The sequence below is a fragment of the Paenibacillus xinjiangensis genome (genome assembly GCF_059686975.1).
Genome location: NZ_JCAALS010000005.1, coordinates 115,343 through 230,685, shown reverse-complemented (window position 1 = coordinate 230,685; position 115,343 = coordinate 115,343). Strand labels below are relative to the sequence as shown.

General features: G+C 47.9%; 97 protein-coding genes, 1 tRNA gene, 1 pseudogene and 1 riboswitch (1 of these 100 cut by a window edge). Of the genes and pseudogenes, 79 read left to right on the top strand and 20 right to left on the bottom strand.

Annotated elements, in window-relative coordinates; all coding sequences use genetic code 11:
• Positions 1–731, bottom strand: partial view of a phosphotransferase gene (locus AC6ESP_RS07540; RefSeq protein ID WP_497096077.1) — the 5' portion only. The gene continues 184 nt to the left of window position 1, outside the view; 731 of the gene's 915 nt are visible here — the first part of the coding sequence; it begins with the start codon at positions 729–731; its stop codon lies off the left edge, out of view.
• A gap of 77 nt (positions 732–808) precedes the next feature.
• A pseudogene (locus AC6ESP_RS07535) lies at positions 809–1,789 on the bottom strand (IS1595 family transposase); the annotation flags it as partial.
• A 416-nt stretch (positions 1,790–2,205) separates the two neighbouring features.
• On the opposite strand from AC6ESP_RS07535, the gene AC6ESP_RS07530 reads away from it, so the two are divergent.
• From AC6ESP_RS07530 to AC6ESP_RS07480, 11 genes are all read left to right on the top strand, one after another.
• On the top strand, positions 2,206–3,033 hold the full coding sequence (locus AC6ESP_RS07530) for a histidine racemase CntK family protein (protein ID WP_497096076.1): 828 nt from the start codon (positions 2,206–2,208) through the stop codon (positions 3,031–3,033).
• A 33-nt stretch (positions 3,034–3,066) separates the two neighbouring features.
• Entirely contained in the window at positions 3,067–3,861 is a 795-nt protein-coding gene (locus AC6ESP_RS07525) for an SAM-dependent methyltransferase (protein ID WP_497096075.1), read from the top strand.
• 29 nt (positions 3,862–3,890) lie between these two features.
• Positions 3,891–5,192 (top strand): opine metallophore biosynthesis dehydrogenase, encoded by a 1,302-nt coding sequence (locus AC6ESP_RS07520; protein ID WP_497096074.1) that lies wholly within the window; start codon positions 3,891–3,893, stop codon positions 5,190–5,192.
• Between the two features lie 26 nt (positions 5,193–5,218).
• A complete protein-coding gene (gene cntA / locus AC6ESP_RS07515; protein ID WP_497096073.1) occupies positions 5,219–6,826 on the top strand; it encodes a staphylopine-dependent metal ABC transporter substrate-binding lipoprotein in 1,608 nt (535 codons plus the stop codon).
• 21 nt (positions 6,827–6,847) lie between these two features.
• Positions 6,848–7,780, top strand: a complete 933-nt coding sequence (gene opp1B, locus AC6ESP_RS07510; RefSeq protein WP_497096072.1) for a nickel/cobalt ABC transporter permease — start codon at positions 6,848–6,850, stop codon at positions 7,778–7,780.
• On the top strand, positions 7,780–8,667 hold the full coding sequence (gene cntC, locus AC6ESP_RS07505; RefSeq protein WP_497096071.1) for a staphylopine uptake ABC transporter permease subunit CntC: 888 nt from the start codon (positions 7,780–7,782) through the stop codon (positions 8,665–8,667). The genes opp1B and cntC overlap by 1 nt, the downstream gene beginning before the upstream one ends.
• Entirely contained in the window at positions 8,648–9,457 is an 810-nt protein-coding gene (gene cntD, locus AC6ESP_RS07500) for a staphylopine uptake ABC transporter ATP-binding protein CntD (RefSeq protein ID WP_497096070.1), read from the top strand. Before cntC ends, cntD begins: the two co-directional genes overlap by 20 nt.
• Positions 9,457–10,203, top strand: a complete 747-nt coding sequence (locus AC6ESP_RS07495; RefSeq protein ID WP_497096111.1) for an ABC transporter ATP-binding protein — start codon at positions 9,457–9,459, stop codon at positions 10,201–10,203. The genes cntD and AC6ESP_RS07495 overlap by 1 nt, the downstream gene beginning before the upstream one ends.
• A gap of 15 nt (positions 10,204–10,218) precedes the next feature.
• Positions 10,219–11,409, top strand: a complete 1,191-nt coding sequence (cntE, locus tag AC6ESP_RS07490) for a staphylopine family metallophore export MFS transporter CntE (protein WP_497096069.1) — start codon at positions 10,219–10,221, stop codon at positions 11,407–11,409.
• Positions 11,410–11,555: 146 nt separating this feature from the next.
• Positions 11,556–11,903: a c2 calcium-dependent domain-containing protein 4C-like protein gene (locus AC6ESP_RS07485; protein WP_497096068.1), complete on the top strand. Its 348-nt coding sequence runs from the start codon at positions 11,556–11,558 to the stop codon at positions 11,901–11,903.
• A 150-nt stretch (positions 11,904–12,053) separates the two neighbouring features.
• Positions 12,054–12,153: riboswitch (purine riboswitch) on the top strand.
• A 56-nt stretch (positions 12,154–12,209) separates the two neighbouring features.
• Complete coding sequence (locus tag AC6ESP_RS07480) at positions 12,210–13,622, top strand: 8-oxoguanine deaminase (protein WP_497096067.1); 1,413 nt, start codon at positions 12,210–12,212, stop codon at positions 13,620–13,622.
• Positions 13,623–13,634: 12 nt separating this feature from the next.
• Here the strand turns inward: AC6ESP_RS07480 and AC6ESP_RS07475 are convergent, their stop codons facing one another.
• Positions 13,635–14,213: a nucleotidyltransferase family protein gene (locus AC6ESP_RS07475; protein WP_497096110.1), complete on the bottom strand. Its 579-nt coding sequence runs from the start codon at positions 14,211–14,213 to the stop codon at positions 13,635–13,637.
• Between the two features lie 232 nt (positions 14,214–14,445).
• Here AC6ESP_RS07475 and AC6ESP_RS07470 point away from each other — a divergent pair, with 232 nt between their 5' ends.
• Positions 14,446–14,706, top strand: coding sequence for a hypothetical protein (locus AC6ESP_RS07470; protein ID WP_497096066.1), 261 nt, complete (start codon positions 14,446–14,448; stop codon positions 14,704–14,706).
• 898 nt (positions 14,707–15,604) lie between these two features.
• On the opposite strand, the gene AC6ESP_RS07465 is transcribed toward AC6ESP_RS07470, so the two are convergent.
• Positions 15,605–16,408 (bottom strand): hypothetical protein, encoded by an 804-nt coding sequence (locus AC6ESP_RS07465; RefSeq protein ID WP_497096109.1) that lies wholly within the window; start codon positions 16,406–16,408, stop codon positions 15,605–15,607.
• A 196-nt stretch (positions 16,409–16,604) separates the two neighbouring features.
• On the opposite strand from AC6ESP_RS07465, the gene AC6ESP_RS07460 reads away from it, so the two are divergent.
• The 13 genes from AC6ESP_RS07460 to AC6ESP_RS07400 all read left to right on the top strand — a co-directional run bounded on the left by AC6ESP_RS07460 (position 16,605) and on the right by AC6ESP_RS07400 (position 36,023).
• Positions 16,605–16,922 (top strand): ArsR/SmtB family transcription factor, encoded by a 318-nt coding sequence (locus tag AC6ESP_RS07460; RefSeq protein ID WP_497096065.1) that lies wholly within the window; start codon positions 16,605–16,607, stop codon positions 16,920–16,922.
• A 33-nt stretch (positions 16,923–16,955) separates the two neighbouring features.
• Positions 16,956–18,353: an aldehyde dehydrogenase gene (locus tag AC6ESP_RS07455; protein WP_497096064.1), complete on the top strand. Its 1,398-nt coding sequence runs from the start codon at positions 16,956–16,958 to the stop codon at positions 18,351–18,353.
• 174 nt (positions 18,354–18,527) lie between these two features.
• Positions 18,528–21,203, top strand: a complete 2,676-nt coding sequence (locus tag AC6ESP_RS07450) for a hypothetical protein (RefSeq protein WP_497096063.1) — start codon at positions 18,528–18,530, stop codon at positions 21,201–21,203.
• A 26-nt stretch (positions 21,204–21,229) separates the two neighbouring features.
• Positions 21,230–21,847 (top strand): YgaN family protein, encoded by a 618-nt coding sequence (locus AC6ESP_RS07445; RefSeq protein WP_497096062.1) that lies wholly within the window; start codon positions 21,230–21,232, stop codon positions 21,845–21,847.
• A gap of 46 nt (positions 21,848–21,893) precedes the next feature.
• Positions 21,894–22,688, top strand: a complete 795-nt coding sequence (locus tag AC6ESP_RS07440) for a YwqG family protein (protein ID WP_497096061.1) — start codon at positions 21,894–21,896, stop codon at positions 22,686–22,688.
• Positions 22,689–23,101: 413 nt separating this feature from the next.
• Positions 23,102–24,895: a cache domain-containing sensor histidine kinase gene (locus AC6ESP_RS07435; RefSeq protein WP_497096060.1), complete on the top strand. Its 1,794-nt coding sequence runs from the start codon at positions 23,102–23,104 to the stop codon at positions 24,893–24,895.
• Positions 24,896–24,909: 14 nt separating this feature from the next.
• Positions 24,910–26,499 (top strand): response regulator, encoded by a 1,590-nt coding sequence (locus tag AC6ESP_RS07430; RefSeq protein ID WP_497096059.1) that lies wholly within the window; start codon positions 24,910–24,912, stop codon positions 26,497–26,499.
• Positions 26,500–26,700: 201 nt separating this feature from the next.
• Positions 26,701–28,041, top strand: coding sequence for an ABC transporter substrate-binding protein (locus AC6ESP_RS07425; RefSeq protein ID WP_497096058.1), 1,341 nt, complete (start codon positions 26,701–26,703; stop codon positions 28,039–28,041).
• 124 nt (positions 28,042–28,165) lie between these two features.
• Positions 28,166–29,047 carry a carbohydrate ABC transporter permease gene (locus tag AC6ESP_RS07420; RefSeq protein WP_497096057.1) on the top strand — a complete coding sequence of 294 codons (882 nt, stop codon included), beginning with the start codon at positions 28,166–28,168 and terminating at the stop codon, positions 29,045–29,047.
• 54 nt (positions 29,048–29,101) lie between these two features.
• The gene (locus tag AC6ESP_RS07415) at positions 29,102–29,902 is read left to right on the top strand and encodes a carbohydrate ABC transporter permease (protein ID WP_497096056.1); all 801 of its coding nucleotides are present in this window, start codon (positions 29,102–29,104) and stop codon (positions 29,900–29,902) included.
• Positions 29,903–30,219: 317 nt separating this feature from the next.
• The gene (locus AC6ESP_RS07410; RefSeq protein WP_497096055.1) at positions 30,220–34,599 is read left to right on the top strand and encodes an S-layer homology domain-containing protein; all 4,380 of its coding nucleotides are present in this window, start codon (positions 30,220–30,222) and stop codon (positions 34,597–34,599) included.
• Positions 34,600–34,771: 172 nt separating this feature from the next.
• Complete coding sequence (locus tag AC6ESP_RS07405; RefSeq protein WP_497096054.1) at positions 34,772–35,185, top strand: DUF2203 domain-containing protein; 414 nt, start codon at positions 34,772–34,774, stop codon at positions 35,183–35,185.
• A 163-nt stretch (positions 35,186–35,348) separates the two neighbouring features.
• A complete protein-coding gene (locus AC6ESP_RS07400; RefSeq protein ID WP_497096053.1) occupies positions 35,349–36,023 on the top strand; it encodes an HAD family hydrolase in 675 nt (224 codons plus the stop codon).
• A 333-nt stretch (positions 36,024–36,356) separates the two neighbouring features.
• Here the strand turns inward: AC6ESP_RS07400 and AC6ESP_RS07395 are convergent, their stop codons facing one another.
• The 6 genes from AC6ESP_RS07395 to AC6ESP_RS07370 form a co-directional block, all read right to left on the bottom strand.
• Positions 36,357–37,547 carry a YheC/YheD family endospore coat-associated protein gene (locus AC6ESP_RS07395; protein WP_497096052.1) on the bottom strand — a complete coding sequence of 397 codons (1,191 nt, stop codon included), beginning with the start codon at positions 37,545–37,547 and terminating at the stop codon, positions 36,357–36,359.
• Complete coding sequence (locus AC6ESP_RS07390; protein ID WP_497096051.1) at positions 37,504–38,001, bottom strand: GNAT family N-acetyltransferase; 498 nt, start codon at positions 37,999–38,001, stop codon at positions 37,504–37,506. Before AC6ESP_RS07390 ends, AC6ESP_RS07395 begins: the two co-directional genes overlap by 44 nt.
• Positions 38,002–38,004: 3 nt before the next feature.
• The gene (locus AC6ESP_RS07385; RefSeq protein WP_497096050.1) at positions 38,005–39,159 is read right to left on the bottom strand and encodes a YheC/YheD family endospore coat-associated protein; all 1,155 of its coding nucleotides are present in this window, start codon (positions 39,157–39,159) and stop codon (positions 38,005–38,007) included.
• Positions 39,159–40,535 carry a YheC/YheD family endospore coat-associated protein gene (locus AC6ESP_RS07380; protein WP_497096049.1) on the bottom strand — a complete coding sequence of 459 codons (1,377 nt, stop codon included), beginning with the start codon at positions 40,533–40,535 and terminating at the stop codon, positions 39,159–39,161. Before AC6ESP_RS07380 ends, AC6ESP_RS07385 begins: the two co-directional genes overlap by 1 nt.
• A gap of 63 nt (positions 40,536–40,598) precedes the next feature.
• Complete coding sequence (locus AC6ESP_RS07375) at positions 40,599–41,753, bottom strand: YheC/YheD family endospore coat-associated protein (RefSeq protein WP_497096048.1); 1,155 nt, start codon at positions 41,751–41,753, stop codon at positions 40,599–40,601.
• Between the two features lie 12 nt (positions 41,754–41,765).
• Positions 41,766–43,130, bottom strand: coding sequence for a YheC/YheD family endospore coat-associated protein (locus tag AC6ESP_RS07370; protein ID WP_497096047.1), 1,365 nt, complete (start codon positions 43,128–43,130; stop codon positions 41,766–41,768).
• Positions 43,131–43,258: 128 nt separating this feature from the next.
• On the opposite strand from AC6ESP_RS07370, the gene AC6ESP_RS07365 reads away from it, so the two are divergent.
• Both AC6ESP_RS07365 and AC6ESP_RS07360 read left to right on the top strand, forming a co-directional pair.
• On the top strand, positions 43,259–43,597 hold the full coding sequence (locus AC6ESP_RS07365; RefSeq protein ID WP_497096046.1) for a YlbF family regulator: 339 nt from the start codon (positions 43,259–43,261) through the stop codon (positions 43,595–43,597).
• Positions 43,598–43,721: 124 nt separating this feature from the next.
• Complete coding sequence (locus tag AC6ESP_RS07360) at positions 43,722–44,015, top strand: hypothetical protein (RefSeq protein WP_497096045.1); 294 nt, start codon at positions 43,722–43,724, stop codon at positions 44,013–44,015.
• Positions 44,016–44,114: 99 nt separating this feature from the next.
• On the opposite strand, the gene AC6ESP_RS07355 is transcribed toward AC6ESP_RS07360, so the two are convergent.
• Positions 44,115–44,462, bottom strand: a complete 348-nt coding sequence (locus tag AC6ESP_RS07355; protein ID WP_497096044.1) for a helix-turn-helix domain-containing protein — start codon at positions 44,460–44,462, stop codon at positions 44,115–44,117.
• Between the two features lie 183 nt (positions 44,463–44,645).
• On the opposite strand from AC6ESP_RS07355, the gene AC6ESP_RS07350 reads away from it, so the two are divergent.
• Positions 44,646–45,128, top strand: coding sequence for a hypothetical protein (locus AC6ESP_RS07350; RefSeq protein WP_497096043.1), 483 nt, complete (start codon positions 44,646–44,648; stop codon positions 45,126–45,128).
• A gap of 144 nt (positions 45,129–45,272) precedes the next feature.
• Positions 45,273–46,616 carry a DRTGG domain-containing protein gene (locus AC6ESP_RS07345; protein ID WP_497096108.1) on the top strand — a complete coding sequence of 448 codons (1,344 nt, stop codon included), beginning with the start codon at positions 45,273–45,275 and terminating at the stop codon, positions 46,614–46,616.
• A gap of 70 nt (positions 46,617–46,686) precedes the next feature.
• On the opposite strand, the gene AC6ESP_RS07340 is transcribed toward AC6ESP_RS07345, so the two are convergent.
• The 3 genes from AC6ESP_RS07340 to AC6ESP_RS07330 all read right to left on the bottom strand — a co-directional run bounded on the left by AC6ESP_RS07340 (position 46,687) and on the right by AC6ESP_RS07330 (position 47,910).
• Entirely contained in the window at positions 46,687–46,983 is a 297-nt protein-coding gene (locus AC6ESP_RS07340; RefSeq protein ID WP_497096042.1) for a YtpI family protein, read from the bottom strand.
• An 82-nt stretch (positions 46,984–47,065) separates the two neighbouring features.
• On the bottom strand, positions 47,066–47,581 hold the full coding sequence (locus tag AC6ESP_RS07335) for a sporulation membrane protein YtrI (protein WP_497096041.1): 516 nt from the start codon (positions 47,579–47,581) through the stop codon (positions 47,066–47,068).
• Positions 47,582–47,583: 2 nt separating this feature from the next.
• Positions 47,584–47,910 carry a YtrH family sporulation protein gene (locus AC6ESP_RS07330; protein WP_497096040.1) on the bottom strand — a complete coding sequence of 109 codons (327 nt, stop codon included), beginning with the start codon at positions 47,908–47,910 and terminating at the stop codon, positions 47,584–47,586.
• 130 nt (positions 47,911–48,040) lie between these two features.
• Between AC6ESP_RS07330 and AC6ESP_RS07325 the strand changes: the two genes are divergently transcribed.
• From AC6ESP_RS07325 to ppk1, 9 genes are all read left to right on the top strand, one after another.
• The gene (locus AC6ESP_RS07325; protein WP_497096039.1) at positions 48,041–51,727 is read left to right on the top strand and encodes a DNA polymerase III subunit alpha; all 3,687 of its coding nucleotides are present in this window, start codon (positions 48,041–48,043) and stop codon (positions 51,725–51,727) included.
• Positions 51,728–51,994: 267 nt separating this feature from the next.
• Positions 51,995–52,489 (top strand): phosphatidylglycerophosphatase A family protein, encoded by a 495-nt coding sequence (locus AC6ESP_RS07320; protein ID WP_497096038.1) that lies wholly within the window; start codon positions 51,995–51,997, stop codon positions 52,487–52,489.
• 98 nt (positions 52,490–52,587) lie between these two features.
• The gene (locus tag AC6ESP_RS07315) at positions 52,588–52,776 is read left to right on the top strand and encodes a glutamate decarboxylase (protein WP_497096037.1); all 189 of its coding nucleotides are present in this window, start codon (positions 52,588–52,590) and stop codon (positions 52,774–52,776) included.
• A gap of 39 nt (positions 52,777–52,815) precedes the next feature.
• Complete coding sequence (gene accD, locus AC6ESP_RS07310; protein WP_497096036.1) at positions 52,816–53,688, top strand: acetyl-CoA carboxylase, carboxyltransferase subunit beta; 873 nt, start codon at positions 52,816–52,818, stop codon at positions 53,686–53,688.
• Positions 53,678–54,745, top strand: coding sequence for an acetyl-CoA carboxylase carboxyltransferase subunit alpha (locus AC6ESP_RS07305; RefSeq protein WP_497096035.1), 1,068 nt, complete (start codon positions 53,678–53,680; stop codon positions 54,743–54,745). The genes accD and AC6ESP_RS07305 overlap by 11 nt, the downstream gene beginning before the upstream one ends.
• Positions 54,746–54,841: 96 nt before the next feature.
• On the top strand, positions 54,842–56,596 hold the full coding sequence (gene pyk / locus AC6ESP_RS07300) for a pyruvate kinase (RefSeq protein ID WP_497096034.1): 1,755 nt from the start codon (positions 54,842–54,844) through the stop codon (positions 56,594–56,596).
• 85 nt (positions 56,597–56,681) lie between these two features.
• Entirely contained in the window at positions 56,682–57,221 is a 540-nt protein-coding gene (locus AC6ESP_RS07295) for an acyl-CoA thioesterase (RefSeq protein ID WP_497096107.1), read from the top strand.
• Positions 57,214–57,606, top strand: coding sequence for an FxsA family protein (locus AC6ESP_RS07290; RefSeq protein ID WP_497096033.1), 393 nt, complete (start codon positions 57,214–57,216; stop codon positions 57,604–57,606). The genes AC6ESP_RS07295 and AC6ESP_RS07290 overlap by 8 nt, the downstream gene beginning before the upstream one ends.
• 84 nt (positions 57,607–57,690) lie before the next feature.
• A complete protein-coding gene (ppk1, locus tag AC6ESP_RS07285) occupies positions 57,691–59,751 on the top strand; it encodes a polyphosphate kinase 1 (RefSeq protein WP_497096032.1) in 2,061 nt (686 codons plus the stop codon).
• Here the strand turns inward: ppk1 and AC6ESP_RS07280 are convergent.
• Positions 59,748–61,280 (bottom strand): Ppx/GppA phosphatase family protein, encoded by a 1,533-nt coding sequence (locus tag AC6ESP_RS07280; protein ID WP_497096031.1) that lies wholly within the window; start codon positions 61,278–61,280, stop codon positions 59,748–59,750. The two genes, ppk1 and AC6ESP_RS07280, sit on opposite strands and share 4 nt — an antisense overlap.
• A gap of 400 nt (positions 61,281–61,680) precedes the next feature.
• Between AC6ESP_RS07280 and citZ the strand changes: the two genes are divergently transcribed.
• From citZ to AC6ESP_RS07245, 7 genes are all read left to right on the top strand, one after another.
• Positions 61,681–62,793: a citrate synthase gene (gene citZ / locus AC6ESP_RS07275; RefSeq protein WP_497096030.1), complete on the top strand. Its 1,113-nt coding sequence runs from the start codon at positions 61,681–61,683 to the stop codon at positions 62,791–62,793.
• A gap of 165 nt (positions 62,794–62,958) precedes the next feature.
• On the top strand, positions 62,959–64,254 hold the full coding sequence (gene icd / locus AC6ESP_RS07270) for an NADP-dependent isocitrate dehydrogenase (protein ID WP_497096029.1): 1,296 nt from the start codon (positions 62,959–62,961) through the stop codon (positions 64,252–64,254).
• A 93-nt stretch (positions 64,255–64,347) separates the two neighbouring features.
• Entirely contained in the window at positions 64,348–65,289 is a 942-nt protein-coding gene (gene mdh, locus AC6ESP_RS07265) for a malate dehydrogenase (RefSeq protein ID WP_497096028.1), read from the top strand.
• Between the two features lie 128 nt (positions 65,290–65,417).
• Positions 65,418–67,580, top strand: coding sequence for a DNA helicase RecQ (gene recQ / locus AC6ESP_RS07260; RefSeq protein ID WP_497096027.1), 2,163 nt, complete (start codon positions 65,418–65,420; stop codon positions 67,578–67,580).
• Between the two features lie 123 nt (positions 67,581–67,703).
• Complete coding sequence (locus AC6ESP_RS07255) at positions 67,704–68,129, top strand: hypothetical protein (protein WP_497096026.1); 426 nt, start codon at positions 67,704–67,706, stop codon at positions 68,127–68,129.
• 46 nt (positions 68,130–68,175) lie between these two features.
• The gene (locus tag AC6ESP_RS07250; RefSeq protein WP_497096025.1) at positions 68,176–69,132 is read left to right on the top strand and encodes a sugar kinase; all 957 of its coding nucleotides are present in this window, start codon (positions 68,176–68,178) and stop codon (positions 69,130–69,132) included.
• Positions 69,133–69,134: 2 nt separating this feature from the next.
• Positions 69,135–69,932 carry a DeoR/GlpR family DNA-binding transcription regulator gene (locus tag AC6ESP_RS07245; protein WP_497096024.1) on the top strand — a complete coding sequence of 266 codons (798 nt, stop codon included), beginning with the start codon at positions 69,135–69,137 and terminating at the stop codon, positions 69,930–69,932.
• Between the two features lie 115 nt (positions 69,933–70,047).
• Here the strand turns inward: AC6ESP_RS07245 and nagA are convergent, their stop codons facing one another.
• Both nagA and nagB read right to left on the bottom strand, forming a co-directional pair.
• Positions 70,048–71,232: an N-acetylglucosamine-6-phosphate deacetylase gene (gene nagA, locus AC6ESP_RS07240; protein WP_497096023.1), complete on the bottom strand. Its 1,185-nt coding sequence runs from the start codon at positions 71,230–71,232 to the stop codon at positions 70,048–70,050.
• Complete coding sequence (nagB, locus tag AC6ESP_RS07235; protein ID WP_497096022.1) at positions 71,225–71,959, bottom strand: glucosamine-6-phosphate deaminase; 735 nt, start codon at positions 71,957–71,959, stop codon at positions 71,225–71,227. The genes nagA and nagB overlap by 8 nt, the downstream gene beginning before the upstream one ends.
• Before the next feature lie 279 nt (positions 71,960–72,238).
• Between nagB and fni the strand changes: the two genes are divergently transcribed.
• The 4 genes from fni (at position 72,239) to AC6ESP_RS07215 (ending at position 80,208) form a co-directional block, all read left to right on the top strand.
• Positions 72,239–73,324: a type 2 isopentenyl-diphosphate Delta-isomerase gene (gene fni, locus AC6ESP_RS07230; RefSeq protein WP_497096021.1), complete on the top strand. Its 1,086-nt coding sequence runs from the start codon at positions 72,239–72,241 to the stop codon at positions 73,322–73,324.
• Positions 73,325–73,326: 2 nt separating this feature from the next.
• Positions 73,327–74,259 (top strand): ribokinase, encoded by a 933-nt coding sequence (gene rbsK / locus AC6ESP_RS07225; RefSeq protein ID WP_497096106.1) that lies wholly within the window; start codon positions 73,327–73,329, stop codon positions 74,257–74,259.
• A 280-nt stretch (positions 74,260–74,539) separates the two neighbouring features.
• Complete coding sequence (locus AC6ESP_RS07220; protein WP_497096020.1) at positions 74,540–75,610, top strand: MBL fold metallo-hydrolase; 1,071 nt, start codon at positions 74,540–74,542, stop codon at positions 75,608–75,610.
• A 191-nt stretch (positions 75,611–75,801) separates the two neighbouring features.
• Positions 75,802–80,208, top strand: coding sequence for an S-layer homology domain-containing protein (locus tag AC6ESP_RS07215; protein WP_497096019.1), 4,407 nt, complete (start codon positions 75,802–75,804; stop codon positions 80,206–80,208).
• Positions 80,209–80,816: 608 nt separating this feature from the next.
• Here AC6ESP_RS07215 and AC6ESP_RS07210 read toward each other — a convergent pair.
• A complete protein-coding gene (locus AC6ESP_RS07210) occupies positions 80,817–81,350 on the bottom strand; it encodes a phosphatidylglycerophosphatase A family protein (protein WP_497096018.1) in 534 nt (177 codons plus the stop codon).
• A gap of 130 nt (positions 81,351–81,480) precedes the next feature.
• On the opposite strand from AC6ESP_RS07210, the gene AC6ESP_RS07205 reads away from it, so the two are divergent.
• From AC6ESP_RS07205 to rdgB, 3 genes are all read left to right on the top strand, one after another.
• Positions 81,481–82,542: a GerMN domain-containing protein gene (locus AC6ESP_RS07205; protein ID WP_497096017.1), complete on the top strand. Its 1,062-nt coding sequence runs from the start codon at positions 81,481–81,483 to the stop codon at positions 82,540–82,542.
• Positions 82,543–82,744: 202 nt separating this feature from the next.
• Complete coding sequence (gene rph, locus AC6ESP_RS07200; protein WP_497096016.1) at positions 82,745–83,482, top strand: ribonuclease PH; 738 nt, start codon at positions 82,745–82,747, stop codon at positions 83,480–83,482.
• A gap of 5 nt (positions 83,483–83,487) precedes the next feature.
• A complete protein-coding gene (gene rdgB, locus AC6ESP_RS07195; RefSeq protein ID WP_497096015.1) occupies positions 83,488–84,126 on the top strand; it encodes an RdgB/HAM1 family non-canonical purine NTP pyrophosphatase in 639 nt (212 codons plus the stop codon).
• 67 nt (positions 84,127–84,193) lie between these two features.
• On the opposite strand, the gene asnB is transcribed toward rdgB, so the two are convergent.
• Entirely contained in the window at positions 84,194–86,038 is a 1,845-nt protein-coding gene (asnB, locus tag AC6ESP_RS07190) for an asparagine synthase (glutamine-hydrolyzing) (RefSeq protein WP_497096105.1), read from the bottom strand.
• 164 nt (positions 86,039–86,202) lie between these two features.
• Here asnB and AC6ESP_RS07185 point away from each other — a divergent pair, with 164 nt between their 5' ends.
• From AC6ESP_RS07185 to AC6ESP_RS07170, 4 genes are all read left to right on the top strand, one after another.
• Positions 86,203–86,535 carry a hypothetical protein gene (locus AC6ESP_RS07185; protein ID WP_497096014.1) on the top strand — a complete coding sequence of 111 codons (333 nt, stop codon included), beginning with the start codon at positions 86,203–86,205 and terminating at the stop codon, positions 86,533–86,535.
• A 33-nt stretch (positions 86,536–86,568) separates the two neighbouring features.
• Positions 86,569–86,928: a hypothetical protein gene (locus tag AC6ESP_RS07180; RefSeq protein ID WP_497096013.1), complete on the top strand. Its 360-nt coding sequence runs from the start codon at positions 86,569–86,571 to the stop codon at positions 86,926–86,928.
• Between the two features lie 20 nt (positions 86,929–86,948).
• Positions 86,949–87,098 carry a hypothetical protein gene (locus tag AC6ESP_RS07175; protein WP_497096012.1) on the top strand — a complete coding sequence of 50 codons (150 nt, stop codon included), beginning with the start codon at positions 86,949–86,951 and terminating at the stop codon, positions 87,096–87,098.
• Positions 87,099–87,291: 193 nt separating this feature from the next.
• On the top strand, positions 87,292–87,900 hold the full coding sequence (locus AC6ESP_RS07170) for a P-loop nucleotide/nucleoside kinase family protein (protein WP_497096011.1): 609 nt from the start codon (positions 87,292–87,294) through the stop codon (positions 87,898–87,900).
• Positions 87,901–88,128: 228 nt separating this feature from the next.
• Here AC6ESP_RS07170 and AC6ESP_RS07165 read toward each other — a convergent pair.
• Positions 88,129–88,205: transfer RNA gene (locus AC6ESP_RS07165), tRNA-Arg, on the bottom strand.
• 418 nt (positions 88,206–88,623) lie between these two features.
• On the opposite strand from AC6ESP_RS07165, the gene AC6ESP_RS07160 reads away from it, so the two are divergent.
• From AC6ESP_RS07160 to AC6ESP_RS07050, 23 genes are all read left to right on the top strand, one after another.
• Positions 88,624–89,604, top strand: a complete 981-nt coding sequence (locus tag AC6ESP_RS07160; protein WP_497096010.1) for a hypothetical protein — start codon at positions 88,624–88,626, stop codon at positions 89,602–89,604.
• A gap of 88 nt (positions 89,605–89,692) precedes the next feature.
• Positions 89,693–90,985, top strand: a complete 1,293-nt coding sequence (gene tig, locus AC6ESP_RS07155) for a trigger factor (protein ID WP_497096009.1) — start codon at positions 89,693–89,695, stop codon at positions 90,983–90,985.
• Between the two features lie 344 nt (positions 90,986–91,329).
• Positions 91,330–91,917: an ATP-dependent Clp endopeptidase proteolytic subunit ClpP gene (clpP, locus tag AC6ESP_RS07150; protein WP_497096008.1), complete on the top strand. Its 588-nt coding sequence runs from the start codon at positions 91,330–91,332 to the stop codon at positions 91,915–91,917.
• Positions 91,918–91,944: 27 nt separating this feature from the next.
• Complete coding sequence (gene clpX, locus AC6ESP_RS07145) at positions 91,945–93,204, top strand: ATP-dependent protease ATP-binding subunit ClpX (RefSeq protein WP_497096007.1); 1,260 nt, start codon at positions 91,945–91,947, stop codon at positions 93,202–93,204.
• Positions 93,205–93,299: 95 nt separating this feature from the next.
• Positions 93,300–94,409 (top strand): flavodoxin-dependent (E)-4-hydroxy-3-methylbut-2-enyl-diphosphate synthase, encoded by a 1,110-nt coding sequence (gene ispG / locus AC6ESP_RS07140; RefSeq protein WP_497096006.1) that lies wholly within the window; start codon positions 93,300–93,302, stop codon positions 94,407–94,409.
• A gap of 158 nt (positions 94,410–94,567) precedes the next feature.
• Complete coding sequence (locus AC6ESP_RS07135; RefSeq protein ID WP_497096005.1) at positions 94,568–95,674, top strand: GerAB/ArcD/ProY family transporter; 1,107 nt, start codon at positions 94,568–94,570, stop codon at positions 95,672–95,674.
• Positions 95,664–97,187: a spore germination protein gene (locus AC6ESP_RS07130; protein WP_497096004.1), complete on the top strand. Its 1,524-nt coding sequence runs from the start codon at positions 95,664–95,666 to the stop codon at positions 97,185–97,187. Before AC6ESP_RS07135 ends, AC6ESP_RS07130 begins: the two co-directional genes overlap by 11 nt.
• The gene (locus AC6ESP_RS07125; protein ID WP_497096003.1) at positions 97,184–98,287 is read left to right on the top strand and encodes a GerAB/ArcD/ProY family transporter; all 1,104 of its coding nucleotides are present in this window, start codon (positions 97,184–97,186) and stop codon (positions 98,285–98,287) included. The genes AC6ESP_RS07130 and AC6ESP_RS07125 overlap by 4 nt, the downstream gene beginning before the upstream one ends.
• Positions 98,284–99,504 (top strand): Ger(x)C family spore germination protein, encoded by a 1,221-nt coding sequence (locus tag AC6ESP_RS07120; RefSeq protein ID WP_497096002.1) that lies wholly within the window; start codon positions 98,284–98,286, stop codon positions 99,502–99,504. The genes AC6ESP_RS07125 and AC6ESP_RS07120 overlap by 4 nt, the downstream gene beginning before the upstream one ends.
• Positions 99,504–99,731 carry a hypothetical protein gene (locus tag AC6ESP_RS07115; protein WP_497096001.1) on the top strand — a complete coding sequence of 76 codons (228 nt, stop codon included), beginning with the start codon at positions 99,504–99,506 and terminating at the stop codon, positions 99,729–99,731. The genes AC6ESP_RS07120 and AC6ESP_RS07115 overlap by 1 nt, the downstream gene beginning before the upstream one ends.
• Positions 99,732–99,854: 123 nt before the next feature.
• A complete protein-coding gene (gene lonB, locus AC6ESP_RS07110) occupies positions 99,855–101,561 on the top strand; it encodes an ATP-dependent protease LonB (RefSeq protein WP_497096000.1) in 1,707 nt (568 codons plus the stop codon).
• A gap of 36 nt (positions 101,562–101,597) precedes the next feature.
• Positions 101,598–104,060, top strand: coding sequence for an endopeptidase La (lon, locus tag AC6ESP_RS07105; protein ID WP_497095999.1), 2,463 nt, complete (start codon positions 101,598–101,600; stop codon positions 104,058–104,060).
• Positions 104,057–104,644, top strand: a complete 588-nt coding sequence (yihA, locus tag AC6ESP_RS07100; protein ID WP_497095998.1) for a ribosome biogenesis GTP-binding protein YihA/YsxC — start codon at positions 104,057–104,059, stop codon at positions 104,642–104,644. The genes lon and yihA overlap by 4 nt, the downstream gene beginning before the upstream one ends.
• Before the next feature lie 255 nt (positions 104,645–104,899).
• Complete coding sequence (locus tag AC6ESP_RS07095) at positions 104,900–105,490, top strand: non-ribosomal peptide synthetase module (protein WP_497095997.1); 591 nt, start codon at positions 104,900–104,902, stop codon at positions 105,488–105,490.
• 380 nt (positions 105,491–105,870) lie between these two features.
• Entirely contained in the window at positions 105,871–106,269 is a 399-nt protein-coding gene (gene speD, locus AC6ESP_RS07090) for an adenosylmethionine decarboxylase (protein WP_497095996.1), read from the top strand.
• Positions 106,270–106,462: 193 nt separating this feature from the next.
• Complete coding sequence (gene hemA, locus AC6ESP_RS07085; RefSeq protein WP_497095995.1) at positions 106,463–107,836, top strand: glutamyl-tRNA reductase; 1,374 nt, start codon at positions 106,463–106,465, stop codon at positions 107,834–107,836.
• A gap of 48 nt (positions 107,837–107,884) precedes the next feature.
• Positions 107,885–108,697, top strand: coding sequence for a cytochrome c biogenesis protein CcsA (gene ccsA / locus AC6ESP_RS07080; RefSeq protein ID WP_497095994.1), 813 nt, complete (start codon positions 107,885–107,887; stop codon positions 108,695–108,697).
• 15 nt (positions 108,698–108,712) lie between these two features.
• Positions 108,713–109,363 (top strand): precorrin-2 dehydrogenase/sirohydrochlorin ferrochelatase family protein, encoded by a 651-nt coding sequence (locus tag AC6ESP_RS07075; protein WP_497095993.1) that lies wholly within the window; start codon positions 108,713–108,715, stop codon positions 109,361–109,363.
• Positions 109,356–110,327 (top strand): hydroxymethylbilane synthase, encoded by a 972-nt coding sequence (hemC, locus tag AC6ESP_RS07070; RefSeq protein ID WP_497095992.1) that lies wholly within the window; start codon positions 109,356–109,358, stop codon positions 110,325–110,327. Before AC6ESP_RS07075 ends, hemC begins: the two co-directional genes overlap by 8 nt.
• A gap of 3 nt (positions 110,328–110,330) precedes the next feature.
• The gene (gene cobA, locus AC6ESP_RS07065; protein ID WP_497095991.1) at positions 110,331–111,887 is read left to right on the top strand and encodes a uroporphyrinogen-III C-methyltransferase; all 1,557 of its coding nucleotides are present in this window, start codon (positions 110,331–110,333) and stop codon (positions 111,885–111,887) included.
• A gap of 91 nt (positions 111,888–111,978) precedes the next feature.
• Positions 111,979–112,977, top strand: a complete 999-nt coding sequence (gene hemB / locus AC6ESP_RS07060; protein WP_497095990.1) for a porphobilinogen synthase — start codon at positions 111,979–111,981, stop codon at positions 112,975–112,977.
• Positions 112,978–112,981: 4 nt separating this feature from the next.
• The gene (gene hemL / locus AC6ESP_RS07055; RefSeq protein ID WP_497095989.1) at positions 112,982–114,283 is read left to right on the top strand and encodes a glutamate-1-semialdehyde 2,1-aminomutase; all 1,302 of its coding nucleotides are present in this window, start codon (positions 112,982–112,984) and stop codon (positions 114,281–114,283) included.
• Between the two features lie 42 nt (positions 114,284–114,325).
• On the top strand, positions 114,326–115,288 hold the full coding sequence (locus AC6ESP_RS07050) for an RluA family pseudouridine synthase (RefSeq protein ID WP_497095988.1): 963 nt from the start codon (positions 114,326–114,328) through the stop codon (positions 115,286–115,288).
• Positions 115,289–115,343 lie beyond the last annotated feature (55 nt).

Below are 115,343 nucleotides of genomic sequence, written 5' to 3'. Positions count from 1 at the left end.
AAAAAGCTATAAGCAACGCTCAAATCGCAAGCCGGATGGCCTACGCTCAAATCTCCCCAATCAATTATGCCGGAAACGATCCCGTTCTCATTCACAAGCATATTTTTGAAATGAAGATCGCCATGTAGCAGTGCATTCACCGCCTCGACACGGTCCTTTTGCAGCCTGCTAATATACGCTTCGATCACACCGGACTCCTCCGGCGACAAGTATTCAACCACCTTCGATAGAAAGCCCTCCAATTTCACTTTGCGCGATGCTATGTCCGTCAAGTTTCGATGATCTTGCTGAACTCCGCACTTCAGCGCCGCCTGCACCGGAAACTCATGCAATCTCCGCAAAAATTTCGCCAGCGTCTCTGCCGATAGTGCCCGGCGATCTTCCGTCAAACCGATTGGGAAATCTCCTGGCACGTAGGCATAGCCAAGAAATGGTGCCGGGTATTCGTCACTTGCTTCGCCATAAAACAACGGTTTCGGATAGGGGATGGTCATATATGCCTCCAGCTTCGGCAACAGCTTCCCTTCCATACGAATCGAGCCAACTGCAATCGTTCTTCTTGGAAACCGGAACACGTATTCGTCACCGATGAGAAAAACCGTATTGTCCCAGCCCCAGCCCAATCGCTTCACTTGCTTCGATGACAGCTGATGGAATTGTCTGCCGATCAGCGTCCGCGCCTGCTCTTCGTTAACCTCCCACTCCGCATCCCATACATTCGTTCCTCCCATGAATTGTCTGCCTCCTCGTTCCTTACGTTATTTAGATGTTTACATTCCCTGGAAGTTACGCATAACTGCCCGTTAGCTTAACAAGAATAAGCAGAAAGCCGAAGCTTTGTGTTCGTGTCGGTGACAGTAAACAGGCACGATTTGACCAACATATTTTTCTTATTCGATGAGGTATTCTCATATTCCTTGTTGTCTATATAACGGAACCAAGCCAAATAATTTTGCAAATATTTGGTTGCAACACCATTGAAGCGGTCCATCCATTTCTTCAAGCGGCTGTGACAGCTGTTTACGTTTTGGATATGGTACACGCCTTTGACACGTTGTTTTCCGTCGGACTTGAATCGGTAATGAGCCAAGCCCTTTGCATTCGCATAGAAACTGAATGCCCGCCAGGAATCCGTGCAAAGCATATTCGAATCCGATAGATGACTACCAATCGCCTCATCTAATTTCGTTGTCCGAATGCGACCACGTCCAAGAACGCTAGAGTAGGTCATTTTCTGACGGTCACGGGCAACGAGAACACACACTTGGTCCTTGCTTATGCCACGATATTTGGCTTTTCCGCCTCGTTTACGTGGCTTGCGTTCGGTGATGTTCCGCTTGCCCTTTTCCGAGTACAGAAAGTAGGTCTCGTCCATTTCAACGATACCTTGGAATGATTCGGTTGGAATCTGTTTCAGGGCAGCAAGTATCTTATGTCGCCAGTAAAACAAGGTGACATGTGTGACTTCGTCGTTTAATTGCTCGGCACATTTTCTCAGCGAATAGCCCTCAATCATGCATTCAATAAAACGAACCCACACATGAGGTCTTCTCGTTCGTTGAAGAGGTGTGTTTGTAAGGTCATTAAAGGTTTGGCGACAGGATTTACAGCGGTAACGCTGACGTTTAACCTCTCCAGCACGTGTTTTTACGGCGTACTTCCCAAAACGAACGACAGAATGGGTATTGCAATGCGGACAAACAATTGTGCTTCTGCTCTTGGATTTCGTCAATTGCTCGAACGGGAGCCGACACACCCTTGGTTCGGGATTGCAAAAAGAAGATAAGTTCCTGCTTGCCACTATCGTCTAATGTATCAGCAAGCTATTTTAGCTCCTTTAAATCATAGACAAATCATCTCCGAACCGAATTGTTACCTTTACCACAGAACATTCGTTCGTAATTATCAAATATCAACATTAAGGTTTAACAAAGCCTTTTTTATAAAAGACTTATTGACACAATCTAACAGTATGCTATAATTCATTTTGTGCTAGTTAATAGTAATTATTACTATTAAATAAACCACTCTACATAAGCAACAAAACGACATAAATAACAAATCCAATTAAAGGGGAGCTGTAGAGAACCGAGAATTTGGCTTAATCAAGCTTAGGATATAATCGTAATAATTACTATTAAATCGAATACACTCTATACAGAAAGGCCAGCGCAATGACAAATCTATGTGTGAAGGGTAGTTGCGATGAAGCAGGAAATTGAGTTCATTAAATGTAATCCCACACAGAACATGACGATTCTTGTCCGAACGAATCACCCAGCTGATGAGTATAAGCGCATAGCTGCCAGAATGATGTCTTATGACAACGTATATGCAGAGCAAGTTGGTTTTATTGAGCAGCCGATGAATAAGGAAGCTGATGCACATCTCCACATGGCAGGTGGTGAGTTCTGCGGTAATGCGTGTATGGCATTGGCAGCTTATCTAGCATCTGAGCAAGGACTACAGCATGGAGATTCCACGGAAATTCGCTTAGAGGCTTCAGGAATAGAGGATAGCATCCGGTGCCAAGTCACGAGAAATCTGGATGAATATGATTGTCAAGTGAGTATGCCCCTTCCTAAGCAGATCGAGCAGAGAATAATTCAATACGAAGGCAATGACTTGGATATTATCATAGTGAGATATGAAGAGTTTATTCATATTGTCATCGAAGTGGAGCAATTCGATCATACGGTAAGAGATAGAGCGCAGTCCTTAGCCAAGCTGCTTGGTTTAACGGCAGGAGCTAGCATGATCGGCATTTTATTATATCAATCTGGATCGGATGAAATGGCACCGCTCATCTATATACCGCAGCTGGACAGTATGACATGGGAACGGGGATGTGGCTCAGGAACAGCCTCAATGGGGGCATATCTGGCCTGGACGAATAAAGGGAAGATTGCTGCTCCAATCAGGCAGCCTGGCGGTACGATTCATGTCATTGCGGATTGTGATAAGGAGCAAATAACAAGCCTTAGCATTGAAGGCTCTGTAGGAATTGTCGCACAGGGCAAAGCTTATATCTAACAAGCACGATAGCCTACTGTAGGGGTGAAAATAATGATCGAAGTAGAAAGCTTCCAATCCTGTCTAACACAATTTGCGGAGAAGTTCGCTGAGCTGGCAGAACGCTATGATCATACCAGCAGCCATTGCTCGGAGCTAGAACGCGCACTCGATGACTATTCGGCCTTCATAACCAACAAGAGGAATATAGAAGCTTGGAACGAGCTCAAGCAGCAGCAATCCGGTCATGTGGATCAGCTTGTGGTGAACTTGAGAAGACAATCGTCCCTTTGTGTGGCCATTATGGAGAAATATCGTGCCTTTAAGCTGCTGGATGGACAGATAGAGATATCCGATTATTTCACGAACATTGAGGCCTGTATTGAAAAAGAATTTGGCAGCTTTGAAGTGACAGCTGCTTCCAAAGTATTGTTAGTCGGCTCAGGCTCCTTCCCAATGACCCCCTTGTTCATTGCTAAGCGAACAGGTGCAGAGGTTGTCGGCATTGATATTGATGAAGAAGCCATTCGGCTTGGGACGAAGGTTGTAGAGCTATTAGGGAAGGGCTTGAACATTCGCTTAGAGCCAGCTTTAGTCGAGAATCTCGATCATACGAGAGACTTCACTCATATTATTTTTAGCTCGACGGTTGAGATGAAGTATGACCTGCTTGATCAGCTGCATGCATTGACGAATGAGCATGTTGTTGTAGCTATGAGATATGGCAATCAATTGAAGTCATTGTTCAATTATCCGATGAGAGAAGTTGACGGGCATAAATGGAAGCTGATTGATCAACTATTGCGTCCAGATGATGTGTTCGATATTGCCTTATATCAAAAAGCATAGTGTGCTGCTGGTCATAAAGGGGGGCTTATATGAGTGATAGGAAGCGAATCTTAGTGCTGGGAACCGGACCAACATCCATTCAGCTTGCAGTAACATTGAAGAATCAATTAGATGGCTATGTCGGAATAGCGGGAAGAGAATCTGTTCGTTCGGAGCATGTATTCACCGCACTTAAGCAGAGCAGTCAGTTCATTCGTGCCACTGTTCAGAATGAGAAGCATCAGAGACTGGCTGGTGAATGCGTCATTGATCAGGTGTTCAGAGGGTATGGAGCCATTACAGGGGCTTGGGACACCCTCATTCTCGCAGTGACAACAGATGCGTATATCGAGGTACTGAAGCAGATTCATACTGACATTGTGAGCCAAGTGAAATGTATCGTATTAATTTCGCCAACCTTCGGCTCCAATAGCTTAATTAAGCAATATATGAACGCTAGCAATCCGAATGTGGAAGTGATCAGCTTCTCTACTTATTACGGGGATACACGCTGGCTGCAGGGCAGACCTTCTAATGAAGTGATAACGACAGCGGTCAAGAAGAAAGTATTCATAGGGTCCACGCATCGCGCTTCCAATAATGTCGACATCCTATGCCGTGTATATGACCAGTTGGGCATTGCTCTGGAGAAGATGGAAGCTCCGATTGAGGCGGAATCGCGCAATATTTCGTTGTATGTGCACCCCCCGTTGTTCATGAATGAGCTCTCATTGAGTGCGATCTTCGACAAGGCAGCCAGTAAAAAATATGTCTATAAAATGTATCCTGAAGGACCGATCACGCAATATTTAATTCGAGATATGCTGGCGCAATGGAAAGAAATTATGGCCATTCTAGAGAAACTGAGCATCGAGCGGTTGAATCTGCTTCAATTCATGACCGATGATAATTACCCGGTCAGATTGGAGAGCTTATCACGCTATGATATCGAACAGTTCGATCAATTAGAGACTATTCATCAGGAGTATTTGTTGTACATACGTTATACGTCTTTATTGATTGATCCTTTTTCAGAACCCGATGAGGAAGGAAAATATTACGATTTCTCAGCTGTTCCATTCCGAACCTTATTCGTTAATAGAGAAGGCTGCTTAGATATTCCTAGAATGCCGAAGGAAGACTATTATCGGATCAAAATCATTCAAGGCATTGCTAGATATTTGGATTCCAGCTGTCCAACGATAGATAAGTTTATTAGCACCTATGAGAGCAAGCTGGAACAGGCCGCGAAGCGGCATCAAGGCGAGCAATTGTCTAATGCCTTCGTCGTTCAATCCTATGAGGAAGAACTCAAGATGATAGGCAGTGAAATTAGAAAAAGCATCGTGTAATTGAATTTAATTAGGGGGCTTTACCTGTGAAGAGAAGAAGTGCTTTTGTATATATCGTCGTGCTTACGTTACTATTGGCTGGCTGCAGTGGTGGGAATTCTGCAAAATCAGAATCAAGCACAAGTGAGGCAACGTCAGAATTAGTGTATGCTTCAGCGAAAGATATCAATGATATGAATCCCCATCTCTATACCGGATCCATGCCGGCACAAGGAATGATATACGAATCCTTAGTTGAGAATACCGTAGATGGCATCAAGCCTTTGCTTGCCGAATCCTGGGAGGTTTCTGAGGATGGAACCGAATATACCTTTCATCTCAGACAGGACGTTAAGTTCCATGATGGGGAACCCTTCAATGCGGAAGCAGTGAAGCAGAATATAGAGGCTGTGCAAAATAATGCAGAGAAGCACTCCTGGATTAAGCTCTCGACCAAAATTGTAAGTGTCAATGTGGTAGATGAGTATACGGTCCAGCTCGTGCTGTCCGGAGCCTATTATCCGACTCTAGTAGAATTGTCGATGACTAGACCCTATGTATTCCTATCACCGAAGGATTTCGTGAATGGCGGAACCAAGGATGGCGTGAATGGCTATAACGGGACGGGGCCATATAAGCTCACCAATCATGTAATCGATGAGAATGCTACATTTGAAGCCAATGACAGCTATTGGGGCGGCGCTCCTGCCATTAAGACAATTGTAGCGAAGGTTCTTCCAGCAGGGGAGACTACTTACTTGGCGCTGCAAAAGGGAGAGATTGACTTCGTATTCACAGATGATCGAGGCGCAGACAGTATTGATATTGAAGCGATGAATCAACTCGTTGACTCCGGCCAATATCAGCTAGTGAGAAGTGAAGCGATGAATACGAAGATGATCGTAGCCAATAGCAGTCATACGGATACTCCTGTCAGTGAAACAGCTGTTCGTGAAGCGATCTGGCACGCTATCGATCGAGAAACAATTAGTAGTGATATTGTTAACGGAACGGAAACTGCTGCGAATTCCTTGTTCTCTTCCAACGTCAATTATGCAGATGTTGACTTGAAGCAGCGGGACTATGATCTAGACAAAGCGACAGAGCTATTGGCAGCAGCAGGCTGGATATTGGAAGACGGAGCCGATGTTCGTACGAAGGACGGCAAGAAGCTAGCTATGAAGCTGTATTACGACAGCAATTCCTCCTCCCAGAAGACACAGGCTGAGTTTATTCAAGCCTCAGTGAAGTCCGTCCATATAGAGCTGGAGATTATCGGTGAGGAATCGACCTCAATTGCGAATCGAAGAGCAACAGGGGATTATGATTTATTGTTCAATCAGACATGGGGACTAGCCTATGATCCACAAAGCACAATCTCTGCATTTACTTCAGAAACCTCTTATTTGCATACAACGAGCGGAATTGCGAAGGCAGATGAGCTCTATAGCAAGATTGAAGAGGTAATGGTGTCAACGGATGAGGAGGCTCGCCAAGCTTTGTATGCCGATATTATGCGAATCGTGCATGATGAAGCTGTCTTTATTCCTCTTACCAATGGCAGTGTGACGGTTGTGGCACCGAGCAATTTAGAAGGCATTTCATTCAAGCAAACCCAATTTGAGCTGCCATTCGAGCAGATGAGCTTGAAATAGATAGAACATAGGGAGGTTCATATGGGGAGCTATATGGTACGTCGGCTATTAATAACCATCCCGCTGCTTGTCATTATTTCATTTATTACTTTTGTTCTCATTAATCTGTCTCCCTTAGATCCTGCAATAGTGGTCTTACAGGCGCAGGACATTCCGAATATAACCGATGAATTGCTTGCTCAGACGCAAGAGGAGCTAGGGCTGAATAAGCCTTTTCTCCTCCAATATTTCGATTGGGCTTTGGCAAGCCTACAGCTGGACTTTGGGAATTCATACGTCACAGGAGAGCCTGTGTGGACATCGATAGCTCCAGCATTCCTGAACACCTTGAAGCTGACTTTGGTGTCGTCGGTGTGTATTATTGCGGTGTCCATTCTATTAGGTGTTGCGTGTGCGATGAGAGAAGGGACTCTGATGGATAAGTCAGTGCGGGGCATAGCATTTTTCCTAACAGCCATACCGTCCTATTTGCTTGCGTCTATCATGATCTGGTATTTCTCAGTGAAGCTGGATCTATTGCCGACAAGCGGCATGGATTCTTATAAAAGCTATATTCTACCGGTTATTGTGATCACGATCAGCTATGCAGGCATTTATTTTAGAACCGTTAGAAGCTCGATGCTGCGTAATATGAATGAGGATTATGTGCTCTATGGAAGAGCAAGCGGCTTATCCGAGAACAAGGTGACTTGGCACATTGTACGGAATTCCTTGCAGGTTGCCATTTCGATATTTTGTATGGCGATACCTATCATCCTAGGGAGCACAGTCGTGATTGAGAATGTGTTCGCATGGCCAGGACTAGGGAGACTAAGTGTGAAATCCATCCTTAGCAGAGATTTTCCCATTATTCAAGCTTATGTTCTTATACTGGCAGTGGCCTTCGTATGGTTCAACACGCTCTCTGACATTATTAATGCTGCTATGAATCCTAAGCTAAGAAAGGGTATCTAATGAGACTGTTGCGAAATTTGAGCAAAGATAAGCTAGCGGCAACCTCTGTCATCATTATTGCTATAACGATAGTTGCCGGCCTATTTGCCCCTGTATTCGCTCCACATGATCCGCATGAAGTGAATATGAAGCTTCGATATGCATCCTCATCATTGGAGTATTTATTAGGTAACGATCATTTGGGGAGATGTATACTGTCCCGATTAATTTATGGCATTCGCCCTAGCGTATTGTGGGTGCTTGTAGCATTAATTGTATCTGTCCTAATCGGTGCAATCGTCGGATTTATAGCTGGCTATTTCAGAGGCAGAGCGGATGCCTTCATTATGAGAATATGTGATATTATGCTGTCTTTCCCCGGTTATGTGATGACACTCGCGGTTGTAGGCATTCTTGGTGCTGGCCTTGAAAATATATTGATTGCGTTCGTCGTGATGAAATGGGCATGGTTCGCCCGAGTCATCCGTACGTCAGTTATGCAGTATGGTGAAATGGACTATGTGAAATTCGCCAAAGCGTCAGGCAGCAGTCATCTGACCATTATATTGAAGCACATTGTTCCTGTTACTGCCTCGGACATTGCTGTTATTGCGAGTGGATCTATTTGTTCAATGATCTTGCAAATATCGGGCTTCTCCTTCTTGGGGCTTGGCATCCAAGCACCGTATGCGGAATGGGGAATGATGCTGAATGAGGCGAGGGAAGTGATGTTCTCCAGACCAGAGCTTATGTTGGCTCCTGGTATAGCTATTATTGTGGTTGTGTCGGCATTTAATTTCTTATCGGATGCCCTCCAAGTTGCTCTTGATCCTCAATTAATGACCTCTGCTGATACACTCCCAGATAAAGAGAGGAGGCAGTCAGCTTATGAATATATTAGAAGTTAAGAATTTGAAGGTATGGGATGCGAAGACGAATAAAGCCATTATCCATAATAGCTCCTTTCACTTACAGCAAGGAAGCTGTCTGGCGATTGTAGGGGAAAGCGGAAGCGGCAAATCAGTGAGCTGCAAATCCATTATGAGGCTGAATAAAGCATGGATTCGCCAATCAGGCCATATTTTGTTCAAAGGAGAGGACCTGAACAGTCTGCCCGAACGAGCAATGAGACAGAAAAGAGGAAGAGAGCTGTGCCTGATTGTTCAGAATGGCATGCGTGCATTTGATCCTTCCTGTATGATTGGCGTTCATCTTAAGGAGACACTCAGGGGGCACTACGGCTGGAGCAATAGTGAAATAGAAGAGCGAATGAAACAAGCGATGCTTAGTGTCATGCTGAACAATCCGATAGATATTATGAATAAGTATCCTCACCAGCTATCCGGTGGAATGCTGCAGCGGGTTATGATTGCCTTGACATTAGTGTTAGAGCCCGATGTCATTATCGCGGATGAACCGACAACGGCGCTCGATACCCTTTCACAATATGAGGTGGTAGAGCAGTTGATTCAATTGCGAGAGAGAATGAACTGCTCGATGATCTTCATTTCACACGACCTGGGTATTGTCCGCAAAATAGCTGATGATGTGTTGGTTATGAAGGATGGAGAGATCATCGAACGGGGCATTACCCGCACGATCTTCACCGAAGCGAAGCATGAATACACGAACTACTTAGTTTCTACTAGACAAGCGCTGAGCAACAACTTCAAGGCCATAATGGGGGAGAAGCTATGATGCTGCAAGTTAATGAGGTCGAGAAATCCTATATAAGCGGTGGATGGTTCGCCAGAGAGAAGCAGCAGGTTCTGAGCCCTATTAGCTTCGAGGTTAGGGAAGGCGAATGTCTAGGCATTATCGGAGAAAGCGGCAGCGGCAAGTCTACATTGGGGCGTTTACTTATAGGCATTGAGAAGCCTGATCGTGGAACCGTATTATTCGAAGGGAAGAATATAACGAATAGATTAGCTAGAGTAGGTCATATTAGCGCGGTATTTCAAGATTATATGTCCTCGATTAATCCTTTCTTTACCGTTGAAGATGCCATAATGGAGCCATTGAACAATTACAATAAGGACCGGCAGAAGAATGATGACAAGATCAATCAGCTCTTGCATCAGGTTGGCTTACATCCATCCTATCGGACAAAGTATGCGCATGAGTTATCAGGTGGAGAGGCTCAGCGGGTATGTATTGCAAGAGCAATCTCAACCGAGCCGAAATGTATTCTATTAGATGAAGCGATCAGCTCGTTAGATGTATCCGTTCAGATGCAGATCCTTGAGTTATTAAGAAGTCTAAAGGAAAAGTACAAGATGAGCTATATCTTTATTACTCATGATATTCAAGCTGCTGCCTATATTTGTGATAGAGTCATTGTCGTTAGGAATGGCCGAATAGAAGAAACGGTTGATATAGACAAGCTGAAGGACGTTCAATCCGAATATGTTCAGAAGCTGTTAGGTCACATCATCACGTTGTAGGAGGAGAACAAAGTTGTGAGTGGTGCTATGTCGTGGCCTTTTCTGCGCTTGTACTTGCTGGCTCTTCTGTATTTCAGCGCGAATGCAATCCTGAATGTCATTATCCCTCTGAAAGGGGAATCATTAGGGGCGAGCAGTACGACGATTGGTTTAATCATGGGTGCTTATATGTTCACTACCATGCTCTTCCGGCCCTGGGCAGGCCGTGTTATCCAGAAGCATGGGCCGATTAAAGTACTGCGTTATATCCTAATTATTAATGGGTTTGCTTTATTGTTATATACGTTTACGGGATTAGGCGGCTATGTTATTGCTCGTACGCTGCAAGGGGTGTCTACTGCTTTTTTTTCAATGGCTTTGCAGATCGGTATCATTGATGCACTGCCAGAGAAGGATCGCTCACAAGGTATTTCCTATTATTCCTTGTTTTCACATATACCCGGTGTTATCGGTCCGATATTGGCATTAGGCATCTGGCAAAGCGGAGGGGTAGATACCTTTACGATAGTGATGATTGCATTAGCTATCTGTACAGGGGTATTCGGCTACACGATACAAATAGACAAGGGACAGAAGCCTGATACTAATCCTAATGCGCCCGAAGTAAGCATGCTTCAATCCTTCAGTCAGCTAGTAAGTAATCCCTTTCTGTTCAAATGCAGCCTGCTCATGCTGGTCTCTTCCATTATATATGGAGCGATTACGACCTTTATCCCGTTATACGCCAAGCAATTAGAGAGCGGTAATGCTGGTATCTTTCTTATGCTGCAGGCTTCTGCGGTTGTCGTTGCCCGGTTCGTTTTAAGAAAAAAAATCCCTTCTGACGGTAAATGGCATTCAGCCTTTATGATGGGGAACATGATCCTATTAGCAGCCGCGGCGGGGTGTGTAAGCATGTCTCTAACGGGCGGAGCCGTCTTGTTCTATGCGGGTGCTGTTTTGATGGGAATTGCTCAGGCTATTATCTATCCAACGTTAACCACGTATTTGTCCTTTGTACTGCCACAGGTGAACCGTAATGTGCTCATAGGTTTATTTATCGCGATGGCTGATCTGGGGATTTCCTTAGGAGGAATGATTATGGGGCCGATTGCTGATTTGTCCTCCTACTCATTCATGTATATGATCTGTGCGATCATAGGTGCTGCAATGATCTTTGTAGCTTATGAACGGAGAGAAGCAGCAGTGGGAACGAAGGCTAGTTAAACATGTTGTGCAATGGTAATCATTATTATAAGTATCAACCTCATTCTACTAATCTATATTCTATCAAAAATAAGCATGAATCTATCACCACGAATAGATGGAATGCATACTTTATATAGATTCAACAAGAAGGAGGAGATTTTTGCATGCCAGGACGAAAATCAGGAGGTAACCGAGGCCAAGACTCGCAAGGGAACCGCAGCCAAGGTGGCTCACAAGGGAACCGCAGCCAAGGCGGCTCGCCGGGCAACCGCAGTCAGGGCGGCTCGCAAGGGAACCGTAGTCAAGGTGGCTCGCCGGGCAACCGCAGTCAAGGCGGTTCGCAAGGGAACCGTAGTCAAGGCGGCTCGCCGGGTAACCGTAGTCAGGGCGGCTCGCAAGGTAACCGTAGTCAAGGCGGCCCGCAAGGGAACCGTAGTCAAGGCGGCTCGCCGGGTAACCGTAGTCAGGGCGGCTCACCGGGCAACCGTAGTCAGGGCGCAGGCCAACCTTAACCGTTAATGTAGATAGCTCCACTCTATATACGACAATCAAGCTGCTCGAGAGCTTCTCGGGCAGCTTGATTGTCGTTGTATTCATTTCGAACCCGTCAATGAATATGTGATATTAGTTGACATAATCCAGTGAACACTATTATACTGAATTCAGAAAATTCAATATTTACTCGTATAACCCTGATAATCGGTTCGGGGGCTCTACTAGGAATCCGTAAAAATCCTAACTACGAGTGCAATAGATCTTCTATTGCGCTCGTAGTTAGGATTTTTTGTTGTATTCAAACCTGGATAGGAGAGATGGATATGGCCACTCTACTCATTAAGAATGCAAGGAATATAATAACGATGGATGCTGCTCGAAGCTGTTATCCCGGTGGAAGCCTTTATGCGGATGGTCAGGAAATAATAGCAATTGGCCATGATATTCCCTATGAAACGGCAGATACGGTCATTAATGCCACTGGTAAAGTGGTATACCCTGGTCTCATTAATACCCATCATCATTTGTACCAGACCTTCACCCGCAACATTCCCTGGGCGCAGGACTGCGAGTTGTTTGATTGGCTGATTACCCTGTACGATATATGGCGCCACATGCGTCCTGAAGATGTGTATTTAAGCGCAATGGTAGGGCTTGGCGAGCTGTTGAAGACAGGCTGCACGACAGCTTCTGACCATTTCTACTGCTTCCCGAATGGAATTAGCGGGGAGCTTATCGATGAAGAGATCCGCGCTGCTGGAGAGCTGGGAATCCGGTTTTTTCCGACAAGAGGCTCGATGAATCTTGGACGTTCTAGCGGAGGACTGCCACCTGATGAAGTGACACAGACGATGGATGTCATCTTGAGGGATACTCGTAGGGTGATCGAGACTTATCATGATTCTTCTAAATTCGCTATGGTAAGAGTTGGTGTAGCACCATGCTCACCATTCTCTGTATCCGAAGATTTGCTTAGGGAGTCAGCTAATCTAGCAAGAAGCTATGGCGTTCGAATGCATACGCATTTGGCAGAGACGAAGGATGAAGAAAGTTTCTGCCTGGAGAAGCTAGGACTCAGACCGCTTGACTATATGGAGAAAACTGGATGGATCGGCAACGATGTATGGTATGCGCACGGCATTCATTTCAACGATACAGAAATTACTCGTATGAGTCATTGCAATTGTGGTGTAGCGCATTGTCCGAGCAGTAATATGAAGCTGTCCTCGGGTGTTTTTCCAATCCGAAGGATGCTTGAAGCGGGCGTCAATGTCGGTCTCGGCGTAGATGGCTCCGCTTCGAATGATGCTTCTAATCTGCTTGGTGAAGCACGGCAGGCGTACCTGCTGCATAAACTCACCTCTGGAAGTGCTGGCCCAAGCGCTCAAGAGAGCTTATGGCTCGGAACAGTGGGCTCATCGAGAGTGCTGGGCTGGCAGGATGCGATTGGAACACTTGAAGTAGGCAAAGCCGCAGATTTGTTCATGATTGATACTCGCAAGCTGGAATATGCAGGGGCATTGTTCGACGATACGTCACTGCCGGTCGTGACGGGAATTAGTCAGAATGTAGACATTACTGTGGTTGGAGGGCGTATTGTCGTTCAGGATGGAAGGCTTGCTCATATTAATGAAGAGCAGGTAGCGATTGCTGCTCAGGCTGCGGCAGGCCGAATGCTGGAGGTTGCAGCCAAGCACTCGGGTGTCGCATATAGGAAATATCGGAGCCGCAGCTAATCATTGCAGTTACTAGGTTCGTTGAATAGAGCTGATCTGAAGCTTATTCCAAGTCCTCTTCCAGTTCTTACTGATTATTCGCTGCTCATAGATTTGTACTCGCTCAATCGTTTTTTCGAAGTATGGTGTAGGTCTGAGCACTAGATTCACAACATCTTCAATTCCGCAAGGGGCTGTCAAGACAACATTGTTCTGTTCATCTAACGCAAGTCCTAGCGCAGTGGCGGTCTCTGGAAATTTGGAGATCGCGTCAACGGATGATGTATAAGGAGATATACCGTTCACGGTATGCATTCGAGCTTCATTCTTAACAGACCAGGGAATAGCAGGATTCAACAGTCTAAGCCGCTGCTCCCATTGTTTTTCTACCGCTTCCTTGAGATTGCTGTTATCGAAGTAGATGACATCAACATCGGGAAGAGGCGTTCTCTCCGTGAATCCGTGAAGATTATCCCATATTTTGGAGCGGACAAAGCCCGCGCATATCCACCAGTCAGGCAATTGTAGGGATTTGGCTTGCTGTAAGATGTCCATCATCCATTCGTCAGCTTGTACCAGTTGAATAATGTCTTGCTCACTGTTCATATTCATTGTCATCACCACCACCTCCGAACGTATATTCCCATTATAGCTAATTATTCAATAATAGGAAGCTTCATGGAAATAAGATTGCGTGAGGTGAGGCGGCGACCGGTACTATACAAATATGGTACTAGGGGGATACGCGATTCTGCGGTATAGTTGAATCAAATATACATAACAGTGAGTTGCTTGTTTCCATTAGTCGGAGCATCGTTCAATACGTATACGATATGAGAAGGTGATGGAGCTGGAGACGCTGCTCGAACAGCAGATTCGTGGCAAGAAAGCGATATTGCAGCAATACGAGACTTACGCCTACCAAATGGCGTTCTATATTCTTGAGGATGAGCCGCTAGCCGCTGAAGCGGCCACTCAAGCGCTGCTGGAGGTCATCTTGGATGAAGCGTTCTGTGAACAGACCGACCAGTTGCAAAGGCAGACGATGAAAAAAACTACGATGAAAAAATGCCTGTTAGTCAAGGCAGCCGCGTTGAGCAAATAAAGCAATATCGAAGAGGAGTATGCACCGTGCATACTCCTCAGACTGTAGAGAAACCCCTGTTTTTTATGTGGGCTTATATTCCCCGAATTTATTTGTTAAAATGTAGCTCTTAGATCGGTTTAGATCGATTTTTCTTCGACGACAGTAGAACCACCAAATAAAAAAAATGCCGAAAAGTCCCTTGGACTTCCTCGACACTCTGAGGTTGCATTACATACAAACAAATCCGTTGTTTCGGTGCATAAAAGTAAATTTCAGGAAACTGAATTGTAGTGAGTACAGTGTATAACAAGCTATTGTTGATATACCGCCATAAGGTTGTATGATATACAGTCTGCACCACGCGAGATCGACTATTAATTGTGCGCGCTGTAGCTACATTGTATTTAGTGCAATCAAATCAGTAAGGGGGCACTAGAAGTCCACTAAGGTTGCATTACATACAACCAAAACCGTTGTTTTGGCGCATAAAAGTAAATTTCAGGAAACTGAATTGTAGTGAGTACAGTGTATAGCAAGCTATTGTTTGATATACCGCCATAAGGTTGTATGAAATACAGTCTGCATCACGCGAGATCGACTATTAATTGTGCGCGCTGTAGCTACATTGTATTTCGTGCAATCCAATCAGTGGGGATGGCACTGAAATTCCGCTTAGGTTGTATTACATAAACCATAGACTGTAGAGAAACCCCCTGTTTTTTATGAGGACTTAAATTCCCCGCATTTATTCGTTAAAATGTAGCTCTCAGATTGTTTTAGATTGATTTTTCTTCGATGACACAAGAACCACCAAATAAAAAAGTGCCGAAAAGTCCCTTGGACTTTCTCGACACTCGGAGGAGTATGTACCGTGCATACCCCTCTTCCTTTTCTTATACTGCTTAGGCTCCGGCCGTTAAGCTTGCTGTTTTTGAATTTTTGCAGGGTTGTTGATTTTGTAAGGGACCGGATGCTTGGAGAGCTTCTTCGTTACGACTTTGGCATCGAACGTGATGATATCCCCGATCTCCAGCTCCAGCTTCTTAATTGTGGCGCTATGGCTTGACCAGGCTGTGCCGATCACAAGCTCAGGCTCCAGAATGGATACAGCCTCATAGATGATGACCTCGTCATCATTATCGGAGAAGTTGTTCGGCACGGTGGTGAATTCAGCTACAGTGGCTGTCATTTTCACTTTTTCCTCAGGGAGCTCCAGCTTCTGCTTCTTCTCCTTCGCAGCTTTGGCCTTGGCAGGCTTGTCCTTCGCTGCGGGAGCTTCCGCAGATTCCGTTGGAGCCTCAGGCTCAGAAGCAACAGCAGCCTTATCGAGCTCACTGGCTCCAGAATCGTTAGCAGCTGCTTCAACGGGGGCTTGAGCTTCCTGTGTTGGAGAGGCTGGAGCCTCTTCAATGACTGGGTCTGCCGTTTCCTCAGATACAGTCGTTGCTCTTGCCGCATAGTTGGCAGCTTGCATTTCCTTCAGATAAGAAGGGTGGATGCAATGCTTCTGGTCGTCGTCGAATGTGATGACGGCTGTTATTTTATCGACAAAGCCGACAATACGGCAGGGTAGATTCATGCCGTTTCCTTTATAGTAGAACGTTTTGGTGCGGGTAGCTTTATCGGATAATAAGCCCCATTCCTTGCATTGCTCGATTTGCTGGTCCTCATTGTCGAAGGCGCTATACGTGCCTGGCTCGATAATGAACGCATGTACCATATTTTCTCCGCCTTTCTGTATATACACAAGTATTTTATCATTTTTTCGCAGGTTTCGTATGCGGTTATGAATTTCTTTCTGTGCAGCAACGGTTTGACAATAATAAAATAAACATGTAAGGTAGCTGTAGACTTAATGTTTAAGTCTTTAAACATTTAAACTTATATAAATAATGCTTGGCATATGGAGGTCCCTAATGAGTGAAAAAGCGATACAAATACTTCAGCAATCCATTCCGGTATTCGATGTATTGCGTGATGAGCATAGACAGAATATTATCGTGAATCTGTGTGAGCAAGGACGACTGACCGTTAATGAAATTGCCGAGCGATCCAAGCTGTCCAGACCAGCGATTTCGCATCATCTCAAGCTGCTGCTGCAGATAGGGCTTATTACAGTCGAGCAGCAGGGAACGCAGCGCTTCTATTCGGCTTCACTGAAGCCTTCGATCGATATTCTGAAGGAATTAATCGTTGAGCTCGAGCAGCAGGAGCAAAAAAGATTAGATAAATAGCGTCTACCCAAAAGCAGAGGAGAGTGTTCCAGCATGTCAACTGAATTGCAGCCTACACATGTAGCAGCGTTATTGAGTGAACATAAGCAGTATTTTGAATCGCATCAAACCCGCAGTATCGCCTTTCGCATCACGCAGCTCAAGAAGCTTAAGGCAGCAATCCTTGCCTACGAATCCAAGCTTATGGAAGCACTCTATATTGACCTTGGGAAAAGTAAGATGGAAGCCTACTCTACTGAAATAGGCTTTGTGCAGGGCAGCTTGAATCATACGATCAAGCATCTGAACAAGTGGTCGAAGCCGAAGAGCGTAAGAACACCGCTGTCGCTCTTCCCAGCCAAGAGCCAAGTTATTACAGAGCCCTACGGTACGGTTCTCATTATCGGGCCATACAATTATCCGTTCCAGCTGCTAATCGAGCCGCTTATAGGAGCTATTGCAGCGGGAAACTGTGCTGTTCTTAAGCCCTCCGAGCTTGTGCCTCACGTCTCCACAGTAATTGTAGATATGATCGCAGAGACGTTCGACCCAGCCTATATCCGGACGGTTGAAGGTGGCGTGGAGACTAATCAATCGCTCACACATGCGCCGTTTGATTATATTTTCTTCACAGGCAGCGTCCCCGTTGGCAAAATAATCATGGAGGCCGCAGCCAAAAACCTGGTGCCCGTCACACTCGAATTAGGAGGCAAGAGCCCGGTCATCGTCGATGAAAGCGCAGATATTGAAGTAGCAGCCACGCGCATTATTTGGGGCAAAATGCTTAATGCAGGCCAGACCTGCATAGCACCTGATTACATGCTCGTTCACGAAACCGTGAAGGATCGTCTCCTTGCTGCTATGAAGAGGACGATTCAGAGCTTCTATGGCTTAGATGCCCGCAGCAGCAAGGATCTGGGCCGTATCGTCAACGATCGGCATTTTACAAGACTGCAAGCTATTCTGGAGAAGGACAAGCAGAGCATTGTATATGGGGGCTCGACAGATCCGCAGACCCGCTATATCGAGCCGACTCTTATTGAAGTGAACTCCTGGGAAGCAGCTTCGATGTCGGAAGAGATTTTCGGCCCAATCCTCCCTATTATGAGCTATACGAATCTGGATCAAGCGATAGCAGGCATTAAATCCATGTCGAAGCCCTTGGCATTGTATTTGTTCACGACGAATAAACAGGTGAAAGAGAAGGTGCTGCTGGAGGTGTCTTCAGGCGGTGTGGCTATTAACGATACGATTATGCACTTGGTGAATCCAGAGCTGCCTTTCGGCGGAGTTGGGAGCTCTGGAATTGGAGCCTATCACGGCAGCTACAGCTACCTCACCTTCTCCCATCAGAGGAGCATTCTTACCAAAGGGACTAAAGTGAAATTAACCGCTCTATTCCCTCCCTATAATGATAAGAAGCTTGCTTTTATTCGGAAAATAATGCGTTAAGCTTGTCTATTATTGAAACAGCAAAGTTAGATATGAAGTGGATGCTCTTGTGCAGCATCTGCTTTTTTGTTATAGGAATTAAGCACTAAATTTCCAACATAAGTAACTTATTGCTAATTTTAACGTCTAGATACTTGCAGCTATTCATTCATATTAAGAAGCAGGGGGAAGGACATGTCCAACAAGCGGGCCATCATAACCTCGATCATACTAACATGCCTTATACTCGTACTGCTCATCTGGCCCATGAACGCACAGACCAGATGGATATCAGGGGAGAAGGCAGTACAGCTGAGAAAGACTGTTGTTCAAGAGTCAACTGCACAGCCTGAGGGGCTTAGCGAGTCAACGGTTGGTTATCAAGAGGCTAAATATTACATGCCGGAGCTTATTGTCCAGGTGCGTACGACGGAGAAGGGGTTCCAGCTTCTATTTGATGAGGAGCAATACCCATCACAATCTGGGTTTGTAAGCATAGGGGACTATGTTGTTCATGCAATTGCCAGAGTGGATTCTCAATTAGAGGTCACACGTTATGATGCGGTCGTTGTGAATCCAGAGACATTAGAGGTCAGCATATATCCGATGTATGAGCTGAATAGGCTTCATCATAGTGGCAGCAAGCTATTCTCATTAGTTGATGATAGTCATGTCAAATTCATTAGACCAGCTGTTGTGGGACAAGAGTTGATCTATGATGTAGCTAAGCTGAACATTCACACAGGAGAGATTCAGATTGTAAATCCTAGGTTGTGGGTGATGGATAAGGATGACAAATCGCAAGTTGAAGATTTCTTCGTAAGTTCTTATGTGTCGGAAGAATCTGATGCTTCATATAGCACGCTAATGCTGTCCTCCTTCCGAGGCCGATTATGGCAGATAGAAGGAACGGAAGCTCGTATATATCCTAATCTGTATCCGGCTTATGGTGATCTGGGAAGCAAGCCGCCTCGTGAGCTTGTGTTTCCTTCACCCGATCTTAGCCGATTCGTGTATCAATCTAATGGAACTAGTATGTTCCAGCTTGTAGATACTGAACTTGGCGGACCGATCGAGAAGTTCAGCTTCGATAGTGAGCTGACGCTTATGGAGCCTGGGATCGTATGGAGCTCGGACAGCCAGATGTTTTTCATGGAATTTAGCCGAAGCAATGAAGCATTGCTAAGCTATACAGACAATCAAACACATGTATTCGCACAGGGTATCCAGTTCTACAATCGGGATGGTGAGATGATTCGAACGCTTGAGCTGCCTTCAGGCGACAATCACCGAATGAATGTATATGGCTGGGCAGAGGATGCGAAGGTATGGCTGGAGGATTTTCAGGGTCAGAGCATGAAGGAAGGGCAGCCATTGAAGACTGACATATCGTATAAGCTATATGATATTCAATTAAACAAGCACGTTGATTATGAACCAACAGAAGAGCTCAGTAAGCTGATGCAGCCGGAAGTTGTTACGAAGCATGAGGGGCTTGCCTTCCGATCGCTTCCCTTTCTTATAGTGGATAGGAAGCAGCGGCTTATTTGGCAGCCTCCGACCACCGCCCATGCGATTATAGGGGATTCGGGGCTGTATATGCAGCTAGTCTCGGACTACAGCAGTCAGCTATTCGGATGGAATCAGCGGAAGATGGCGTGGGATTGGAAGGATACGGATATGGATGACGGTAATCATGTACTTCCTACTGCCATCCTAGGCAATGAGTGGATCATCTACAATCGTGATTCATTGATGAAGATTGACTATGTTCATCTCATACCGCTAGCCGAAGAGACTAAAGCTGAAGAGCCCTTGATAATAAGCGGGAAGCTCGTGGAAGAACAGCCAGGAAGCGAGTGGTGGAAGGATGACAGACAAGCCATAGAGACGGAAGGCGGCGTGATTCGTGCAATCGGTCAGTCTCGATACGGCACTCTTCAGATTCAGTCCGAGGCTGGAGAACTTGAGCTGAGATCAGGCGGGAAGCTAGCTTACCATGGAGCTTACCAAGTGATGTTCACAGATGCAAGCGGTGACCAGCAGCAATTGCCTCCTTTAACGGAGCTATCGTTATATCAGGAAGATGCAGCTTCTATTATACGGATATTTGAATTTGAGGGTTATGACGTAATATGGTTTCAGCCGGATAGCTTCCGCTTCAGCAGAGGGTATGATGATCCTGTGAAGCACGTGATTGCTTATGCTGTAACGGAGCAGGGGGAAGCTTTTCCACTTACGTATCAATATGCTGTGCCGGATGGAATAGTTCAGGAGCCATTTATTACAATAGACGATCGTTCACAGGCAGAGCAGCGGGAAGAGCATATCGTTATTCATTCCTTGCTGGAAGATGGCCTATATGAATGGACGCTTCAGCCGAGTATGGCAAGTCGTACACTTACGGTAGCTGAGTCTGTGAATCGGACTGTAGAGAACAAGAAGCTGATGGAGATTGTAGATCGTTATTCGAACAGAATTGAGCAGGCGCTGGGACTGGAGGAAATTAATTACCCTGAAGGAAGATGGAGTGAAGAGGAGCTTCGCGATCTGTTCACCGAGAAAGCTTGGTCGAATCCGGGCTTCCAACGGCTTAAGAAGGATTTTGCAGTAAGCAAGCAGGAGGGTAATCCTTCAAGGGCTTTCGCATGGAATCCGATTGATGCAAGGTATACAGATATGGATACGATTAGCTTCACTTTTACGCTTAATTTGTGGTACGCAATCGGACTTGCAGCTCATCTGGAGGTGGAGCTTAAGCTGGTGGACAGTGATTGGCAGATTTATGATCTGGGGACGCTCGAGACGGAGAAAATGGAGGATTATCCTGAATATAATGGGCTGCTGATAGCAGATCCGATAAACAATTAGATAATAGAAGAGGATGAGAGTAATCGATGAGTAAGCCCATTTCATTAATCTTCACCATTATGATTGCTGCTCTATTAGCAGCAGGCTGCAGCAGTGCATCTGTGAAATATAGCGAGGACACGTTAGCTGTCATTCACCAAAAGGTCAATTCAGCAGAGGATGAAACATTCAAACGGTTGAATCTAGGTATGTTATTCGATTTCCAGCTGGAGCTCCTTCATGCGGATGAGAGCTGGGTTTACATTTGGGTAGAGAAATACAACAGAGGTGTGAAGGAGGACTCACCGATTATTAGCCTTTCCTACGGGATGGCTCCCTACGAGAAAAGCAAGGGTGCTATGGGATTCGGCATTATCGAAGGGAATAATGGAACCGATCAGCTGCTGCTATATTCACCTGATACAAGCTCAGGGCTTATGCAAGTAGAGGATGTAACGATCGACACTGGTGCGAATATGTGGGGTTATACGAGTGACAAGGAGATCGTGCTGCATTCCGGGGAGGAGAGGACGCTCGCCTTTTACAGGCAGGTAGAGTCATCTTCGATAGAGACTCTTGATCCGACCGATGAGAAGCAGCTGGAGCAAATGATTGAACAGGATAACATCGTGCTGTTGTTGAAAATTAAGGTGGAGAAGAAGTAGAAGTCTTGAGCAAGCAGCAATAGGGAAGGTGATGGGGAACTAAATGATGACCGAGAAAAATCAAATTCTAGCTGCACTTGATCAGGCGGGACTCAGTAAGTATAGAACGGTATTTGACCCAATGATAAAACGTTCGATACGATTGATTTCAAGCCTAGCAGAGGATGCTGACATTCCTGTTGGGAGCACGAAGCTAGCGGGCTGTCCGGATGTACCACAGCAATTTGTATGGCCTATTGGGGGAGACACCTATTTGTCATTTCTAGGGCAAGTGAATTTAAGCGAGCTGGATCAATCGGTTCTAGCTGATCATGGTTGTCCTTCTGAAGGGATGCTGTCTTTCTTCTATGATCCGGATGCGATGTTCGACATTTATGATGATGGCTCCTCGGTTCAAGTGTATTATTTTGACGCAATCGACTTTAATAGAATACCAATTCCTGAAGAGGTGCCTGAACAGTGGCGTTTCTCAGCCTGTTCACTGAATGAAAAGATAGAATGGACCGTTCCAGATTCTGAAACCTATGAGATTCAGGGGGTCTTAGGGATGGGGTGGAATGCCAATAGAGAGGACTTCTATTTGTATTGGCAGAAATTTCTGGATCAAGTACGTAAGGAATTTAAACAAGAAGTGAATCCCAAGCATAGATTGCTAGGCAATCATAACGCTATACAAAGCGGCTATGTTGCTGGAGGCTACTGCTTGCTGCTGCAGATTGATTCGGATGCTGCTGCTCATATGATGTGGGGGGATGCAGGAATGTTATATTTCTGGATAAAGCCCGAGCAATTACGCAATAAGCAATTCTCTCAGGTATTCGTTACGATGGAGTGCACATAATGACTGCTCTGCTGGTGGAATAAGCCGAAAAACAACCTAAAGACGGCTTGGACTCGTGTGAAACTGATCCATAAGCCGGAAAACAGCGTTAATCGCACTCAAACTATATATGGAACCCGAGAGTGTCTACGGGTACGAAGCCAACACGCGCTGAAGCGCATGTTGGCTTTTTTATTTAGACGGCAACGGAGCGGACGAATGATTCTGAAGAAGCGATAGCGTTCGCCTTTGTTTCCGGATGACAACTTTGGCTTATTGTTCAAGTCATCCGGAAACAACAGCGATCGTAAGAACATTCGTCTGCGCAGTGGTCTGTTTTACACTCGGCAAATTGTAATTGCCATTCCTCTTCCTTACCCCTTATATTATGTATGGTACAAAAGTAGGAACAAGCAGCCCTAGGGGGACTAAGGATGAGTCAGAATAAGCGGCCGAGGCCGTTCGATTGGTTCCGTAACCGGTTAATTCGCAATAAGATTACACTTGTCTATGTGCCTCTTATTATTATTCCGTTATTTATTCTGGGCTTTGCGCCCAACCATATTTACACGAACGCAATCGTCGAGAAGACGGTGAATAATGTGTCCGATAATTCTTCTCTGATTATTACGCAGATGAACGGCATGCTGACTAATGCAGTTAGCTCGGCGAATATGCTCACACTTAATCTGAACAAGGTGATGGTCGAGGATCAAGCGGATTCTGCAAGGCAGGTGTCGGATCTCCAGCTGTACACGAGAATTACGAATCAGCTTAGCTTTGCTCTGATTGTCTTCCCCGATGTGGAATCAATCGCATTCATCGATCAGCAGAACCAGATTTTTGGTTCTAACGTGAATATAGAGAATAATGCCGAGCTTGCGGTATCAAGCGGAATCGTGCAGCGATTGCAGCAATCTAATGGCGCTAACATATGGTTCCCTATGCAGACTAGAGATTATCTGGTTACGGATTCATCCGAGCCGGTCCTAACGCTGGGCAAGCGCATCGTGAATATTAATACAGGCGTGCCGCTTGGTTATCTCATTCTCAACATTCGTGAGAGCGCATTTTCTTCCATTTATGAGAATATCGGATCGATTGCTGAGGGCTCTTATTTCATAGCGGATCAGCAGGGAATAGTCGTATCATCCAAGCAATCCGCGGAAGTGCTGCAGCCAATTGCGGAGCCTTCTTTGCGAGGTTGGGTATTGGACGGGCAGTCCAAGACGGATATACAAGCTTCGGACGCTGGACGAATGCTGCTCGTCAGGACGGGAATTCCGAATTTCGAGTGGAAGCTCATTTCTATGGTCCGCTACGATCAGTTAACAGAGGACACGAGGAAAATTACGCTGCTGATCGTCCTAATTGGATTTGTCTGCTTCGTCAGTTCATTGTTGGCAGCAAGGCTGCTCTCTAATGTCATCGCCCGGCCGATTATCCATTTATCCCGTCATATGAAGCGGGTGAAGGAAGGCAATCTCGATCAGCAGATCGAGGTGAGCTCCGGCGACGAGATCGGATTGCTGGCCTCAGGCTTCAATACGATGATGGGCAGAGTGAAGGAGCTGCTCGTTAATATTAGCGCAGAGCAGAGGAAGAAGCGGGAATATGAGCTGGCGCTCATGCAGGAGCAGATCAAGCCGCATTTTTTATACAATACACTTGATGTCATCTATACCTTGTCAGAGATGGGACGTACCCGAGATGTCCAGCGGACGACCAAGGCATTAGCCGACTTCTACCGAGTGACGCTTAGTCAAGGGAAGGATCAGATCAGGCTTGAAGAGGAGCTGCGAAGCGTTAAGGATTATTTATCCATTCAGCGTATCCGTTATTCGGATGTATTCGATTTCAGTATGGACATTGATTCTGATATTCTAGGCAGCATCATTCCGAAGCTGACCATTCAGCCATTAGTGGAGAATGCAATCTATCACGGGCTTAAGAACAAAGGCAGCTTCGGTCATCTCACCATTACAGGCAGGCTGGAAGAGAATAAGGTTATTCTGGTTGTGAGAGATGATGGAGCGGGCATATCTGCTGAGAGGTTGCGGGCGATCTTAGTAAGCATGAAAGATCCGCAGCAGCAGGTCGGTTATGGCCTTCGTAGTGTGAATGAGAGAATTAAGCTGTATTTCGGGGAGCCATTCGGCGTTCACATTCAGAGTGAGAGTGGTACTAGCACGATCGTTACCGTAGAGCTTCCTTATCAAACCTATTAGGAGAGACTATACCTATGCAGAGAGTAATGATCGTGGACGATGAGGTCATATTTCGTGATTATTTGAAAGCCGTATTGGATTGGGAGACGCTTGGCTTCACCATTAGCCAGGAAGCAAAGAATGGGCTTGAAGCTCTCGAATTAGTCAGTCAACAGCAGCCTGATATTGCACTTGTCGATATTACGATGCCCTTCATGGATGGCTTGCAGCTGGCAGACAAGCTGAAGGAGGAGTATCCCGCTATTAGCGTAGTGCTGATTACTGGTCACAATGAGTTCGAATATGCGCGTAAGGCAGTGAAAATCGGTGTTGAGGATTATATTCTGAAGCCCTTCTCCAAGGATGAGCTGCTGCTCACACTCTTGAAGCTGCGGCAGCAGCATCAGAAAGCGCAGGAAGAGAAGCTGACGCTGCGGGAGAACACGGAGCTGATGAAGGAAAGCCTGCTCGGTCAGCTCATTAGCCGAGAGTATGCCTTGTCCGACGATGAGATGAGCAAGCGACTGCAGCAGTTCGGTATTCACACAGACGCAAGCTGCTATGTCGTTGCCTGTATAGAGATCGATCACATGGATCGCAAATGGGCGAAGGTGAGCGACAGGCTGCTCATGAAATATGCGGTGACCAATGTGCTCAATGAAGCGATGGAGGAGAGCGGGAATCATCTGATTTTCAACGGTCCAGAGGGTCGTATTATAGGTCTGATCCAGCATACAAGCGGGAATGTGGACGAGATACCGAGCCTGGAAGCCTACAAAAAGCTCATCTCGCTCATCAAAAAATATTTGAAATTCACGATTACGGTCGGAGTTGGCCGCAGTAAGCTGGGGTTCAAAGGGGTGGCAGTCTCTTATAGCGAGGCGCTCGAAGCGCTGCAAAACAAATTTGTTATCGGAAGCGATCGTGTCATTGCTTATGGGGAGCAGTTGCCGAGCAGCGGCAATCAGCCATTTTACCCAACGGAGGTGAATGAGGAGCTGCTTATTCTGCTTCGGCTGAACAATTGGGAGGAAATTGAGCACAAGCTGGACGAGGTATTCCAAATGATACATGAGCGTCGTCTCTCGATGGATTATATCTATGTTATTTGCATGGGACTCGTCTCGGTTAATCTATCCTACTTCGAGGAATCAGGGCATCCGATTGAGGATTGCTTCGGTGATGATTTCTTCCCTTATAACGAAATCCGCAAGCTCGAGACGGCAGAGCTCACCTTCAGCTGGATTAAGGAGCTGTTCCGCACGGCAGTTACGTATAACAGCAAGCATCGCAATACCCGATCATCCCAAATCGCTAAGGCAGCGAAGGCCTATATGGAGCTCAATTATGCTGATCCGAGCCTGCAGCTGGAGCGGATTGCCCAGCATGTGTACATTAACGCAAGCTACTTGCGTGCGGTGTTCAAGAAGGAGGTTGGCATTACGGTCAGCGATTATCTCACCCAATATCGGATGCAGCAGGCGAAGGAGCTCCTGAGCCGCAACACAATCCGATTGGCCGATATTGCTGAGAAGGTTGGGTATAATGATTCAGGCTATTTCAGCAAAAGCTTCAAAAAGTTCTACGGATACTCTCCAAGTGAATACGAGAAGAGTCGCGGATAGCGGCTCTTTCGTTGTATATAACGGAGTTCGACAATAGGTAGATGGAAAAACTGCGGATTTTACCAAAAGCACGCAGTTTTTTCATTATCAAACGCCAAGTAGTTCTTTATACTCGGTATTGTACAGAGAAAGCACACAGGAGTCAGACTTAAGGGCTAACAAAGAGATTGCTGCTTCACAAAAATTGTAGGGGGTCATTCCATGAAAAAGCTTGCTATCGCACTAATGGGCCTATGTTTATTATTCGTAGCTGCCTGCGGTTCCAATGGCAATAACACGAGCAACACAGCTAATGAAGGCAATACAGCAACGACAGAAGCTGCGCCAGATGCAACGAAGACAGAGGAAGCGAAGCCAGTCAAGCTGCGTATTTATGCGCAATATGCGGATGATGATACGAAGCTTCCGTATGATTACGCGGTTGCAGAATTGAAGAAGGAAATGCCAAATGTGGAGCTGGAGCTTGAGGTTCAGGCTCAAGATGATGGTCAGAAGCTGAAGACTTATGCGGCAACAGGCAATCTTCCGGATATTTTCCAAGCGGGACTTGATATTATTACAACATTCAAGAAATCCGGCAACATTCTGGAGCTGGATAAATATGTAGATGACTTAGGCTTCCGGGATAAAATGTACCCAAGCACAATGAACACGCTCGTAACAGATGATGGACATACTTACGCTTTCCCATATGCTGGGAATGAATTCATGCTTCTCTACTATAACAAAGAGCTGTTCGAGAGCAATGGCGTGAAGGTTCCAACGACTTATGATGAGCTGATGACAGCTGTCACTACCTTCAATGCAGCAGGCATTACACCGTTGTCCATCTTCGCCAAAGAGAAATGGCCGACAGTTGCACTATTCGATATGTTCGTTACTCGTCAAGAGCCGCAAGGCATCTTGAAGCTGGATAAAGGTCTAGCGAGCGCAAGTGATCCTGCTTACAAGGATGCAGCGACGAAAATTATTGAGCTAGTGAAAGCTGGCATGCTTCCTAAAGGCGCAACGAACCTGAACTATGATCAAGCAGCAGCACTGTTCCACCAAGGTAAAGCAGCTATGTTCTTGAACGGTCAATGGGAAATTGCAGAATCCACGAAGCAGCTGGGCGATAAAGTAGGCTGGATGTACATCCCAGGCATCGATGCAGCTAATTATGAGGCTAGCAAATATGCATTCAGCGGCGGCGGCGGCCCTGGCGGCTATGCGGTTAACCCGGATACGAAGGATAAAGATATAGCAGCGAAGGTCGCGGCATTCATCTCCTTGAAATATGCAGAATACAAGTATACGGAGCGCGGCAACCCGCTCGTATCGACTAAGGTTGATAAAGCAATCGTAACGGAATATCCTCCGATGATGCAGCAGCTGTCTGATGATATTGCTAAAATCACGAGCACAACTTCATTCGCTTGGGGCTTGTCTGACGCGAAGTTCAAAGCTGCTATTGAAGATGCATCACAAAGCTTACTGACAGGTGCTTACAGCGTAGAGCAATTCATTGAAGATGTGAACAAAGCGATTCCAGCAGCACAATAATCAGAACAGCACAATAGTTGTGATAAGAGGCAGAACTCACTTACGGATCACGGGGTGAGTTCTCGCTCTCTCTAGCCGCCATATGAGAATCGCGTCAAGCCAGATCAGCAGAGGAAGTGATGAAATGAACAAATATTTGGGGAATAAGACAGCTATTCTTTTGTTTATACTGCCTGCCCTTCTCTTATATTCCGTAATGGTGTTTTATCCGATTGTACAGACGTTCATTCGCAGTATGTATGAGTGGGACGGCTTGTCAGAGGGGACCTTCATCTGGTTCGACAATTATACGAGATTGTTTCAAGACAGCTTATTCTTTACCTCGCTATACAATGGACTGATTTTTGCAGCTATCATTACCATTACTCAAATCGGTATAGGCACGATTCTGGCATTCGCGGTCGCGGATGCGAAGTTCAAAGGACGCAAAATATTGCGGATCAGCTTTTTTATACCTGTCGTACTATCGATCACGGTTGTCTGTCAGCTATGGCTGTCCATCTACAACGGTGAGTATGGACTAATGAATAAGCTATTCGAATTATTAGGGATGGAATATAAGCAGGACTGGCTATCTAGCAGCAAGTCAGCTATTGTCGCGATTGCATTCGTGAATGCTTGGCAGTATATGGGCTATCATTTTGCTCTGCTGCTCGCTGGTGTGAAGTCTGTTCCTGAACAATATATGGAGGCCGCTCGGATCGATGGAGCTACGAAGCTGCAGGCCATTATGAAGATCAACATTCCGATGATGGCGGAAACCTACAAGTTCTGTCTCGTGTTCGCCATTACAGGAGGACTGAACGCTTTTGCCAACATGTACATTATGACGAGCGGAGGTCCGGGCACCTCGACATATACGCTCACTTATCTCATGTATCGTTCTGCATTCCGTGTTGGAGAGTTCGGTTATGGCAGCGCCGCAGCAGCGATTCTTGTTATTGAATGCTTGATTGCGACATTAATTATTAACCGACTGATCGCTAGAGAACGGATTTCTTACTAGAGGGAGTGAACGGTCTTGACCTGGATGATGAAGCTTAGAAAAAATAACCCAGGCATGCAGATATTTTTGTGGCTGTATGCGGTTCTGTCGGTATATCCGCTTGTATGGATGATATTCTATTCCTTGAAGAACAACGATGAAATATTCGTCACGAATCCCTTCGGGCCTCCGACGAAGCTGCGATTCGAGAATTACGTAGAAGCATGGTCCAAATATGATGTGCCCGTCTACTTCATGAACAGCCTTCTTGTAGCTGTTGTAACTGTCGGGGGCTCCATTCTGCTGGCCGTCCTATTCTCTTATGCGGCTGCCCGGATGCGCTGGCGTCTGAGCAAGATCGCACATACCTACATTCTTGTAGGAATGTTCATCCCGATACAAGTCATCATGATACCGCTTGCGATTCTTGTGCGGGACTTGAATCTGGCGAACACCTATGGTGCGCTGATGGTGCCGTATATCGCATTTAACATTTCATTCGCTTCGATGGTATTCTACGGCTTCTTCCGCAGCATTCCAGTTGAGCTGGAGGAATCGGCATGTATTGATGGGGCGAGCATTTATCGGACCTTCTTCAGCATTATGCTGCCGATCATTAAGCCTGCGCTGGCAACGATGGTCATCTTTATTTTCCTCAACTCGTGGAATGAATTTACGATGGCGGTTATTCTCATCACGAAGGAAAGCCTTAAGACGCTGCCGCTTGGCCTATTGTTCTTCCAGGGACAATTCACGACCGACTGGGGAGCGATGGGGGCAGCGATGACGATTGCCAGTCTTCCAACTGTACTCATCTACATGCTGTTCAGTGAACAGGTAGAGAACGCACTTACGGTTGGATCGGCAGTGAAGTAATAGGAGAAGAGCTCTGCAAGTCTATAATAGTGAGGCACTCTGGAAGGTTATCTGAATGGATGACCAGAAGGTGTGCTTTTTTATTTGGCGGAGGGAACGTTCCTTCATTAGAGCAGTGAACTAATCAAACCTTAGTTAACATTTGTGCACATAGAAGGACGCTGAAGCCAGCAGCGGCGCGAGTTCACAACCGTTCCTATTGTTCAGTTGAGAAATCTACCCAGTTTCGTTAATATACGGTTTAACGCTCTAGACGCTAGTTGTTGTAAGCGTATACATAATAGAGTGAATATTAGTATTGGGGAGGAATACGATTGTTGAAAAAGAAGAAATGGTTGTCTCTGGCTCTATGCTTCTCTATGCTAGCTTCCGTACTAGCCTCAGTAGTGCCTGCGTATGCAGAGAGCGATTGGACCGGGGCAGCGGCTGCAGTCAGCGACGAATTCACTGAACAGGAGCTGAAGGATAACGATTATATGGTTTATTTCGTCAATGCGGGAGATACGTCTCCTGGGGCGGTAGAAGGCACTGATAAGCTTGGGCTGTACAGCTCGGTTACGGAGCAGGTATACGGGGTCGACCCGATTACTCAGAAATCATGGGGACTTGTAACGCCAACAAGTGGAACAAGCGTTAGTGATGCATCAACGAAGTCAGGATCCTTACGTTATTATAACGGTGCACAAGTGAGAGACAAGGCGCTTGAGTATAGGTTCGAGCTTCCTGATGGTGAATACGATGTGACCTTCGGCTTCAAGAACCCTTGGAGCGGCAGAAGCGTTAATCTGCTGCTTAACGGTACTAATGTTTCTGGAGGCGATCTCGCTATCGGCGCAGACGGCGCGGAGAAGGAGGTTACTTATCGGAAGCTTAGTGTAACCGGTGGGATGCTCGATGTCCGCATTCAAGGGCCCTCGACTGGAACCTTAACGAACTATAATGATCCGCTGATCAATTATTTGGTCATTAGAGTGAATACGACGATTCCACTCTCAGATCTGGAGGATCGGATCATCGCTGCCCAGGCAGAGGCTGGCAATGCGGCATACACTCCTTACAGCATTGAGCAATTGAACAAGGTTATTGGTGAGAGCGAGGCTCTAGTGCAATCATTAGAAGAGAGCGGCGCAGACATCTCAGAGCTTGCTGTCCAAGAGCAGATTAGAGCTGCGATTGCAGCTTTATCACAAGCGATAGCCGAGCTTGCAGTTAGTGAGCATTACGATTCATTCAAGCCAGGAGCGGTATGGAGAGATACGAACGGAGCTCTTATCCAAGCTCATGGTGCTGGCATTATATATGACGATAATACCGAAACCTATTACTGGTATGGTGAGGACAAAACGAATGGATATTTGCCGGCAAGAGGCGTCAGAGTCTATTCGTCGCAGGATCTCTATAACTGGGAGGATCACGGACTCGCGCTTACAGCCATTGGGTCTATGGATGACTTCACGAATGACCCTCTTATCTCAGAGCTGTATGGAGATAGAGATGATCAAGCCGCTATTCTGAATGATATCGGCATAGACCGGATTATTGAGCGTCCCAAAGTTATCTACAATGATAAGACAGGGAAATATGTGATGTGGATGCACACGGATGGCCCAAGTGAGACGTCCCAGGCTAATTATGCGAAGGCTGAAGCTGGATATGCTCTTAGCGATTCGCCAACTGGACCCTTCGTCTATCAAGAGAGCCACCGCATGGATCGGGCTCCTGAGGGTGCAACGGACGATGGCCAGCCAAGTCAGCCTGGTATGGCACGCGATATGACTCTGTTCAAGGATGATGATGGTACCGCTTATCTGATCTACTCAAGTGAGGAGAACTTAACGATCTATATCTCTAAGCTGAATGATTCCTACACGGACGTTGTAGGCTGGCACCGGGATGGCAACGAAGAGCGCGATACGGAATACAAGGCGGTATATGGAGAGGATTATGTCCGCGTCTTCCCGCTTGCACAGCGTGAAGCGCCTGCGTTATTCAAATACCAAGGCAAATATTACATGATTACTTCAGGTGCAACAGGCTGGGACCCGAATGTCGGCAAATATACCGTTGCGGACGACTTATTCGGAGAATGGAAGCCAATGCGTGATGTAGCACCTGGCAGCTCGACGACATTCGGCTCGCAGAGCACGCATGTCATCCCCATTGATGCAGCTGCCGGCAAATTCCTCTACATGGGAGATCGGTGGAACAAGAATGATCTGACCAATTCCCGCTACATCTGGCTGCCGATTGAATTCGGCCAGGATGATGAGATTGCGCTTCGTTGGTATGATGAATGGTCACTCGAGCTGCTGGATCAGATGGGCAAGGTGACAATGAATACTGTGCTTCCCGGCAGTACAACCATTGGGGTAGACCCTGTGCTGCCTGACACGGTGAATGTAACGCTGCCTGATGGAACGCTCAAGGATACGGCAATGGAATGGACGGTTGCCCCGGATGCCTTCGATAAGCCGGGCACGCTGCGAATAAGCGGGATACTGCCAGAGCTCTCGAATAAAAGGATAGAGCATCAGATGTATGTTATTCCGAAGGGAAGCGCGTATTTCGTTCATGCTGGAGGGGCAGCTACCGGGGACTACAACGATATGATTGCCCTTATGGGCGAGGATAACGTTCTGAACAGCAGTGTCATTGACCAGCAATATGATCTGGATAACAACCAGACATGGGGTTATGTGGGCGACAACACTGCAGCATCTGGTACGAATGGCGACAACATATTCAGTGCACTTAGATATTTGAAGAGCAATTCAGGCGATGATCTGAGCTACCGCTTCGATCTCGACAATGGCAGCTACGATGTATATGTTGGCTTGTATGACCCTTGGCATCAATATTCCAATGGCCGGCGAATCGCTGATATTATGGTGAATGGGGAGACCCGAACGAGCGGATACGTGTTCACATCTGCAAGTGACGTTCTTAGCTACGGAGAGGTAGCTGTGGAGGATGGCAAGCTTGAGCTGACCGTTCATCGCTCAGCCAATGCGGGAGCATCGAGCTCTGATCCTCAGATCAGCTGGATCATTATTACGGACAGCACTGGCGAGGTTATTGAACCTCCAACCTCATCAGGTGCGGAGCTGCTCCTTCATTATGATATGGGTGATATGGACGGTTCTACCGTGAATGATCAGGTAGGAGCGATGGATGGCCACTGGGTTAATCCTGACCAGGCAGAATGGATCAAGACGGCAGCGGCAGCGGCTATCGACTTCGATGGCGGTGAAGCCAGCTCTTATATCGAATTGCCGCAAGGGGTATTGGATGGTTTAACAGATGTAACCGTGTCAGCTCTTGTGAATTGGAGCGGAGCTGACAGAGCGGAATGGTTGTTCGCTCTAGGCAGCAATGACAGCCAATATCTGTATATGACTCCGAGATATAACGGCGACGACAACACAGCTCGTCTAGGCATGGCGACAGATGGCTGGCGCAACGAAGTATCAGCGAAAGGAGCAGAGCTTGCTTCAGCGGATTGGAAGCTGGTAACAGCTGTCATGTCTGGAACAGAGGGCAAGCTGACGCTGTACATTGACGGAGTCATCGTCTCATCGAATACAACAAGCTATACGCTCGAGCAGATTAATCAGACAAGTGGGATCAGCGGCTTTATTGGCAAATCCTTCTATGGATCTGATCCATATTTCGGCGGCATGATTGCAGACTTCCAGATTTATGATGGAGCTCTTCTTGCTTCGGAAGTAAGCGAACTGAAGACAGGCCTCGATGGGAAGCTGGCTAGCCTCGCGTTGCTAGTGCCCCAGCATGCTGCGGATCAGCTAGCTGCTGTTGATTTATTGGGAGACAATACGAATCAGCAGTCTATTGTGACAGACTTGACTCTGCCAACGGCAGGAGCCAATGGAACGACGATCATGTGGCAGTCCTCGAATGAATCGATTGTCAGCAAGAGTGGTGCGGTTACAAGGCCAGCGTACTCATCAGGAGATCAGGCTATTGAGCTGACAGCTACTGTGTCCGATGGCACAGCATCGGTGACGAGAGCCTTTACCTTCACCGTGTTGAGAAAAGCATCCAATGGCAGCACGAACCCAGGCTCCAATAACGGAACAGATCCTGATAATGGAGGAGGAACCGAGCCAGGCAATGGAGGAGTTACAGAGCCCGAGCAGCCGTCGGCATTCAATGATACTATAGGTCATTGGGCGGCTGCTTCCATCGAGCGTCTGGTAACGAAGGGCATATTGGGAGGGTTCCCGGATGGCAGCTTCAAGCCGGATAAGCAGATCAGCAGAGCAGAGTTTATCGCTGTCGTCTATCGAGTTCTGGGAATGAATACAGCCAGTGGCTCATCGGCATTCTCAGATATTTCCTCTGACGCCTGGTACAGCAATTATGTGAAGGGTCTACATGAAGCTGGCATCATAACGGGATTTGCAGATGGCACATTCAAGCCGAATAATGACATGACCCGTGAGGAAGCTTTCGTTATTTTGTACAGAGCAGTTAAAGGACAATTACAGGGCTTGGCTGGTGAAGCTGGCAGCGCAGCCTTTACTGATCAATCGAGCGTATCCAGCTGGGCGCAGGAAGCCGTTGCCGCTCTAACAGCAGCGGGCATTATTACAGGCTATGAGGATGGTACGGTACGGCCGCAGGATCGAATCACACGAGCGGAGATTGCCGCCATCGTAGCAGGGTTCGTCCAATAATAATAGGAGCCGGGCAGAATATGTATTCTGCTCGGCTTTTTTATGCGTGACAGCACGCGCGATCTATTACAGCTCCGTCCCCCTAGCTAACATTCCTTTTCCACGGATTCTGACAACGAATAGCATTCTTGTACATGATTTAGTACACTTTGTAGATGGGAGGTGAATGATGATGCAGTTGAGAACATTTACGATTCAGGAAGCCAACGAGCTGCTGCCAGAGCTGCAAGAGGATTTGCGCAAGCTGCAGCAATTCATACAGGAGATCGAGGATCAGAGTCTGGAGCTGGAGATGAATAAAGTAAAGCATGAGCAGCTGTCTGCCACTCTTCTTGGCACCCAGGATCCATTCTTCGAGGACGAGGGTCGAATTGATTTTTTGCGAATGGAAGCGGAGCTCCTAATTACCAATTTCTCGTTAAAAGGAGTATTCCTCAAGATGATCAACCCTGGTCTGATTGATTTCCCCGCAGAGCTGGATGGGCAGAGCGTGCTGATCTGCTGGAGGCAGGGTGAGGAATCGGCTTCTCATTATCATGGCTGGGAGGAAGGCTTCATCGGGCGCAAGCCGTTCCCTGGGTTTTAGAATGGAATAAGGTCATTGGCAATTATTTGATTAGGATAGGTACATAGGTGGGCATTACGAGCAAACAACACAATAAATTAGCAATATTCACTCCAGTTGTATCTTGCGGCGTGAAATGGATATCCAGTATGATAGTTGCAAAATGGAATAAGGGGATAAGCAAATGACAACAGTTACATTTAGTAAGCCTGAAGCGGTTATTTTTGATATGGATGGTACATTGTTCGAGACAGAAACACTGCTTGTGTCTGTACATAGACGGTTATTCGAGACGCTGAAGGAGGAAGGTCTCTACTTGCATGAGACACCTCCAGTAGAAGGTCTGCTCGCCTGCTTGGGAATGGTGCTGGAGGACATTTGGCGCAAAATCATGCCGGATAGCTCAGAGGAAGCGCGCAAACGGGCTGATGAATTGATGCTGCAGTATGAGATTGAGGACTTGGAGGCAGGCAAGGGCAATCTATACCCACAGACTGCGGAGACACTTAGACGGTTGAAGGAGCAGGGGATTAAGCTATTCGTAGCCAGCAATGGGCTTGAGGATTATGTGAAGGAAGTTGCCCGTCTCAAAGGCATTGCTGAGCTGTTCGATGGTTTATACAGCGCTGGGGAGTTCCAGACGACAAGTAAGGTGGATCTCGTTGCCAAGCTGCTTGCTGATCATGGTATCCAAGATGCTTGGATGGTAGGTGACCGTTCCTCTGATGTTGAAGCTGGCAAAAGCAACGGATTAGTTGTCATTGGCTGCGCATATGCGAACTATGGGCGTGAGTCTGAGCTGGATGGCTCAGATGCGCTCATTGCCAGCATGCCAGAGCTGGTTGAGTTAATGCAATAGTAAGGCTGACTGCACATGAAGCAGCAGAATGAGCCCGGGGAGTGCTACTCCTCGGGCTTATATTTTATTTGTAAGACAGGCCGCGAGAGGGCCTAGGCCAAATGCTGCACAAAAGTCATCATTATTAGCCGGATCAGGCTGCAAGAGGGCGGAATGTTGCATAAAAGTCATCATTACTGGCCGAATCAGGCTACAAGAGGGCGGAATGTTGCACAAAAGTCATCATTATTGGCCGAATCAGGCTGCGAGAGGGCGGAATGCAGCACAAAAGTCAGCATCACACAACAAGAGCAGCTCCCGAGCCATACAGATGTCGGCTGGGGAGCTGCTCTATTAGGTTGTAGGCTTTGCGTTCGACTGCGTGTTTTCAGCAGGCGGCTGGGTTGGAGAGTTGGCGACGGTAGCGGAGGGCTGCTTCGACTTCCGTTTCTTCTTCTGGGCATGCAGCCAGAGCGCATATTCCAGCGGCCGAATGATGGCCTTGCGGTAAGTTTCCTTCTCTCCTGCCTGAGCGAACACCTCTCTAGCAGGCTTCGGATTGACCTCCAGCATCCAGATACGGCCTTTACGGTCAATCGCTAGATCGAGAGCCAGCTCACACAGACGTCCATAGCTGAGCTCCAGATATTCCGCGATGTTGACACTGAATTGTTCGGCCTCCGCTGTAATGGAAGCAACCTTCTCCTCGCTGCCGATCCACTCCTTAAGAAGGCTGCTCATCGCCTTCGCATGACCGCCGCCGTGGAGGTTGGAGGTCACGCTGCCAACAGCACCAACACGGCCAGCACAGCCGGTCACCTTCCATTCGCCGCTGTCATCTTTTTGGACGAGCATGCGATAATCATGAACACGTCCGCTTGGCAGCTTCAGGCGAATACCCTGCTGCACCAGATAACGAATGCCTTTCAGATCCCAGCCGGACAAATAATTGCTTAATGCCGCAGCGGAGATTTTTCGCGGATGAATGATTTTGCGGGATTGATCTCGGCCTTGAATATATAACAAACCGTCTCGTCTGCGCTCGATCTGCAGTATGCCGCGGCCACCAGTACCGTTAATCGGCTTGAGGTAGATGAGCGAATGCTTGCGCAGCATGTCGGTTACATCGGAATGGCTGTCAATCATATGTGTAGCAGGCAGGTAAGTTTTGAAGCGGGTATCCTTGCTCAGAATGCGGTGAATCGTCCATTTGTTGCGAAGCGGGCGGTTCAGAAAGGTAAGATTGCTGTAGCGCTTGCGGAACTGTCTTAGCTGTTCGAATCGATAAGAGTGCTGAATCCGGCAGCGATCGTAGATCATATGGGGGAAAGACGTCCATTTCCTCGACCACTTCTTGGTTTCAGGGTTATACATCATCACATGGATGCGATTCAACTTATAATTAACATCCTGCGGGGTGAAAACAACGATATCGAGTCCAAGCTTTCGACCCTCGAGAGTCATTTTCTGATAAATATCACGTTCTTCAAGCCTGCCATTATCATTGAGATAAAGCGTTAATATTCCTAAGATGGGCTGCGTCATCTTCGGGTCTCCTTTCGAAGCGGAGCGTAGGCTTACCCGTTGGGCCGGTATGCATGGAGACAGCATTCATGCCTAGCCGAAAACATAATGCCATGCTGGGTACATTATCTATAGCGACATGGCAGGACAGCCGTCCTAGACGATTAATCATCGCCTGAACGACTGCTGCGCCAATGCCAATTCCTCGTGTATCGGGATGAGTGACCACGAAGCAGCCTTGCTCGCCGCCATCCGCTGCAAAGCCGAGTCCAACGATCCGATTGCCTAGCTTAGCAACGGCTATTACGGCTCCGTATTGTGCGAGACTATCCGCGGCCAGCAGGGAGGGGTCAAGCAGGCGAAGCGCGTGAATGGCAGCACCCGTTAGCCGCTTTTCCCCGAAGCGGACGGCAAAGCCGAGAAGTCTTTTTCGCTCCGATAGCCATTGCTCGGGGGTAAGCAGCTGAAGCTCCATTTGTTATACGCCTCCGGTTTTCTCTGTCTTCGTTCTGGTCAGATACGAGCCGTATTGAAAAATACGCTCAAGTGATTTCTGTCGAATATGCGGTTCGTCGAATTTCATCGGCTTGGAGTTGGCTTCGAAGAACCAGATGCCTCCCGTACCGTCTATGCCAAGGTCCATTGACATTTCGCCAAGGAGCTGTCCTGAGCCCCGCTCGATTTGCCTTGCGATAATCAGAACGGTTTGCTTTGCTTTTATGAGTATTCTACGCGCTTGATCAGGATTAAATGAACTAATTAACAGCTTCTCCGGATCTTCGATCATTCCCCCGCGCGGAACATGGGTTGTAATGCTGGAGGAACCTGCGACCCGAGCTCCAATGCCAGTTAAATCCCATTTGCCCCGCTCATTCTTCTGAACAAGAGCACGCAGATCGAATCTTCGATCATTATAGGAAGCGAGCTGGATACCCTGCTGTGCGATATAAGGCTCTCCTGCGCTTTGCTTCTGAATACGGGTCCAGAGCTTGGAGATGGTAGCACAATTGTAAGTGGCGCTTTTTTTGTCCTCTTGAATCTTCAGACGGTAGGGAAGCTGCTTCTCGGAATGAACCTTGATTGTCATGATCCCCTTGCCCGCTTTGCCGCTCTCCGGCTTCAAATATAGATACGGATGCTTCTGCATCAACTTGCTGAGGCCGTTCACGCTTATTAGCTTCCGTGTCGTCGGAATATAAGGTTTGGTAGTCTTGGATTGCCGCAGCCATTCGAACAGATACCATTTGTTGAAAAAAGAAGGATTGAACAATTGGACCCGGGAATCCTTGGCACAGGCCGCGATTTTATTTCTAACGGAAGGCTGCATCTCATCCTCGCGCAGCGGGATCCGATTATAGATAATGTCCGGAGCCGGCAGCAGCCGCTGCTGCCAGCTCTCTGTCTGTTCATTAAATACGAAGCCCTTCAGGCTTGAACGGCCTAGAAATAAGTTTTTTACAGTCAGTACATATACGATAAAGCCCTTTTCACGGCCTATTCGGATGAGATCTGCGAAGTTGCTGCGATTGCCCCGGAAAAGCTGTATATCATCTTCAATGGTCAAAATCGCGAGCACCGGTCGCCCAGACCGGGTTTCTGCAAGCTCCTCTTGATCCGGCAGCAAGCTCTCCATCAGCTGTTCCCTCCTTGAAACTTACTCAAGTACAGGCAGTGCTCGATGATGTAATCAATCGAAGCGCGCCCTTCTGATTTAAGCGAGGGGTGTTTGAATATAGAGCGCCCGGGCTTGGCGTTCGCTTCGAACATCCAGACTTCACGGTCTTTATCAATACCGATATCGATGCCAAGCTCACCCAGGCGATGCGGGTAGTTGCGCTCAATCGCCTCAGACAGCTTGATGGCTGCTTTCTTCGCTTTATCAAGCACCTCCTTGGCTTCATCGCCGAAAGTGCTTCGGAGCGCCTGCTCTGGAGTCATCAAGGAGCCGCCGTTCTTGACATGAGTCGTAACGCTGCCGCGTCCAGCTTTTTTGGCACCAATGCCAGCAGGAACCCACTCATTCTTGCCGTTCTTGTGCATATGAAAGCGGAAGTCCAAGGGACACCCATCGATCTCAACGAGGCGAATGCCCTGCTGCACCACGTAGTTGCCAAGGGAGCTGCCATGACGGGCATGGAGCATGCGGATCAGACTTTGGAAATTAGAGAAGCGGAGAAGAACGTTGCGGTCTCCCTTGCGGTAACGGGCAAAATAGCCGCGCTTCGGATGATAGGTTAGTCTGTAGATACCAATCCCTAGACTGCCTGCCGTTGGTTTGAAGTATAGAAAATGATGCTTCTCCAGCATTTCCTTGATTTTCTCGGATGAAGGGCCAGAGACGGATTCCGGCAAATGCTGGAGCGCTTCAGGATCATTGTCGAGCAGCTTATAGACATCGGATTTATTGAAGAAGCTCCAATTGAAGAACGGAATTTTTTTGCGAACGAACCGTTCCCTAAGCGAGCTTATTGATGCGGAGGTATCGGCTTTGCGACTTGACAGTCGATTGTAGATAACGTCTGGCAATGGAACGATTTTACGATACCAGCCGCCTTGGGAATTGAGGAAATACCCATTCACCGTTTCCTGCTGCCAGTTAATATCACTAGGTGTGAAGCCGAACAGATAAGCCGTACGATCTCCTGATTTAATGACCTGCTTAATAAATCCGGTCCTTGCTCCGAATGGCGTACTGTCGGTGGACGGGGAGTTGGAGTCGCTTAATATGCCCACTAGCGGCCCCAATTGCAATTCATTGTCGCCGGAGGCCAGCAGATAAATAGTGCCTGCCTTCGGCACCCGGATAGATTGGCGGATGCTTGCCGACAAATAGATATGATTGCCCTGACGTTTAACTGGTCTGACAGCCGCGGTGATGACCTCTTTGCCCAGCTTCAGCTGAATGGTTTTTTTGCCTGATAGCTTAAGCTCCTTCAGAAGCGTGTTAGACAAGTAGATGACTTTATTGGATTGTTGCGAGAAATGCACGTTACAAGTTGTCAAACTCATGGATGAACCTCCTGAACGTTGTCAGACCGTAACCCTCTGTCTTAGTTAGGTGTGGAAGACGGCCTATTGCAGATTCGTTGGAAATGTAGGGCGGAACAAACGTCGTGACAGCAATCGCGCATAATAGAGAGGCTGTTCAATGGACAGCCTAGCAGCTTCCTTGTTCCCAAGCTGACGGAATGATGATCTTCCTGGCTTGGAATTGACCTCAAGCAGCCATATTCGCCCATCTTGATCGACTCCATAGTCGAAGCCAAATTCAGCGAAGCGGCCGAAGCTGTTCTCCAGCTTGTCGGCGGCATAGAGACTGAGTTCGCTTATTTCCTTAAGCATCTGGCTTGCTCTGCTTAGACCGAACTGGGAAGCAAGCTGTTCTGTCGCGTCTTGGGCAATCCCTCCGCCATGCAGGTTCGACGTAAGGGAACCGCTCTGGCCCGTGCGGACTGCGGTACCTGTAAGAGACCAGCGTCCTCGTTCGTTTTTTTGAATAAGCGCCCTGAGATCGAACGGTCTGTCGTCTCTATCTTTAAGCGCCAAGTAGGGCTGGACGATGTACGCAGCGTTTCCTATGAAACGATTGACCCACTCTTCTAGAGAGGTACTGTTGTCAAAAGAATGCCGGAACATCCGGTTCTGGCGTGTTCTTCCCGAAGCCTGCCATCGCTGCTCAAGGAGGCTGCGTCTCACATGCATGACGCCTTTTCCCTGCATGCCAGATGCCGGCTTCAAGAACAGTCCTCCTGCCGGATAACGCTCCAGCAATCTGCTAAGGCTGATGCTGCCGTTATACCTATTCGTTGGAGGCAAATAAGGGAGCACTACTGGCGAATTGGCTAAGCAGGCGTGGACATCCCATTTGGAAGGAAGATTGCTGCTTATCGTTATACAAGGCTTGCGGGCTGCTATCTCTTCTAGAGCTCTGCGGCAAGCGTCTCTTTGTTCAGCGCTTCTATAATAGCAGCGGTCATAAATGAGGTCTGGAAGGGGACATGGCCCTTGCACCCACCGTTCCTCGCGGTAACGATAGCCTGTTAATCTGTGCTTGCTCAGTTCCCTTGGAGAGAACACGAATAGATCGATGCCTAGCGGCGCGGCAGCCAAGCTTAATTCTTGGTAGAATTGCGGCTCGGGAAGGCCAGTCATGCTGGAAGCCCGATCAGCCGCCGGCATATCAATAGCAGCTACGAGAATACCAAGCGTGATAAGTGCGGGTACCATAGGCACCTCCCATTAGAAGCCCGACAGAAAGCGAGAATACTGAATGACCATTCTGACTGACGGACGAATTTTATTGTCGTTCAGCGGCGTATTATCGTTCTTGGAAGGCTTAGAATTCACTTCGATCAGCCATACTTTACCGCTGGAATCAATGGCTAGATCGATACCAAGCTCGCCGAAATGAGCGGGTATATGGGTATCTATTCCTTTGGCAATAAGAAGGGCAGCTGCTCGCAGCCTGCTGGATGCATCGGCCCTGCCGACGGTCAAGTTGGATTTGGCAACGGCCTCCGAGACGGTGCTGAGCGTCCCGCCGCGAGCGAGATTCGATACAAAATGATGGCTTCCGGCCGTGCGTGCGACGATCGATGTTATCGTCCACTTGCCTGTTGTGTTCTTCTGTACAAGAGCACGGAAATCAACAGGACGCTTCTGGATTTCAATTAGCTGCAGCCCCTGTTGGATTTGGTAGCGGACGGTTTTCATTTTGGCTGAGATGGTGGAGAACAGCTTCAATAGGTTCGGATACTGCTGCTTGCGGGAGCCAGCTGCTGTTGCGAACGAGGCTTGATAGGCTCCGCTCTCGAGCTTGGATACTCGGATGATGCCTTTCCCGAGACTGCCTCTAACCGGCTTCAGAAACACGTTGTTATACTTGGTGCTCATTGACTTCAGTGTCGTGAAGCTGCGGAGTGAATGAGACTCCGGCAAGTAACGTCCTAGTGTTTCATCCTTTTTGAGCGCTTCGAACACTTCGGATTTGTCTAGGAACTTTTCGTTGAAAACGACGGTCTTGTGCTTCAGTTTTACTTCCTTCAGAAAATGTTGTACGCTGGATTTGTTCTCCAGTTTGCGAGAAGTCAGGCGGTTATTAATGACATCCGGTACTGGCATTGACGTCCGTCGCCAGCCATCCGAATAGATCCAGCCTTCTACAGAGTTGAAGTTATTACCGATATGATTCGGTGTGAAGAAATACACGTGAGCTCCTTGTGCGGCACAGCCGTCAACAAGCTCCTTGCAGAACATGGTGATCGATCCGAATGGCTTATCAGGTGTATTCGGATAATCACGGCTGACAAGAACGCCGATCAGTGGACCCAGTACAAGCATGAAGGAGCCAGCCTTATATTGGATTCTAAGCGTGGAGTTACCTAGAATGCCCATCTGTCTAGCAAGAGTCTGGCTGATTCGCATGCCGTCGTATTTGGCTACCGGAAGGACCTTGACGTGTCGCCCGAAGGCTCCGAATTTCAACACGACCGGCTGGCCTTGAGGAATTTTCCACTGCTTCAGGTAGCTTTCGCCTAACATGAGCGTATCTTCCGGAAGCATGCCTGAGCTGATCACCTGAACGGCTACTTTTGATTTGAGCATCGTAGAGCTCCTTCCAAGCAGGAGGATGACGGTATAGGCCTCTAGGTGTTTTGCACGAATTACCTCATCATATGAGGACATCTATCCCTTGGTGATTGGCCAATAAACTGAAATCTGGAGGAAATTGAATGAATGTTTATGACAAAGCGTATGATTTAGCAAAGGCACTGAAAGAAAGCATTGAAGCTAAGCAGCTGAAGGAAGCGAAAGAGGCGGCAGAAGCAGACGCCGATGCCAAAAGAATGCTGGATGATTTCCGTACTCGCCAGAATGAGCTGCAGCAGCAAATGATGTCCGGAGAAGAGCCATCAGCAAGCGATATGGAATCGTTGAACAAGCTATACGAAGTCATTTCACTTAATCCCCTTATTAGCCGTCTGCTGGATGCGGAACGCCGCTTCTCTGTCGTGTATGAAGATGTCAACCGCATCATGTCGGACGTGTTAAGATCCATCGTTGATTACTAGAATGATTTCATAGAGGCATATCTGCATGTATTCACTCATAGAATGGTAGCGTGGACAAGAGGGTGCTGTGTCTTAAGCTTACGTAGTGAGCTTCTGCTGCGATAATTTCTAAGGAGTGAATAACATGCTGAAGGGTAAACGCCGCCATGTATTATATTTGCTAGCTGCTCTGGCGATGCTAGTCTACGGGCTTCCTAGGCTGGAATTAGGCGCACCATGGAACGGGACGAGTATATTTGCAGCCGTATGGATTGGCCTTGCACTGGTCGTTGTAGCCGCACATTTGGGTGTGCTGCTGTTTATCGACGAGGAGAAGAGCAAGGAGCTTGAGCGCATTAAACGAGCGAAGAGAAGAGCGTGGGAGCGCCGCTTGCAGCAGGCCGCGACAGGCCGTTCTAATCGCGGTGAGAGAGGGTAACAGAGGAATGGAAGAAGGCTTGGCGAGTTAATCGCCAAGCCTTCTTTGCTTTGTGTTGCAGACAGATGAAACGTATTGATGGGAATACTTGGCGGAAGCCTAATCCAAATCTCTAAATTGAACGATCTGCTTGACGAATTTGTATACAGCTTCTTGTTCCTTGAGCGACAGGCCATGCAGCTGATTGGCGATTTTGTCCGCATAGCTGTTGTCTGGTTCCTCGTGTGGAGTCGTTGGCTCGATATTCACAATTTGCTCAAGCGGGCTGTTAAGCGCACTGGCAATTTTGGCTAATACGTCGATAGTTGGACTTTTTTCGCCACGCTCTACCTGACCCATATAAGAGGCATTGATTTCGGCTCGAAGCGCGAGTTGCTCCTGACTTAGCCCTTTCGATTTGCGCAATGTACGGATATTTTCTCCTATGTATCGGGCGAATTTATTCACAATCGTCACCTCAGCCTAAAGATAGAGGTTTCACAGTCCTGCAACAACTCTCTATAGTATGGATTAAAAATAGTGACTATAGTCATTGACTATATGTCAGGGTTTTTATTATAATTGTGTAAAAAGGTAGAACCAAATAACATAATTTCCTTAATAGGAACTTTTTGCAAGGAGTAATCCAATATGGTTGATGAGTTTGAGTTTTTCAGAAAAGTACAAACTTATTATCAGCATGTCCAATTTCAAGTTCATTTCACGTTTAAGCTGTTACATAAGAAGGAAAAAGCTGTGCAGGCAATAGGAAACTTCAAGTGTCGGGTAGATCCCCACTCCCAATTCGTAGAATATATTATTGATCTGAAATCGGATGTGATCTCCAGGCCCTTCAGCGAGAAGGTTACCTTTCTCTTCTCCAGCCAGTATGAAGAAATTCCGCCTCAAGAATTGATTATTGAGCAATTATCGATCTATCATCAGAGATATCCTGTGCCTATTCATTATGACTGGAAGTCTTTCGTTGTTAAAGGTGCTTCAGAAGCAATCAACACGCAGACGCTGCAGCATATATTGGACAAGTACAGATTCCATGGCGTGAATGGTGAAGAGGTAGATGCCAAACTGAAAGTCGCCTCCGTTAAGCTGGATTGGTATAATGAAACCAGATGATACAATCCGGACATGGTTTAGGGCTGCTGGTTTTGCTCCGCAAAACCTAAGCATATGCTCTAGATGCCGGTTTTGCTCCGCAAAACCAAAGCATATGCTTCCGAAGCCGGTTTTGCTCCGCAAAACCTTTAGGAGGGGACACTCATAGACACAACAGGCACGGGAACAGAGACGGGAACGAAGCGGGAACAAATTCTGCTGCATATCCAAGAGCTGACGATCGGCACTCGAATATCGGTACGAGCTATAGCGAAGACGCTTGGTGTAAGCGAAGGCACGGCATACAAGGCGATTAAGGAGGCTGAAGCCTCCGGACTTGTCACAACGAAAGAACGAATAGGAACGGTCCGGGTTGATCGCAAAAGGCGAGAGGCGCTGGATCAATTGACGTTCGGCGAGGTAGCCGAGATCGTAGAGGGGCATCTGTTCGGAGGTGCTTCTGGGCTCGATAAAACGCTGCATAAGCTGGTAATCGGTGCGATGGAGCTCGATGCAATGCTTCGTTATATTGATGAGGGAAGCCTGCTTATTGTAGGGAACCGAGCAGGAGCGCACAAATGTGCTCTAGAGCAGGGGGCGGGAGTGCTCATTACGGGAGGATTCGAGCCTAGTGATGAAGTAAAGGCGCTGGCAGACGAGAATGGTCTGCCGATTATCGCCTCCCGTTATGATACGTTTACAGTCGCATCCATGATTAACCGTGCGATGTATGACCGCCTGATCAAACGCAAGATTTTGTTAATAGAAGATTTGATGACCTTCAGTAAACCAGCCGATGTGCTAAGGACAGGCAATACGATACTTGATTTTCACAATCTATGCCGCGAGACTGGACAAAGGCGCTTTCCTGTTCTTGATGACAGGGGAAAAGTGGTTGGTATGATGACTGCGAAGGATGCGGTCGGCTCACCTGAGGATCAGACCGTGGATAAGCATATGACCCGTCATCCGATAACAGCTGCACTTAATATTACCGTGACCTCTGCCGCACATACAATGGCTGTCGAAGGTATTGATCTATTGCCGATTGTCGATCGCCATCGTAAGCTGCTAGGTGTTATTAGCCGGCAGGAGGTATTAGATGCGCTACGATATGCGGGCAAGCAGCAGGAGTCTGGGGAAACCTTCGATGATCTGATGTGGACAGGCTTCCTGGCATCTGAGGAGCCAGACGGTACTCCTGTATACAAAGGTGCGATAACTCCTCAGATGTCCGGCTATCTTGGCATGGTATCAGAGGGGGTTCTAGTAACTCTTATGACACAGGCGGGCAGGCGAATGATCCGCGAGACTGGGAAGCGGGATTATTTGCTGGACAGTATGACCGCTTATTTCGTTAAGCCGGTGCAGATCGACAGTGAGATCAAGATTGTGCCAAGAGCTCTGGAGATGAGCCGCAAAGCGACTAAGCTGGAGATTGAGGTGCTGGATCATAACGGTCTTGCCGCCAAAGCGATGATGACGGCACAGATGATTGATCCTTATTAGGCAAAATAAAAGCCTCGTGATAGGTTACGGACCTATTACGAGGCTTTTATTTCAATGGACAACAGAAACGTTATTGCTGCATCGTGCGATAGATGCTGTGGTTGCGTAGTCCAGCGAATAGATTGAACAGCCCGATGACGAGGAAGACAGCTCCGATCACGATGCGTGCGGTTGATTCATTGGACAGCAGCAGCTGGACGCCGGCAATGAATAGCAGCATAACGCCCATACTGATGTTCATTCTTGATGCATGTAAGCCGCGCAGCCTCTGATCGGAGGAGCGGCGAGATTTGTAGCTGAACAGCACAGTAAGCACTAGAGTGATAATAATGCCGGGTGCGAACAGCGATTGAATTAGCGAATCCATGTGAACTGACAGCTCCTTTTTTTCGAAAAGCAGACGCAGTTATTGTAACATGAATCGGAACCGAAGCGGAAATATTTGAGAGTTAAGTGGGCGGCCGTTCATACAAGCGCACCTTCACCCACACTTGAAGGACGTTGTCTACAACAAGCATCGTAGTAATCTCGACCGTATAATCCTTACGCAGAACGTTGGCATACACTTTTTTGCTAAGCAGCTTCCTGGCGAACATCGCATCGGAGTCGATCTCATAGATGCTCTGACCAATGAACACCGATAGATCCTCTTTAATCCGCTTAATCAGCTCTGCTTCTGTGACTAAGTCCAGCTTCGGCTTGCTTGTGCTCCCGCTATTCTCTGTCTCAATCCGAGGATGAATGCTCTTGATGACCGTATGCTGATCCTTGAATTTCGTTAAATTCTCGATATCCTCTTCATATTGGTCAAGCTTCATCTCAAGCTCGCTTTTGAGGCTGATAAGGGCGTTGAACTGCTCCTGATAGAGGGAATTATAGATGATCGCCCCGATTACTATGCCCAGCAGCAGCACGCCGAACGACTGCATTCCTCGTACATATCTCTCAAACGGCGGGACACGCATAGTCAGGACGCTCCCTTGCAGATGAGCTTGACCATCTCCGTTCCCATATGCGCTCCGAGAAAAGCGGCTGCTATATATCCTATCTGCAGGACGGCCGGGGATAGATGACCTTCCACAATATTGCTCTCAATGACTCTCATCGGATCGATCGAACCTCCGACTGCGGCGACGATCGCCCATATTTTCAAATTCGCCGCGGTGTTGATCATCATGAGAGTGGGCGGCATGAGCATAAATACGGAGCCGATGCCAGCTAGCATCGATCCACCTAATACGACCCCGAATGCAATGAAGAAATCGAGTCCGGCTTTCGATAAAAAATAGCTCAATTCCGTACACCTGCCTTTTTCGCTTTTTTCGAGCCTGTCCGGCTCCGTACTACCATTCTATGGGCGGTGCTGCCTCTATTATGATAAAATAGAAGAACAGAAAGATTGAACCGGAAAGGGAAGAGTCAGGATGAACGGTATCGGATCCTCATTCGTGCATTTGCACGTTCATAGTGAATACAGCTTGCTCGACGGTGCCGCTCGTATCCGTGACTTGGCTGCAAGGGCCGCTGAGCTCGGAATGAAGGCACTTGCTCTAACGGATCATGGCGTGATGTATGGCGCTATTCCTTTCTATCGGGCTTGCAAGGAGCAAGGGATTAAGCCGATTATCGGCTGCGAGATGTATTATACGGCAGGCTCGAGATTCGAGAAGGGAACAAGAAAAGACAATCCTACGTATCACCTTATCCTTCTGGCGAAGAATGAGACAGGCTATCGAAATTTAATGAAGCTATGCTCTATCGGCCATTTGGAAGGGTTCCATTATAAACCGCGCATTGATGCGGAGGTGCTGGCTGCACATGCAGAAGGCCTCATATGCTTAAGCTCCTGCTTGCACGGGGAGATCTCACAGCATTTGGTCTATGACCGGCGAGAAGAGGCGCTGGCAGCAGCCCTGCGTTACCAACAAATATTCCAAGAGGACTTCTACCTGGAGCTTCAGGATCACGGAATCCTCGATCAGAAAAAAGTCATTGCAGGGATGATCGAGCTTTCTCAGCAGACGGGAATTAAGCTTGCTGCGACCAATGATGTCCACTATTTGACAACGTCTGATGCTGCCGTGCAGGATGTACTGCTCTGTATCGGAACAGGCAAGTCTGTTGATGATGAAGATAGAATGCGAATGCTGACGGATCAGCTGTATATGAAAAATGAAGAAGAGATGGCTATGCTGTTCAGGCATGTGCCCGAGGCTATCGCTCATACGGTAGAGATTGCTGACAAATGCCAGCTTGAGCTGACGTTCGGCCGAGCAGCATTGCCTGTATTTCGTCCGGTACCGGAGGCGATGTCCTCGGCAGCGTATTTGGCAGAGCTGTGCCGGAACGGATTAATCGCTCGTTATGCGGGGCTCCCGCAGTGGACCGAGGATGCAGCATTCAGGCAGCGCGCAGAGGAGCGTCTCCACTATGAATTGTCGGTCATTGAGAAAATGGGCTTCAGCGATTATTTTCTAATTGTGTGGGATTTCATCCGTTTCGCTCATGAGCGCAGCATTCGAACCGGCCCAGGACGTGGCTCCTCAGCGGGCAGCTTAGTTGCTTATACGCTTCGCATTACAGATGTCGATCCGCTCAAATATAAGCTGTTGTTCGAGAGGTTCCTGAACCCTGAGCGGATAACGATGCCCGATATCGATATCGATTTCAACGATGAGCGCAGAGACGAGGTTATCGCCTATGTTGCTGCCAAATACGGTGAAGAGCATGTTGCTCAGATCATTACGTTCGGTACGATGGCAGCGAAGGCTGCTGTGCGGGATGTAGGACGCGCTATGAATGTGCCCTTCAATGAGGTGGATCGGGCTGCGAAGCTGATTCCGAATCAGCTGGGTATTACGCTTGCTGAAGCGATCCGTCAGAGTGATGGGCTTCGCGAGGCGAGCGAGCGTCAGCCGAAGACAGCGGCCATGCTTGAGATGGCGCTCAAGGTAGAAGGCATGCCAAGGCATGCTTCAACGCATGCGGCTGGTGTAGTTATCTCAAGTAGGCCGCTAACCCACTATGTGCCGCTTCAGGCTGGCGGAGAGCGCTCTGTGCTGACCCAGTATTCGATGGAGCATCTGGAAGCTATCGGCCTTCTTAAGATGGATTTCCTTGGGCTGCGGACGCTCTCGATTCTCGAGAGGGCGCTTGGCTGGGTGAAGGAACTGTATGGCAAGGATATTGATTTCCATAAGGTTCCGGATAATGACCCGCAGACATACGCGATGCTGGGACGCGGTGAGACGACAGGAATATTCCAGCTGGAGTCGGCAGGAGTAAGGCGTGTGCTGAAGGAGCTGAAGCCGACCGAATTCGAGGATATCGTATCTGTATTGGCGCTGTACCGGCCAGGCCCGATGGAATTCATCTCGAAGTATATTCAAGGGAAATATGGCCTCGTGGAGGTTGAATACCCTCATCCGTCGTTAGAGCCCATCTTGGCGGATACATATGGAATTATCGTCTATCAGGAGCAGATCATGCAGATTGCCTCAGCTATGGCGGGCTTCTCCCTCGGAGAAGCGGATCTGCTGCGCCGTGCGGTTTCGAAGAAAAAACGCGAGGTGCTGGATGAGCAGCGCTCCCATTTTGTCCAAGGCAGTGTAGGAGAGGGCTATACGAGCGAAGAGGCTAATCATGTGTATGACATGATCGTTCGCTTCGCGGATTACGGATTCCCGCGGGCGCATGCTGCCGCTTATGGCGTGCTTGCCTTCCAGACAGCATGGCTGAAGGCAACATACCCTGTGCCGTTCATGGCATCCATGCTGGCATCGGTTATGGGCAATCAGCGCAAGACTGCTGAATATGTCGATGAATGCCGCAGAATGGGCATAGAGGTGCTTCCACCAGATGTCAACGAGAGCGGAGTGACCTTTACGCCAGTTGAAGGTGCTGTGCGGTTCGGACTCGCTGCCGTCAAGAATGTCGGCACACAAGCCATTGAAGCGCTGCGCAAGGAACGGGCGGTTCGTCCGTTCGACAGCTTGCTCGATTTGTGTCAGCGGGTTGATCTGAGGGTTGTGAACAAGCGGGTGCTGGAGTCGCTCATTCAAGCTGGTGCATGCGATTCTTTGCCGGGACATCGGGCGCAGCAGCTCGGTGCGCTTGAAGAAACGGTAGAAACCGCGACCAAATGGCGCAAGGAGCGCGAAGAGCTTCAGATTGAGCTGTTCGGCTTCGACGAGGTGCAGAATTGGGATGTGGAGCTGCCAGATGTTCGGCCCTATACGACGGGAGAGCAGCTGGAGCTGGAACGGGAACTCTTGGGCCTGTATTTGTCCGGACATCCACTTGATGCTGCACAAGAGCTGCTCGAGCCGCTCGAGCTTGATCAGCTTGTTGAGCTAAGCGATGCAGAGGATGGCACAGCCGCTATTGTGGGCGTTCGTATCGTCTCTCTGAAGCCGTTCACGAACAAGAAGGGCAATCAGATGGGCTTTCTGGAGCTGGAGGATCGGATTATGCGGGTGGAAGCCGTCGTATTCCCGGCGGTATGGAAGCGATGCTCTGATCTAATCGAGAATGGCGGGCTTGCGGTCATTCAAGCCACAGTGCAGCAGCAGGACGATGATTACAAGCTGCTAGTAGAGGATGTTGTTCCGCTGGGACGCGCGGATATGAATCTAGCGCAGCAGGTTCGGCGGCTGCAGAGCCAAGCTCGCGCCCGAGCAGCGAGAGCAGCAGGGCGGCAGGCTGGGCAAGGCGGGGCCACGCAGCAGGCGGGAGCCGCGCCGGATGCAGGTAGCCGGCAGCGAGCCGGAGCCGGGCAAGGCAGGGCAGAGCGGTCGCCAGCCCAAGGCGCACGGCCGCAGGGGACAGGCGGCGCAGCTCCTGCCGAGGCAGCGCAGCCAAGAGCTGTGCCTGCTGAGCGCAAGCGCCAGCGGGTATATATCAAGATCGCGACAGACTACGAGCAATCTGCCGTACTGGAGCAGCTTAAGAAGCTGCTGGCCAGTCATGCCGGCCAGCTCGACACCGTGCTGTTCTACGAACGTGAACAGAAATCCAGGGCGCTTAGCGACAGCTATCGCGTTAAGCCTTCGCCCCAGCTGTTCACCGCGATCGAGCAGCTGCTCGGTCAGGGCACGGTAGTGGTGAGATAACAGCAGGCCTCGCATCCTTAGGTTTGGATGAGCGAATTCCAGTTAACACTTTGTAATAAGGAATTGTAATAACAAATGGTAATAAGTAACGCTGCTGCAGCACTTGTCCAACAAATTTTCGTCTATCGGCACATACTATGCACAACCGGGGGCCCTCCCGCATACATTTAGAGATACAAGCGGAAAAAAGCCTAAGCAGCAAGCAGCTGGCGAGTTTTCCAAGCTACGTTGCGTCATGACGTACAAGCATACGCGGGAGGGATGGACATGACGTCCGGAATCGAGAAATGGCTGTTGAAGCGCGGAGTTAGCATCGATGATATTACGGAGATTGTGTATTCTTTGCAAAGGCCTTACAATCCTGACCTGAATTTGACAGAATGTGAGGAGAGCGTGCGCGCCGTGCTTGCTAAGCGTGAGGTCCAGTACGTTCTGTTTACTGGAATTGCCCTAGATGAATTGGCCGAGAGAAGGCTTCTGCCGGAGCCGCTGCAATCGATTATGGAGACGGATGAGTCGCTGTACGGAGTCGATGAGACGTTAGCACTTGGTATTACCAATGTTTATGGCATGATTGGCTTGACGAGCTTCGGTTATTTAGATAAAGTAAAGCCCGGAATTATTCGGCAACTCAACATAAAAGGCGAGAAAATCCATGTGTTTCTCGATGATCTCGTTGCTGGGCTGGCCGCTGCTGCGTCGGCAAGAATTGCGCATCAGGACCCAAAAGCGCTCCGATATGATTTGCCGGATTCCCCATGACTATGGTATGATGATGAGATCATATGGCCTGTTAACGGGACTTAGCTATGCTTAAGATGCGAACTTTGCCCTAGGCAAAGTTTTCAGGAGGTACCATAATGTGGACGGTCATTTACATCGCTCCAACCGCTAGAATCGCGGATAACATCAAGAAGCGGCTTACGGAAGAAGGATTTTTAGTTAAAGTCCGTCCTGTTAATCTGTCTAAACAGCAATACGAGATATTGGTTCCTTCAGGTGAGTTAGAGGAAGTACAGGAAGTATTCAATTCCATCATTCAGCCCTGAAGAGAGCCTTATACTATTGCGCCTTGAGAGGTGTCACACGTGCAAATAAAGGACTTATTTTCGAAGAAGAAGTATGCAACGATCCCTTCGGAGCGTACGAAGCGCGACATTCCGGAAGGTCTAATGAATAAGTGCTCCAAATGCGGCACCATTCAGTACAGCAAAGAACTAGATAAAAACTTGAAGGTGTGCTCGTCATGCGGGCATCATTTCCGTCTGAATGCTTGGGATCGGATTGGGATGACGCTTGATGACGGGCGTTTGTGTGAGTACGATGCTGATATGGTTTCTGTCGATCCGCTCGGATTCCCAGGCTATGCAGGCAAGCTTGAACAGCAGCATCAGAAGAATCCGAACCTGAACGACGCTGTCGTAACTGGCGATGGTACAATTGGCGGATATCCTGTCGTTGTAGCCGTTATGAGCTTTGATTTCTTCAGCGGAAGCATGGGATCTGTTGTTGGGGAGAAAATAACGAGGGCAATCGAGGCGGCTCATGCCAAACAGCTTCCACTCCTTATTTTCTCAACCTCAGGCGGAGCCAGAATGCAGGAGAGTATACTTAGTCTTATGCAGATGGCGAAGACCAGTGCTGCGCTTGCGAAGTTCCAAGGAGCGGGAGGCCTCTTCATATCGGTATTTACTGATCCGACGATGGGCGGCGTATCTGCGAGCTTTGCAAGTCTTGGCGACTACAATTTGGCCGAGCCTGGTGCACTTGTTGGCTTTGCAGGCCGCATTGTAATCGAACAGACGATCAGACAGAAGCTGCCGGATAACTTCCAAACGGCTGAATTCAATATGCAGCATGGACAGCTCGATATGGTTGTACATCGCAAAGATATGAAGCAAACGCTAGCCAAGCTGCTTGATATGCATACCGTAAGGGAGGGATTGTCCCATGGCGGGTGATCATAAGCTTCCGTTCGAGAAGCCGATCAGTGAACTACGCGATAAGATTACGACGCTGAAGACGCTTGCGGAGAATAACGGAATGGATTTCTCTGAGGAAATTATCCGGCTTGAGGAACGCTGCAAGCAGCTCGAGGAAGAGCTGTACAGCGAACTGACGCCAGCTCAGAAGATGCACATGGCTCGTCACCATCAGCGTCCTACCTCGCTTGATTTCATTCAAGCTGTATTCACCGATTTCATGGAGATCCATGGCGATCGATTATATGCCGATGATCTTGCTATCGTTGGTGGTTTAGCGAAGCTTAACGGCATTCCAGTGACTGTAATCGGTCATCAGCGCGGCAAAGATACTCGGGATAATATTGCCCGTTTCTTCGGCAGTCCGCATCCTGAAGGATTCCGCAAAGCGCTTCGCCTCATGCAGCAGGCTAACAAGTTCAATCGCCCCATTATTACTTTTATTGATACGAAGGGCGCTTATCCAGGCAACACGGCAGAAGAGCGCGGTCAGTCTGAGGCTATTGCAAGAAACCTTAGAGAAATGGCTGGGTTTGGCGTGCCAATTATTTGTATCGTCATTGGAGAAGGCGGCAGCGGAGGCGCTCTTGCGCTCGGTGTCGGCAACCGTGTACTTATGATGGAGAATGCGATTTATTCCGTTATATCTCCGAACGGAGCCGCTTCGATTCTGTGGAAGGATGCTTCCAAGGCAGATCAAGCGGCAGAAGCAATGAAAATTACGGCGGATGATTTGCTCGAATTCGAAGTTATTGAAGATATTATTGCAGAGCCTCAAGGCGGTGCCCATCGCGATCTGGAATTCACAGCAGAGCAGCTTAAGGAAAAGCTGTGGAAGCATCTGCAGGAACTTCTGCCAATGACCTCGGAGCAGCTCATTGAAGACCGTTACAATAAATTCCGCAAGATCGGACAATTCCGTATCGCCGAGAAACCTGCGGTATCGGTCGAAGCGATTAACGAAACGGACAAGCAGTCCGAGGAATCTTCGGAGGGCGAGAAGTCAGCCCAAGAAACCGAGTCTGCACAGGTATAGAGGTTTCCCTGTAACTTCTACTGTACAAGCCGCTCGGAATCGTGTAATTTTAAATGTTGGAATAACAAGAAGGCCATTAACGGAGGAAAACTAACAATGCGCAAAACTAAAATTGTTTGTACGATTGGACCATCCAGTGAATCACTGGAAAATACAAAGAAACTGATCCAAGCCGGTATGAATGTCGGCCGTCTTAACTTCTCCCACGGAGATTTCGAAGAGCATGGCAACCGTATCAAAAATATTCGCCTCGCTAACGCTGAGCTTGGCACATCTGTTGCAATTCTGCTTGACACGAAGGGTCCTGAGATCCGTCTTGGCAAACTGAAAGAAGAGCCAATTGAGCTTGTTCAAGGTGAAGTTATTGCTCTGACAACAGAAGAGATTCTCGGTGATGTTACACGTATTCCAATTACGTATGATAACCTTCCGCATGATGTTAAGATCGGCTCGACGATCCTTATCGATGACGGCTTGATCGGATTGACGGTTGAAGAGATTAAAGGCACAGAAATCGTATGCCGTATCTTGAACAATGGTCAAATCAAGAGCAAGAAGGGCGTTAACGTTCCTGGCGTTAACATCTCGCTCCCAGGTATTACTGAGAAAGATGCTAACGATATCGTATTCGGTATCGAGCAAGGCGTTGACTTCATCGCTGCGTCGTTCGTACGTAAAGCAAGCGACGTTCTCGAAATTCGTGAACTGCTTGAGCGCCACAACGCAAGCCATATCCAAATCATCTCCAAAATCGAGAACCAACAAGGCGTTGACAACCTGGATGAAATTCTTGAAGTGTCTGACGGTCTGATGGTAGCTCGTGGTGACCTCGGCGTGGAAATTCCAGCTGAAGAAGTGCCATTGGTACAAAAATCGATGATTGCTAAATGTAATCGCGCGGGCAAACCCGTTATTACAGCAACTCAAATGCTTGACTCCATGCAGCGCAACCCACGCCCAACGCGTGCGGAAGCATCTGACGTAGCTAACGCGATCTTTGATGGCACTGACGCAATCATGCTATCTGGCGAGACAGCTGCAGGGAAATATCCTGTAGAATCCGTACAGACGATGGCTCGTATTGCTGAGCGCGCAGAAGCTGCTCTTGAATATCGTGAAATCTTCACGAAGCAAGCTAATGCACAACAAACGACTGTAACTGAAGCCATCAGCCAAGCTGTTGCGAATTCAGCACTAGACCTCAACGCAAAAGCGATTGTAACGTCTACTCAATCTGGATTCACAGCTCGTATGATCTCCAAATACCGTCCGAAATCACCAATCATTGCAGTAACGACTGATGATAAAGTTATGCGTCGTCTTGCTCTGATCTGGGGTGTAACGCCGGTTCTTGGCGAGAACGCTGAAACAACTGACGCTATGGTTGAGAATGCTGTTGCAGGCGCTAGAAGCACTGGCTTCATCAGCTTGGGCGATACGATCGTTATTACAGCAGGCGTACCAGTAGGCCGCGCTGGAACGACTAACCTGATCAAAATTCACCATATCGGTGAGCTTTTGGCTAAAGGTCAAGGTATCGGCAGCCAAACAGCAACAGGTAAAGTGGTTATTGCCCGTACGCCAGAAGAAGCAATCGCGAAGACGACTGCAGGTTCTATTCTTGTAACAGTGTCAACAGACAAAGAATATATGCCTGCATTCGAGAAAGCAGCAGCAGTTATTACAGAGCAAGGCGGCATTACAAGCCATGCAGCTGTATGCGGAATTAACTTGGGTATTCCAGTTATTCTGGGCATTGCTAACGCAACAAGCTTGCTTCAAGACGGTATGGAAGTAACGCTCTACGGTGAGACTGGTGTTATCTACTCCGGCCAATCCAAAGTCATGTAATTCAATCAATCCAATTTCATATACTCTACGAAGTAGAGAAGACAAAAGCGATGGTGATCTCTATTCACCGTCGCTTTTGTTGAACCTGGGTATTAATGAGGCTGAAGAATGGAAGGAGGATTCCGTATTGTCTACGAAGAAATCTAGGTGGTATATACACCCGCTGCGTGTGCGCTATCAGGAGACGGATCAGATGAGAGTCGTATTCCACGGGAATTATGTGACCTGGTTCGAGATAGGGCGCACAGAGCTCATTCGCTCAGCGGGCTCCGACTATAAAACAATTGAGCAAAGCGGGCTGCTGCTGCCTGTCATTGATTTGAAATGTCAGTACGAGCTGCCTGCTCATTATGATGATACACTGCTCATCTATACACGGATTTCAGAGTTTTCTCCAGTCAGGCTTTCCTTCGAGTCCGAGATCAGAAGAGTGGATACGAATGACTATCTTAATCATCGGGCAATCTGCCGAGCGGATGAGCAGCTGCTAGGACAAAGGCTTGTCACAGGTGGGACACGTCATGTCTGGGTGAATGAGAAGTGGCGCCCTGCTCGCTTGGACAAAGCTCTGCCTGCGTTGTATGATCTTCTTAAGGAAATGACGCAGGAGGATACGAATGGCTAAGTGGATAATTGCAGCAATTATTGTTATACCAGCTATTGAGCTATGGGGAATTGTGCAGATGGGGGATTGGATTGGCGGCTGGAATACATTCAGTCTTATCTTGCTGATCTCGATCGTTGGCGCCTATTTGGCACAGGCAGAAGGACGCAAAGTATGGATGAAGGCACAGCATCAAATGCAGCAAGGCCAAATACCCGGCAGAACACTGCTTGATGGTCTATGCGTGCTGGCTGGCGGCGTATTATTGTTCATCCCCGGATTTTTCAGTGACATCTTAGGTATAACGATGCTGATACCCTTCACGCGAACGTTCTATCGGACGATTTTGCTGAATTGGCTGGAAAAACGGATGAGAAACGGTTCGTTTACTATACGCAAATACTAACGTTTACGTCAGATTTACAATTGTTTAACATAACTATAATAGTCATCCTTCATAATGGGGACATATTAGGGGAGGCGTAAATATATGACGAAACAATTGTCCCACTATGTGAACCGGGATTTAAGCTGGATTGAATTTAATCGCAGAGTGCTGCAGGAAGCACAGGAATTGGACAATCCACTCCTGGAGCGCGCCAAGTTTTTGTCAATTGTATCGAGCAATCTGGATGAATTTATGAGCGTGCGAGTAGCAGGCATTCAAGAGCAGATTAAAGCCGGAATTACCAAAACCGATTTTACCGGCTATACGCCTGCTGGTTTATGGAAAAGAATTATTAAGCGGACGACCCAAATGGTGTCCGATCAGTATAAAACATACCGAGAAGTTTTCCGCGCTTTAGGCAAAGAGGGGATTTCTATCCGTTCCCTTGATGAGCTCAATGCGGCACAGACTAGAGCGGTATCCGAATATTTTCACGAAATTGTATTCCCCGTCCTTACGCCCATGGCTGTCGATCAGAGCAGACCTTTTCCGCTTGTACATACAAAAGAATTATATTTGGCTGTTCTGCTGAAGCGTGAGGATGACCTGATGATTGATGAAGAGCCGTTATTCGCCATCGTTCAGGTGCCGTCCATTCTAGCTCGCTGCGTCCCTGTTCCAGGTCGTATTAACAGTAAGAAAACCGAATTCGTGCTGCTTGAGGATATAATAGAGCAATTCATTCATACGTTGTTCAACGGTTACACGCCCTATGCCGTGCATGCATTCCGCTTAACGCGTAATTCGGATTTGATTCTGAATGAAGATGAAGCAGAGGATCTGCTCGAGGAGATTGAGAAGGAGCTGCGGAAGCGGCGCTGGGGCATCTCGGTTCGGCTCGAGGTGGCCAAAGGGATGCATCCTTATGCCTTAGAGCTGCTTAAGGATGAGCTGGAGATTGTAGATAATCTGATTGAGATAGATGGTCCTCTGGATCTTAGCTTCCTGATGAAGTTCGCCTTGACGATTCCTGGCTATGACAACTTGCGCTATGATCGACTAGAGCCTGCATATCCGAAGGAATTCGATGAGACGGATGATATGTTCGAGATCATTCGTCAGCGGGATGTTCTTCTGTATCATCCCTATGAATCTTTTGATGCAGTGAATGATTTCGTTATGCAGGCTGCGTATGATCCAGATGTACTCGCGATCAAGATGACATTGTACCGCGTAAGCGGTGATTCTGCACTTGTCCAAGCTCTGGTCAAAGCTGGGGAAGCCGGCAAGCAAGTAACCGTCGTCGTTGAACTGAAAGCAAGGTTCGACGAAGAGAGGAATATTGCCTGGGCACGTCAGCTGGAGAAATCAGGCTGTCATGTTGTCTACGGGCTTGTCGGTCTTAAGACACATGCCAAAATTTTGCTGGTCGTTCGACGTGAGCAAGGGACGCTTCGCCGCTATGTTCACGTCGGGACAGGCAACTATAATGATAATACGGCCATGCTGTATACGGATATAGGGCTATTCACTTCCCATCCTATTATTGGAGGGGACGCGTCAGCACTCTTCAATGAGGTGACGGGTTACTCAACGCCATATGATTGGAAAGCGTTCGGTGTCGCTCCAAGCGATCTGAAGGAGAAGCTGTACCTTCTAATTGATAGGGAAATGAGCCATGCAAGGGAAGGGAAGCCTGCACGCATAGTAGCTAAGATGAACTCTCTGTCTCATCAAGAGATGATTGATAAGCTGTACGAGGCATCACAGGCAGGAGTGAAGATTGAGCTGATTGTTCGCGGTGTATGCTGCTTGCGGCCCGGCGTTGAAGGGCGCAGTGACAACATACGGGTCATCAGTATTGTGGACCGGTATTTGGAGCATGCGAGGGTGATCTATTTCCATAATGACGGCAATGAGGAAGTGTACTTGTCCAGCGCAGATTGGATGACACGGAACTTGACGAGAAGAATTGAGCTCATGTGTCCGGTATTCGATGCCAAGCTTAGGAAATCGCTGATTAATATGCTTCAGCTTAACTTGGATGATAATGTGAAGTCGCGTGAGCTGCAGCCAAACGGCGCATATGTTCATGTTCAGAACGATATGCTGCCGTTCCGCAGTCAATTCGAAGCTAGATCGATTCCGCAGTGGAAAAGCTAAGGATGGATGGCGGCATCTAACGTAGGAACAAGCCCCCACAGCTTTTTAAAGTCAGAGGCAAGCTCATCCACCTCCAAGCGTTCTACTGTTAACAGTCCGCTTGCGCGGACGGGACGAAGCAGCAGCGCAGCTCCGGCCTTACAGTCCACCTCTAGCCTGCCAATGGCTTGAGTCTCGCTGCGGTCTAGTGCAGCGGCGAGCTGCAGCAGACTCCCTAGCTTATAGATTAGATCGAAGTCGGATTCGCCAAGCAGCTCCTTATACTCGGAGAGCTGCTGCCGGACCCGGCTTTTGCTTTTGTAAGAAGCTATCGCTGCAATGATTAGTATCTCTCGATGCGACACGCCGTTCAGATGCGAGTTCACGATGAGATAGAAGGTATGCTTAGCGTACTCGTAATAATCGATAGAGGCGCCAACACGAAATAAGCTGGAGGCTGAGTCCAGCAGCACTCTAGCTCGATTCTCCAGCAGATGGACAGGGCGCAGTTCATCATAGAGCTGTATGGCGAGCCGATTCACCTGCATGACATGCTGCTCAGGGGCTGCTGGATGCAGAGCGATAACATTCTGCAGACTGAAGGCGAGCACATCGTCATGCTTAGGGCGCCCTGGGAAGCGAGTGGCATGGAATAGACCATCGCGCAGTCCGGAGCCGCAGATACGGTAATGTGTCGCTCTGACGGTGCGGAACAATAAACGCAGTACAGCGAGCCCGGGCACGATCACGTCTACGCGATCCTTGGACATTCCGGGGAATTTGCGACGTTTATCAAGAGGTGTCTTATATAGCTCCTCGAACAGCGAGTCTGCGGCTGCTCCTGTAATTGGATAGTTGTGATTCTGGGTAAAAGGATATTTGGTTACGGCCTGATGAATTTTCCCCATTGCCCGTGCTGTACCGCCAACACCAATGAGTGGCAGCATCGGATATTTTCTCAGCCAAGGCGCCGCCTTCATCGCCTCTATGACAGCCGTCTCAAGCGCCTTTAACCCATCCTCTGTCAGGGAGCCATTCATTGCAAATCTTTTGTTCAGACTGACGCAGCCGAAGGGGAACGAGATCGAGTGAACAAGCTCACGGTTCTGGAATAGAGATACCTCTGTGCTGCCGCCTCCGATATCGATCAGGAATCCATCCTGTACGTCCATCGCATTAATCATGCCTAAGAAGCCATAAGCCGCTTCCTCTTCTCCGCTCAGCAGCTCAATAACAAGTCCAGTCTCCGCTTCAATAGCTGCCCGAACTTCATCTCGGTTAGCCGCGTTGCGAATAGCTGCTGTTGCAACCGCTCGAATGATACCAGTCCGATTGTGGGCGCAGATCATGCTGAAATGGTTCAGCGTGCCTATCAGCTCATGAAGCGCGGAGAGTGACAGATTGCCTTTCTCGTCCATTTGCTCACTCAGCCTTGCAGGGCGTTTGCTGCCGTCAATAACACGATGTGCACCGTTAGCAGTCCGCTCATACACGACTAGTCGCACGGAGTTAGAGCCAATGTCAATAATGCCGATTCGATGCTCTGTCATCTTCATCCTCCGTTTGTGTAGGTTATAAGTGTTGTCTATAATGTGACAAGCTTAGTTCAGTATTTTTCTACAGAATGATATCCATCCATTCTATCACATTCGAGGGGAATATCCGCAAGCCGATTGGGATATGGCATTTACCTATGAAATGATCCAATATCGTACCTGATAAATCCAGTTAGCTTGGTTAAAAGTGGACTTCCATGGGAAAAATGGGTCTGGAGTGAAAAGCGGATAATGCCATGACTTGGAAGGATAAAAAATCATTTATGACGTCGATAAAGCAATTTTATGTCTAGATTTGTTCACATTGCTGTCAAAATCATTTATGATTAGAAGCGATGATATTGCATGAAATTGTATTTTCGGAGAAAATTTCTTAGTAAAAGGAGAGATTACGATGACAGCAACTAAAGGCCTTGAAGGAATTGTCGCCGCATCTTCATCCATCAGCTCAATTATAGATGGAGTATTAACATATCGTGGTATTGATATCGATGATCTTGCACAGAATGCTATTTTTGAAGAGGTAGCCTATCTGTTATGGTATGGCAAGCTGCCTAATCACTCCGAACTTGAAGGATTGCAGAAGCAATTGGATCAATACGCCGCAATTCCTGCCCAAGTGATTGAACAAATCAAATTGTACCCTAAGAACACCAATTCAATGGCAGCGCTTCGCACAGCCATTTCAAGCCTGGCATTGTATGATGAATCAGCTAATGATATGTCTCCTGAAGCGAATCAGATCAAAGCCATCAAGCTGCAGGCTCAATTGCCAACAGTAGTGGCAGCATTCGCTCGTATCCGCGAAGGTAAAGAGCCAGTAGCTCATAAACAAGGCGTCTCCATTGCTTATAACTTCTTATATATGCTTACTGGTGAAGAGCCGGCAGAGGTAGCTGTAAAAGCGCTTGATCAAGCTCTTGTCCTGCACGCTGACCATGAACTGAATGCGTCTACATTCGCTGCCCGCGTAACCGTTGCAACACTGTCGGACATTTACTCCGGTGTGACTTCTGCAATCGGCGCGCTGAAAGGTCCTCTGCATGGCGGTGCGAATGAAGCGGTAATGGTTATGCTTGAAGATATTGGCTCTCCAGCTAATGTTGAGAGCTATATTACTAAAGCGCTTGCGAACAAGCAGAAGATTATGGGCTTTGGCCACCGTGTATACAAAGACGGCGATCCTCGTGCGAAGCATCTGCAGCATATGTCCCAGGAGCTGGGCAAGCTGACAGGCAGCATGGATCTGTATGAAATGTCGATCAAAATCGAAGAAATGGTTACGGGCCAAAAAGGTCTGAAGCCTAACGTTGATTTCTACTCGGCATCGGTATATACAAACCTGCAAATTCCACGTGATTTGTTCACGCCGATCTTCGCGATCAGCCGTGTATCTGGATGGAGTGCACATATTCTTGAGCAGTATCAAGACAATCGTCTGATTCGCCCGCGTGCTGATTATGTTGGCCCGGTTAATGCGAAATACATTCCGATCGAGCAGCGCTAGATTAACTTTTTAATAGAGCGAGCTAATGTTCGTTCTCGCTTTCTTGAAGTGTTATAATACTTAAGATGCAGTATGATTACTTACGTTAGGCTCACGCTTAAAAACAAGGCTCATGCTTACGAAGTAAGTTTTTACTTCGTAAAAACTAAAGGAGGAAATATATTAATGGCACAGTTCGAGAAATTCGCGCTTCCAACAGAAGGCGACAAAATTACGATTGACAATGGTGTTCTTCAAGTACCTAACAACCCGATCATCCCTTTCATCGAAGGTGACGGTACTGGCCGTGACATCTGGAAAGCTTCCAAACGCGTTCTTGACGCAGCAGTAGAAAAAGCATACAACGGCGAGAAAAAAGTAGCATGGTACGAAGTGTTTGCAGGCGAGAAAGCATTCAACGCATACGGCGAATGGCTTCCTGCTGATACTTTGACTGCTATTCGTGAATATATTGTAGCGATCAAAGGACCACTTACTACACCAATCGGCGGCGGCATTCGTTCCCTGAACGTTGCACTTCGTCAAGAGCTTGACCTGTATACTTGCTTGCGTCCAGTTCGTTATTTCGATGGTGTTCCATCCCCAGTTAAACGCCCTGAACTTGTAGATATGGTTATTTTCCGTGAAAATACAGAAGACATCTATGCAGGAATCGAGTACCAAGAAGGTTCTGCAGAAGTGAAAAAAGTAATTGCCTTCCTACAAGACGAAATGGGCGTTAACAAAATCCGTTTCCCAGAAACTTCTGGTATCGGCATCAAGCCAGTATCCAAAGAAGGTTCGCAGCGTCTTGCTCGCGCAGCAATCGAATATGCAATCAAGCACGGCAAAAAAACCGTTACTCTGGTTCACAAAGGCAACATCATGAAATTCACTGAAGGAGCCTTCAAAAACTGGGGCTACGAAGTGGCTGAGCAAGAATTCGCAGAGCAAACCTTCACTTGGGGTCAATACGACCGCATCAAAGAAGCAGAAGGCACTGACGCTGCTAACAAAGCACAGCAAGAAGCAGAAGCAGCTGGCAAAATCGTCGTTAAAGACGCGATTGCTGACATCGCTCTACAACAAGTACTTACTCGTCCAACAGACTTCGACGTTATTGCAACGCTGAACCTGAACGGTGACTACCTGTCCGATGCACTTGCTGCACAAGTTGGCGGTATTGGTATCGCACCAGGCGCTAACATCAACTACCTAACTGGACATGCTATCTTCGAAGCAACGCACGGTACAGCTCCTAAATATGCTGACAAAGACGTTGTTAACCCAGGCTCGGTTATCCTCTCCGGCGTAATGCTGCTTGAGCACCTTGGCTGGCAGGAAGCTGCTGACCTGATCTACAAAGGACTGGAAGCTTCGATCAACAACAAAACAGTAACTTACGACTTCGCTCGTCTGATGGATGGCGCAACAGAAGTGAAATGCTCGGAGTTCGCTGATCACGTTATCAACAATATGTAATTTCTTACACATAGCCGCTCCTAACTAGGGGCGGTTTCATTATGGTATCGTCTATGCCAGACATTAGATCAACTTAAATGGAGGTTATATTCAATGGCTATTACACGCAGAAAAATTACAGTTGTAGGAGCTGGCTTCACAGGTGCTACTACTGCCCTGATGGCTGCTCAAAAAGAGCTCGGAGACGTTGTGCTTGTCGACATTCCGCAGCTTGAGAACCCAACTAAAGGCAAAGCGCTCGATATGCTTGAATCGACTCCAGTTCAAGGTCTTGACGTGAGCATTATCGGAACGTCCAATTATGAAGATACGAAGGATTCCGATGTTGTTATTATTACTGCGGGTATTGCTCGCAAGCCAGGTATGAGTCGTGATGATCTGGTGAACACCAATGCAGGAATCGTGAAATCGGTCTGCGAGAGTGTAAAAGCGACTAGTCCGAATGCGTACGTCATTATCCTAAGCAACCCTGTTGATGCTATGACTTATGTGGCTTACCAGGCGCTTGGTTTCCCTAAAAACCGCGTTATCGGTCAATCAGGCGTACTCGATACTGCTCGATACTGCACGTTCATCGCTCAAGAGCTGAACGTATCAGTGGAGGATGTTCGCGGCTTCGTGCTTGGCGGGCATGGCGATGATATGGTGCCGCTTGTTCGTTATTCTAACGTTGGCGGTATTCCAATCGAGAAGCTAATACCGGTCGATCGCATTGAAGCAATCGTTCAGCGAGCTCGTGTAGGCGGCGGTGAGATTGTTAACCTGCTTGGCAACGGCAGTGCCTATTACGCACCGGCAGCATCGCTCGTTCAGATGACAGAAGCGATACTGAAGGATAAGAAGCGCATTCTCCCCGTTATTGCCCTGCTTGAAGGCGAGTATGGCTATGATAACCTCTTCATGAGTGTACCTGCCATTATTGGCGGCGACGGCATCGAGAAAGTATTCGAGCTTGATCTGACTGCAGAAGAGAAAGCTGCGCTTGATAAATCTGCACAATCGGTTCGCAATGTGATCGAAATCGTACAGGGCTAATAGCTAAGATCGGCTGATCATAGTACAATTTGTTTCATAGGTAAGTTTGGGAGGACCCTGACACTTCGCTGGCAGGGTCCTCCTATATTCACTTCGACAAGCAATAGGGAAGAACGGGGGGATATAGGTTGCTGCAAGAAGCAAGAAATGAGCTTAAGAGAATATACGGCTATGATACATTCCGGCCAGGTCAGGAAGATATTATAGCGGGTATCTTAGAAGGGCGGGATACACTTGCGATTTTGCCTACGGGAGGAGGGAAATCGATCTGTTATCAAATTCCGTCCTTACTCCTTCCGGGTACTTCACTTGTCATTTCACCACTTATTTCGTTGATGAAGGATCAGGTGGATTCGCTGAACAGACTTGGTGTTCCAGCAGCTTTTCTGAACAGCTCTTTGGGCGCGGCTGAGTATCGGGATGTACTTCGAAGCGCAATGCTCGGAGAGTATAAGCTGCTCTATGTAGCACCGGAGAGACTGGATGCGCCAATGTTCGCTACGCTGTCTGAACAGATGAATATCCCGCTTATCGCCATAGATGAAGCACACTGTGTCTCGCAATGGGGACATGACTTCCGTCCGAGCTATCGTCAGCTGGCTGGCTGGATCGCTAATCTGCCGAATAGACCGCTAGTTGCAGGGTTCACAGCAACTGCGACGAATGAAGTGGCGAGTGACATCTCCAGCATGCTAGGTCTGCGCAGCCCGAACATTTTTGTGACTGGCTTTGCGAGGCCTAATCTGTCGTTATCTGTTGTAAGCGGCGCTGATAAGAAGCAGTTCCTCCATAAATTCATTGCGGAACGAGAGGATCAGTCGGGAATTATTTATACAGCGACCCGCAAGGAAGCAGAGCAAGTGCAGGAGCTGCTGGTCCGCAAAGGAATTCCAGCTGGCAAGTACCATGGCGGATTAACGGATACCGAGCGAGCTTCCACGCAAGAGCGGTTCCGCTTCGATGAGCTGCGGGTCATGGTCGCAACGAATGCATTCGGCATGGGGATCGACAAGCCCAATGTCCGTTATGTGCTTCACTGGCAAATGCCGGGCGACATAGAATCCTATTATCAAGAAGCTGGCAGGGCCGGGCGGGACGGCGAGGAGAGCGAATGTATTCTTCTGTTCGAGCCGCAGGATGTACAGGTGCAGCGCTTCTTGATCGAGCAGGGTGTCGGCGATTTGGATCGGAAGACCATTCAGCTGTCGAAGCTGAATACGATGATGAATTACAGTCGGACACAGCGATGTCTGCAGCAGTTCATCGTGGATTATTTTGGCGAGAAGGGCGTGGAGGCCTGCGGCAAATGCAGTAATTGCCTGGATAAGAGTGAGCTTGTGGATCGTACCCCTGAGGCACAGAAGGCGTTATCCTGTGTAGGAAGAATGAGAGGGCGGTTCGGCGTAACGATGGTTGCGAAGGTGCTCAAAGGCTCACGGGACAAGCGTCTGTTGGAATCAGGCCTCGACCGCTTGACGACCTATGGCTTGTTCAGCAATTGGCCAGAGAAAGAAATCGCAGATTGGCTATATTGGTTAGTGGCGGAAGGTCATCTGCGTATGAGTGAAGGACAATATCCTACTGTTACTCTAGCAGCAAGCGCACTGCCAATTCTAGAAGGTAAGGAAACGGTTATGCAGCGTCTTCGGACGACAGTGAAACGGAGTGCATCGGCAGGTAGTGTTGCAGCATCACCGCTGTTCGAAGCACTGAAGCAGTGGCGCAAAGAAGCGGCTGCACGAGAGAATGTTCCTCCGTTTATGTTATTTTTCGATGCTACACTTAAAGAATTGGCAGACGTACAGCCACAGACGCAAGAGGAGCTGCTGCAGACGAAAGGCATTGGCGCAGCGAAGGCAGGCAAATATGGTGAAGAGGTATTGAAGATCATAGGTGAGCATGCAGGTTCAACAGATCGTCAGAGCTCCACTGGATCACCAACGGCTATGCCAAGAGCAGCAGCTCGAACAGCCTCTGTCTCGGATGAGACACCCAGCTATGTCGTTTCATTAGAACTCTTCAATTCAGGCAAATCAACGAAAGAGGTAGCCGAAGAACGAGGTCTGAGCAAGGTTACCGTTGAAGGCCATATTATTCGAAGTGCGGAGGAAGGGTATGAGCTGGATTGGGAACGTATCATTCCACCCGAGCATGAGGGGCTTATTGTAGACACGATAAGAGAGCTCAGCGCAGAGAAGCTAAGACCGATTAAGGATGCATTGCCAGATGATATCGACTATTTCGCCATTCATGGCGTAATCTGTAAATACGGGTTCAAAGCTCAGGACTGAAAGCGACATCAATGCTGAGAAGACGCAGTTGATGAGACATTGGCTGGATTACCGGCCTTTGTGTTTACTGCGCTAATTTAGTATACTAATTGGTAGAATAATGATATTGATGGAGGTTAAGTAATGACAAATGTTATGTTGTTTTTGCACGTGCTAGGGGCTGTTGGGATGGGCTTCTATATCGTGCTGCCGGTTATGGTCGGCCGAGCTTCGAAGCTTGCTGGAGCTGGGCAGGAGGGGCTAGCTGACGGATTGGTGTCGGCTAACCGGATTGCTCAGTATTTTCTGATTGTTCAATTGCTTACAGGCGGTTACCTGATTTCTCAGGCTGATTACACCCTTACTTGGATGATTCTCGTTGTTCTGCTGTTCCTTGCTATTGCAGCTATCTCGGGAATTATGACGAAGCCGCTCAAACGAATTGTTTCTTCCATTCAGCAGAAGCAGAGCGCTACTGCACATATTAACAAGACGCGTACATTCAGCTTGATCGTTCTTGTACTGTATATTGTCGTTATTTACTTGATGAAGTTCCCGATGTATCAATAATTAAGTAGTAATCATTCAAGTATAGAGCCTTATGGGGGGAAATAACGTGTTGCAGAAATCACCGGACGTTATAACATTTGGAGAAACGATGGCTTTGTTCATGCCTCCGGAGCATAAAGCGCTTGAACGTGCGACTATGCTTGAACAGGGCTTCGGCGGTGCGGAGAGCAACGTGGCGATCGGCCTTGCAAGACTAGGCTGCTCGGTTGGCTGGTTCGGTGTTCTTGGAGATGATCCATTCGGCAAAATGATCGTTAAGACGCTTCGAGGCGAGGGTGTAGATGTATCGCGTGCGACGCTAAGCGGCGAAGCGCCAACGGGCATGATGTTCCGGGAGAGCGTTGCCGGCAGGCTGGCCGTTCATTATTACCGCAAGCATTCTGCAGCGAGCAGGATGGAGCCCGAGCAATTGGATGAGGAATATATCAGGGGTGCTAAGCTGCTTCATATTACAGGTATTACAGCAGCCTTGAGCGATAGCAGCCGACGGACGCTTCGTCGTGCCATCGAGATCGCCAAAGACGCTGGTGTGAAGGTGTGCTTCGATCCGAATCTGCGGCTTAAGCTGTGGACCATTGAGGAAGCTCGTGAAGTGCTGCTGCCATTCGCTGAAGCAGCTGATTATTTCCTTCCAGGCTGGGACGAGCTGAAGCTGCTCTATGAGACAGATGATTATGAAGAGGTCAAAGCCAAGCTGCTGCAATTAAATGCGGTCACTGTTATTAAAGGGCTTGGAGATACGACTATCGTATTGGATAACGGGGTAGAGACGATCGTACCCTTCTATCCCGCTGATAAAGTGATAGATACTGTTGGTGCGGGGGATGGCTTCTGTGCAGGCTTCCTAGCAGGCATGATGAAAGGCATGACACCTGTGCAAGCGGTCGGTGTCGCTAGCATTAACGGCTCACTGGTCGTTCAGATGCGTGGAGATTGGGAGGCACTTCCGGAATGGAGTGCCGTCGAGCAGCGAATGTCCGCTAAAGCTTGGGTGGAGAGGTAATAATGGCTGATTTGAATGTATCCGCATCGAAGGGGCAGCGTCGCCGAGATGCTATACTCCAGCTGCTCAAGCAGCAGGGGCGGATTACCATACAAGAGATGGTAGAGCGCTTCGACTGCTCGGAGGCGACAGCCAGAAGAGATCTGGAGCAGATGGAGGCGCTGTATCCGATCATTCGTACGATCGGCGGAGCTATGTATGATGGTATGAATGCGGTACGCGATATGGGCTTCGCTGAGCGCGAAGGACTCTCTTATCTGGAGAAGGAACGAATTGCTGCTAAGGCCGCCTCCCTCATCGAGGAGGGAGACGTCATCGGCTTGTCTGGCGGTACGACGAACTATCTGATAGCGAAGCTGCTGAAGTTCCGCACTGGCATAACGGTCGTAACGAATGCGGTTAACATTGCGATGGAGCTTGCAGGAAGTGCTATCCAAGTCGTTGTTACGGGCGGCATCATGCGACATAACAGCTTTGAGCTCTGCGGGCCTCTAGGAGAAGGTATGGTCGCACATTTGAATATCGGCAAGATGTTCATTGGTGTGGACGGTATTTCCCCGGCAGGCGGTATTACTACCTATTCGGAGCAGGAAGCGCAGATTGCTAAGGCGCTTATCAAGCGCTCGAATACAACCTATGCGGTATTCGATCAGACTAAGGTCGGTAAGACGTCTTTATTTTCTATTGTATCGATAGAAGAGCTTCAAGCATTAATTACAGATATCCCTCTCACAGGAGAGCTGAAAGCTGCAGCTGGTCAGCATGGCATACAAGTGTATGTTGCTGAAACAGATGCTTAGCAATAACGAATAGAGAAGGAAGCCCATGCAATGAGGGCTTCCTTCTTTTTATACAACAGAAGGGGTTGTCTTAGAAGTCATTTGACCTCTGAGACAACCCCTTCTTGGCAATCGTTTAGTAGTTCTGTTCGAAAACAAGTCTTCCGTCAACCCACGTGCTGCGAACCTCGCTGAATGTCGCATCTGTCAGTACGAGATCACCGCGTTTGCCGACGGTTATAGAGCCTGTGCTGTCGAATATGCCGAGCTGTCTAGCTGGGTTGCCGCTGGCGTATCTGCTCACATCTACGACTGTCGAATCCGTGTGCTCCATCATATAGCGGAATGCGTTAATCATTGTCAGGCTGCTTCCCGCTAGATTGCCTTCCTTCAGACGCGCTACTCCCTCGTTGACGTACACAGGAAGTCCTCCTAGGTCATAGACGCCATCGGGCATGCCAGCTGCCGACATGGCATCGGTAATGAGTATAAGCTTGTCCGCAGGCTTAGACGCAGCGAGCAATCGAATCGCGCCTGGATGGACATGATGCCCATCAGCAATGATCTCTGCGCTTATTCGTCTGTCTGTCAGCACTGCCCCTACAGTACCCGGCTCTCGATGATGGAGCGGGCGCATGGCATTGAACGTGTGCACGGCGTGTGTAAGGCCAGCGTCAGCGGCTTGCTCCATTCTCTCGAACGTTGCATCGGTGTGACCGCATGCTGCAACGATACCATGCTCGGCAAGCCAGCTAATAGCCTCCAGCGCGCCTTCAGTCTCTGCGGCAAGTGTGACGATTTTGATTAAATCAGGGTATTCCGCTGACCACTTCTCCAGCCAATCAATGCGTGGTGCTGACAGGAAGGCGGGATTCTGTGCCCCTATCCATTTCCTACTTAGGAAGGGGCCCTCCAGATGTACGCCATAAAGCGCCGTATAAGGCATTGCTCCTGCCATGTATGCTGATGATGCCTGCAGTACGGAATGAATCGCCTCAGGTGAAGCCGTTACGGTCGTTGCAAGCATGCCAGTTGTGCCCTGTGTAGCATGGAATTGTGTAATCGTATCATAGCTTGCACGGCTGGCATCCATGAAGTCACCGCCGAAGCCTCCATGTACATGGACATCAATGAATCCGGGAAGAAGCCAGCCGCCTTGGCCGTCAATCGTCGGGAGCTCTTCGAAGCCAGTACCCAGAGGAGCAACATCCTCCAGTATGCGCGAGATCTTGCCATGGCTGTCGATAACGACGCTGCCTTCCAAGGTGCGGTCCTCTAGTACAAGGTTAACTCTAGTGATGACAAAGGACTGATTATTCATATTCCGCTAGCATCCTTCCTGCTTCGCGGTCGAGCAGCACGATAACGCGAGGATGCGTCTGGAGCAAGGATGCCGGCACTTCCGTAGTAATGGGGCCGGTCAGCGCTTGCTTGACGATGTCTGCTTTATCTGCGCCGCGTACCGCTAATAATATCGTGTTTGCTTTTAAGATCGATCCGACACCCATCGTAATCGCCAGCTCAGGCACTTCATCCATCGAAGCGAAGAAGCGTGCGTTCGCCTCGCGTGTCTCTTCCTTGAGCTTGACAACATGAGTGCCACCGGACAATGAATGATCCGGCTCATTGAAGCCGATATGACCATTATGACCAAGGCCAAGCAATTGAACATCGACAGGCTGCTCTAACATCCTCTTGTCGTATTGCGCACATTCTGCTTCAAGATCTGCGGCCATCCCGTTAGGGAGGAAGGTCTGAGCCTCTGGAATATCGATATGGGAGAATAAGTGCTGATTCATATAATACGCGTAGCTCTGATCATTGTCAGGCTGCAGCCCAACGTATTCGTCCAGATTATAAGTCGTTACTTGCTCATAAGATAGCTCTTTATTCTGGTACATGTCTACCATTTTGGCATAAATACCAAGTGGTGTCGATCCAGTAGCAAGACCTAATACAGCGTTCGGTTTATGGAGTATAGTTTGTTTGAAATAATCAGCGGCAAAAGCATCCAGCTGCTGGGAGTTCTCGAATATTTTGATTTCCATGAGTGGTGTCCTCCTAAAAGTTTTTGCGAAGGTTAACTAATTCCATTTTAATTCATAATCATCATTATAACAATAAAAATGATTGTAAAGATCATATTAATGATTTTTACAATCAATTAGTTCCTCATCGAGTCGAGAAATGTAGTTAGCTTGCCCACTTCTTGCTCCCCGCCCGAAAACTGCGTTATGATGGACAATACATACTTATTCGAAGAGTTTTGCTGCCGAGCAAAACCTGAATGGAATAGTCTTGCTTCACCTAATTAAGGAGGAACTAGAATGACGTTAGAGCAACCAACTGAGGTGAACGGAAGCGCCTCCACAGCCAAAAGAAAGGGTGAGCATATCCGAATCTGCCTGGAGGAAGAGGTGAACGGGGCAGGAATTACGACGGGTCTGGAGCGGCTCCGATTTCGTCATAATGCGCTGCCTGAGCTTACATTCGATGAGATCGATCTAAGCACGGAGTGGCTCAGCCGCAAGCTGAAGACTCCTCTTCTGGTAAGCTCGATGACTGGAGGGACGAATGAAGCAGGCTCGATTAACCGGCGTCTGGCTGAAGTGGCTGAGCAGCGGGGCTGGGCCATTGGACTCGGTTCCATGCGTGCAGCGATTGAGGAAGAAGAGCTGGCCGCATCGTTTCGTATCCGCAGTATAGCGCCCTCTGTTCCTGTCATTGCGAATCTTGGTGCGGTACAGCTGAATTATGGATTCGGTGTAGAAGCTTGCCGCAGAGCAGTTGATATCGCACAAGCAGATGCATTGGTTCTGCATTTGAACAGCATGCAGGAAGTATTCCAGCCGGAAGGCAATACAGACTTCAGAGGCTTGCTGTCACGTATTGAGCAGGTATGCCGAGAGCTAGCAGTTCCTGTCGGAGTGAAAGAGGTTGGCTGGGGCATAGACACGGATACAGCAGCTTCTCTAGCTTCAGCTGGTGTTGCCTTTATTGATGTGGCAGGAGCTGGCGGCACATCTTGGAGCCAAGTGGAGAAGCATCGTTCCAATGACAGCCTGCGCCGTGCGGCAGCAGATGCCTTTGCCGGCTGGGGAATACCGACGGCTGAGAGCATTACCGAAGTCAGAGGCAGACTTCCTGATATGACTGTGATCGCAAGCGGAGGGCTGCAGAGCGGCGTCGATGCTGCCAAGTCCATTGCTCTTGGAGCAGATTTAGCAGGCTTTGGCCGCGTATTGCTCCCTAGAGCAGCACAGGACGAGGGCCAGCTGACCATACAGCAGCTAACCGAGCAGTTCGAGCGAATTGAATTCGAGCTGCGGACCGTCATGTTCGGAATAGGAGCAGTCGATATCAAGCAGCTTCAGCATACAGATCGGCTTGTAAACTTGAGGAGAGAGGGATAGTGATGGGTGTTATAGTCGTTGCAGGAAGCATTAATATGGATTTGGTAAGTAAGGTTGAGCAATTCCCACAGCCAGGAGAAACCATTCACAGCAAGGGGGTAGCGTTTCATCCAGGGGGCAAGGGAGCCAATCAAGCCGTTGCCGTTGCACGTGCAGGTGCGGATTCCGTAATGATTGGAGCCGTGGGAGAGGATGCCTTCGGTACTCCTCTTGTTGAATCGCTTGCGGAGTATGGCGTTAATACCTCAGGTGTACACGTCGTTCCGGGAACTTCCGGGTTGGCCTTCATCACTGTAGCGGAGAGCGGAGAGAACAATATCGTACTGGCAGAAGGCGCCAATGGCCAGCTGGAATGGCAGGCAGTAGAACAGCAGCTGGAGAAGCTAAGACCCGTTCAAACTATTCTTCTACAGAATGAAATTCCATGGTCTATTAATCGTCGTATCATGGATTATGCCTCAGAACATAGTATACAGCTGCTGTATAACCCTGCTCCTGCTGCTTCTGTACCGCCTGACGCGTTAGCACTTGTGCATACATTAATTCTGAATGAGACAGAAACAGAGACGGTTACCGGTATTTCACCTGCTACTGCGGATGAATGTGAAGAGGCTGCTCAGCAGCTGCTGAAGCATGGTGTGAAGGCGGTTATTATAACACTCGGAGAAGAAGGGTGCTATTATCGCGACCATACCGGAAGCAGCTTCTTGCAGCCTGCATTCTCGGTCAAGCCTAAGGACACAACGGCTGCAGGGGACACCTTTATTGGAGCCTATGCTGCGGCTTCAGCTTCTGGAGAGGAGCCGAGAGGAAGTATACGCTTCGCTTCAGCTGCTGCAGCCATTGCAGTTACCCGTGACGGTGCTCAGACCTCTATTCCAAGCAGAGAAGAAATTATAGCATTCCTGAAAGAGAGGGACGGACAGCCTATTTAATTAGGCCCGTCCCTTCTATTGTAATGGAGGCATCAACAGCGAATTCAAGCTCAGGGTAGATAGCTTGCCAATTGCTTCACGCCTGGCTTCTTTTCTATAGGGCTCCAATTTTTGTGAAAAAAATCCGGTGGTGCTTACTCAAGCAGGGATTTGATCCGAACATTCGTCGTTAGCAGCGGCTTCCCATTAGGATTCGTTATGCAGTACTTGCTCGAGACAGCAGTAATGGCACCGCTTGAATGACGGGGAGCAGAGGGTCCATCCCAAGCTCAGATACACGATGGAAGAAATCAGATTTCAAGTACAATACGGTAAAGATACAGCAACGAGTAGTCAAGCATGGGGAGGCCATTGCGATATGATAGACAATCAAGAGGTTGTAACGACCATATGGAACGGTGAATGGATTCAAGTGAAGCTGCCGCTGCCATTTTCTTTAAAATGGGTGAACAGTTATGTTATACCTGAAGAAGACGGCTATACCATTATTGATCCTGGGCTTCGTACGGAGCAAGCCATTGCGGCTTGGACAGCGGTTATGAACAGGCACTCGATAAGCATAGAGCAGATTACAAGAATCGTAGTTACCCATCAGCATCCAGATCATTATGGCTTGGCTGGTTATTTTCAAGAGAAATCTGGTGCGCCTGTATATATGTCTAGGAGATCCCATCACTATGCGGTGAAGCTATGGGCTGAGGGCAGTACGTTCGATGTTGAGCTGACAGCCTTGTTCGCAGAGCATGGTATGCCTGGGGATCTGACACAAGCGATCAAGCATAATTTAGAGGGCTTTGTGGAGCGGGTATCTCCGCAGCCTGTTGTGACCTATATCGAGGCAGGAGAAACGATGCGTATCGGGGGATGGGATTGGCAGCTTATAGATACGCCGGGGCATGCTGCGGGACACTTAAGCTTCTATGAGCCAATCAACGGCTGGATGCTCTGCGGCGATCAGGTTCTGCCTCGGATTACACCTAACGTGAGTGTGGTGCCAGGTGAAGAGGAAGACCCGCTGGAGCTGTTCTTGAACAGCTTAGAGGAGCTGTCGACATACAATGTCACAATGGCTTTTCCAGGACACCGTGATCCTTTTGCTGCATTCACTGCTCGAATTGAAGAGCTTAAGGCGCATCATGTCCGTCGGTTGGATAAGATGTGTGTCATGCTAGCGAAGCCATTATCCTCATTCGAGCTGTGTGAGCTGTCCTTCGGCAATCATCTGAGGGATAATCCTCATAATCTACGATTCGCGATGGCAGAGACGCTGGCTCATCTCTATTACCTGGAACGGCGAGGGAAAATAACAAGGTCGGTGAAGGCTGGCGTTGTTCATTATCAGAGCAGTTAAACTGCGCAATCGAATGTTCTTACGATTGCTGTTGTTTCCGGATGTCTTGAACAATCTTAGAATACCGCAAATAAACATATAGAATCTTAATGAATTACCTTATTTTAGTTAATAGTTTCTTTTTATAGTTATAGAGATCACTGCTTCGAACAAGCAGCAGTGATCGATAACTATAAAAGGAGTGTTCTTAATTGAAAGTCTGCCAAAAGATTTTGCTCAGCTCGCTCGTTGTTCTAATGGTTATTGGTTTGCTTAAAGGTTCTTTACCTGTCATTGCTGCAACAACCGCACCAGAGAAGACCGTACTGGTAGCTGGAGGCTCTACCTGGCATTATCTCGATAACGGGACGGATGAAGGTTCGCTTTGGCGAGCTGAATTTAAAGATAGTTGGAAGTCTGGAGCTGCTCCGTTAGGCTATCCATCAACCAAAAGGACCGACAGCTTCGGTCAAATCAAGACGACAGTAAGCTTCGGCCCAGATTCCAGCAAGAAATATATAACGACCTATCTTCAACAGCAAATAGAATTGACGGATACGGAGAGCTACGATAGGATTATCGCACAGTTCGCAATGGACGATGGTTTTATTCTATATGTTAATGGAGAAGAGGTTTGGCGCGAGAATTTGCCAGAGGGCGAAATCACATATACCACGGGAACGCCAGTGGCAACGACTAAGGAATTCGAAGTCGATCTCACCAGCGCCATTCTGGATAAGCTTCATGACGGCAGCAATCTGATTGCTGTTGAAGTTCATCAAGAGAGCGGCTCAAGCTCTGATGTTTATTTCGATATGAGTCTTGTTGCGGAAACAGGCTTAATGCAAGATACTCCTACTTCAGTTGCACTTACCTTTAACGGTGACCCCCGTACAAGCTTGGGGTTCGCCTGGTATACATCGAATGTGACTTCAGACACTCAACTGGAAGTAATTAGAGCGGACCAATTGGTTAACGGTCAATTCCCAGAGACGGGGTTTGCTTCCTTCACCGGCACATCTGAAGAAGTGGGCGTATACATGAATGAGGCAGATAAAGCTGCAGATGTGCAATCAACGTACAGAAGCCATAAGGTTAAGGCTGAAGGGTTGTCTCCAGGAACTGCCTATGCCTACCGGGCTGGGAATGGCAATGAGATGAACTGGACCGATATCGGTTATTTCACAACGGAAGGCAATTCTGCCGATGAGGAGTTCACCTTTCTGTACACGACAGATTCACAGGGAACAACAGAAGCGGATTATGACATATGGAATGACACATTGGTCAAAGGAGTCAATACGTTCCCGGGATCTTCGTTTATTGTCAACTCTGGGGATCTCGTAGATAACGGTGATCTGGAGGAGCAATGGCACTGGTTCTTTAATAAAGCGGACTCCATTCTCAAAGATTATCCGTTAGTTCCAGCAGTAGGAAATCACGAGAGTAGAACCAATAACAATTACAATTATCACTTCAATTTGCCGAATGAGTCTCAAACCGGCGCAAAGCCAGATGGATCTGTCTATTCGTTTGATTACGGCAATGCTCATTTCATGGTATTGAACACCGAATATTCGGATGATGCTGTCTACCAGAAGCAAGTGGAATGGCTGCGAAAAGAAGCTTCAAAGACCGATGCAAAATGGAAAATCGTTATTATGCACAAATCGGTCTATTCAGTAGCCAACCATTCAAGTGACAGCGATGTTGTTTTCTTCCGGAATAATCTGACCAAGGTATTCGATGAAATTGGCGCTGATCTGGTCATTGGCGGACATGACCATTCCTACACCCGAAGCTTCCATATGTATAATAACGAGGTCCAATCCGTCGAAACCGATCAAGATGGCAATGCGGTTGATCCGAAGGGAACATTGTATCTGATCACCAACGCGGCGGGCAACAAAATGTATGAACCAATTGATGGCATTCCTTATGCTGACAAATACGGCCAACCAGGCGAGCCCATGTTCACGGGAATAACCGTGACAGAGGATAAACTATCCTTTCAGACGTATACGTCAGGCTCAGGGCAGCTGTATGACCAATATGGCATTGTGAAGACAGACAACAAGCCTGCTCCCGTGCAAAACGCACAAGCCGAATATAATAGCGAAGACAGTATTAAGGTCAGTTGGTCAGCTGTGAATGCGGGTGAAGCGGCAGATAGCTATCAGCTTTATGAAAAAAACGATTCGTTAGGTGCATCTTGGAGTGTAACAGTCAATCATAATGAAGCCGTAGAAAATTACAGCTATGTCATTGAGAAGGTCGACACTAAGCAATCGTACGATTTTGTTGTTAAAGCCGTGAAGGGGAAGAGCTATTCAGATGGGGCGGATGCCACGTACGCACCTGATATTCCAACAACTATTGCTCTTACCTTCAACGGTGATCCTCGCACAAGCATAGGCTTTTCTTGGTATACATCGCGTGCCACAGCAGGAACCCAAGTCGATATCATTGAAGCTGATAAACTTGTGGACGGAAAATTTCCGGTGACAGGCGTACAATCATTCAGAGGCACTTCTGAAGAAGTGAATGTATTTATTAATCATGAAGATAGAGATAATGCCAGAACCTCTCCTTTCATGAGCCACAAAGTCACTGCCTCCCAATTGAAGCCAGGGACAAGCTACGCTTACCGGCTTGGAGACGGAAGTGATTTTAACTCTAGCGAGATTCGTATGTTCACAACCGAAAGCGATACGTCAGATGATACGTTTACATTCCTGTTCACAACTGATTCGCAAGGCTCATCGGAAGCAGATTTTGAGACTTGGAATGATACCGTTGAAGAAGGCATTCGAACGTTTCCGGAATCATCCTTCATCATTAATGCCGGAGATTTGGTGAATGATGGCGGGTTAGAGGAGCAGTGGTTCTGGTTCTTCAATAAAGCGAGGAATACGTTATCTGAACATCCATTAATTCCTGCAGTTGGAAATCATGAAGGCAATGAATACAGCAATTACGGGCACCATTTTAATTTGCCGAATACGTCTGATACCGGAGCCAAGCCAGACGGTTCTGTCTATTCCTACGACTATGGCGATGCGCATTTCATGGTTATTAATACGGAATATTGGAATAAAAATGGTTCGCAAGAAATTTATGATAAGCAAGTCGAATGGCTTTATAGCGAAGTGGCAAAAACAGATAAAAAGTGGAAAATCGTCATCATGCATAAATCGATCTATTCGGTAGCCAAGCATTCCTTTGATGGGGATGTCGTCTTTTTCAGAGAGCATTTAACGACGGTATTCGATGAGCTTGGCATTGATCTCGTCCTTGGCGGTCATGACCATTCGTTCGCCCGAAGCTATCAGATGAAAGGGAATGTACCTCAAGCTGTTGAAACGGATGATGAAGGCCATGTCGTCAATCCGCAAGGAACGCTTTATTACACCACGAATGCGGCGGGAGATAAGGTCTACCCTCCGAATGACCGTATCTATGAAGCCGTAGCCAAGCTTGGTCAGCCTAACAAACCAATGTTCACCGGAATTAACATTACGACAGATACACTTACGCTTGATGCCCGCACGCTTGAAAGTATTGGCGAGTCAGCAGCTTATGACTATTACAGCATTAAGAGAACGGACATCAATCCTAATCCCGTTACTAGTACAAATGTAGCCAAGAGCGAAAGTGATAAATTAACGATTAGTTGGAAATCTCCAGCAGCAGGCTCGACAGTAGATCGTTATCGGATTTATGAAAAGAATGGTGCTATGGGCGCTAACTGGAACACGGTTGTGGAGCATGTTGAAGGAACGACACAATATAGCTACGATCTGGACAACGTTGCTGCAGATAAAAGCTATCAGTTTGTTATTAAAGCGGTGAGCGGCAGAAACAACTCCGAGGGTACAGTAGCAGCGTATAACTCTGACGGAGGTACGACACCAACGCCAACACCGACACCGACACCGACACCAACACCAACACCGAAGCCAACGCCGACGCCGAAGCCAACGCCAACACCAACGCCAACACCGACGCCAACACCGACGCCGACGCCGACGCCAACACCAACACCAACACCAACACCAACACCAACACCAACACCATCACCCAACGCTGCTTTTCAAGATACGGCTGGTCATTGGGCAAAAGCTAGCATTGATGAGGCTATTGCATTGGGGTTTGTAAACGGATATAGCGACGGAACCTTTAGGCCTAATGCAGAAATTAATCGGATTGAGTTCGTGACGATGCTGTCCCGAGTTTTGAAATTGTCTAGCACGAATAAGTCCATAATGTTTAAGGATGAGGCCCAAATACCGGAGTGGGGAGCATCAGCTGTTGGAGCTGTCCTGGAAGCAGGCATCATACAAGGATTCTCCGACAATACTTTCCGTCCTGAACAGAAGATCACACGTGCCGAATTGGCCGTAATCGCAGTCAGATCATTAAATCTTGAAGTTAATAATCAAGCAGCCTTATCCTTCGATGATGCTGAAGACGTGCCGCATTGGGCGGTTTCCTCTGTTGCAGCAGCTGCAGATGCTGGCCTTCTGAAGGGAGTCGGCAATAATCGCTTTGCTCCGAACAAATCAACGACTCGGGCAGAAGCGGTTGTATTATTGCTCTCATTATTGAAACAGCAATAAGCGTACGCAGTAGGTATTGAAAAAGGGGCTGTCTCAAAAGGTCGTAAAGTGACCTGAGAGACAGCCTGTTCTTATGACAAAAGCTATGAGGAAATAGGTAAATAAATAGGTATCGTGCTCTCTTCTCGTTCAAGTGAATCAACATCCGTCCAATGCTCGAAGTCAAAAGGCCGATTAGCCTCGAGCCCTTGTCACATATGCTAGCATATGTTTCTCCTATTTGGGATTCTGGTCCCATATGCGTAACCAGCACTTAGGTGCCAGCAGGTATCGTATGCTGAGTTAATCCTTCAGGAATATGGGCGAATTCACTAACTTGAACCGCAACAATACCTACAAATGGAACATCTGGCGTCCATTCACCGTCTGGGTAAACTTGGACTAAGTAAATCCCGTTATTGTCCGATAACTCCCGTTTCCAAATCTTCGTTCAACGACACCGTTACAGAGTAAACCAGCTTCGTTTCATGACGTTCCACGGTTTGCTTGTGCTTCATGTCATCGCTACCACAACTCCTTATTAGGTATAAAAAAGCGGTGCAGGAATGTTTCCTGCACCGCCATTTTTGTAGTACCCCTTCAGTGATGCCCCTTGCCTGAGCCTTATTCTACGTTAAGCCTGCTGCGGCTTCCCGTTCTGCTTGCTTGCGGTGGGCAATCCGGCTGGCTGCCGCAGCTGCTATTGCGCCTACGATATCATCGAGAAAAGTATGGATTTCCCCGCTGTTCTTATCATTTAATTTCTTAAGCACTCCTGGCTTCAGCTTATCGATGTAGCCGAAGTTGGTAAAGCCGATGCTCCCATACACATTAACGATGGATAAAGCCAATATCTCATCGCAGCCATACAGTCCTTCATCATTGCTAATCATATCTTGAAGCGGCGCCATAAGCTTGCCTTCCTCAGCCAGCATATCGAGCTGGATACCAGTCAGCACCGCATTTTGCACCTCGCGTTTGGATAATACGGCCTCTACATTTACGATGCATTCATCAAGTGTCAGGTCTGGAAAATAGTCTTTTTGCAAAAAATGAACAAGCTGGCCGATCTGTGTCCTGGTCACATTCCGCTTAGCAAGCCATTCATCTGTCGCCTCAGCAACTTTGCGACTATTCAAGCTGTAAGGATTCGGTGTAAACATTTCAAATACCCCCTCATGATTTTGTGGACAAAACTGGTCTAAAACGGGGAAGGGCTCGTATACATAGTACTACAAATAAACAATTGTACAAAGCCGTAACGGCAATAAGCGACTAGGAGGAAAGGTTATTATGATTCAAACAAGATGGATTCGCCGTGCTGCAATTGGGGGCGTTCTGGTTCTACCCATCCTCACGGCTGGCTGTGGGCTGTTCTCCAAGGAGACAAGCAAGGAAATTGATCCGCCTCAGCAGGTGGAGCAGACGAATAGCGTTGACGGAACCAATACCGGACAGGCTGTTCAGACCGAGCAAGGGGGAGAAACCCAGCTCACGGTTTACTTGGAGGATAACAAAGGTTATTTGGCACCAGTAGCGCTGCAGACAACACTTGGCAAGAATGAAGCGGCAGGCCAAAAAGCTTTGGAAATTATGGTTGATGGAGGCACGTATGCAAGTCAGCTCCCAGAAGATTTCCGAGCCGTAATCCCTCAAGGAACACAAGTGAAATCCTTCCAGATTAACAAGGAGCAAAAGCTCGCGATTGTTGATTTCTCAACACCGTTCGTCGATTATGTTGCTACGGACGAGCGGGCAATCGTGGAGGCCATCACATGGACATTGACCGCAATGCCTGGCATTGAAGGCGTAGAGCTCCTGTATGAAGGCAAAAAGCTTCAAGAGATGCCTGTAGATGGCTTCCCGCTGGATGAGCCGCTTAATCGTTCGGTCGGTATCAATCTGGAAGCTGCCGATGGCGTTAATTATTCCAATTCCACACCAGTTACGCTGTACTTCTCATCGCAAACCTCGAATGACGAGCAATATTATGTGCCGGTAACACGGTTGATTGCACGTCCAGATTCGAAGGCAAAGGCCGCGCTAGAGCAGCTGATTGCTGGACCTCTCGACAAGAAGGAGCTAACCGGCGTCATAACGAATGATGTACAAGTAACGAGCATTGAGGAGAAGGATGATACCGTCATGGTTGACCTAGAGGATCAGGCTTATGAGACGGGACAACCGGCACCAGCAGAAATGCTTGAAGCCGTTATTTTATCCGTAACGGAAAATACAGGAGCAACCAAAGTGCAAATTCGCTTGAATGGTGAAGGCGATATTGTAGATGAGAACAATAAAGACTACAGCAAGCCCGCAGAACGGCCGCATCATGTAAATGCCATCAAGAGCTAGTATGGTTGAATGATTCTAATTCATGCATCAATAGCAAGAGGGCAAGGAGGGTAGTGGCTCCTATGCCCTTTTTTTGTATGTCCGAAGGTGAGTCATCTAATATTTTGTAGGGAAGCGGGTGCTTTTCGTATGTCAGTTTGGTAAGATAGGTAAGATTGTAGAGTGCAACACAGTATAACGAAAGATTCAGGAGGCTACAGGCATGAGAACAGACGGTCGCGAAACAAGCCAGCTTCGGCCGGTAACGATAACGACAGGCGTTAATAAATATGCGGAAGGCTCCGTGCTCATAGAGTTCGGCGACACGAAGGTTGTCTGCACAGCCAGTGTAGAGGAACGTGTACCGCCATTCATGAAAGGTCAAGGCAAAGGCTGGATCACTGCGGAATATTCGATGCTGCCGCGCGCAACGCATTCCCGTAATCATCGGGAATCGGCAAGAGGCAAGCTGACGGGCCGTACGATGGAAATTCAAAGGCTGATTGGGAGAGCGCTGCGTTCAATTGTAGATTTGCAGGCGCTTGGAGAACGTACGATTACGCTGGATTGCGATGTCCTGCAAGCTGATGGCGGAACGAGAACGACTTCCATTACCGGAGCCTTCATTGCTCTATGCCTTGCTGTGAACAAGCTGTCCAAAACCGTACAATTCGCGAAATATCCCGTTACCGATTATTTGGCTTCGGTTAGTGTAGGCGTTATTCAAGAAAGAGCTCTGCTTGATCTGAATTACGATGAGGACTCCAAAGCAAAGGTTGATATGAACGTTGTGATGACCGGCAGCGGCAAATTTGTTGAGGTGCAGGGAACAGGAGAGGAAGCTCCATTCACACGTGATGAACTGAATCAATTGCTTGAGCTGGCAGAAGGTGGAATTCAGCAGTTAATCGGGAAGCAGCGTGAAGCGCTAGGACCAGATGCGGATCGAATTGGAGGCTAAGGACAGTGACTTTTCTAACAAGTGATATTGTATTAATTGCTACAAAGAATGAAGGCAAAGTGAAGGAATTCGCTTATGCTATGAGCAAGCTGGGCAAAACAGTTAAGAGCCTGAATGATTATCCTGATTTTGCAGATATTGTGGAGGATGGCAGCACGTTCGCTGATAACTCTAGAATTAAAGCGAAGGCAGCAGGCGAGGCTTTTCAAGTGCCGGTGCTTGCAGATGATTCAGGTCTTCGTGTGGCCGCACTAGGCGGAGCTCCTGGCGTTTATTCTGCACGCTATGCGGGTCCAGGGGCGAAGGACGAAGACAATAATGCGAAGCTGCTTGAAGAGCTGAAGCAGCTCGGACTGCCAGAGGCAGGGGAGCCGCTCGCTGATGGCTCGAAGCTTCTCAGCCCCGCTGAATTCGTCTGTGCGCTTACGTTGTATGATCCGTCTACAGGCGAATACATAGAAACAGAAGGAACGGTAGACGGCTTCATTACGGATCGCAAGCATGGAAGCGGCGGCTTTGGCTATGATCCCCTCTTCTGGCTGCCGAAGCTGGGCAGAGGAATGGCGGAGCTGTCGAAGGAAGAGAAGCAGCAGATTAGCCACCGCGGTGATGCGCTGACCAAGCTAATGGAGAAGCTATTGTAGACCCATATAGACATATAATGAAAAGCCCCGAAAGCACCAGCTCTTACAGGTGTCCGGGGCTTTTATTTTATTTGATAACGACGTGATATTCCTTGAGCCACAGATTGACTTGATAGAGGTAAGCGAATAATTGAGGTCCCGACATCAATTGGCCGAACCACGGAATGTTCGACTTGGCTGAATCAGATTCAGCAAGCTCTCTTATTTTCTTAACATCAATAAGCGGCAACAAAGGAGAGGAGGGATCATTCAGAATATCCAATAGGAGTGTTTTGACTGCTGTCAAATAATTTGGATTATGCGTTTTGGGATAAGGACTTTTTTTGCGGGTCAGCACATCGTCGGGGAGAACGCCCTTCAGCGCTTTGCGCAGAATGCCCTTCTCCCGATCACCAGCGGCTTTGATCTCCCAAGGAATATTCCATACGTATTGAACAAGCCTATGATCGCAGAACGGAACGCGAACCTCAAGGCCGGCTGCCATGCTCATCCGATCCTTCCGATCCAGAAGGGTAGGCATGAAGCGGGTAATGTTCAAGTAAGACATCTGCCGCATCTTGCGAACCTGCTCGGATTCCCCATCTAGATGAGGAACCTCGGCGATAGCATCTGAATAGCGGTCACCGATGTAGTCCAGCGGCTTAATCCACTGCGCAACATCAGGAGCAAGCAGATCCGCACGCATACTAGAGGCTAGCGACCAAGGGAAGGTGCCGGCATTCAGCGCTTCTTCCCGGTGGAACCATGGGTAGCCGCCGAATATTTCATCGGCTGCTTCACCGGAGATGGCTACAGTAATGCCCTTCTTGATTTCTCGGCAGAATAGCAGCAGGGAGGCGTCCACATCGGCCATACCGGGAAGGTCGCGAGCGAAGGTGGCGTCCCGCAGTGCAGCTACGAGCTCAGGCGTATCGAATTGAATGGGATGATGAATTGTGTCCAAGTGAGTTGTCATCCGTTCAATCCAAGGGGCATCGCTGTTAGGTTGGAAGGCGTGCGCCTGAAAATGCTTGTCGTTGTCAGCATAATCGACAGAATACGTATGGACATTGCCTTGGCCAGTCTGTTCATAATACCTAACGGCTAGTGTGGTAAGAGCACTGGAGTCAAGTCCTCCCGAGAGCAGCGTTCCCACGGGCACGTCCGATACGAGCTGGCGCTCAGTAGTGTCTCTCAGCAGCTCGCGTACATGCTCTGCAGTTGCTGCTACATCCTCCTCATGAGGAATGCTCTCAAGCTTCCAATATTTCGTAGTGCGGCTGCCCGTACGATTAACGGTCATGCACTGTCCTGGCAGCAGCTCGGTAATATGCTTGTAGACCCCTTGACCAGGAGTTCTTGCAGGGCCAAGTATGAAAATCTCTGCAATACCCTCCGCCCCGACTTCGGGCTTAACAGCAGGATGCGCCAATATGGACTTAGGCTCCGAGCCGAACAGGAATAGGCCATCAACCGTACTGAAGAAGAGCGGCTTCACGCCCAGCCGGTCTCGGGCAAGGAACAGCTCCTGCTCCGCATCATGCCAGATGGCAAAAGCAAAAATGCCATTGAATCTTTCGACGCAAGCTTTGCCCCATTCGATGAAGGCTACGAGCAGCACTTCCGTATCACAGTTCGTGGTGAAGGTTCTCCCTCTGCTCTCCAGCTCCTTGCGCAGCTCAAGCGCATTATATAGCTCGCCGTTATAGACGACTACGTATGTGTCATCTCCCGAGCGTCTGATCATCGGTTGTGCCCCGTTCTCAGGGTCGATAACACTTAATCTTCGATGTCCGAGCGCGCAATGCATCGTTATCCAGGTGCCCGAAGCATCTGGTCCGCGCAGCGAGAGCGTCTGAGTCATTTTCTCCAGACTGATGCTGTCGTGGGTCAGATCGCGGGTCCAATCGATCCAGCCGGTTATTCCACACATGATTCTCATTCCTTTCTTCTGCTGCACTCCAGTAGCGATAATAACAGTTATATGCTGAAAAAAGGGATAAAATGTCTGTCCGAAGGGGGAAGCTAACGACAGGCTTAAGCTTTCTATATTTCCCTATATTCAATGGGCATGACTAAGGAGATGACTATACAGATATGTCTGAGGAAGAACAGCTAGATCGTAGTCGGAAACGGTATTATGTGTCGGTGCAGGCTGGGCAAATTCTAGAGGACCCGACTGTCGCTGCCTATGAGCTTGAGGTAACGGCCAATGAAGAGGAATTTATTCGGCTGCAGGAGCTGTTCGATGAGCTCTCGAGTATGGATGAAGCGCAAGCCTCGCATTTTGGAATGAGCTTCTTCGGAACTGCAAGCGATAGCCAAATCAATGCCGGATATGATGGTCTTATAGCGCGTATATACAAGCTGCTGCATGAGCTTGGGACGGAATCGACGAGACAGCACATTGATTCGATGCGGCTGTTCTAGTAACAGCTGTAGCGCAGGGAAGGAGCAGGGGCTATGCAAGTGTTGGAAGCATTCGTGCAGCGTGCAGTCGACAGGGATGGGATTCGCTGCGGTGAGGTCGAGGTGAAGACGGACAGCCCGGGGGCTCCCGATGTGCTTGTTTATTTTGCAGTCTCTGCGGGCAACGAATATGACATGCTGGAGCTTGTACGTACGGAAGCAGATTTCGAGGTGGATTGGTTCGATAATACGATGCACCGTGCTTATGAGACTATAACAAGCGAATGGTTCGCCAATATGAATATGAAGAGCAATTGGGGCTCCCGTGAGGCATTCAAGGAGCAAGTGCTCGCCTCTGGGCAAGTGCGAGAAGAGCTTGCCAAGCTGCTGTATAGCCAGCAAGAGGAGATATAGAAAGGAGGTGTAGCAGCGCGATGAGTCAATCCCCCAAAGACAAAAGCTTGAAGTATGATATTAATCCTGAATTCGCGGATCAGGTAATCGAGAAGAATGAGAAGCAGCATGTAGCGCAGAACAATCCAACCGGCAATAGAGGCGGCAATAGACGCTCAGGCAGAACTTAGCACGATGAGTCATTAAAAGAGGAGCAGCGTATCGGCGGTCGCAGATGATTGCAGCCGCAGGCGCTGCTCCTCGATCTGTCACGAAGGATACTGTCGTATTATAGGGAATAATGTCACATCGCAATATATCCATATCACAAAAGGAATGGTACAATAGATCGACAAAATAGATTGATAGTGGAGGCAACTGGTTTTGCAAAAGTTATTGTTTTTTGTAGGTGTAGCGGGAACGGGCAAGACGACTGTGGCGAGAAAGCTCGCTGAGAGGATTCCGGCGGCTTTTCTGGATCGCGATACGGTAGGCGGTAGATTCGTGGAAGCGATGCTGGAGAAGAATGGTCTGGACAAGAATGATCGTGATTCGGATTTCTATAAGCAGAATTTGCGTGATTTGGAGTATGAGACAACCAAAGATATTTGTATCGAGAATTTGGCAGCAGGTCAGAACGTGTTCATGATTTCTCCGTTCACTGCTGAGCTCAAGAACCGCGTATGGATTGATGAAGTCATTGCTGGTGCAGGTCTTGCCAAGCAGGATGTCGAGGTCAAGGTCATTGTGGTCACACTAGACAATATGGAGCTGCAAAAAAATAGAATTGTGGATCGCCAGACAGAGCGAGATCAGTGGAAGCTAAATAATTGGGGTCACTTCGAGAAACGTGTCAACTTCGTTCCCGAAATCAATTGGGATATCCCGGAATCATCCATTCTTATTTACGATAACAGTGGTGTGATGGATGAAGAGCAGATCGACAGACTGCATCAATTTGTTGTCGATAAGCAGTATAGTCTGTCTCATTAATACCTACATACACCGATATTCGCATTCTAGCGGATATCGGTTTTTAACGTAAGGGGGCCTTCTCCCAATCTAATGGAGGTCAGCACCAAACGTCAAAGAAATCAAAAAGTATCGAATCCATCCGTATTCTCAGATAGCAAATAGAAACTAAAAAAGCCCCGAAACCCTTGATATAACTAGGTTTCGAGGCTTTTGTCTATTGATCAATCGTTACGTATCGGAACTAAATGGCGTCCCAGGAGGGATTCGAACCCCCGACCGACGCCTTAGAAGGGCGTTGCTCTATCCTGCTGAGCTACTGGGACACGTAATAATGAGTATAGCATAACTTCGCGTCGATTGGCAATACATGAATTGAAGTTAGCTCAGAAATTAATCAGGCAAGTCTATGTACTAACGTTCTGCAACAAGCTGTCCTGAATAAATTCGCTTGCATAATATAGCATATTTCCGAGAAAGAATGCAAGCTATCTTTTCTGAGAACATCCGTCTAACTTGTATAATGATATTCAGTGCTAGCAATATTATATATATTCTAGGGAATATGTAAATGAATTCCTTGCGCAGACTTGGTTAGAATAATCTGATTTAGGAAGAATGAAGAGAGAAAGCGAACAAAATTCATCAACCTTCAACCGTTTCGTTCGAATGCCAGCCAAACGTTTGTTTTTATCTTTGCCGCTTCCATGTTATAATCTTACGCAAGCAAAGGGCAGACGAAAGATGAGGTTTGACCGACAAGGCGGTGGTACCATTACAACTCCCAGTGATACAAAGGGGAACAGTAAAGACAATAATGTCTATCTGTTTCCGAAGATGCTAGACCATTACCAAATTCAATTAACCCGTATGCTGGAATCGGAACAGTACGGAGAAGCGAAAGGCCTTCTTCGGTTTCTGCTTCAGTGTAAGGGTGAGGATGACCGGCATTATGAAGAGTGGGGAAGTCTTCTTTCCTGGCTTGACATGGCTTTTCCGGAAGAGGGTGGTGAAGAGGGCACTAGCTATAAGCAGCGTGAAGAGGAAGAGAATGAAGAAACGTTCCGAGAGCAATTATTGAATCCGCCTGAGCAGGATGAGGCTTATGTGAAGCAAGTGCTGTATATTATGCAGCATCATCCGATGATTGATCAGCAGATTCTGGCCCTTGAGCGTGCCGCATACATACGCATGGCAGAAGTGGATACGATGATTGTGGATTGGCTTACGTCGACTTCAGATATTCATCCGGTTGTCCAGTTCAAAGCGCTGCAATGCTTACGTAAGCGTGAAGCGACCGGCATTATTGAGCTGGAGAGAATGGGTGAGCTGGTCAAGCTGGAAATTGAAGCCACACCGCTTGCCATGGATGATTTTCCTCAGCCCGTTAGCCGAATCTTGGAAAGAGTGGAGAATGTGGCAGAGTCTGATGACCCGACGCTGCCACATTTCGCCAGAGAGCTATGGAAGGAAAGCCTCCAATTTCTGTATGGATCATCCGCTTATATTTGGATGCTGAGAGATGATGACGACACAGTGGATTGTTATGCAGCTGCCCTGCATTTAACGTTGCTGCTAACCGTTTACGGCTCGGCTAACGACGATGATATTCGGGATACATACGGTATTACGGAAGCTCTTCGATTCCGTTATGAGCAAGCTTGCAGGACCCTTAGACAGGTCGCTATGCTTCAACAATCAAGCGAGGATGATCCTCAGTCTTGAAATGAGCGCTCATGTTGTTTATAATAGAATGGTTTATGGAAAGTGAAAAATTACGGTCATATGCGTATTTTGGAGGGGAAAGCATAAAATGAAAGCAACTTGGGAAAAAATAGACAAGAACATCGTATCCATTGATGTTGAAGTTGAAGCTGAGAAAGTCTCAGCAGCACTAGATCAAGCTTTTAAGAAAGTATCAGCAAAAGTAAACGTTCCTGGATTCCGTAAAGGTAAAGTTCCACGGGGCATTTTTGAATCCCGTTTCGGTGTAGAGAGCCTCTATCAAGATGCGATCGACATCCTGCTTCCAGACGCTTACTCTGAAGCTGTGAAAGAAAATAACCTGGAGCCTGTTGATCGTCCGGAAATCGACGTTGAACAGTTCGCAAAAGGCGAAACTTTCAAATTCAAAGCAAAAGTTATCGTTAAGCCTGAAGTTCAGCTTGGCGAATACAAAGGCCTTGAAGTGCCTTCAACTGAAGTAACAGTTGGCGACGAAGAAGTAAACGCTGAGCTTGAGCGTCTTCAACAACGCCATGCAGAGCTTTCTGTCGTAGACGAAGGTGCTGCACAACAAGGTGACATTACAGTAATCGATTTCGACGGTTATTTGGACGGAGAAGCATTCGAAGGCGGCAGAAGCGAGAACTACTCTCTTGAGCTTGGTTCAGGTTCTTTCATCCCAGGCTTCGAAGAGCAAGTTGAAGGTATGCAAATCGGTGATTTCAAAGATATCGAGCTTACATTCCCTGAGACGTACCACGCTGAGAACCTTGCAGGCAAAGCTGTAGTGTTCAAAGTGAAGCTGCATGAAATCAAACGCAAAACGCTGCCAACTCTTGATGATGAGTTCGCTAAAGACGTTAGTGAATTCGATACTCTTGAAGAGTACAAGCAGGATCTTGTGGTTAAACTGAAAGAAACGAAACAGAAGGAAGCGGATCAAGCACTTGAAGCAGCAGTAGTATCAAAAGCTTCTGAAGCTGCTGAAGTAGAAGTTCCTGAGCCAATGATCGTTACTGAAGTTGACTTCATGATTCGTGATTTCGAGAACCGTCTCAAAATGCAAGGCATGAACATGGACCTGTACTACCAATTCTCCGGCCAGAGCGAGAGCGTTCTTCGTGAGCAAATGCGTACTGACGCACAAACTCGCGTTCGCAACAACCTTGTACTGAGCGCCATTGCACAAGCAGAAGGCATCGCGGCTACAGATGAGGACATTACAGAAGAGCTTGAGAATCTATCGAAATCCTACAACCGCCCTGCGGAAGAGCTTCGTGAGATTTTCACTCAAAACGGCAACATTGACAGCTTGAAAGAAGATGTTGAGCTGCGCAAAACAATTAAATTCCTGCTTGAAAACAGCAAGACAGTTGCTTAAGCAGCTTAGTCTTCTGCCTTAATTGAATAAGAGCTTCAACCGAGAATAAGGCACGTCGCTTAAGTACGTGCCTTTATTTTCACCCTACATAGCATTTCTGAACGAATTGGAGATTAGTCTCCGTACATAACCGGCGTTTCCCATCGTATACTGTAATATTGGAAAAATGACATCGAAGAATTGACGTGTTACAATAGGGTTCAGCAGAAACGAATGTGTCAAGCTATGTAATGGCTATCCTTATACATAGCTCATAGCTCTATAGCGTTTCGCGATAGAGAATAAGCGATGCAGCTTAAGGCATTCATTCTCGCAAAAGTCATAAACGAAAAGAGGTTGGTCGCATGAATCTGGTACCGATTGTAGTTGAACAAACGAATCGCGGGGAACGGTCTTACGATATTTACTCACGTTTATTGAAGGATCGAATCATCTTTCTCGGGAGTGCTATTGATGATGATGTAGCAAACTCCATCATTGCGCAGCTGCTTTTTCTGGCGGCCGACGATCCAGAGAAGGACATTCATCTGTATATTAATTCACCAGGCGGCTCCGTTACGGCGGGCATGGGGATTTTTGATACGATGCAATATATTAAGCCTGAAGTGTCGACCATCTGCATGGGCATGGCAGCAAGCATGGGGTCATTGCTATTGACTGCAGGAGCTAAAGGCAAACGCTTTGCGCTTCCGAATGCGGAAGTTATGATTCATCAGCCGCTCGGCGGTGTGAGAGGCCAGGCGACGGATATCAAAATCCATGCCGACTGGATTCTCAAAACAAAACAAAAGCTTAACCAGATCTATGTAGATCGTACCGGTCAGCCTTATGACAAAATCGACCGGGATACCGACCGCGACTACTTTATGAGTGCGGAGGAAGCCCTGAACTACGGTCTGATTGACAAGGTGATAACTGCTCCGGTATCGTAATGATTTAATCTTGAAGGGGTGATTACATTGGCATTTAAATTCAATGACGAAAAAGGCCAGCTGAAGTGCTCGTTCTGCGGCAAGTCGCAAGAACAGGTTCGTAAATTAGTAGCGGGTCCTGGCGTCTATATATGTGATGAGTGTATCGAGCTTTGCACGGAAATCGTTGAGGAAGAGCTTGGTCATGAGGAAGAGCTTGATATGAAGGACATTCCGAAGCCGAAGGATATTCGTGCTATTCTGGATTCCTATATCATTGGTCAGGAATTTGCCAAAAAATCGCTTTCCGTTGCTGTATACAATCACTACAAGCGTGTTAATTCAGGCAGCAAAATTGAAGATGTTGAATTGCAAAAAAGTAATATTTTGCTCGTAGGCCCTACAGGCTCAGGTAAAACATTGCTTGCGCAAACAATGGCCAAAATCTTGAACGTTCCATTCGCGATCGCGGATGCAACTTCTCTCACAGAAGCTGGCTATGTCGGCGAAGATGTAGAGAACATTTTGCTCAAGCTGATTCAAGCTGCCGATTATGACGTTGAGAAAGCGGAACGCGGCATTATTTATATTGATGAGATCGATAAGGTTGCTCGTAAATCGGAGAACCCTTCGATTACGCGTGATGTATCGGGTGAAGGCGTTCAGCAGGCACTTCTGAAAATTCTCGAGGGTACAGTTGCATCTGTTCCGCCACAAGGTGGACGGAAGCATCCGCATCAAGAATTTATCCAGATTGATACGACAAATATTCTGTTCATTTGCGGTGGCGCATTCGACGGACTGGAGTCGCTTATCAAACGCCGTATCGGTAAGAAAGTAATCGGCTTCAGCTCTGCTGGCGAAGTCCAGAAGGATCTGAAACCAGGTGAATACCTCTCGATGGTGTTGCCTGAGGATCTATTGAAATTCGGATTGATTCCGGAATTCGTAGGCCGTCTGCCGATCATTTCTACACTGGAGCCTTTGGATGAGGAAGCGCTAATCCGCATTTTGTCCGAACCGAAGAATGCTCTAGTGAAGCAATATCAAAAAATGCTTGAGCTTGATAACGTCAAGCTTGAATTCGAACCGGCTGCTCTTGAAGCTATTGCTAAGGAAGCAATCAAACGGAACACTGGTGCGCGTGGCTTGCGTGCGATTATCGAGGGTATTCTTCTTGAAGTGATGTACGAAGTGCCATCTCGTGAAGATGTGAATACTTGTGTCATTACAGAGAAATCTGTACAAGACAAAGTGATGCCGGAGCTAAGCAGCAAGAAGAGCAAGAAGAAGGAAGAAAGCGCCTAATTAAGCGATCATTACCGTCAATGTTTCCACCCGGCCGTGCGGCTAATCCCGCCAGTTCCCGGGTGGACTTTGACGTTCATGGGAGAGATCACTTTATGTATAATCGTAAAGATACGATACCGGTCAAAGTAGGCAATCTGACGATTGGCGGAAGCAATGAAGTTATCATACAGAGTATGTGTACAACCAAGACTGCTGATGTTGAAGCTACTGTTGCTGAAATATTGCGTTTGGAAGAAGCAGGCTGTCAAGCCGTTCGCGTCACCGTTAATAACATGGATGCAGCGAATGCTATTAAGGAAATTAAGAAACGGATTCATATTCCGCTGGTTGCGGACATTCATTTTGATTATCGGCTGGCGCTTGCGGCTATTGAGAACGGTGTGGATAAGGTTCGGATTAATCCGGGCAATATCGGACGTCGGGAACGTGTAGAAGCCGTTGTTAAAGCCTGTAAGGAGAAAGGGATTCCAATTCGAATCGGGGTAAATGCCGGCTCTCTTGAGAATCATTTGCTCGAGAAATATGGATATCCGACACCAGAAGCGATGGTGGAAAGTGCATTGTTTCATATCGGTATTCTGGAAGAGCTTGATTTCCACGATATTATCGTCTCTCTTAAAGCATCGGATGTTCCGATGGCCATTGCCGCTTATTCCATGGCTGCGGAGAAAATCAAATATCCACTCCACTTGGGCATTACGGAAGCAGGTACGCTTCATACAGGCACCATTAAGAGCTCTGCCGGTATTGGCGCGCTTCTTGCATTAGGCATCGGCAACACGGTACGTATAAGTCTGAGTGCTGATCCAGTCGAGGAAGTGAAGGTTGCCCGCGAGCTGCTCAAGACATTCGGGCTTATCACGAATGCAGCTACGCTTGTATCCTGTCCGACTTGTGGACGTTTGGATATTGATCTATTCTCGATTGCGAATGAAGTGGAAGAGTACATCTCCAAAATTAAAGTGCCTATCAAGGTATCTGTCCTTGGCTGTGCCGTAAATGGACCAGGCGAAGCACGGGAAGCTGACATTGGTATAGCTGGAGCTCGAGGCGAAGGTATGCTGTTCCGCTATGGAGAGATGATTCGCAAAGTTCCAGAGGCTGAGCTGCTGAACGAGCTGAAGAAGGAAATTGATGAGATCGTTCGGGTATTCGAGGAAACAGGTGAAATACCGGGTAGAAAACACCATACCCATGCATAGGAATGAACGAATAGAGAAGAGGCATCTGCCACACGTCATGTGACGTTAGCAGATGCCTCTTTTGTTATTTCAGCAGAGTCATGTACGGGGGTTAATGAATAAATATCCAATTAGTAGGGGAGGTTATGAGACACTACTACTTGATAGGAGGGAGAGATATGGAGGAGGGAATCAGCCAGAATCAGCTAGCTTCTACCATTATTTTGTTTCTGATCGGTAGCTCCTCTTTATTCCTGCTGGCGGGAGAGGCGGGTAGAGATGCATGGATCGCTGTATCTTTAGGTGTCGTTGCCGGTCTCGTTGTGTTGGTAGGTATAACGCTGCCCATCTATCGAAGTGCACCTGGGGCCCACTTGTTCGAGCTGTTTATGGGACAAATGGGTAAACCAATCGGATTTATTCTATGTATCGCTTATATTTTATATTTTTGCTACAAATCCATCCGCAACATCAGAGAGTTCGGAGATTTAACGATTCTATATTTGCTTCCAGGAACACCTCTTGCCGTAATTATTCTAATTATTTGCGGAATTGCTGGATATGTCGTAAGCAAAGGGATCGATGTGTTGTTTAGAATGGGGGAAGTCTTGCTGCCTCTTGTCATTACCGTCTACTGTTTTTTATTTATTTTAATTGTCATATCTGGGCTTCTCAATTCAGAGCATATTTTTCCGATGCTGGATAACGGCTTTCGTCCGGTGTGGGATGCGGCGATTCCAGAGCTGATCTCTTTTCCTTTTGGTGAGATGGTATTATTCCTTATGTTCTGGAAGTACACAGATTTCAAGAAGGGGACGGTGAGTCTGACTGTCAAATGTTATCTGTTCTCCGGAATGTTTATCACAATTACGAATTTATTGATCATTGCCGGTATGGGCAAGCTTTCGACGGTAATGACAATGCCTTTTATGCAGCTTACTATTCATATCAATATCGCTAGGTTTTTCGAGAGAATTGATCCTTTTGTTGCGATATTGCTGTTTACAGGCGTTTTCTTTAAGCTGACGACCTATTATTGGGGAGCGGTACTTGGACTGTCTTATTTATTCAAGCAAAAACAAATCGCTGCAGTCTGGCCCATTGGTACAATTCTGTTTGCCGGATCATTAGTGTTCTCAAGCTACATGGAGCAAGTGTGGGTAGGCTTTCAGCACAATTTAAAATTTCATTTTCCGATATTTCAGATCGCGCTCCCTATGCTTTTGTTAATCGTGATTAAAATCCGCCAAGTATGGAGCAAGAAGGTGAAATGGAATGAAGGATGAGCTTTCTTCACTGTTGGAGACGAATATTCAACTGATTGAGGATGGGTTTGGGGGTGGTGCCGATACGATCGTTCGTAGAATGCAGACAGCTACGGGTACCCCAATAGCGCTGCTGCATATAGGCGGACTTGTAGACACGAGCGCGATCAACCTGTTAGTGATGAGTATTACGCAAGATGCAGCGGTGACTAATGTGACATATAACGATGGCGAGCATGTTTTTGATTATTTAATGAATCGCTCACTTGCATCAGGGGGTATTGATCAGGCAAGTTCGATCGAAGATGTGATGCTTGCCATGCTCGAGGGCTTCACAGTCATTCTAATAGAAGGCTGTATGCGAGCGATTATCGTGTTCACACCAGGTGGGGAGAAGCGTGCAGTTGAGGAGCCCTCTACGCAGACGGTCGTCCGTGGACCGAAGGAAGGGTTTACTGAGAGTGTAAGAACGAATACAACACTAATCCGCCAGAAGATTAAATCGACCAGTCTACGCATGGACTATAAATTAATAGGGAGAGAGACAAGAACGACCGTTGTTGTTGTCTATATGGCAGGAATCGCGGAAGACAGTATCGTACAAGAAGTTAATCGACGACTGGACGCAATCGATACGGACAGCATACTGGAAAGCGGCTATATTGAGGAATTTATTGAGGATAAGACGTTTACACCGTTTCCACTGCTGCAAAATACGGAAAGACCGGACGCAGTAGCAGCAAGCTTGTTGGAAGGGCAGATTGCCATCATGGTCGATGGAACACCATTCGTACTGTTGGCCCCTGTTACCTTCGTTAGGTTCTTTCAATCCAGTGAAGACTACTATCAGCGTTTTGATATCGCAACCTTCCTGCGCTTACTCCGTTTCGTTTCTTTTTTCATATCTTTGCTAATGCCTTCCATCTATATCGCGATCACGACTTTTCATCAGGAGATGCTGCCTACTCCTTTGTTAATCAGTCTGGCGTCGCAGAGGGAAGGGATTCCTTTTCCTGCTATCGTTGAGGCCTTGCTGATGGAGATTACTTTCGAGATATTGCGTGAGGCTGGCATTCGTATGCCTCGTATCGTCGGGAATGCTATTTCAATAGTCGGAGCGTTAGTTCTAGGACAAGCCGCTGTTCAGGCGGGTCTAATATCGGCTGCAATGGTCATCGTAGTGTCGTTCACTGCCATCGCAAGCTTCGTCATTCCATCAGTCAATATGGGAACGGCGGCACGACTGATTCGATTTATTATGATGATCTTAGCAGGTACATTCGGGGTGTTTGGTATTATGGCGGGATTAATGGTATTGCTTACGCATCTATCGGCTCTACGTTCCTTCGGGGTTCCTTATTTGACGCCAATCTCTCCATTAATACCAAGAAACTTGAAGGATGTATTCATCCGTGTTCCTTGGTGGGCAATGAAGAGACGGCCAGGAGGTTCGAACCGGCAAGCTGATGGTATCAGGCAAGCTGTTACTCAGCAGCGCAGCACACAGAAACAAGAGGGGGATGATGGCAAATGAAGGTTCAGCTTTCCTATTTGGAGTCTACTCTGCTTGTTTTCATTGCCATTGTACCGACGGCAGTACTCACAGTTCCTACTGTCATAGTTAGCAGTGCAAACCAGGATGGTGTGTTTGCTATGTTGGTCGCTACGCTTATCGGGCTGGCACTAGCCAGCTTATATGGTTGGATATGCACGAAGAGTGAGGGAAGGCCACTGCTGGAGTGGCTGGAGAGCCGATTCGGAGTCATCATTACGACAGTAATTGGATTATTGCTCAGCGTATACTACTTCCTCACTGCCATTCTTATTATGCGTGCCTATGCAGACTTTGTAGTGAGTCAATTTATGCAAGCAACACCTTTATTCGCCTTGGTTATTCTTATTATGCTAGTTACGACATACATCGTGAGTCAAGGCATTGAAGTCATTTCAAGAATCAACTTTGTTGTCGGGATAACGAGCCTACTCTTTTTATTTGTGAATATCATATTCGTCATTGAACATATGAAGGGGAGTCACTTTCTCCCTTTGTTCGAGACTGAAGTTGTTGATTATATATCTCCTACAATGACAACGCTTAGTTGGCTTTCAGAGGGCACTGTTATTTTTATGCTAATGCCATTTCTGAAAAAACCATCAGATGGAGCTGGTGCTGTTCTGTGGGGGATACTGCTGTCAGGCATTATTATGACGATATTGGTGATCTCCGTTATTGCTGTATTCGGGCCTCATATTGTGAAGGGGCTGGATTATCCGACTTTCTCCTTGATAGGCATTGTAGAGATTGGCCACTTTATTGAACGGGTTGATATTTTTTTTACTTCGGTATGGATGGCTAGTATGTATGTCAAATTATCTATTTTTCTTTTCTGTTTTTTTCAATGCCTAAGCTATACCTTCCGCGTTCGTAATCAACCTCTGTTGTACACGGCATTCACGGGTCTGGCTGGCTTCACCTCCATATATTCTTGGAAGCGTAATATGGATATGTATGACTTCAGTGCCAGAGCGTCAACTCCCTATTATCTGTTGATGAATATCTTGCTTCCACTCCTCATTTGGATCGGTCTGCTGATGACAGATCATAAATCCGATGAAAAGAAGGGCTCTATATGAATAGGAAATGGATAAGCTGTGCTGTCATGCTTCTGCTGAGCTCCACAATGCTGTCTGCCTGCTGGAGCCGCATTGAGTTGAATGAATTGGCTATTACTTCTGCTACTGCAGTAGACAGGGATGGAGACGAATGGGTGGTTTCTTATCAAGTCGTCATCCCGTCATCTATTTCTTCGGGACTAGGGTCTTCAAGCAGCGGTCCGAGCGCTCCGGTTATCGTCTATTCGACTAGAGGTCGCACGATCCGTGAAGCGAATGGCCGAAGCTTCTCAGAAAGCCCAAGAAAGCTCTATTACGCACATAATCGGATTATTGTCATTAGTGAGGCGGCGGCCAGGTACGGTCTTAATTCCGTACTTGATGTCTATTTCCGCAATCCAGATGCTCGTGAAACCGTAGACGTATTAGTCACACAGGGGAGCTCCCGCAAAATTTTAGAGCAAATGATGCAAATTCAAAAAATATCAGGTGACGGCATTAAGAATCTCAATATCCTGGAATCGCAATATACGTCTATCCTGCCTGAAGTCAAGCTCTACAGGTTAGCGATGGATCTATCAAGCGATTCAGGCAGCGCCTTGCTGCCTGAAGTATTGCTGTCTGGGGAGGGAGAAACAAACTCCTTGGAGGCTTTTCAAAAAACCACATTGCCATCTAAGATTAAGCTTGGAAGACTGGCCGTCATCAAAGGGGATAAAATGGTCGGATGGCTGTCCAGAAAAGAGGCGCTTGGTGTAGCCTTCCTGCGAGATGCTGTGCAGCAGACCACCTTGGTAGCAGCTTGTCCGAACGATGCCAAGCATCATCTTACTTTTCTTATTACGAAGTCCTCGACGAAGCTTAAGCCTTCTCGGAACGATAATGATATAACTATTAATGCAATGGTTGAGTCTAACGCCACATTAGTGGAAACAGATTGTGCAGGGGTAGATCTGTACAATCCGGATGTTGTGGAGCAATTGGAGAAGGAAATGGGGAGCGTTGTTATCCATTTCATGGAGACGGGCTGGAAAGCAACTAAGAAGCTTAAGGCGGACACAGTAGGCTTCGGAGATTTGCTTCATCGCACCTATCGAAAGGATTGGAGGCAGTGGAAGGAGGATTGGGATAGCCAATTCGTTAAGCTGAAGCTTAATCCTACGGTTAAGATTCATATCACCAGCATGGGTTTGAATAACCGTCCAATTAATGTTAAGGATCTTCGGGAGGATAAATGATGGATTTACAGTTAATAGCTTTGGTAGTCGTTATAGCTGGGGCATTGTGGGCTGGTGGAAAACGCATGCTCAGCCGGCGTCAGTATCGTGAGTACACCTTATATGCAGCTGCTTTAATATGGATAGGCTATCTTTTTATAATGAAAGCCTACAGCCTGCCTCTTATAACCGTAGTTTCCTTGATTGAATTTGCTATGAAGCCGTTTAATACAATTCCGCTTTCTTAATCTTGAGAGAGAAAGGCTAGGAAAATAAATGGAGATGCGGTTATTCCCTGCCCCAAGAGGCAATACTACCCATTATGAATTCTTTTACCGGATGCTTTGTCTTTTGAGAGGAGTGGATAACTGATGAGTTTGAGTGTGATTTTGATGTTGATTCAAGTTTTTTTTGCTGTGGTCATCGGGTTGTACTTCTGGAATTTGCTGCGTAATCAAAAAACGAATCGTTCTGCTGTGGATCGTGAATCTCGCAAAGAAATGGATAAGCTGCGCAAGCTTCGATCCGTTTCCCTCACGAAGCCTCTAGCTGAGAAAACAAGACCTCAGGCGATGCAAGATATCGTTGGGCAGGTTGATGGCCTACGCGCGCTTAAGGCTGCTCTGTGCAGTGCCAACCCCCAGCATGTCATTATCTACGGACCGCCAGGTGTCGGTAAAACCGCGGCAGCCCGTGTCGTATTAGAGGAAGCTAAGAAAAATCTGTCCTCTCCCTTCCTCCCGGAAGCGAAGTTCACAGAAATCGACGCAACAACGGCAAGATTCGATGAGCGGGGGATTGCTGATCCGCTGATTGGCTCTGTTCATGATCCTATTTATCAAGGTGCTGGTGCGATGGGGGTAGCGGGTATTCCGCAGCCGAAGCCTGGCGCTGTTACGAAAGCACATGGCGGCATTCTGTTTATCGATGAAATCGGTGAATTGCATCCTGTGCAAATGAATAAGCTGTTAAAAGTGCTGGAGGATCGCAAAGTGTTTCTGGAGAGCGCTTATTACAATTCAGAAGATGCGAATATTCCGATGTATATACATGATATTTTCCAGAATGGGCTTCCTGCTGACTTCCGATTAGTCGGAGCAACGACAAGGTCTCCTCAGGATCTGCCTCCTGCTATACGCTCGCGGTGTATGGAAATCTTCTTCCGGCCGCTATTGCCTGGTGAAATCTCCATGATTGCCGAGAATGCGATTAAAAAAATCGGATTCGGCGCTTGTACAGAGGCTGTAGAGGTCGTCAAAAAATATGCGACGAACGGCCGCGAGGCTGTAAATGTCATTCAGCTTGCTGCGGGCGTTGCTCTATCTGAGAAACGTGATACTATTACAGGAGCAGACATTGAATGGGTCGTTAACAGCAGCCAGATTCCACCTCGCCCTGACCGTAAGGTGCCGGATGCGCCGCAGGTCGGCTTCGTGAACGGATTGGCCGTATACGGACCGAATATGGGGACCCTGCTTGAGATTGAAGTTAGTGCGATTCCTACAGCTAGCGGTCTCGGACAATTCACAATTACGGGTGTTGTGGATGAGGAAGAGATGGGTGGCGGAGGCTCTCGTACGCTGCGCCGCAAAAGTATGGCGAAGGGTTCGATTGAGAATGTCATTACGATGCTTCGCAGATACGGCTTGAATCCGCAAGATTATGACCTGCATATTAATTTCCCTGGAGGTACGCCGATTGATGGACCGTCCGCTGGGGTAGCGATGGCTACTGCTATCGCATCTGCTATTAAGGAAGAGCCGATCAGCAATAAATTAGCGATGACCGGTGAAGTTGGCATTCACGGCAATGTCAAGCCTGTAGGCGGAGTTCTGGCGAAGGTAGAGGCTGCCTTCCAAGCGGGTGTAGATACGGTTATTATTCCGCGTGAGAATTGGCAGGCTATTTTTGCAGGACTGGAAGGATTGAAGGTCATTCCGGTTGATCGTGTAGATGAAGTATTCAACTACGTATTTCCTGCTCGCGCAGCCGCTCTTGAAGAAGTGGAAACACATGTCCCTGCTGATCTGTTTATCCCCTCAGGAGTTCCCTATTTGCAGGCTGATTCCGCGGAGTGATAAGATAGGGGGGACAGAACATTTGGAGGTGCTGGTATGGGACCCGGAAAAACGAAAAACCGTAGGCTTCCCCTGCTGCCGCTAAGGGGCTTGCTTGTATATCCAAGCATGGTACTCCACCTTGACGTGGGTAGAGACAAATCGGTTCGGGCGCTTGAGAGTTCGATGATTGATGATCATATGATATTGCTCTGTTCTCAGTCTGAAGTGAATATAGAAGAGCCGACTGAGGAAGATATTTATCGCGTCGGCACCATCGCGCGTGTACGTCAGATGCTTAAGCTGCCGAATGGCACAATTCGTGTGCTTGTCGAAGGTGTCGTCCGTGCTGAGATCGTAGATTATGTGCCTAACGAAGAGTTCTATGAGGTTTCCGTTAGAGAGCTTCCAGAGCAGGAGACGAATGATTCAGAGGTAGACGCTCTTATGCGCTCGGTGCTGAGCCAGTTCGAGCACTATATTTCACTCTCTAAGAAGGTAACACCCGAGACACATGCAGCGGTATCAGATATTGATGAGCCAGGCAGGCTGGCAGATGTCATCACGAGCCATTTGACGCTCAAAATTAAAGACAAACAGGACATTCTCGAGACGGTAGATGTGCGTGAGCGTCTGGAGAAGCTGCTCGATATTCTTAACAATGAGCGCGAGGTTCTGGAGCTGGAGAAGAAGATTAACCAGCGTGTCAAAAAACAGATGGAAAAGACGCAGAAGGAATATTATTTGCGTGAGCAGATGAAAGCGATCCAGAAGGAGCTTGGCGAGAAGGAAGGACGGGCAGGAGAGGTCGAGGAGCTGCGTAATCTTCTAGCCGAAGCAGGTGTCCCTGAACAGGTGAAGGAGAAGATCGAAAAAGAGATCGACCGTCTGGAAAAAATGCCAACGACGTCAGCCGAGGGCGGCGTCATCCGCAATTATATCGATTGGCTGCTGTCTCTGCCTTGGAATAAGCAGACCGAGGATGATCTTAGCCTCAGCAAGGCAGAGGATATTCTTAACCATGATCATTATGGACTTGAGAAGCCCAAGGAAAGGGTGCTTGAATATTTGGCGGTGCAGCAGCTCGTCAAAAAAATGAAAGGCCCTATTCTATGTTTAGTAGGTCCTCCAGGGGTAGGTAAAACCTCACTCGCGCGCTCTATTGCCAAATCTCTCGGCAGAAAGTTCGTCCGGGTATCACTTGGCGGAGTGAGAGATGAAGCAGAGATTCGTGGACATAGGCGCACCTATGTAGGAGCGATGCCAGGTAGAATTATTCAAGGAATGAAGACGGCGGGATCATTCAATCCGGTATTTTTGCTGGATGAGATCGATAAGATGGCGATGGACTTCCGTGGAGATCCAGCATCTGCCTTGCTCGAGGTGCTTGATCCGGAGCAGAACAACACGTTCAGTGATCACTTTATTGAGGTCCCATTCGATTTGTCGAATGTCATGTTCGTCACGACTGCCAATACGATGCACAACATCCCGCGTCCACTCTTGGACCGGATGGAGGTGCTCTATATTCCTGGTTATACGGAGCTGGAGAAGCAGCAAATCGCTGAGAGATACTTGCTGCCGAAGCAGAAGAAAGAGCATGGACTTGCTGAGGAGCAGCTCCTTGTTAGCGACTCCGTCCTCATGCAGCTTATTAGAGAATATACGCGGGAATCTGGTGTACGTAATCTGGAGCAGCAGATTGCTTCCATATGCCGCAAAGCGGCGAAGCACATAGTCGCATCTGGCGATAAGCTTGTAGTCGAGCCAGAGAGTTCTGAGACTCAGGACGATCCGATGCTGGAGACGCTGGACGCAGCATTCGGTGAAGAGGGTGAGCAAGCAGCTGAGGCTGTTAAACCGCTTATAGTCGATTCTGAGCTGCTCAAGGAATGGCTCGGACCTTCCAAGTTCCGCCACGGTATGGCCGAGGCAGAGGATCAGATCGGAGCAGTGACCGGTCTTGCCTGGACTGAGGTTGGCGGAGATACGCTGGTCATTGAGGTAACGATCATGCCAGGCAGCGGCAAGCTTACCTTGACGGGTAAGCTAGGAGATGTCATGAAGGAATCGGCGCAAGCTGCATTCAGCTATACGCGTTCCAAGGCTATAGAGCTTAATATTGACCCAAGCTTCCATGAGAAGAACGATATTCATATTCACATTCCTGAGGGCGCTATACCGAAGGATGGCCCATCGGCAGGCATTACAATTGCAACGGCGCTAATATCTGCGCTGACCAATCGTTATGTCTCGAAGGAAGTGGCGATGACCGGCGAGATTACGCTTCGCGGTCGAGTGCTTCCAATCGGCGGACTGAAGGAGAAATCACTTGCAGCACACCGGGCTGGTATTAAGACGGTGCTGATGCCCAAAGACAATGAACGCGACCTTCGAGATATACCTGACAGCGTTCGCAGCGAGCTGACGTTCATCCCTGTAGGCCATATGGACGAAGTGCTCAAACATGCGTTACGACCGGTCAACACCGAAGAGAAAGCAGGATCACCTATACTATGAAAATTAAACAAGCAGAATTTATTATAAGTGCCGTACAGCCTCATCAATATCCAGATGACGCCTTGCCAGAGATTGCTCTGGCAGGGCGTTCCAATGTTGGGAAATCATCCTTAATTAATAATATGATTATGCGTAAGAACCTGGCAAGAACGAGCGGAAGCCCGGGCAAGACGCAGCAGCTTAACTATTATCGGATTAATGATATGGTCTATTTTGTAGATTTTCCTGGTTATGGCTATGCCAAGGTATCCAAAACGCAGCGTGAGCAATTCGGCAAAATGATTGAGACCTATATTAAGGACCGCGAGCCGCTTATGCTGCAGCTGCTGCTCGTTGATGTAAGACATGAACCATCGAAAGACGACCAATTGATGTACCAATGGCTCAAGCATTACAATATACCAACCTGCATTGTTGCCACCAAAGCGGACAAGATCCCTAAGGGCAAATGGGACAAGCATGTTAAGCTTATCAAGCAAACGTTAGAAGCTGACCCACGCGATAAATTCGTCTTATACTCTTCCGAGAAAGGGATTGGGCGAGACGAGTTGTGGGAGGTTATTACAGAAGCGATTAGCACATAAGGTAGAAAGCTTAGCAACTTCTAGCATAATGGTGAGGATTCAGTGAAAAAGGTTGGATTCCTCGCTTAATTTTCCGTTTTTTTCAGGAAAATGCGAGAATATCGGGGCCAGGCGGCAGGAATAAAATACTCTGATCACGTATAATATACTTAAGCGTAAACGAATCGCCAATCTGGTGATTCAAATTTACGAATGATGGTTAGATTAAGTATAGAATTTAGAAGCTTGCAAGTTCAAAGAATTGAGGAGATTTTTATGGCTCAGCGGCTAGCCACGGAGTATGTAAATGCCAAACTGCAATTAACGAATGATGAGATGTCCCAATTTGTCCGTTTTTTCGATGACCAGCAAGTTCATCTACAGGTGATGGTTCTCGATAACGGCAACCAGGAGCTGGTTCTCGAAGACGTAGCAGGGAGGGAAGAGGTCAGACTGACCTTCGAACGTCAACAAGACCGTTACGTATGTGTGCTCTCCTGCCGCCTTGTTCACCCTAAGCTAACCAACGCCATGCGCAAAGCCGTGTCGGCCTTCCGTGGAGACGCAGTTGTTAATCGCATTTATAGTCATTATACGATGACCTATCACTATATGAAGGGCACTGTTCGCAGAATTGTTGAGAGCACGTCAGCTGGAACCCGAGTTGTATTCGAGTACAAGGATACGGTCGGACAACTGGAGAGAGTATTTCAGAGCAGGCTGATTGAGCGGGAGATTCAACTGGTCAATAACGCTATCAACGAGCTATTGGACCTGCGAAACCAGACAGATGACCGCATGCAAATCGCTGATATAGACGAACGTCTATCACAGCTGACGAGAAAGCTGTTTGTGCTGGAAGCCTAACTGAACACAATGGGAAGAAGAAGGAGTCGCAGCGGCGGCTCCTTCTTTTATTACAATAGACACAAGTGACAGTGTCAAAATATCGCTGCAATGCATTAGATATAGGAGGTACAGGACAAGCATGACTGTCATACGTTGTATACGGGGTCGCCTTCGACCAACGGAATTTGGCTGGTTTGAAAAAAAGGGTTGCATTTCTAGTGAATAGATGTTATTTTTAATCTCGTTGAAAAAACATTGTATATCACAAAAATAGGAACCAGGATTCACTCAGGACATGGTTATGTTGCGAGAGATTATTCCCTCGGGAAGTGAATGACGTAGGTCCTAGCGGATGAAATTTTTTAAACATTTTATTCCTAGGAAGGGGGAACCGAAAGATGGAGTACTCAACTTTCGGAAGACACGTTGCTGTTGATACTTGGGGAGTAGACTTTGATCTACTGAACAACGCTGAATTTTTGCAAGCCCAAATGGTGGAGGCTGCAGAAGCCTGTGGAGCTACTGTACTATCTGTGCAAGCCAAACAATTTGAGCCTCAAGGAGCAACGGTGCTTGTAATGCTATCGGAAAGTCACCTCTCGATTCATACGTATCCTGAGAGAGGGTTTGCCGCGCTTGACTGTTATACTTGCGGTGAAACCGTGGATCCCCAGCTTGCGATCGACCATATGATCGCCGTACTCAAGCCGACTAAGACTCATGCTAAGAAGCTTGTACGCGGAATGGGCGAATTGCAGGTTGTTGAACCCGAAATGAAACAAATCGAGCTGGTCTAACAGCTCTCACATGAATGATATAGAAATAACCATAGACTTCGGTCCATGGTTATTTCTTTGTATAAATAGGGAATAATGGTTATGTGTTTTTCAAATATTATTCATAAATGAAGTCAATGTGAAAGTCTAACTATGCTATACTTATCGTTGACGTGAGGTAACGTAATTTATAAAGAAAGGCAGGTGATCGCGCATGCACATTATCACAGTCGGTTTGAATTATCGAACAGCTCCAGTAGAAGTTAGAGAACGTTTCGCCCTTGCGGAGAAAGAGCTGCCGGAGGCACTGAAACAGCTGATGGGTACAAGCAGCATTATGGAATGTGTTATTGTGGCGACCTGCAACCGTACAGAGCTGTATGCGGTAGTGGACAGGCACCATCTTTGCGGCCACTATATTCGCAGCTTCATGGAACAGTGGTTCAAGCTGCCAAGACAATTTTTCACGAATCATTTATATATGTATGAAGATGAGAAGGCCATTGACCATTTATTTCACGTAACGAGCGGTCTTGATTCAATGGTCATTGGAGAGACTCAGATTCTGGGTCAGGTGAAGGATGCATTTGCGCTAGCTCAGCAGCAGAAGACGACGGGCACTCTGTTCAATATGCTGTTCAAGCAAGCGATCACGATGGCTAAGCGCGCACATTCGGAGACGACGATCGGTGAAGCAGCCGTCTCAGTCAGCTACGCCGCTGTTGAATTAGGCAAACGGATCTTTGGTCAATTCAACAAGAAGACCGTAATGATTATTGGAGCAGGTGAAACGGGTGAGCTGACCACTAAGCATTTGTATGCCAATGGAGCGAACAAGGTCATTGTCGTGAACAGGACTTACGAGCGCGCTGTTCAGCTGGCTGATAAGTTCAATGGCATAGCATGCTCGATGGAGGATGCTATGGCCAGATTACATGAGGCTGATATTGTGATTAGCTCTACGGGTGCTAATGAATTCGTATTGACTCGTCAGACTGTAGCAGCTGCTATGCAGCGTCGCAAATCAAAGCCGCTGTTCATGATCGATATTGCTGTTCCTCGTGACTTGGAGCCTTCCATTGCTGCGGTGGATAACGTATTTCTATACGATATCGATGATCTGGAGGGAATCGTGGAGAGTAATCTTGAACAACGTCGGAAAGAAGCTGCAAAGATCGAAGTGATGATTAAAGAAGAGGTCGATTTGTTCGAGCAGTGGTACAAAACGTTAGGTGTAGTGCCTCTCATTCGCGCCCTGCAGACCAAAGCGGCTGATATACATGAAGAGACGCTCAATAGCTTGACGAACAAGCTGCCAGATCTGGGTGAGCATGAGCTCAAAGTCATTCGTAAGCTAACGAAAAGTATCGTGAACCAGATGATGCAAGACCCCATTTTACGGATCAAAGAAATGGCTGGGGAGAAGCATTCGGATGAAGCGATGGATATGTTCGTCAAGCTGTTTGCACTAGAAGATCAGTTGGCGGATTCGAAGAAAGCCGAGCAGGATGCGGTGGAATCTGTAGCTGCTGCCACAATCAAAAACGTGCCAACACGCACAGCATCGCTTGCGTCCGTCACTCGGTAGAAGCGCGCCCCTGGAAATTTGCACAAGGGCGGCAATGTGGAGGCGCTTATGGGATTGCAAAATTGGCTATACGACGCAATACTTTATATTTACGCCCTGAGCCTTCTGTTTTACTTCTCCGATTTCATGGATGCGAACCGGAGAGCGAAGCGGATAGGAACAGGGCTGCTTATTTTTGTATGGATACTACAGACTCTGTTCCTCTTGACCAGAATAATTTCTCATCTTGATTTAACAGCTGTTTCTACTTTTGAGTATTGGCTAGGCTTCTCATGGCTGTTAGTGACGATATCGCTTGTGATCAGCCGGTTTTTCAAGATTGAGTTCATCGTTTTTCTCGTTAACCTAGTCGGATTCAGTGTCTTAGCGCTTAACCTGTACAGCAGCCCTGGCGACAGAGGAATGATCGAGATATCGACTACGACTCGAGAGATGTTATTCATTCATATAAGCTTAGTCTTATGTGCGTATGCCGCGCTTACGATAGGGATGATTTTCTCAGGCATGTATTTGTTCCTGCATGGTCAGTTGAAAGGCAAGCGTTGGTCGAAATATGTCAGAAGATTCCCGAGTCTGGACACTATTGAACGGTATTCAGATCGAGCTATCATTCTCGGGGTTCCTCTGCTTGCGATGTCGTTATCTGTAGCGGTAACACTTCTGCTTGTGGAAGGGAAGCCATCGCTTCTGCTCGATTGGAAGGTATTGACCTCCTTCGCTGCACTTGTTATGTATGTGCTGTACGTCATTCAGAGGTCACTGCTGAATAGGCCGGGAACGCAGCTTGCAAGGTTCCAAATCTCAGCTTTCATTGTTCTCATTCTCAACTTATTATCCAACTATTTCTCTACCTTTCACTAAGAAAAGAGGGAGCGTATGAATGGTTATTATCCAGTTATGCTTCAGCTTCGCGGAGAGAAATGCGTCGTTATTGGCGGGGGCCGTATAGCCCAGCGGAAAGTGATGGGGCTGCTGGAGGCCGGTGCGGATCGTATCGTTCTCATCAGTCCAAGTGTAACGGAAAGATTGAAGGAGCTGGCAGCAGAAGGTGCAATCTCCGTGCTTATGCGAGAATACAGAGAAGCTGATGTGCTTGAAGCTCGACTGCTGTTCGCTGCAACCGATGATTCGGAAATGAATGATCGGATAGCTGAGAGCGGCAGGACTGCTGGAGCGTGGGTTAACGCTGTTCATGCTGCGGAAGGCGGACATTTCGTGAACCCATCGGTTGTTAGACGCGGGGATTTGATTGTAGCGGTTAGTGCCTCTGGGGCAAGCCCAGCACTCTCGGCTCGTCTAAAGAAGGAGCTTGAGCAGCAATTCGGTGTGGAATACGCCGAGAGCACGCTGCGTCTAAGAGCATTGAGGGATTTTTTGAAAGCATCTGACATGAGCTTGCAGGAGAAGGAAGCTCTGCTGCGGCTCGCAGCTGCTGAAGCACCGAAGGTTCAAGAAGCAGATTATGATGTAGAGGTATGGATCAAGCGTCTTCGCATGTTGATGACTGGAGGATTACATAATGGGTGATTCAAATAATGTTCAACGGACGATCATTGTAGGAACTAGACAAAGCGGGCTTGCTCTGACACAAACCGGACAAGTCATTGATGAGTTGAAGCGAATAAGCGAGAAGCATGGCTTGGGCTACCAGTTCGAGATTCGTAAAATCGTGACGAAGGGCGATCAGATTCTGGATGTTACCTTATCTAAGGTTGGCGGAAAAGGGCTGTTCGTGAAGGAAATTGAACAGGCTCTTCTGGATGGTGAAATTGATATGGCAGTCCACAGCATGAAGGATATGCCATACGAATTACCCGAAGGGTTAATGAATGGAGCAGTTCCGAAACGGGAGGATCCTAGGGATTGCCTGATTATGAAGCAGGGCTCATCGCTTGCTGATCTGCCTGAAGGAGCGAGAATTGGGACGAGCAGTCTGCGTCGCTCATGTCAGCTGAAGAATGCGAGGCCGGATCTAACTCTAGATTCCATTAGAGGTAATATTGATTCACGTATTCGCAAGCTGGAGACCGAAGGCTTCGACGCAGTTGTACTGGCCGCAGCAGGATTGTCTCGAATGGGATGGCAGGATCGGATATCCACTTACATTCCAATAGACGTATCTGTACCAGCAGTTGGGCAAGGGGCGCTTGGTATTGAATGCCGGATTAATGATTCGGCTATTAGAGAGCTGCTCTCTTTGTTTAACGATGATGATACTTCACTCGCTGTTCGAGCGGAGAGAAGCTTCTTAGGAGCTTTGAACGGAGGCTGTCATATTCCTATTGGCGCGCATGCAGTCATTATACAAACGAAGCAGGGCAGCCTAGAGCAGGCGGAGCTTGAATTGACGGGGATGGTTGGTTCACCGGATGGAGCCGTCATGCTGAAGGAAATCCATCGCGGCACCGATCCGGAGCAACTTGGCAGGGATGTTGCGGCTGCTCTTGTGGCAAGAGGCGCGGACAGGATATTGGCAGAAATCGGGGGATAGCTGATGGCAGATAAAGGTGTGGTTTATTTAGTCGGCGCGGGTCCAGGCGATCCGAAGCTGATAACTGTTCGCGGGCTGGAATGCTTGCAGAAGAGTGATGTTATTGTCTATGACCGATTAGCTAGTCCCAGGCTGCTCAGGCATTTGAAGCCAGGCGCTGAGAAAATATATGTAGGTAAGCTTCCTGATCGCCATACGATGAAGCAGGAAGAAATTAATCAGCTGCTTGTGGATCTGGCATTGGAGGGCAAATCCGTAACGCGGCTGAAGGGCGGAGACCCGACAATATTTGGGCGTGTCGGCGAGGAAGCTGAGCTGCTGCAGGAAAATGGGATAGAGTTCGAGATTGTGCCGGGTATTACATCTGCGATAGCCGTTCCGGCTTATGCAGGCATTCCTGTTACACATAGAGAGCTGGCCTCATCACTGTCCATTATTACAGGACACGAAAGTCCAGATAAGCTCGACCGTTCGATACATTGGGATAAAGTAACCAATGCGACGGGAACACTTATATTTCTGATGGGAGTAGCCAAAATCGGCTACATTGCTGAGCAGCTTATTCGGCATGGCAAATCAGCAGACACTCCTGTCGCATTAGTACGCTGGGGTACACGAGTGGAGCAGGAGACGATTGTTGGGACGCTTGAATCGATCGAGCGTATCGTGACAGAGGCGAGCTTCAAGCCTCCGGCTGTTATCATCGTCGGGGATGTCGTATTGCAGCGGGAGAAGCTGCAATGGTATGAGAAGAAGCCGTTGTTCGGCGTTCGCGTGCTCGTCACGAGAGCGAGAGCGCAGGCAAGTGAACTGGCTGATCGGATAGAGGAGCTTGGCGGTGAGCCTTGTGAATACCCAGTCATTGAGACGCGCAGGCCAAGTGGAGAAGCTGCTGTCGCCAGCATTAGGGCTGGGCTTGAGCAAGCTGAGCATTATAACTGGATTCTGTTCACGAGTGTCAACGGGGTCGATTATTTCTTCGAGTGGCTGCAGAGCTTCAAGATCGATATCCGCCGCTTCCATGGAGCGAAGATCGCTGCTGTTGGTCCGAAGACTGCAGAGGCGCTGGAGCGTCGCGGTCTAACCGTGGTGCAGCTGCCGACGACTTATCAAGCGGAAGGCCTGCTGGAGAGTTTGCAGGGAGAGCTGAAGCCATCTGAGCGTGTACTGCTGCCGCGAGGCGACTTGGCACGTTCCCTGCTGCCACGTGAGCTGGAAGCACTGGGACTGCTGCCTACTGTTCTTGATGTGTATGAGACGGTGCTTGCAGATACGCAGGATGAGCAGGCACTCGAGTGGATCAAAGAGGGTGCAATTGATGTGGTGACCTTCACGAGCTCATCCACTGTCACGAATCTGTTGGAGCTCCTCAGACACAATGGAATTGATGATGCTCCAGAGCTGTTAGCCGAAGCTGAGATTGCATGTATTGGACCCGTAACAGCTCAAACTGCTGCCAAGGCTGGCCTGCGTGTAACGATAGAGCCAGAAGAAGCGACTATTGATTCATTAATCCAAGCTCTTATTCAGCATCAGGCAGTTAAGCGCGGGATCGTATAAATAGCTTTTGTGATTGGATATAAAAAAAGACACAGTCCTACTTATTCTGTTATTGTATTGGGCCAACACAACCAACTGGGGAGGAATAGACATGACATTTCCAATCGTTAGGAACCGGAGGCTGCGCCAATCAGCTGCTATGCGCAATCTAGTACGGGAAACGGTATTGACCGCAAATGATTTCATTTATCCGATTTTTGTTACATATGGGACGAACGTGAAGGAAGAGATCAGCTCGATGCCAGGCGTATATCATTTCTCTCTCGACAAGCTGGAGGAGGAGATCGTTGAGGTTACGGCACTGGGTATTCAATCCGTCATGCTGTTCGGTGTTCCTGAGCATAAAGATGCAGAAGGTACGTCAGCTTATGACCCGAATGGGATTGTTCAGGAAAGTGTAAAAGCCGTTAAGGAATGGGCGCCGCAGCTAGTCGTTATGGCTGATACTTGCTTGTGCCAGTTCACGGATCATGGTCACTGCGGGGTTGTACACCGTGATGCCGCAACAGGCTTGGCTAATGTAGATAATGATGCTTCACTTGCACTGCTGGTTCGTACAGCGGTCTCGCAAGCAGAAGCAGGTGCGGATGTTATTGCTCCCTCGAATATGATGGACGGGTTTGTTGCTGCTATTCGTGATGGGCTTGATGATGCGGGGTTCAGTCATGTCCCTATTTTATCTTATTCGGTTAAGTATGCATCAGCCTATTATGGACCGTTCCGCGAGGCTGCACATTCAGCACCGCAGTTCGGAGACAGGAAGACCTACCAGATGGATCCGGCGAATGCGCGGGAGGCGCTTCGTGAGGCGGAATCAGATGTGGTTGAGGGTGCAGATATGTTAATGGTGAAGCCAGCTCTCGCGTATCTAGACATTATGAGGCAGCTGAAGGACAACTTTAACCTGCCTGTTGTTGCTTATAACGTAAGCGGCGAGTATGCGATGGTAAAAGCAGCAGCTGGAAACGGCTGGGTGGATGAGCGGGCTATCGTATTGGAGACGCTGCTTAGCATGAAGCGGGCTGGCGCAGATATGATTATTACTTACCATGCTAAGGATGCGGCACAGTGGCTGAGAGGAGAAGGATAATCCAATGAGTGATCAACAGGTTAGACAGGATACCCGGTCAAGAGAAGCGTTCGCAAGAGCGAAGCAAGTTCTTCCAGGTGGGGTCAACAGCCCTGTACGTGCTTTCAAATCAGTCGGATTGAATCCAGTCTACATGGACCGCGGTGAAGGAAGCCGCGTGTATGATATTGATGGCAACAGCTATATTGATTTTGTTGGCTCATGGGGACCGCTGATATTAGGTCATGCGAGACCGGAAGTCATTGAGGCGATCAAACGGACGGCGGAGAAAGGGACGAGCTTCGGCGCTCCGACCGAGCTTGAGACACTCATGGCCGAGCTCGTAGTCGAGCGTGTGCCCTCAGTCGACATTGTTCGTATGGTCAATTCTGGTACAGAGGCGACAATGAGCGCACTTCGTCTTGCAAGAGGCTATACGAAGCGCAGCAAAATTTTGAAATTCGAAGGCTCCTATCATGGACATGCAGACAGCTTGCTAATCAAAGCAGGTTCTGGCGTTGCTACACTTGGCTTGCCTGATAGTCCGGGTGTACCGGAAGGTGTCGCTTCTCAGACCATCACCGTTCCTTACAATGATATCGAGTCTGTGAAGCTGGCGTTCGAGAAATTTGGAGAAGAAATTGCATGTGTCATCGTAGAGCCGATTGCCGGCAATATGGGCGTTGTACCGCCGCTACCAGGATTCTTGCAAGGGCTTCGTGATGTTACTGAGCAGTATGGCAGCTTGTTGATCTTCGATGAGGTTATGACAGGCTTCCGCGTGCATTATAACTGTGCTCAAGGACTGTACGGCGTAACACCGGATTTGACTTGCTTCGGTAAAGTTATCGGTGGCGGCTTGCCAGTTGGCGCTTACGGCGGCAGACGAGACATTATGGAAATGATCGCTCCGAGCGGCCCAATCTATCAGGCGGGTACATTATCAGGTAATCCACTTGCTATGGCAGCAGGCTATACGACCTTGAAGCTGCTTACCCCAGAAGTCTATGAGCTATTGGAGCGTCAAGCAGTGAGGCTGCAGCTCGGCTTTGAGGCCAATGCGCGCAAGCATGGCATTGCCAGCACGATTAATCGCGTAGGATCGATGGTATGTCCATTCTTCACGGACACATTCGTTATTAATTTCGAGACCGCTAAGACAGCGGATCTGGGTCGATTCAGAGCTTATTTCGCTTCAATGCTCGATCTTGGCGTCAGTATTGCACCTTCTCAATTCGAAGGCATGTTCGTGTCAGCCGCACACTCGAATGAAGACATAGATGCGGCCATTGCCGCTAATGAGCAGGCATTAAGCCGATTGAATTAAACGATAGCCTTAAGGCTATCTAATACAAGGAGGGTCCGTTGTATGAACAAGCGTCATCTTGCCTATCGGCGCGAAGGACAATGGCTGGAGATTTCTCCAGCGGATATTCCGCTGAAGCCTGAAGCAGAAGCAAATAACGGACTAATCGAGGCCGGCAGCCATCCGCATCTAGTGCGGCAATGGCTGCTGGCCCGTTCTTTATTTCCAGCCAAATGGGTGAACCGGCTGTTCTCCATAGGAGGGATCCGCTGGGAAGGCGAAGCGCTGCAGCTGCTTGCTTTTCCCGCCGCTGATATAGAAAGTGATTCGTTGTACCGCAAAGCTAGGTCCACTAGGGAGGCGGAGAACCCATTGGTTCTCTATGAAGACGATTTCTGTATGGTTCTGAACAAGCCAGCAGGAATGCCCGTTCATGAATCCTATCCAGGACAGCCTGGCACACTTGACGAGGCAGCAGCCCGGCATCTCCTGCTAGCAGGGGATCCTCTTCCTGTGCGTCATATCCATCGTCTGGATGATGATACCTCTGGGCCGGTTTTGTACACGAAGAATGATTTGGCTCAGTGGAGATTGGATGAAGCGATGCGGCAGAAGCAGATTGACCGTCGTTACATAGCTGTCGTCCATGGACGCCTTAGACAACGCTCAGGGACGGTCGATGCCCCCATTAGCAAAGATCGACATCACCCCTCAAGGCGTCGTGCCGGGGCAGGAGGAGATTCTGCTATTACTCATTTTGAGACGATTGAGACCTTACGTCATGCCTCTGTTGTAAGACTGCAGCTTGAGACGGGGCGGACCCATCAGATTCGCGTGCATATGAGCTATCTGGGGCATCCGCTGGTGGGAGACCGATTATATGGCGGAGATGATAGGCTGCTTGCTCATCAAGCGCTTCATGGTGAAAGACTGCTATTCGCTCATCCTTGGACAGGTCAGCCTCAAGAAGCCCATGCAGCTGATCCTGTCTGGCTAGCAGAGCTTGTAGACAAGCTGCGTTCTTAGGCAAATTGATAGTCATGCTCCTAGGTGCCTCGCCATATAGATAATAGTGAATGTA

What these genes read in the sequence shown, in the direction of transcription:
- AC6ESP_RS07180 (WP_497096013.1), top strand. Translation starts at nt 86,569, where the DNA reads ATGCAAGTGTTGGAAGCATTCGTGCAGCGTGCAGTCGACAGGGATGGG.
- hemB (WP_497095990.1), top strand. Translation starts at nt 111,979, where the DNA reads ATGACATTTCCAATCGTTAGGAACCGGAGGCTGCGCCAATCAGCTGCT.
- AC6ESP_RS07255 (WP_497096026.1), top strand. Translation starts at nt 67,704, where the DNA reads ATGACAAATGTTATGTTGTTTTTGCACGTGCTAGGGGCTGTTGGGATG.
- ppk1 (WP_497096032.1), top strand. Translation starts at nt 57,691, where the DNA reads ATGACGAAACAATTGTCCCACTATGTGAACCGGGATTTAAGCTGGATT.
- AC6ESP_RS07445 (WP_497096062.1), top strand. Translation starts at nt 21,230, where the DNA reads ATGAGTAAGCCCATTTCATTAATCTTCACCATTATGATTGCTGCTCTA.
- AC6ESP_RS07125 (WP_497096003.1), top strand. Translation starts at nt 97,184, where the DNA reads ATGAAGGTTCAGCTTTCCTATTTGGAGTCTACTCTGCTTGTTTTCATT.
- lonB (WP_497096000.1), top strand. Translation starts at nt 99,855, where the DNA reads ATGAGTTTGAGTGTGATTTTGATGTTGATTCAAGTTTTTTTTGCTGTG.
- AC6ESP_RS07290 (WP_497096033.1), top strand. Translation starts at nt 57,214, where the DNA reads ATGGCTAAGTGGATAATTGCAGCAATTATTGTTATACCAGCTATTGAG.
- AC6ESP_RS07370 (WP_497096047.1), bottom strand. Translation starts at nt 43,130, where the DNA reads ATGCTCAAATCAAAAGTAGCCGTTCAGGTGATCAGCTCAGGCATGCTT.
- AC6ESP_RS07475 (WP_497096110.1), bottom strand. Translation starts at nt 14,213, where the DNA reads ATGAATATGAACAGTGAGCAAGACATTATTCAACTGGTACAAGCTGAC.
- AC6ESP_RS07135 (WP_497096005.1), top strand. Translation starts at nt 94,568, where the DNA reads ATGGAGGAGGGAATCAGCCAGAATCAGCTAGCTTCTACCATTATTTTG.
- AC6ESP_RS07050 (WP_497095988.1), top strand. Translation starts at nt 114,326, where the DNA reads ATGAACAAGCGTCATCTTGCCTATCGGCGCGAAGGACAATGGCTGGAG.
- AC6ESP_RS07350 (WP_497096043.1), top strand. Translation starts at nt 44,646, where the DNA reads ATGGTTGATGAGTTTGAGTTTTTCAGAAAAGTACAAACTTATTATCAG.
- pyk (WP_497096034.1), top strand. Translation starts at nt 54,842, where the DNA reads ATGCGCAAAACTAAAATTGTTTGTACGATTGGACCATCCAGTGAATCA.
- AC6ESP_RS07120 (WP_497096002.1), top strand. Translation starts at nt 98,284, where the DNA reads ATGAATAGGAAATGGATAAGCTGTGCTGTCATGCTTCTGCTGAGCTCC.
- mdh (WP_497096028.1), top strand. Translation starts at nt 64,348, where the DNA reads ATGGCTATTACACGCAGAAAAATTACAGTTGTAGGAGCTGGCTTCACA.
- AC6ESP_RS07420 (WP_497096057.1), top strand. Translation starts at nt 28,166, where the DNA reads ATGAACAAATATTTGGGGAATAAGACAGCTATTCTTTTGTTTATACTG.
- AC6ESP_RS07460 (WP_497096065.1), top strand. Translation starts at nt 16,605, where the DNA reads ATGAGTGAAAAAGCGATACAAATACTTCAGCAATCCATTCCGGTATTC.
- AC6ESP_RS07205 (WP_497096017.1), top strand. Translation starts at nt 81,481, where the DNA reads ATGATTCAAACAAGATGGATTCGCCGTGCTGCAATTGGGGGCGTTCTG.
- nagA (WP_497096023.1), bottom strand. Translation starts at nt 71,232, where the DNA reads ATGAATAATCAGTCCTTTGTCATCACTAGAGTTAACCTTGTACTAGAG.
- AC6ESP_RS07385 (WP_497096050.1), bottom strand. Translation starts at nt 39,159, where the DNA reads ATGGAGAGCTTGCTGCCGGATCAAGAGGAGCTTGCAGAAACCCGGTCT.
- AC6ESP_RS07365 (WP_497096046.1), top strand. Translation starts at nt 43,259, where the DNA reads ATGAATGTTTATGACAAAGCGTATGATTTAGCAAAGGCACTGAAAGAA.
- cntC (WP_497096071.1), top strand. Translation starts at nt 7,780, where the DNA reads ATGAGACTGTTGCGAAATTTGAGCAAAGATAAGCTAGCGGCAACCTCT.
- AC6ESP_RS07520 (WP_497096074.1), top strand. Translation starts at nt 3,891, where the DNA reads ATGAGTGATAGGAAGCGAATCTTAGTGCTGGGAACCGGACCAACATCC.
- ccsA (WP_497095994.1), top strand. Translation starts at nt 107,885, where the DNA reads ATGGGATTGCAAAATTGGCTATACGACGCAATACTTTATATTTACGCC.
- yihA (WP_497095998.1), top strand. Translation starts at nt 104,057, where the DNA reads ATGAAAATTAAACAAGCAGAATTTATTATAAGTGCCGTACAGCCTCAT.
- AC6ESP_RS07320 (WP_497096038.1), top strand. Translation starts at nt 51,995, where the DNA reads ATGACGTCCGGAATCGAGAAATGGCTGTTGAAGCGCGGAGTTAGCATC.
- rph (WP_497096016.1), top strand. Translation starts at nt 82,745, where the DNA reads ATGAGAACAGACGGTCGCGAAACAAGCCAGCTTCGGCCGGTAACGATA.
- AC6ESP_RS07185 (WP_497096014.1), top strand. Translation starts at nt 86,203, where the DNA reads ATGTCTGAGGAAGAACAGCTAGATCGTAGTCGGAAACGGTATTATGTG.
- hemL (WP_497095989.1), top strand. Translation starts at nt 112,982, where the DNA reads ATGAGTGATCAACAGGTTAGACAGGATACCCGGTCAAGAGAAGCGTTC.
- AC6ESP_RS07130 (WP_497096004.1), top strand. Translation starts at nt 95,664, where the DNA reads ATGAAGGATGAGCTTTCTTCACTGTTGGAGACGAATATTCAACTGATT.
- AC6ESP_RS07530 (WP_497096076.1), top strand. Translation starts at nt 2,206, where the DNA reads ATGAAGCAGGAAATTGAGTTCATTAAATGTAATCCCACACAGAACATG.
- icd (WP_497096029.1), top strand. Translation starts at nt 62,959, where the DNA reads ATGGCACAGTTCGAGAAATTCGCGCTTCCAACAGAAGGCGACAAAATT.
- AC6ESP_RS07315 (WP_497096037.1), top strand. Translation starts at nt 52,588, where the DNA reads ATGTGGACGGTCATTTACATCGCTCCAACCGCTAGAATCGCGGATAAC.
- AC6ESP_RS07075 (WP_497095993.1), top strand. Translation starts at nt 108,713, where the DNA reads ATGAATGGTTATTATCCAGTTATGCTTCAGCTTCGCGGAGAGAAATGC.
- AC6ESP_RS07485 (WP_497096068.1), top strand. Translation starts at nt 11,556, where the DNA reads ATGCCAGGACGAAAATCAGGAGGTAACCGAGGCCAAGACTCGCAAGGG.
- AC6ESP_RS07395 (WP_497096052.1), bottom strand. Translation starts at nt 37,547, where the DNA reads ATGACGCAGCCCATCTTAGGAATATTAACGCTTTATCTCAATGATAAT.
- AC6ESP_RS07325 (WP_497096039.1), top strand. Translation starts at nt 48,041, where the DNA reads ATGAACGGTATCGGATCCTCATTCGTGCATTTGCACGTTCATAGTGAA.
- citZ (WP_497096030.1), top strand. Translation starts at nt 61,681, where the DNA reads ATGACAGCAACTAAAGGCCTTGAAGGAATTGTCGCCGCATCTTCATCC.
- AC6ESP_RS07470 (WP_497096066.1), top strand. Translation starts at nt 14,446, where the DNA reads ATGGAGCTGGAGACGCTGCTCGAACAGCAGATTCGTGGCAAGAAAGCG.
- AC6ESP_RS07380 (WP_497096049.1), bottom strand. Translation starts at nt 40,535, where the DNA reads ATGAGTTTGACAACTTGTAACGTGCATTTCTCGCAACAATCCAATAAA.
- AC6ESP_RS07175 (WP_497096012.1), top strand. Translation starts at nt 86,949, where the DNA reads ATGAGTCAATCCCCCAAAGACAAAAGCTTGAAGTATGATATTAATCCT.
- tig (WP_497096009.1), top strand. Translation starts at nt 89,693, where the DNA reads ATGAAAGCAACTTGGGAAAAAATAGACAAGAACATCGTATCCATTGAT.
- AC6ESP_RS07495 (WP_497096111.1), top strand. Translation starts at nt 9,457, where the DNA reads ATGCTGCAAGTTAATGAGGTCGAGAAATCCTATATAAGCGGTGGATGG.
- AC6ESP_RS07455 (WP_497096064.1), top strand. Translation starts at nt 16,956, where the DNA reads ATGTCAACTGAATTGCAGCCTACACATGTAGCAGCGTTATTGAGTGAA.
- cobA (WP_497095991.1), top strand. Translation starts at nt 110,331, where the DNA reads ATGGCAGATAAAGGTGTGGTTTATTTAGTCGGCGCGGGTCCAGGCGAT.
- AC6ESP_RS07340 (WP_497096042.1), bottom strand. Translation starts at nt 46,983, where the DNA reads ATGGATTCGCTAATTCAATCGCTGTTCGCACCCGGCATTATTATCACT.
- fni (WP_497096021.1), top strand. Translation starts at nt 72,239, where the DNA reads ATGACGTTAGAGCAACCAACTGAGGTGAACGGAAGCGCCTCCACAGCC.
- AC6ESP_RS07375 (WP_497096048.1), bottom strand. Translation starts at nt 41,753, where the DNA reads ATGGTACCCGCACTTATCACGCTTGGTATTCTCGTAGCTGCTATTGAT.
- AC6ESP_RS07335 (WP_497096041.1), bottom strand. Translation starts at nt 47,581, where the DNA reads ATGCGTGTCCCGCCGTTTGAGAGATATGTACGAGGAATGCAGTCGTTC.
- AC6ESP_RS07440 (WP_497096061.1), top strand. Translation starts at nt 21,894, where the DNA reads ATGACCGAGAAAAATCAAATTCTAGCTGCACTTGATCAGGCGGGACTC.
- AC6ESP_RS07425 (WP_497096058.1), top strand. Translation starts at nt 26,701, where the DNA reads ATGAAAAAGCTTGCTATCGCACTAATGGGCCTATGTTTATTATTCGTA.
- opp1B (WP_497096072.1), top strand. Translation starts at nt 6,848, where the DNA reads ATGGGGAGCTATATGGTACGTCGGCTATTAATAACCATCCCGCTGCTT.
- AC6ESP_RS07305 (WP_497096035.1), top strand. Translation starts at nt 53,678, where the DNA reads ATGGCGGGTGATCATAAGCTTCCGTTCGAGAAGCCGATCAGTGAACTA.
- AC6ESP_RS07435 (WP_497096060.1), top strand. Translation starts at nt 23,102, where the DNA reads ATGAGTCAGAATAAGCGGCCGAGGCCGTTCGATTGGTTCCGTAACCGG.
- hemA (WP_497095995.1), top strand. Translation starts at nt 106,463, where the DNA reads ATGCACATTATCACAGTCGGTTTGAATTATCGAACAGCTCCAGTAGAA.
- AC6ESP_RS07160 (WP_497096010.1), top strand. Translation starts at nt 88,624, where the DNA reads ATGAGGTTTGACCGACAAGGCGGTGGTACCATTACAACTCCCAGTGAT.
- AC6ESP_RS07360 (WP_497096045.1), top strand. Translation starts at nt 43,722, where the DNA reads ATGCTGAAGGGTAAACGCCGCCATGTATTATATTTGCTAGCTGCTCTG.
- AC6ESP_RS07405 (WP_497096054.1), top strand. Translation starts at nt 34,772, where the DNA reads ATGCAGTTGAGAACATTTACGATTCAGGAAGCCAACGAGCTGCTGCCA.
- AC6ESP_RS07525 (WP_497096075.1), top strand. Translation starts at nt 3,067, where the DNA reads ATGATCGAAGTAGAAAGCTTCCAATCCTGTCTAACACAATTTGCGGAG.
- AC6ESP_RS07430 (WP_497096059.1), top strand. Translation starts at nt 24,910, where the DNA reads ATGCAGAGAGTAATGATCGTGGACGATGAGGTCATATTTCGTGATTAT.
- AC6ESP_RS07415 (WP_497096056.1), top strand. Translation starts at nt 29,102, where the DNA reads ATGCAGATATTTTTGTGGCTGTATGCGGTTCTGTCGGTATATCCGCTT.
- AC6ESP_RS07465 (WP_497096109.1), bottom strand. Translation starts at nt 16,408, where the DNA reads ATGGTACATGCGTTCATTATCGAGCCAGGCACGTATAGCGCCTTCGAC.
- AC6ESP_RS07115 (WP_497096001.1), top strand. Translation starts at nt 99,504, where the DNA reads ATGGATTTACAGTTAATAGCTTTGGTAGTCGTTATAGCTGGGGCATTG.
- asnB (WP_497096105.1), bottom strand. Translation starts at nt 86,038, where the DNA reads ATGTGTGGAATAACCGGCTGGATCGATTGGACCCGCGATCTGACCCAC.
- AC6ESP_RS07480 (WP_497096067.1), top strand. Translation starts at nt 12,210, where the DNA reads ATGGCCACTCTACTCATTAAGAATGCAAGGAATATAATAACGATGGAT.
- speD (WP_497095996.1), top strand. Translation starts at nt 105,871, where the DNA reads ATGGAGTACTCAACTTTCGGAAGACACGTTGCTGTTGATACTTGGGGA.
- AC6ESP_RS07210 (WP_497096018.1), bottom strand. Translation starts at nt 81,350, where the DNA reads ATGTTTACACCGAATCCTTACAGCTTGAATAGTCGCAAAGTTGCTGAG.
- AC6ESP_RS07220 (WP_497096020.1), top strand. Translation starts at nt 74,540, where the DNA reads ATGGAAGAAATCAGATTTCAAGTACAATACGGTAAAGATACAGCAACG.
- lon (WP_497095999.1), top strand. Translation starts at nt 101,598, where the DNA reads ATGGGACCCGGAAAAACGAAAAACCGTAGGCTTCCCCTGCTGCCGCTA.
- rbsK (WP_497096106.1), top strand. Translation starts at nt 73,327, where the DNA reads ATGGGTGTTATAGTCGTTGCAGGAAGCATTAATATGGATTTGGTAAGT.
- cntD (WP_497096070.1), top strand. Translation starts at nt 8,648, where the DNA reads ATGAATATATTAGAAGTTAAGAATTTGAAGGTATGGGATGCGAAGACG.
- ispG (WP_497096006.1), top strand. Translation starts at nt 93,300, where the DNA reads ATGTATAATCGTAAAGATACGATACCGGTCAAAGTAGGCAATCTGACG.
- hemC (WP_497095992.1), top strand. Translation starts at nt 109,356, where the DNA reads ATGGGTGATTCAAATAATGTTCAACGGACGATCATTGTAGGAACTAGA.
- AC6ESP_RS07095 (WP_497095997.1), top strand. Translation starts at nt 104,900, where the DNA reads ATGGCTCAGCGGCTAGCCACGGAGTATGTAAATGCCAAACTGCAATTA.
- clpP (WP_497096008.1), top strand. Translation starts at nt 91,330, where the DNA reads ATGAATCTGGTACCGATTGTAGTTGAACAAACGAATCGCGGGGAACGG.
- AC6ESP_RS07245 (WP_497096024.1), top strand. Translation starts at nt 69,135, where the DNA reads ATGGCTGATTTGAATGTATCCGCATCGAAGGGGCAGCGTCGCCGAGAT.
- AC6ESP_RS07450 (WP_497096063.1), top strand. Translation starts at nt 18,528, where the DNA reads ATGTCCAACAAGCGGGCCATCATAACCTCGATCATACTAACATGCCTT.
- AC6ESP_RS07390 (WP_497096051.1), bottom strand. Translation starts at nt 38,001, where the DNA reads ATGGAGCTTCAGCTGCTTACCCCCGAGCAATGGCTATCGGAGCGAAAA.
- nagB (WP_497096022.1), bottom strand. Translation starts at nt 71,959, where the DNA reads ATGGAAATCAAAATATTCGAGAACTCCCAGCAGCTGGATGCTTTTGCC.
- AC6ESP_RS07400 (WP_497096053.1), top strand. Translation starts at nt 35,349, where the DNA reads ATGACAACAGTTACATTTAGTAAGCCTGAAGCGGTTATTTTTGATATG.
- AC6ESP_RS07280 (WP_497096031.1), bottom strand. Translation starts at nt 61,280, where the DNA reads ATGACAGAGCATCGAATCGGCATTATTGACATTGGCTCTAACTCCGTG.